The sequence below is a fragment of the Streptomyces sp. LN549 genome (genome assembly GCF_043203805.1).
Lineage (GTDB): Bacteria > Actinomycetota > Actinomycetes > Streptomycetales > Streptomycetaceae > Streptomyces.
The window spans coordinates 8470775-8584757 of sequence record NZ_JAZHRI010000002.1; the positions used below are offsets into that span (position 1 = coordinate 8470775).

100 protein-coding genes, 8 pseudogenes and 1 riboswitch (1 of these 109 only partly in view) are annotated in these 113983 nt (G+C 69.7%); of the genes and pseudogenes, 56 read left to right on the forward strand and 52 right to left on the reverse strand.

Translation table 11 applies throughout. From position 1 onward, the window contains the following. Positions 1 to 88: 88 nt before the first annotated feature. From SH922_RS37455 to SH922_RS37485, 7 genes and pseudogenes are all read left to right on the forward strand, one after another. Positions 89 to 871, forward strand: a pseudogene (locus tag SH922_RS37455) (PAS domain-containing protein); the annotation flags it as partial. A 192-nt stretch (positions 872 to 1063) separates the two neighbouring features. Next, positions 1064 to 2032 (forward strand): annotated as a pseudogene (locus tag SH922_RS37460) (SpoIIE family protein phosphatase); the annotation flags it as partial. Positions 2033 to 2192: 160 nt separating this feature from the next. Continuing rightward, positions 2193 to 3587, forward strand: a complete 1395-nt coding sequence (locus SH922_RS37465; RefSeq protein ID WP_393062985.1) for a wax ester/triacylglycerol synthase family O-acyltransferase — start codon at positions 2193 to 2195, stop codon at positions 3585 to 3587. A 120-nt stretch (positions 3588 to 3707) separates the two neighbouring features. Continuing rightward, a complete protein-coding gene (locus SH922_RS37470) occupies positions 3708 to 4691 on the forward strand; it encodes an aldo/keto reductase (protein ID WP_393063805.1) in 984 nt (327 codons plus the stop codon). 1 nt (position 4692) lies between these two features. Then, positions 4693 to 5004, forward strand: coding sequence for an L-rhamnose mutarotase (locus SH922_RS37475; protein WP_393062986.1), 312 nt, complete (start codon positions 4693 to 4695; stop codon positions 5002 to 5004). A gap of 1 nt (position 5005) precedes the next feature. Beyond that, positions 5006 to 5863 (forward strand): amidohydrolase family protein, encoded by an 858-nt coding sequence (locus tag SH922_RS37480; protein ID WP_393062987.1) that lies wholly within the window; start codon positions 5006 to 5008, stop codon positions 5861 to 5863. A gap of 34 nt (positions 5864 to 5897) precedes the next feature. Next, positions 5898 to 6758, forward strand: a complete 861-nt coding sequence (locus tag SH922_RS37485; protein WP_393062988.1) for an Fpg/Nei family DNA glycosylase — start codon at positions 5898 to 5900, stop codon at positions 6756 to 6758. A 33-nt stretch (positions 6759 to 6791) separates the two neighbouring features. Here SH922_RS37485 and SH922_RS37490 read toward each other — a convergent pair whose 3' ends face one another. Continuing rightward, positions 6792 to 7427, reverse strand: coding sequence for a zf-HC2 domain-containing protein (locus SH922_RS37490; protein ID WP_393062989.1), 636 nt, complete (start codon positions 7425 to 7427; stop codon positions 6792 to 6794). A gap of 81 nt (positions 7428 to 7508) precedes the next feature. On the opposite strand from SH922_RS37490, the gene SH922_RS37495 reads away from it, so the two are divergent. The 4 genes from SH922_RS37495 (at position 7509) to SH922_RS37510 (ending at position 11352) form a co-directional block, all read left to right on the forward strand. After that, the gene (locus SH922_RS37495; protein WP_393062990.1) at positions 7509 to 8261 is read left to right on the forward strand and encodes a LytR/AlgR family response regulator transcription factor; all 753 of its coding nucleotides are present in this window, start codon (positions 7509 to 7511) and stop codon (positions 8259 to 8261) included. 63 nt (positions 8262 to 8324) lie between these two features. Continuing rightward, positions 8325 to 8687 carry a hypothetical protein gene (locus SH922_RS37500; protein WP_350993119.1) on the forward strand — a complete coding sequence of 121 codons (363 nt, stop codon included), beginning with the start codon at positions 8325 to 8327 and terminating at the stop codon, positions 8685 to 8687. After that, entirely contained in the window at positions 8684 to 10165 is a 1482-nt protein-coding gene (locus SH922_RS37505) for a cation acetate symporter (protein ID WP_393062991.1), read from the forward strand. Before SH922_RS37500 ends, SH922_RS37505 begins: the two co-directional genes overlap by 4 nt. Next, positions 10162 to 11352 (forward strand): sensor histidine kinase, encoded by a 1191-nt coding sequence (locus tag SH922_RS37510; protein ID WP_393062992.1) that lies wholly within the window; start codon positions 10162 to 10164, stop codon positions 11350 to 11352. The genes SH922_RS37505 and SH922_RS37510 overlap by 4 nt, the downstream gene beginning before the upstream one ends. Positions 11353 to 11379: 27 nt before the next feature. Here SH922_RS37510 and SH922_RS37515 read toward each other — a convergent pair whose 3' ends face one another. Continuing rightward, positions 11380 to 11892 (reverse strand): hypothetical protein, encoded by a 513-nt coding sequence (locus SH922_RS37515; RefSeq protein ID WP_393062993.1) that lies wholly within the window; start codon positions 11890 to 11892, stop codon positions 11380 to 11382. Between the two features lie 160 nt (positions 11893 to 12052). On the opposite strand from SH922_RS37515, the gene SH922_RS37520 reads away from it, so the two are divergent. Beyond that, a complete protein-coding gene (locus SH922_RS37520; RefSeq protein WP_393062994.1) occupies positions 12053 to 12250 on the forward strand; it encodes a zf-HC2 domain-containing protein in 198 nt (65 codons plus the stop codon). Here SH922_RS37520 and SH922_RS37525 read toward each other — a convergent pair. After that, positions 12184 to 12753, reverse strand: a complete 570-nt coding sequence (locus SH922_RS37525; RefSeq protein WP_393062995.1) for a sigma-70 family RNA polymerase sigma factor — start codon at positions 12751 to 12753, stop codon at positions 12184 to 12186. The genes SH922_RS37520 and SH922_RS37525 overlap by 67 nt on opposite strands. Before the next feature lie 188 nt (positions 12754 to 12941). Continuing rightward, positions 12942 to 13403, reverse strand: a complete 462-nt coding sequence (locus SH922_RS37530; RefSeq protein WP_328897771.1) for a universal stress protein — start codon at positions 13401 to 13403, stop codon at positions 12942 to 12944. A 164-nt stretch (positions 13404 to 13567) separates the two neighbouring features. Here SH922_RS37530 and SH922_RS37535 point away from each other — a divergent pair, with 164 nt between their 5' ends. Then, positions 13568 to 14413: a polysaccharide deacetylase family protein gene (locus tag SH922_RS37535; RefSeq protein ID WP_393062996.1), complete on the forward strand. Its 846-nt coding sequence runs from the start codon at positions 13568 to 13570 to the stop codon at positions 14411 to 14413. 47 nt (positions 14414 to 14460) lie between these two features. On the opposite strand, the gene SH922_RS37540 is transcribed toward SH922_RS37535, so the two are convergent. Continuing rightward, entirely contained in the window at positions 14461 to 15120 is a 660-nt protein-coding gene (locus SH922_RS37540; RefSeq protein WP_393062997.1) for a class F sortase, read from the reverse strand. A gap of 313 nt (positions 15121 to 15433) precedes the next feature. Between SH922_RS37540 and SH922_RS37545 the strand changes: the two genes are divergently transcribed. Then, a complete protein-coding gene (locus tag SH922_RS37545) occupies positions 15434 to 16135 on the forward strand; it encodes a hypothetical protein (RefSeq protein WP_393062998.1) in 702 nt (233 codons plus the stop codon). 92 nt (positions 16136 to 16227) lie between these two features. On the opposite strand, the gene SH922_RS37550 is transcribed toward SH922_RS37545, so the two are convergent. Both SH922_RS37550 and SH922_RS37555 read right to left on the reverse strand, forming a co-directional pair. After that, entirely contained in the window at positions 16228 to 16782 is a 555-nt protein-coding gene (locus SH922_RS37550; RefSeq protein ID WP_393062999.1) for a hypothetical protein, read from the reverse strand. 172 nt (positions 16783 to 16954) lie between these two features. Further along, positions 16955 to 17722 (reverse strand): hypothetical protein, encoded by a 768-nt coding sequence (locus SH922_RS37555; protein ID WP_393063000.1) that lies wholly within the window; start codon positions 17720 to 17722, stop codon positions 16955 to 16957. Between the two features lie 744 nt (positions 17723 to 18466). On the opposite strand from SH922_RS37555, the gene SH922_RS37560 reads away from it, so the two are divergent. The 3 genes from SH922_RS37560 (at position 18467) to SH922_RS37570 (ending at position 22618) form a co-directional block, all read left to right on the forward strand. Continuing rightward, positions 18467 to 19426, forward strand: a complete 960-nt coding sequence (locus SH922_RS37560; RefSeq protein WP_393063001.1) for an SCO0930 family lipoprotein — start codon at positions 18467 to 18469, stop codon at positions 19424 to 19426. Positions 19427 to 19628: 202 nt separating this feature from the next. Continuing rightward, positions 19629 to 20447 (forward strand): SAM-dependent methyltransferase, encoded by an 819-nt coding sequence (locus SH922_RS37565; RefSeq protein ID WP_393063002.1) that lies wholly within the window; start codon positions 19629 to 19631, stop codon positions 20445 to 20447. Then, positions 20444 to 22618 (forward strand): putative bifunctional diguanylate cyclase/phosphodiesterase, encoded by a 2175-nt coding sequence (locus SH922_RS37570; protein ID WP_393063003.1) that lies wholly within the window; start codon positions 20444 to 20446, stop codon positions 22616 to 22618. The genes SH922_RS37565 and SH922_RS37570 overlap by 4 nt, the downstream gene beginning before the upstream one ends. A gap of 36 nt (positions 22619 to 22654) precedes the next feature. On the opposite strand, the gene SH922_RS37575 is transcribed toward SH922_RS37570, so the two are convergent. Continuing rightward, complete coding sequence (locus tag SH922_RS37575; RefSeq protein WP_393063004.1) at positions 22655 to 23572, reverse strand: LysR family transcriptional regulator; 918 nt, start codon at positions 23570 to 23572, stop codon at positions 22655 to 22657. A 95-nt stretch (positions 23573 to 23667) separates the two neighbouring features. Here SH922_RS37575 and SH922_RS37580 point away from each other — a divergent pair, with 95 nt between their 5' ends. From SH922_RS37580 to SH922_RS37590, 3 genes are read left to right on the forward strand one after another with little or no spacing between them, the layout of a single operon-like run. Continuing rightward, positions 23668 to 24375: a succinate dehydrogenase gene (locus SH922_RS37580; RefSeq protein ID WP_393063005.1), complete on the forward strand. Its 708-nt coding sequence runs from the start codon at positions 23668 to 23670 to the stop codon at positions 24373 to 24375. Position 24376: 1 nt separating this feature from the next. Continuing rightward, positions 24377 to 26326, forward strand: coding sequence for a fumarate reductase/succinate dehydrogenase flavoprotein subunit (locus SH922_RS37585; RefSeq protein WP_393063006.1), 1950 nt, complete (start codon positions 24377 to 24379; stop codon positions 26324 to 26326). Next, entirely contained in the window at positions 26323 to 27069 is a 747-nt protein-coding gene (locus SH922_RS37590) for a succinate dehydrogenase/fumarate reductase iron-sulfur subunit (RefSeq protein ID WP_350993080.1), read from the forward strand. Before SH922_RS37585 ends, SH922_RS37590 begins: the two co-directional genes overlap by 4 nt. 72 nt (positions 27070 to 27141) lie before the next feature. On the opposite strand, the gene SH922_RS37595 is transcribed toward SH922_RS37590, so the two are convergent. Both SH922_RS37595 and SH922_RS37600 read right to left on the reverse strand, forming a co-directional pair. After that, positions 27142 to 28908 carry a glycosyl hydrolase family 18 protein gene (locus tag SH922_RS37595; RefSeq protein ID WP_393063007.1) on the reverse strand — a complete coding sequence of 589 codons (1767 nt, stop codon included), beginning with the start codon at positions 28906 to 28908 and terminating at the stop codon, positions 27142 to 27144. Positions 28909 to 29144: 236 nt separating this feature from the next. Next, the gene (locus SH922_RS37600) at positions 29145 to 31568 is read right to left on the reverse strand and encodes an ABC transporter (protein ID WP_393063008.1); all 2424 of its coding nucleotides are present in this window, start codon (positions 31566 to 31568) and stop codon (positions 29145 to 29147) included. A gap of 157 nt (positions 31569 to 31725) precedes the next feature. Between SH922_RS37600 and SH922_RS37605 the strand changes: the two genes are divergently transcribed. Further along, positions 31726 to 32214 carry a hypothetical protein gene (locus tag SH922_RS37605; RefSeq protein ID WP_393063009.1) on the forward strand — a complete coding sequence of 163 codons (489 nt, stop codon included), beginning with the start codon at positions 31726 to 31728 and terminating at the stop codon, positions 32212 to 32214. A gap of 16 nt (positions 32215 to 32230) precedes the next feature. Here SH922_RS37605 and SH922_RS37610 read toward each other — a convergent pair whose 3' ends face one another. Then, positions 32231 to 32446 carry a dodecin gene (locus SH922_RS37610; RefSeq protein ID WP_393063010.1) on the reverse strand — a complete coding sequence of 72 codons (216 nt, stop codon included), beginning with the start codon at positions 32444 to 32446 and terminating at the stop codon, positions 32231 to 32233. A gap of 202 nt (positions 32447 to 32648) precedes the next feature. On the opposite strand from SH922_RS37610, the gene SH922_RS37615 reads away from it, so the two are divergent. The 3 genes from SH922_RS37615 (at position 32649) to SH922_RS37625 (ending at position 35818) form a co-directional block, all read left to right on the forward strand. Further along, positions 32649 to 33905 carry an extracellular solute-binding protein gene (locus tag SH922_RS37615; RefSeq protein ID WP_393063011.1) on the forward strand — a complete coding sequence of 419 codons (1257 nt, stop codon included), beginning with the start codon at positions 32649 to 32651 and terminating at the stop codon, positions 33903 to 33905. A 243-nt stretch (positions 33906 to 34148) separates the two neighbouring features. Further along, complete coding sequence (locus tag SH922_RS37620; protein ID WP_393063012.1) at positions 34149 to 34976, forward strand: GNAT family N-acetyltransferase; 828 nt, start codon at positions 34149 to 34151, stop codon at positions 34974 to 34976. After that, positions 34973 to 35818: a lysophospholipid acyltransferase family protein gene (locus SH922_RS37625; RefSeq protein ID WP_393063013.1), complete on the forward strand. Its 846-nt coding sequence runs from the start codon at positions 34973 to 34975 to the stop codon at positions 35816 to 35818. Before SH922_RS37620 ends, SH922_RS37625 begins: the two co-directional genes overlap by 4 nt. On the opposite strand, the gene egtD is transcribed toward SH922_RS37625, so the two are convergent. The 4 genes from egtD to egtA are packed head-to-tail and all read right to left on the reverse strand — an operon-like array spanning position 35761 to position 40137. Then, positions 35761 to 36723, reverse strand: coding sequence for an L-histidine N(alpha)-methyltransferase (gene egtD, locus SH922_RS37630; RefSeq protein WP_393063014.1), 963 nt, complete (start codon positions 36721 to 36723; stop codon positions 35761 to 35763). The genes SH922_RS37625 and egtD overlap by 58 nt on opposite strands. Beyond that, positions 36720 to 37475, reverse strand: coding sequence for an ergothioneine biosynthesis protein EgtC (gene egtC / locus SH922_RS37635; protein ID WP_393063015.1), 756 nt, complete (start codon positions 37473 to 37475; stop codon positions 36720 to 36722). Before egtC ends, egtD begins: the two co-directional genes overlap by 4 nt. Then, positions 37475 to 38824 carry an ergothioneine biosynthesis protein EgtB gene (gene egtB / locus SH922_RS37640; RefSeq protein ID WP_393063016.1) on the reverse strand — a complete coding sequence of 450 codons (1350 nt, stop codon included), beginning with the start codon at positions 38822 to 38824 and terminating at the stop codon, positions 37475 to 37477. The genes egtC and egtB overlap by 1 nt, the downstream gene beginning before the upstream one ends. Continuing rightward, a complete protein-coding gene (gene egtA, locus SH922_RS37645) occupies positions 38821 to 40137 on the reverse strand; it encodes an ergothioneine biosynthesis glutamate--cysteine ligase EgtA (RefSeq protein ID WP_393063017.1) in 1317 nt (438 codons plus the stop codon). The genes egtB and egtA overlap by 4 nt, the downstream gene beginning before the upstream one ends. 147 nt (positions 40138 to 40284) lie before the next feature. Between egtA and SH922_RS37650 the strand changes: the two genes are divergently transcribed. Continuing rightward, positions 40285 to 41127 carry a TIGR02452 family protein gene (locus SH922_RS37650; RefSeq protein WP_393063018.1) on the forward strand — a complete coding sequence of 281 codons (843 nt, stop codon included), beginning with the start codon at positions 40285 to 40287 and terminating at the stop codon, positions 41125 to 41127. 115 nt (positions 41128 to 41242) lie between these two features. Here the strand turns inward: SH922_RS37650 and SH922_RS37655 are convergent, their stop codons facing one another. Then, positions 41243 to 41710 (reverse strand): type II toxin-antitoxin system PemK/MazF family toxin, encoded by a 468-nt coding sequence (locus tag SH922_RS37655; RefSeq protein WP_393063019.1) that lies wholly within the window; start codon positions 41708 to 41710, stop codon positions 41243 to 41245. A gap of 176 nt (positions 41711 to 41886) precedes the next feature. On the opposite strand from SH922_RS37655, the gene SH922_RS37660 reads away from it, so the two are divergent. Together SH922_RS37660 and SH922_RS37665 are read left to right on the forward strand one after the other, a co-directional pair. Beyond that, positions 41887 to 42909, forward strand: a complete 1023-nt coding sequence (locus SH922_RS37660) for a LacI family DNA-binding transcriptional regulator (protein WP_393063020.1) — start codon at positions 41887 to 41889, stop codon at positions 42907 to 42909. Between the two features lie 387 nt (positions 42910 to 43296). Next, positions 43297 to 43494: pseudogene (locus SH922_RS37665) on the forward strand (hypothetical protein); the annotation flags it as partial. Between the two features lie 83 nt (positions 43495 to 43577). On the opposite strand, the gene trxA reads toward SH922_RS37665, so the two are convergent. Next, a complete protein-coding gene (gene trxA / locus SH922_RS37670; protein WP_393063021.1) occupies positions 43578 to 43949 on the reverse strand; it encodes a thioredoxin in 372 nt (123 codons plus the stop codon). Positions 43950 to 44065: 116 nt separating this feature from the next. Here trxA and SH922_RS37675 point away from each other — a divergent pair, with 116 nt between their 5' ends. The 6 genes from SH922_RS37675 (at position 44066) to SH922_RS37700 (ending at position 52453) form a co-directional block, all read left to right on the forward strand. Then, entirely contained in the window at positions 44066 to 45508 is a 1443-nt protein-coding gene (locus SH922_RS37675; protein WP_393063022.1) for a dihydrolipoyl dehydrogenase family protein, read from the forward strand. A 162-nt stretch (positions 45509 to 45670) separates the two neighbouring features. After that, complete coding sequence (locus SH922_RS37680; RefSeq protein ID WP_393063023.1) at positions 45671 to 47179, forward strand: gluconokinase, GntK/IdnK-type; 1509 nt, start codon at positions 45671 to 45673, stop codon at positions 47177 to 47179. A 220-nt stretch (positions 47180 to 47399) separates the two neighbouring features. Further along, on the forward strand, positions 47400 to 48239 hold the full coding sequence (locus SH922_RS37685) for an SDR family oxidoreductase (protein ID WP_393063024.1): 840 nt from the start codon (positions 47400 to 47402) through the stop codon (positions 48237 to 48239). Positions 48240 to 48273: 34 nt separating this feature from the next. Continuing rightward, positions 48274 to 49158 carry a cytochrome ubiquinol oxidase subunit I gene (locus SH922_RS37690; protein ID WP_393063025.1) on the forward strand — a complete coding sequence of 295 codons (885 nt, stop codon included), beginning with the start codon at positions 48274 to 48276 and terminating at the stop codon, positions 49156 to 49158. A gap of 54 nt (positions 49159 to 49212) precedes the next feature. Next, positions 49213 to 50979: a cation:proton antiporter gene (locus SH922_RS37695; protein WP_393063026.1), complete on the forward strand. Its 1767-nt coding sequence runs from the start codon at positions 49213 to 49215 to the stop codon at positions 50977 to 50979. 181 nt (positions 50980 to 51160) lie between these two features. Then, positions 51161 to 52453: a DUF2254 domain-containing protein gene (locus SH922_RS37700; protein WP_393063027.1), complete on the forward strand. Its 1293-nt coding sequence runs from the start codon at positions 51161 to 51163 to the stop codon at positions 52451 to 52453. Positions 52454 to 52514: 61 nt separating this feature from the next. Here the strand turns inward: SH922_RS37700 and SH922_RS37705 are convergent, their stop codons facing one another. The 3 genes from SH922_RS37705 to SH922_RS37715 all read right to left on the reverse strand — a co-directional run bounded on the left by SH922_RS37705 (position 52515) and on the right by SH922_RS37715 (position 58675). Beyond that, positions 52515 to 53507, reverse strand: coding sequence for a TrmB family transcriptional regulator (locus tag SH922_RS37705; protein WP_393063028.1), 993 nt, complete (start codon positions 53505 to 53507; stop codon positions 52515 to 52517). A 137-nt stretch (positions 53508 to 53644) separates the two neighbouring features. Next, the gene (locus SH922_RS37710; RefSeq protein WP_393063029.1) at positions 53645 to 57376 is read right to left on the reverse strand and encodes a S8 family serine peptidase; all 3732 of its coding nucleotides are present in this window, start codon (positions 57374 to 57376) and stop codon (positions 53645 to 53647) included. A 207-nt stretch (positions 57377 to 57583) separates the two neighbouring features. Beyond that, positions 57584 to 58675, reverse strand: coding sequence for an IS630 family transposase (locus SH922_RS37715; protein ID WP_393061766.1), 1092 nt, complete (start codon positions 58673 to 58675; stop codon positions 57584 to 57586). 406 nt (positions 58676 to 59081) lie between these two features. On the opposite strand from SH922_RS37715, the gene SH922_RS37720 reads away from it, so the two are divergent. Further along, positions 59082 to 60929 (forward strand): glycoside hydrolase family 15 protein, encoded by a 1848-nt coding sequence (locus SH922_RS37720; RefSeq protein WP_393063030.1) that lies wholly within the window; start codon positions 59082 to 59084, stop codon positions 60927 to 60929. Positions 60930 to 61032: 103 nt separating this feature from the next. Here the strand turns inward: SH922_RS37720 and SH922_RS37725 are convergent. Both SH922_RS37725 and SH922_RS37730 read right to left on the reverse strand, forming a co-directional pair. Then, positions 61033 to 61929 (reverse strand): annotated as a pseudogene (locus SH922_RS37725) (family 16 glycosylhydrolase); the annotation flags it as partial. 194 nt (positions 61930 to 62123) lie between these two features. Next, complete coding sequence (locus SH922_RS37730; protein ID WP_393063031.1) at positions 62124 to 62708, reverse strand: histidine phosphatase family protein; 585 nt, start codon at positions 62706 to 62708, stop codon at positions 62124 to 62126. A 120-nt stretch (positions 62709 to 62828) separates the two neighbouring features. Continuing rightward, positions 62829 to 62924, forward strand: a riboswitch (adenosylcobalamin (AdoCbl) riboswitch). 44 nt (positions 62925 to 62968) lie between these two features. On the opposite strand from SH922_RS37730, the gene SH922_RS37735 reads away from it, so the two are divergent. Both SH922_RS37735 and SH922_RS37740 read left to right on the forward strand, forming a co-directional pair. After that, complete coding sequence (locus tag SH922_RS37735; RefSeq protein WP_326733799.1) at positions 62969 to 63184, forward strand: CbtB-domain containing protein; 216 nt, start codon at positions 62969 to 62971, stop codon at positions 63182 to 63184. 29 nt (positions 63185 to 63213) lie between these two features. Beyond that, on the forward strand, positions 63214 to 63987 hold the full coding sequence (locus tag SH922_RS37740; RefSeq protein ID WP_393063032.1) for a CbtA family protein: 774 nt from the start codon (positions 63214 to 63216) through the stop codon (positions 63985 to 63987). 138 nt (positions 63988 to 64125) lie between these two features. Here the strand turns inward: SH922_RS37740 and SH922_RS37745 are convergent, their stop codons facing one another. After that, complete coding sequence (locus SH922_RS37745; RefSeq protein ID WP_393063033.1) at positions 64126 to 64635, reverse strand: GNAT family N-acetyltransferase; 510 nt, start codon at positions 64633 to 64635, stop codon at positions 64126 to 64128. A gap of 72 nt (positions 64636 to 64707) precedes the next feature. After that, the gene (locus SH922_RS37750; protein ID WP_393063034.1) at positions 64708 to 65064 is read right to left on the reverse strand and encodes a tetratricopeptide repeat protein; all 357 of its coding nucleotides are present in this window, start codon (positions 65062 to 65064) and stop codon (positions 64708 to 64710) included. 142 nt (positions 65065 to 65206) lie between these two features. Between SH922_RS37750 and SH922_RS37755 the strand changes: the two genes are divergently transcribed. Continuing rightward, positions 65207 to 66172 carry a pirin family protein gene (locus SH922_RS37755; RefSeq protein WP_393063035.1) on the forward strand — a complete coding sequence of 322 codons (966 nt, stop codon included), beginning with the start codon at positions 65207 to 65209 and terminating at the stop codon, positions 66170 to 66172. A 175-nt stretch (positions 66173 to 66347) separates the two neighbouring features. On the opposite strand, the gene SH922_RS37760 is transcribed toward SH922_RS37755, so the two are convergent. Both SH922_RS37760 and SH922_RS37765 read right to left on the reverse strand, forming a co-directional pair. Continuing rightward, complete coding sequence (locus tag SH922_RS37760) at positions 66348 to 66596, reverse strand: hypothetical protein (RefSeq protein ID WP_393063036.1); 249 nt, start codon at positions 66594 to 66596, stop codon at positions 66348 to 66350. A gap of 235 nt (positions 66597 to 66831) precedes the next feature. Beyond that, positions 66832 to 67008 carry a hypothetical protein gene (locus SH922_RS37765; RefSeq protein ID WP_285572472.1) on the reverse strand — a complete coding sequence of 59 codons (177 nt, stop codon included), beginning with the start codon at positions 67006 to 67008 and terminating at the stop codon, positions 66832 to 66834. Between the two features lie 1397 nt (positions 67009 to 68405). Here SH922_RS37765 and SH922_RS37770 point away from each other — a divergent pair. The 3 genes and pseudogenes from SH922_RS37770 to SH922_RS37780 all read left to right on the forward strand — a co-directional run. Next, a pseudogene (locus tag SH922_RS37770) lies at positions 68406 to 68963 on the forward strand (SAV_6107 family HEPN domain-containing protein); the annotation flags it as partial. A 126-nt stretch (positions 68964 to 69089) separates the two neighbouring features. Beyond that, complete coding sequence (locus SH922_RS37775; RefSeq protein ID WP_393063037.1) at positions 69090 to 70094, forward strand: hypothetical protein; 1005 nt, start codon at positions 69090 to 69092, stop codon at positions 70092 to 70094. Positions 70095 to 70293: 199 nt separating this feature from the next. After that, positions 70294 to 70586 (forward strand): annotated as a pseudogene (locus tag SH922_RS37780) (hypothetical protein); the annotation flags it as partial. Positions 70587 to 70768: 182 nt separating this feature from the next. Here SH922_RS37780 and SH922_RS37785 read toward each other — a convergent pair. From SH922_RS37785 to SH922_RS37860, 16 genes and pseudogenes are all read right to left on the reverse strand, one after another. Continuing rightward, positions 70769 to 71955 (reverse strand): annotated as a pseudogene (locus tag SH922_RS37785) (dihydrofolate reductase family protein). A gap of 28 nt (positions 71956 to 71983) precedes the next feature. Beyond that, positions 71984 to 73408 carry a helix-turn-helix domain-containing protein gene (locus SH922_RS37790; protein WP_371602298.1) on the reverse strand — a complete coding sequence of 475 codons (1425 nt, stop codon included), beginning with the start codon at positions 73406 to 73408 and terminating at the stop codon, positions 71984 to 71986. A gap of 534 nt (positions 73409 to 73942) precedes the next feature. Continuing rightward, positions 73943 to 74341 (reverse strand): hypothetical protein, encoded by a 399-nt coding sequence (locus SH922_RS37795; protein ID WP_393063038.1) that lies wholly within the window; start codon positions 74339 to 74341, stop codon positions 73943 to 73945. Continuing rightward, entirely contained in the window at positions 74338 to 74937 is a 600-nt protein-coding gene (locus SH922_RS37800; protein ID WP_285570308.1) for a DUF4913 domain-containing protein, read from the reverse strand. Before SH922_RS37800 ends, SH922_RS37795 begins: the two co-directional genes overlap by 4 nt. A gap of 93 nt (positions 74938 to 75030) precedes the next feature. Further along, positions 75031 to 75999 (reverse strand): DNA cytosine methyltransferase, encoded by a 969-nt coding sequence (locus SH922_RS37805; protein WP_393063806.1) that lies wholly within the window; start codon positions 75997 to 75999, stop codon positions 75031 to 75033. Between the two features lie 227 nt (positions 76000 to 76226). Beyond that, positions 76227 to 76808 (reverse strand): hypothetical protein, encoded by a 582-nt coding sequence (locus SH922_RS37810; RefSeq protein ID WP_393063039.1) that lies wholly within the window; start codon positions 76806 to 76808, stop codon positions 76227 to 76229. A 25-nt stretch (positions 76809 to 76833) separates the two neighbouring features. Further along, positions 76834 to 78006, reverse strand: coding sequence for a DnaB-like helicase N-terminal domain-containing protein (locus SH922_RS37815; protein ID WP_393063040.1), 1173 nt, complete (start codon positions 78004 to 78006; stop codon positions 76834 to 76836). A gap of 274 nt (positions 78007 to 78280) precedes the next feature. Next, entirely contained in the window at positions 78281 to 79204 is a 924-nt protein-coding gene (locus tag SH922_RS37820; protein ID WP_393063041.1) for a hypothetical protein, read from the reverse strand. Further along, a pseudogene (locus tag SH922_RS37825) lies at positions 79201 to 80989 on the reverse strand (type IV secretory system conjugative DNA transfer family protein). Before SH922_RS37825 ends, SH922_RS37820 begins: the two are co-directional and overlap by 4 nt. Before the next feature lie 899 nt (positions 80990 to 81888). Continuing rightward, entirely contained in the window at positions 81889 to 83121 is a 1233-nt protein-coding gene (locus tag SH922_RS37830) for an acetyl-CoA carboxylase biotin carboxylase subunit family protein (protein ID WP_393063042.1), read from the reverse strand. Between the two features lie 74 nt (positions 83122 to 83195). Further along, entirely contained in the window at positions 83196 to 84458 is a 1263-nt protein-coding gene (locus SH922_RS37835) for an MFS transporter (RefSeq protein WP_393063043.1), read from the reverse strand. A 5-nt stretch (positions 84459 to 84463) separates the two neighbouring features. Further along, the gene (locus SH922_RS37840; RefSeq protein ID WP_393063044.1) at positions 84464 to 85741 is read right to left on the reverse strand and encodes a hypothetical protein; all 1278 of its coding nucleotides are present in this window, start codon (positions 85739 to 85741) and stop codon (positions 84464 to 84466) included. A 187-nt stretch (positions 85742 to 85928) separates the two neighbouring features. Next, a complete protein-coding gene (locus SH922_RS37845) occupies positions 85929 to 86426 on the reverse strand; it encodes a hypothetical protein (RefSeq protein ID WP_393063045.1) in 498 nt (165 codons plus the stop codon). Next, the gene (locus SH922_RS37850) at positions 86417 to 87205 is read right to left on the reverse strand and encodes a hypothetical protein (RefSeq protein ID WP_393063046.1); all 789 of its coding nucleotides are present in this window, start codon (positions 87203 to 87205) and stop codon (positions 86417 to 86419) included. The genes SH922_RS37845 and SH922_RS37850 overlap by 10 nt, the downstream gene beginning before the upstream one ends. A gap of 97 nt (positions 87206 to 87302) precedes the next feature. Continuing rightward, positions 87303 to 87884 (reverse strand): hypothetical protein, encoded by a 582-nt coding sequence (locus tag SH922_RS37855; RefSeq protein WP_393063047.1) that lies wholly within the window; start codon positions 87882 to 87884, stop codon positions 87303 to 87305. A 139-nt stretch (positions 87885 to 88023) separates the two neighbouring features. Further along, positions 88024 to 88659: a hypothetical protein gene (locus SH922_RS37860; RefSeq protein ID WP_371604735.1), complete on the reverse strand. Its 636-nt coding sequence runs from the start codon at positions 88657 to 88659 to the stop codon at positions 88024 to 88026. Positions 88660 to 88887: 228 nt separating this feature from the next. On the opposite strand from SH922_RS37860, the gene SH922_RS37865 reads away from it, so the two are divergent. After that, positions 88888 to 89205, forward strand: coding sequence for a hypothetical protein (locus SH922_RS37865; protein ID WP_393063048.1), 318 nt, complete (start codon positions 88888 to 88890; stop codon positions 89203 to 89205). Positions 89206 to 89244: 39 nt separating this feature from the next. On the opposite strand, the gene SH922_RS37870 is transcribed toward SH922_RS37865, so the two are convergent. The 7 genes from SH922_RS37870 to SH922_RS37900 all read right to left on the reverse strand — a co-directional run bounded on the left by SH922_RS37870 (position 89245) and on the right by SH922_RS37900 (position 96533). Continuing rightward, positions 89245 to 90750 (reverse strand): ATP-binding protein, encoded by a 1506-nt coding sequence (locus tag SH922_RS37870; protein ID WP_393063049.1) that lies wholly within the window; start codon positions 90748 to 90750, stop codon positions 89245 to 89247. Positions 90751 to 90776: 26 nt separating this feature from the next. Next, the gene (locus tag SH922_RS37875) at positions 90777 to 91229 is read right to left on the reverse strand and encodes a DUF6238 family protein (protein WP_393063050.1); all 453 of its coding nucleotides are present in this window, start codon (positions 91227 to 91229) and stop codon (positions 90777 to 90779) included. Positions 91230 to 91263: 34 nt separating this feature from the next. Further along, positions 91264 to 92730, reverse strand: coding sequence for an SCO6880 family protein (locus tag SH922_RS37880; protein ID WP_363065457.1), 1467 nt, complete (start codon positions 92728 to 92730; stop codon positions 91264 to 91266). Positions 92731 to 92868: 138 nt separating this feature from the next. Continuing rightward, positions 92869 to 94272: an ATP-binding protein gene (locus SH922_RS37885; RefSeq protein WP_363065459.1), complete on the reverse strand. Its 1404-nt coding sequence runs from the start codon at positions 94270 to 94272 to the stop codon at positions 92869 to 92871. Positions 94273 to 94299: 27 nt separating this feature from the next. Beyond that, entirely contained in the window at positions 94300 to 94989 is a 690-nt protein-coding gene (locus tag SH922_RS37890; protein ID WP_371602235.1) for a hypothetical protein, read from the reverse strand. Continuing rightward, positions 94989 to 95297, reverse strand: coding sequence for a DUF6112 family protein (locus SH922_RS37895; protein WP_393063051.1), 309 nt, complete (start codon positions 95295 to 95297; stop codon positions 94989 to 94991). The genes SH922_RS37890 and SH922_RS37895 overlap by 1 nt, the downstream gene beginning before the upstream one ends. A gap of 90 nt (positions 95298 to 95387) precedes the next feature. After that, positions 95388 to 96533 carry a C40 family peptidase gene (locus SH922_RS37900; protein ID WP_393063052.1) on the reverse strand — a complete coding sequence of 382 codons (1146 nt, stop codon included), beginning with the start codon at positions 96531 to 96533 and terminating at the stop codon, positions 95388 to 95390. A 581-nt stretch (positions 96534 to 97114) separates the two neighbouring features. On the opposite strand from SH922_RS37900, the gene SH922_RS37905 reads away from it, so the two are divergent. Beyond that, the gene (locus tag SH922_RS37905; RefSeq protein WP_371602233.1) at positions 97115 to 97861 is read left to right on the forward strand and encodes a site-specific DNA-methyltransferase; all 747 of its coding nucleotides are present in this window, start codon (positions 97115 to 97117) and stop codon (positions 97859 to 97861) included. Between the two features lie 98 nt (positions 97862 to 97959). Here SH922_RS37905 and SH922_RS37910 read toward each other — a convergent pair whose 3' ends face one another. Next, positions 97960 to 98895 carry a hypothetical protein gene (locus SH922_RS37910; protein WP_393063053.1) on the reverse strand — a complete coding sequence of 312 codons (936 nt, stop codon included), beginning with the start codon at positions 98893 to 98895 and terminating at the stop codon, positions 97960 to 97962. Positions 98896 to 99467: 572 nt separating this feature from the next. Between SH922_RS37910 and SH922_RS37915 the strand changes: the two genes are divergently transcribed. Continuing rightward, a complete protein-coding gene (locus SH922_RS37915; protein ID WP_363065467.1) occupies positions 99468 to 99734 on the forward strand; it encodes a metalloregulator ArsR/SmtB family transcription factor in 267 nt (88 codons plus the stop codon). A 3-nt stretch (positions 99735 to 99737) separates the two neighbouring features. On the opposite strand, the gene SH922_RS37920 is transcribed toward SH922_RS37915, so the two are convergent. Further along, positions 99738 to 100145 carry an arsenate reductase ArsC gene (locus SH922_RS37920; protein ID WP_393063054.1) on the reverse strand — a complete coding sequence of 136 codons (408 nt, stop codon included), beginning with the start codon at positions 100143 to 100145 and terminating at the stop codon, positions 99738 to 99740. Positions 100146 to 100221: 76 nt separating this feature from the next. Between SH922_RS37920 and SH922_RS37925 the strand changes: the two genes are divergently transcribed. The 12 genes from SH922_RS37925 to SH922_RS37980 all read left to right on the forward strand — a co-directional run bounded on the left by SH922_RS37925 (position 100222) and on the right by SH922_RS37980 (position 112234). Continuing rightward, entirely contained in the window at positions 100222 to 100530 is a 309-nt protein-coding gene (locus tag SH922_RS37925) for an ArsR/SmtB family transcription factor (RefSeq protein WP_371602230.1), read from the forward strand. Positions 100531 to 101044: 514 nt separating this feature from the next. After that, positions 101045 to 102295 (forward strand): RCCLKC-tail radical SAM protein, encoded by a 1251-nt coding sequence (locus SH922_RS37930; RefSeq protein WP_285570385.1) that lies wholly within the window; start codon positions 101045 to 101047, stop codon positions 102293 to 102295. A 30-nt stretch (positions 102296 to 102325) separates the two neighbouring features. Continuing rightward, entirely contained in the window at positions 102326 to 103594 is a 1269-nt protein-coding gene (locus SH922_RS37935; RefSeq protein WP_393063055.1) for a GNAT family N-acetyltransferase, read from the forward strand. A gap of 39 nt (positions 103595 to 103633) precedes the next feature. Next, positions 103634 to 104746, forward strand: a complete 1113-nt coding sequence (locus SH922_RS37940) for a GTP-binding protein (protein ID WP_360861801.1) — start codon at positions 103634 to 103636, stop codon at positions 104744 to 104746. A gap of 24 nt (positions 104747 to 104770) precedes the next feature. Then, on the forward strand, positions 104771 to 105568 hold the full coding sequence (locus tag SH922_RS37945; RefSeq protein ID WP_326656709.1) for a methyltransferase domain-containing protein: 798 nt from the start codon (positions 104771 to 104773) through the stop codon (positions 105566 to 105568). Positions 105569 to 105638: 70 nt separating this feature from the next. Beyond that, positions 105639 to 106718 carry an anion permease gene (locus SH922_RS37950; RefSeq protein ID WP_393063056.1) on the forward strand — a complete coding sequence of 360 codons (1080 nt, stop codon included), beginning with the start codon at positions 105639 to 105641 and terminating at the stop codon, positions 106716 to 106718. An 8-nt stretch (positions 106719 to 106726) separates the two neighbouring features. After that, a complete protein-coding gene (locus SH922_RS37955; RefSeq protein WP_393063057.1) occupies positions 106727 to 108358 on the forward strand; it encodes a metalloregulator ArsR/SmtB family transcription factor in 1632 nt (543 codons plus the stop codon). Positions 108359 to 108396: 38 nt separating this feature from the next. Further along, a complete protein-coding gene (mtnA, locus tag SH922_RS37960; protein ID WP_326656705.1) occupies positions 108397 to 109419 on the forward strand; it encodes an S-methyl-5-thioribose-1-phosphate isomerase in 1023 nt (340 codons plus the stop codon). Then, positions 109416 to 110105 carry a methylthioribulose 1-phosphate dehydratase gene (gene mtnB / locus SH922_RS37965; RefSeq protein ID WP_371602222.1) on the forward strand — a complete coding sequence of 230 codons (690 nt, stop codon included), beginning with the start codon at positions 109416 to 109418 and terminating at the stop codon, positions 110103 to 110105. Before mtnA ends, mtnB begins: the two co-directional genes overlap by 4 nt. Continuing rightward, the gene (locus tag SH922_RS37970; protein ID WP_360464462.1) at positions 110102 to 110677 is read left to right on the forward strand and encodes a cupin; all 576 of its coding nucleotides are present in this window, start codon (positions 110102 to 110104) and stop codon (positions 110675 to 110677) included. Before mtnB ends, SH922_RS37970 begins: the two co-directional genes overlap by 4 nt. Position 110678: 1 nt before the next feature. After that, positions 110679 to 111419 carry an acireductone synthase gene (gene mtnC, locus SH922_RS37975; protein ID WP_393063058.1) on the forward strand — a complete coding sequence of 247 codons (741 nt, stop codon included), beginning with the start codon at positions 110679 to 110681 and terminating at the stop codon, positions 111417 to 111419. After that, positions 111416 to 112234: an S-methyl-5'-thioadenosine phosphorylase gene (locus SH922_RS37980; RefSeq protein WP_393063059.1), complete on the forward strand. Its 819-nt coding sequence runs from the start codon at positions 111416 to 111418 to the stop codon at positions 112232 to 112234. The genes mtnC and SH922_RS37980 overlap by 4 nt, the downstream gene beginning before the upstream one ends. Positions 112235 to 112338: 104 nt before the next feature. Here the strand turns inward: SH922_RS37980 and SH922_RS37985 are convergent, their stop codons facing one another. Next, a complete protein-coding gene (locus SH922_RS37985) occupies positions 112339 to 113430 on the reverse strand; it encodes a permease (RefSeq protein WP_329539367.1) in 1092 nt (363 codons plus the stop codon). Between the two features lie 345 nt (positions 113431 to 113775). On the opposite strand from SH922_RS37985, the gene SH922_RS37990 reads away from it, so the two are divergent. Then, positions 113776 to 113983: the 5' portion of a metalloregulator ArsR/SmtB family transcription factor gene (locus SH922_RS37990; RefSeq protein ID WP_326656698.1), read on the forward strand. Its footprint extends 122 nt past the window's final position; the window shows 208 of its 330 coding nt (coding positions 1-208); its start codon is at positions 113776 to 113778; the stop codon falls past the right edge of the window.

Below are 113983 nucleotides of genomic sequence, written 5' to 3' on the forward strand. Positions count from 1 at the left end.
GGACGACTGGCCCGCCCACCCGGACCTCAGTCTCGCCCTGAACCGTATGGGCAGCTTCGACTGGGATCTCGACAGTGGCCTCATGCACATGGACCAGGCGGCCCTCGACGTGTTCGACCTGAGGGCCGACGAGTACGACAACAAGCCGACGACACTCGGGACGCGGGTGCCGCCGGACGAGGGTGTGCGTCTCGACGCCATGGTCACCCAGGCGCTCAAGTCCGGCCGCACCAGCTACGGGGCGTACTTCCGTATGCTGCGGCGCGACGGTTCCCTGCAATGGACGCACACCCAGGGCTTCGTCCGCCGCGACCCCACCGGCCGCCCGCGCCGCATCATCGGCATCGTCCGGGACGCCACCCAGGAGCTGGCCGACTCCACCGCCCGCCGCGAGCTGGACGAGGAGCGGCGGCGGCGCACCAGCCTGGTGGAGGCCACCACGGCCGCGCTGGCTCACGCCCGTACCGTCAAGGACGTCATCGACGTGCTCAAGAACTCCCAGGGGCTGGCCCATCTGGGGGCGACCAGTCTGGTCATGGGGCTGATCGAGGCCGGGCGTATCCATCTGGTGGCCGACGGGCCCGAGGGCGCCTTCGTTCCGGGCACCCGGTACACGCGGACGGACGAGCAGTACCCGATGAGTGAGGTCGTCCGCACGCTCGGCCCCCGTTTCATCGAGTCCGCCGAGGACTTCGCCGATTCGTACCCGGTCCTGTGGCCCCACATCAGTCATCTCGGCATCACCTCCGCCGCCTATCTGCCGCTGATCGCCCAGGCCCGCCCCATCGGCGCACTGGGGCTGCTCTACAGCGACAAGAACGGATTCACCGGCGACGAACGCAATCTGCTGGTCGCCCTCGGCAGCTCCATCGCCCAGAGTCTCCAGCGCGCCATGCTGTACGAACAGGAGCACGACCTCGCCGAGGGGCTCCAGCAGGCGATGCTGCCGCGCCGTATCCCCGAGGTGCCCGGGGCGCAGATCGCCGTGCGATACCGCTCGGCAAGGCTCGGCCGGGACATCGGCGGTGACTGGTACGACGTCATCCCCCTGCCCGGTGGCCGGGTCGGCACCGTCATCGGGGACGTCCAGGGCCACGACACGCACGCCGCCGCCGTCATGGGGCAGCTGCGCATCGTGCTGCGCGCCTACGCGGCCGAGGGGCACAGTCCCGCGACGGTCATGGCGCGGGCCTCGGTCTTCCTGCACGAGCTGGACACCGACCGCTTCGCCACCTGTACCTACGCCGAGGCCGACCTGACCACAGGTGTGGTGCAGGTGGTCCGGGCCGGTCATGTGGACCCGCTCGTGCGGGATGCCGACGGGAGCTGCCGCAAGGTGCTCGTCGAGGGCGGGCTGCCGCTGGGGCTCTCCGCGGAGTTCGGGCGGCTGGAGTATCCGGTCAGCACGGTGGAGCTGGACCCCGGGCAGACCATGGTCCTGTTCACCGACGGCCTGGTGGAGCTGCCCGGTGCCGACCTCGACGAGGGTATGCAGCTGCTCACCGCCATGATCAGGAACGGCCCCCAGGACCTCCAGCGGCTCGCTGACCGGCTCTGCGAATCGGTCGACGAACGCGGCGGCGAGGACGACGTGGCGGTGCTGCTGCTGCGCCGCAAGGCCGCCCACGCCCCGCAGCCCGGCGGCCGGCTCCAGCAGCACGTGGGGCAGGGCGACCCGGAGGCGCTCAGCTCGGCGCGGCACATGATCCGTGCGGCGGTACGGGCCTGGGGTGCGAAGGAGCGGGCCGACGAGGTGGAACTGGCCGCGGACGAGCTGACGACCAACGCCCTGATGCACACCGACGGCGGCGCGATCGTCACCATCCGGGTACTTACCGGGCCCGAGCGCCGTCTGCGTGTCGACGTCGAGGACCGGTCCAGCGCGCTGCCGCGCCGCAGGGACGCGGGCGAGTCGGGCGTCTCGGGTCGCGGGCTGATGCTCGTCGACCGGCTGGCGGACGCCTGGGGTGTCGAATCCCGGGGCACCGGCAAGTGTGTCTGGTGCGAATTCGTCATCCCGCCACGCGATTGAATCCCGCCACGCGGCTGATCCGGTGAAGGGCGCTGCCTTTCACGGGATTGAACACTACTGAAAAGTAACAGAACGTAACATGTCTGTACTTGACCGTAACCGACTGCGGGGGATTGACTGCGACTTCGTCAGCCTTCCTCTTCCGAGACATGAGGACCCGTTGGGCACTGAGCTACTGGCACCTCTCGATCTGGCCTTCTGGCACCTCGAGTCCGATGCGCATCCCATGCACCTCGGTGCGCTCGCCGTCTTCTCGCCGGGGGACCGCCCGGCCCACGGCCCCGAGGGCCTTCTCGAACTGCTCGGAACCCGGGCCGCCGCCATCCCCCGGCTGCGGATGCGGGTGCGCGACGTGCTGCTGCCCGTCGGAGGCGCGGCCTGGTCGGTGGACAAGGACTTCGACGTCCACCGGCACGTCAAGCGGGTGAGCCTGCCCGAGGCGGAGGCCGCCGGTGCGGGCGAGGCCGGATTCATGGCGGCGGCCACCCGGCTCGCGGGTGAACTGATGGAGCAGCCGCTGCGCAGAGGGCTGCCGCCCTGGCAGATGTACGTCATCGGCGGCGCCCCGGACGGCCCCTTCGCCGTACTCGTCAAGCTCCACCACGCGCTCGCCGACGGGATGCGAGCGGTTGCCATCGGGGCCGGGATCTTCGACGAGATCGCCTCGGTCGCGGGCAGGGCCCGGCCGGGACCGGCGGCCGGCCGGGTCCGCCCCGTGCCGCCGCGCTCCTGGATGCCCGGACCTCGTCAGGTCGCCGGTCTCGCCCTCGGACGGATCGAGGACCTCGGCCGGGCCTTCGGCGTCGGAGCCTCGCTGGTGCGCGCCAGCCGCCTCGATCTGCGCGGCGCCCCGGCGCTGAGTGCCAGCTCCTCCGGCACCCGGCGCCTCGCCACGGCCGACCTCGACCTGGAATCCGTGCAGCGGATCCGCCGGGTGGCGGGCGGCACGAGCAACGACGTACTGCTCGCGGTCGTGGCGGGCGCGCTGCGCCGCTGGATGCTGGAGCGCGGCGAACCGCTGCCCGGTGCCGATCCGCGCGCCCTGGTTCCCGTCTCCCGGCGCCGCCCCGGCGGCGCGGCCACCGGCAATCGGCTCTCCGCCTATCTGCTGGGCCTCCCTGTCTCCGAACCCGATCCCTGGGAGCGGCTGCGGGCCGTCCGCGGCGCCATGGACCGCAACAAGTCCGCCGGGCCGCTGCGCGGGGCCGGGGCGGTCGCGGTGCTCGCCGACCAGCTGCCGTCGCTGGCCCACCGCTTCGGTGCGCCACTCGCCGGGAACGCCGCCCGGATGCTCTTCGACGTGCTGGTCACCAGCGTGCCGCTGCCGCGCTCGGCCCTCTCGCTCGGCGGCTGCCCGCTGCGCGCGCTCTACCCGATGGCACCGCTGGCCCGCGGTCAGTCCCTGGCCGTCGCGCTGACCACGTACGGCTCCACGGTGCAGATCGGGCTGGTGGCGGACGGCAAAGCGCTGCCCGATCTGGAACGTCTCGGGCGCTGCGCCGAGGACGAGGTGGCCGAACTGCTGGCGCTGCTGCCGACGAGCGCCACCCTATAGATCGGACTGATCGCAGGGCAGTCGCCGTACTTGATGTCTTCCGAGGTGTTGACGCACCCAAGTGATCCGATGAATATTCGCTGTGTGCAGGAAGCGATCTTCGGGGAGGACGTCGGATACATGCGGCGCAACAAGCTGGGAAACAGTGCGGTCGAGGTCACTGAGCTGTCCTTCGGGGCGGCTGCCATCGGCAATCTCTTCAGCGCCGTGGAGCCCGCGCAGGCCGCGGCCGCCGTCGACGCCGCCTGGGACGAGGGCGTCCGCTACTTCGACACCGCGCCCCACTACGGGCTCGGCCTCTCCGAGCGACGGCTCGGCGAGGCCCTGCGCGCCCGGCCCCGTGACGCGTACGTCCTGTCCACCAAGGTGGGCCGGGTGCTCGACCCGCTGCCCGGCGGCGGGGCCGCCGCGTCCGAATCGCTCTCCGAGGGCTTCGCCGTCCGCGACACGCACCGCAGGCGCTGGGACTTCAGCGCCGCCGGTGTCCGCCGCAGCATCGAGGACAGCCTGGAACGCCTCGGGCTCGACCGCATCGACATCGCCTACCTCCACGACCCCGACGACCACGCGGAAGCCGCTTTCGGCGAGGCCTACCCGGAACTGGAGAGGCTGCGGGCCGAAGGCGTCATCGGGGCCATCGGCGCCGGCATGAACCAGACCGCGATGCTCACCCGCTTCGTCGTCGAGACCGACGTCGACGTGGTCCTCTGCGCCGGTCGCCACACCCTCCTCGACCAGTCGGCCCTGACCGATCTGCTGCCGGCTGCCGCCGCCCGCGGCCGCAGCGTCGTCGTCGGCGGCGTCTTCAACTCCGGCCTCCTCGCCGACCCGCGCCCCGGCGCCACGTACGACTACGCCGCCGCGCCCCTGAGCCTCCTCGACCGGGCACTGCGCCTGAAGGCCGTCACCGAGGGCCACGGTGTGCCGCTGCGCGCCGCCGCCCTGCACTACCCGCTCGCCCACCCGGCGGTCGCCGGCGTACTGGTCGGCACGCGTTCCCCTGACGAGGTGCGCGACGCCGCCGCGCTGCTCCGCCGGGAGATCCCCGACGCCCTCTGGGACGACCTGCGCGCCGAGGGCCTGCTGACCGAGAACGGACACTGACATGCGTATCGCCCTGCACACCAAGGTCCGCGCGGACCGCATAGCCGAGTACGAGGCCGCGCACCGCGAGGTCCCGGCCGAGCTGACCCGCGCGATCCGGGCGGCGGGAGCCACCTCCTGGACGATCTGGCGCAGCGGCACCGACCTGTTCCACGTCATCGAGTGCGACGACTACGCCCGGCTCCTCGCCGAACTGGAGCAGCTCCCCGTCAACGTCGCCTGGCAGGCCAGGATGGACGGACTCCTCGACGTGGCACACGACTACTCGTCCGACGGTGCCGAAGCGGGTCTCCCCGTCGCCTGGGAGCTGTGAGATGACCGGCCGGCCCCGCATCGTCGACGCCCACCACCATGTGTGGGACCTCGCGGAACGCGACCAGGACTGGATCACCGGCGAGGAACTGGCGCCTCTGCGACGCGACTTCACCCTCTCCGACCTGGAGCCGGAGGCCCGGGCCAACAGTGTGTGCGCCACCGTGCTCGTCCAGACCGTCACCGTCCCGGAGGAGACGCCCGAGTTCCTGGCGCTGGCCGGCAGCAGTGATCTGGTCGCCGGCGTCGTGGGCTGGACCGATCTCACCGCCCCGGGCATCTCCGACACCCTGGCCGCCCTGCGCGAGCTGCCCGGCGGCGACCGGCTCGTCGGGCTGCGCCACCAGGTCCAGGGCGAACCCGATCCCCGATGGCTGCTGCGCGAGGACGTCCTGCGTGGCCTGGCCGCCGTCGCCGATGCCGGACTCGTCTACGACCTGCTGGTACAGCCCCACCAGCTGCCCGCCGCCGTCCGGGCCGCCGAACTGCTGCCCGGGCTCACCTTCGTCCTCGACCACGCCGGCAAGCCGCCGGTCGCCACCGGGGAACTGCACCCCTGGGCCGACGACGTGCGGGCGCTCGCCGCCCTCCCCAACACCGCGTGCAAACTCTCCGGCCTGGTCACCGAGGCGGACCCGCACAACTGGACCGTCAAGGACCTGCGCCCGTACGCCGGCACCGTCCTCGACGCCTTCGGACCCGGCCGGCTGATGTTCGGGTCGGACTGGCCGGTGTGCCGGCTCGCGGCGACGTACACCGAGGTCGTCGAGACCGCACTCGTACTCCTCGACACCCTCGCCGAGGACGAGCGGGACGCCGTCCTCGCCACCACCGCCCAGCGCGTGTACGGCCTCCGGTAGGCGCCGGGGCGACGGCTGCGGCAGGCTGGGAACCATGCCCGAACTGCCGGAAGTCGAAGCCCTGCGGGTCTTCCTCGACGACCACCTGGTCGGCAGGGAGATCGACCGAGTCCTGCCGCTCGCCATCAGCGTCCTGAAGACGTACGACCCACCGCTCACCGCCCTGCACGGCGGTACGGTCACCGGTGTCCGGCGGCACGGCAAGTTCCTCGACATCGCCGTCGGCCCGCTGCACCTGGTCACCCACCTCGCCCGGGCCGGCTGGCTGCACTGGAAGGACAGCTTCCCCGCCACCCCGCCGCGCCCCGGCAAGGGCCCCCTCGCGCTGCGTACCGTTCTCACCGGTGGCGACGGCTTCGACCTGACCGAGGCCGGGACCACCAAACGCCTCGCCGTCCACCTGGTCCACGATCCGGCCGAGGTCCCAGGTGTGGCCCGGCTGGGGCCCGATCCGCTCGACCCGTCCTTCGACCGGGACGCGTTCGCCGCGCTGCTCGACGGGGAACGGCGCCAGATCAAGGGGGCCCTGCGCGACCAGTCGCTCATCGCCGGCATCGGCAACGCCTACAGCGACGAGATCCTGCACGTCGCGAAGATGTCGCCGTTCAAACTCACCGCACACCTCACCGACGACGAGATCACCCGGCTCCACGCCGCCCTGCGCACCACGCTGGACGAGGCCGTCGCCCGCTCCAGCGGACTGGCGGCGGGACGGCTCAAGGCCGAGAAGAAGAGCGGCATGCGGGTCCACGGGCGCACCGGTCAGGCCTGCCCGGTCTGCGGGGACACCATCCGAGAGGTGTCCTTCAGCGACTCCTCGCTCCAGTACTGCCCGACCTGTCAGACGGGCGGCAAGCCCCTGGCGGACCGCCGGCTCTCCAAGCTGCTCAAGTAGGAGGGTCCGTTCCGGCGGATCATGGAGTGATCCTCAGCGCGTGAGCCGCAGCAGCCGCCGCCCCGCCGCCGTACGCACCTCGAACCCCGCGATGGCTTCGGGCCGGAGCGCCGCGCCGCCGCTCATCCGGACCGGGTCCGCCCCGGCGCCGGCCGACGACCAGGTGGCGACGGTCTCCTCGTCGCCGTCCCGCCCCACCGCGACCAGGGAGCACACACCGGGATCCGGCACCCCCGCCACCTCCAGGCCGACATCGGCACCCCACTCCCGCGCCCCCGCCGTCACGACGGCCGTCATCCCGGAACCCCGGTCCGCGCCCGCCCACCGCTCCGCCTCCCGCTCCCCGCCGGGCACCGCGAACGGCACCCCGGCAGCCAGCACCACAGCCGCCACTGCCAGCCGCCGGCGCCGCGTCCTGCGCCGCCCGGCCGCCACCGCCCGGGTGGCCCGCCGCACCAGCCCGGGACCGGCCCGCACCACGGCATCGACGCCCGGCGGCGTCAGCCGGGCGTACCGCTGCAGGACGGTCGTCACCCCGCCGAGCTCCACCACCCCGCCCGCGCACAGGGGACAGCGCTCCAGATGCTCCTCGAAACGGAAGGCGTCGGCGGCGCCGAGCAAGCCCAGGGCGTAGGCCCCGACATCGCGGCGGTGTTGCGGGTTGCACATGCCGTCCCGTACGGAAACAGCCCGTGAATCACTCAGCACACCCCCCTGCAACCCGCGGTGGAGGCCCTAAACTCCGGCCTCATGCTCCGCGTACTCGCCGTCGACGACGAAGAACCCGCCCTGGAGGAACTGCTGTACCTCCTGCGCGCCGATCCCCGGATCCGCAGCGCCGAGGGAGCCACCGGGGCCACCGAGGCGCTGAGGCGCATCGGCGGAGCCGTCGAGGCCGGACCCGAGGACCCCGCCGCCATCGACGTGGTCTTCCTCGACATCCACATGGCGGGCCTCACCGGACTCGATGTCGCCCAGCTGCTGGCCGGGTTCGCCGCACCCCCGCTCATCGTCTTCGTCACCGCCCACGAGGGCTTCGCCGTGCACGCCTTCGACCTCAAGGCCGTCGACTACGTCCTCAAACCCGTACGCCGCGAACGCCTCGCCGAAGCGGTGCGCCGTGTCGCCGAACAGGTGGGCGAGCGCTCCGCACCCGCCCACGACACCGCACACGACCAGATACCCGTCGAACTGGGCGGTGTCATCCGGTTCATCCCGATCGACGACATCGCGTACGCCGAGGCCCAGGGCGACTACGCCCGGCTGCACACCGCCACCGGCAGCCACCTCGTCCGCGTCCCCCTGACCACCCTGGAGGAACGCTGGCGCAGCCGAGGATTCGTCCGCATCCACCGCCGCCACCTCGTGGCGCTCGGCAGGATCGACGAACTGCGCCTGGACGCCGGCAGCATGAGCGTGCGCATCGGCACCGCGGAGCTCGCCGTCAGCCGCCGCCACACCCGCGCGCTGCGCGATCTGCTGATGCGGCAGACCGGCCGCTGACCAGCGTCTACCCGCGCCCGGACCCCTTCCCAGCGGGTCGGGTGCTGCGTACACTCCGGCCCCATGTCCGCAGAGCCAACGCCCCGGCGTGAAGTGGTGACGGGGGAGCCCCGCCGGGTGCGTCCGCTGCCGCGTTACCGCACCCAGTCGGAGATCGACGAGCAGACCGCACTGGGCGGCGCCTACGTCCGCTCGCTGATGCGCAGCCAGCTGCGCGCCGGACTCACCGCCTTCACCGCCCTCGCCGTCGTCGTCGGCACCCTGCCCCTGGTCTTCGAGGCCCTGCACAGCTCCGCCGTCGTCTGGGCCGTCCTCGGATTCGCCGCCTATCCGCCGCTGACGCTCCTCGCCTGGTGGTACGTGCGCCGGGCCGAGCGCAACGAGCGCGACTTCGCCCGCCTCGTGGAAGGCCGCCCCGCACAGTGAGCCGCACGTACGCGGTGGCGGCCGTCGCCGCCGTCGTTCTCGCCACCGTCCTCGTCGGCGGCTTCGGGCTGCGCATCTCCCGTACCACCTCCGACTTCTACGTCGCCTCGCGCACCGTACGGCCCCGCCTCAACGCTGCCGCGATCAGCGGCGAGTACCTCTCCGCCGCGTCCTTCCTCGGCATCGCAGGTCTGGTCCTCGTCCACGGGCCCGACATGCTCTGGTACCCGGTCGGCTACACCGCCGGCTATCTGGTGCTGCTGGTCTTCGTCGCCGCGCCGCTGCGCCGCTCGGGGGCGTACACCCTGCCCGACTTCGCCGAGGGGCGGCTCGAGTCCCGGCAGGTGCGCCGGCTCGTCAGCGTGCTCGTCGTCGGCGCCGGCTGGCTCTACCTCGTTCCGCAGCTCCAGGGCGCCGGACTCACCCTCAAGATCCTCACCGGGGCGCCCGGCTGGCTCGGTGACGTCCTCGTGGCGTCCGTGGTCGTCCTCGCCGTCGCCGCGGGCGGCATGCGCTCCATCACCTTCGTGCAGGTCTTCCAGTACTGGCTCAAGCTGACCGCCCTCCTCGTTCCCGCGATCTTCCTGGTGCTGGCCTGGCAGGGGGACGGGCGCCCCCGCGTCACCTTCGACGAGCAGCTGTCCGTCTTCCGCGCCGACCACCCGCTGTACGCCACCTACGGCCTCATCGTCGCCACCTTCCTCGGCACCATGGGCCTGCCGCACGTCGTCGTCCGCTTCTACACCAGTCCCAACGGCCGCGACGCCCGTCGCACCACCGTCGCCGTCCTCGCCCTGATCGGCGTCTTCTATCTGCTGCCACCCGTCTACGGAGCCCTGGGCCGGCTGTACGCACCCGAGCTCATCCGGGGCGGCGACGCGGACGCCGCCGTACTGCTGCTCCCCGGCCGGGTCATCGGCGGGCTCGGCGGCGACCTGCTCGGCGCGCTCATCGCGGGCGGCGCCTTCGCCGCGTTCCTGTCGACCGCCTCCGGGCTGACCATGGCCGTCGCCGGAGTCATCACCCAGGACGTCCTTCCCTCGCGCGGAGTACGGCACTTCCGGCTGGCAACCGTCCTCGCCATCTCCGTCCCGCTGGCCGGTTCGCTGATCGTCAGCCGGGTTCCGGTCGCCGACTCGGTGGGGATGGCGTTCGCCGTGTCGGCGTCGTCCTTCTGCCCGCTGCTGGTCCTCGGCATCTGGTGGCGCCGGCTCACCCCGCCCGGCGCGGTGGCCGGACTCGTCCTGGGCGGCGGTTCAGCGCTGCTCTCCGTCGCCATCACCGTCAGCGGGGCGGTGCGCCCGCCCGGCTGGCCGCACGCCCTGCTCGCCTGGCCCGCCGTCTGGTCCGTGCCCGTCGGCTTCCTCGCCATGATCCTGGTCTCGCTCGCCACGCCGGGCCGGATCCCCGCCGGGACCAACGCCGCGATGAGCCGCTTCCACCTGCCCGAGGCACTGACCGCCGGGAGGCACCGGTGACCGGGGCCGGATACGCCGTCATCGTGCTCCTCGCCCTGCTGCTGTTCGGCGGCGGCCTGCTGACCGGCCGGCGCACCGCGCGCCCGGTCCGCACCAGCGACGTCGGCACACCCGTCGAACACGCCACGTTCGAGACCCTGCACACCGCCTCGCTCGCCGCGCCCCCGCTGCGCGCCGGACTGACCGAGGAGAGCGCCCGCAGGTCGGCCCGCCGGCTCCGCTCGCTGCTCGGCACCGACGCCCTGTGCCTCACCGACCGCGACCGGGTCCTGGTCTGGGACGGCGAGGGCGACCACCACGGCCGGCACGTCATGGAGGAGGTGGGGGACCTCCTCGCCAGTGGACGCGGGACCGCCTTCCGCAGCGAGTGCGACGACCTGGACTGCCCGCTGCGCTGGGCCGTCGCCGTGCCGCTCACCGTCGACCACCGGGTCCTCGGCACGCTGATCGCCTACGCCCCCCGCGAGTCCGCCGTCCTGGCGAGGGCAGCGGGCGAGGTCGCCCGCTGGGTCTGCGTACAACTGGAACTCGCCGAGCTCGACCGCTCGCGCACTCAGCTCATCGAGGCCGAGATCAGGGCCCTGCGCGCGCAGATCTCCCCGCACTTCATCTTCAACTCACTCGCCGCCATCGCCTCGTTCGTCCGCACCGACCCCGAACAGGCCCGCGAGCTCCTTCTGGAGTTCGCCGACTTCACCCGCTACTCGTTCCGCAGCCACGGCGACTTCACCACCCTCGCCGACGAACTGCACTCCATCGACCAGTACCTGGCCCTCGTCAGGGCCCGGTTCGGCGAACGCCTCTCGGTCACCCTCCAGGTCGCCCCCGAGGTGCTGCCCGTCGCCCTGCCGTTCCTCTGCCTCCAGCCCCTGGTAGAGAACGCCGTCAAGCACGGACTCGAAGGCGCCGTCACCTCCAGCCGCATCACCATCAGCGCCCTGGACGCCGGCTCCGAGGCCGAGGTCGTCATCGAGGACGACGGCACGGGCATGGATCCGGAACGGCTGCGTCACATCCTGCGCGGCGAGGGCGGCAAGTCCACCGGCATCGGACTGCTCAACGTCGACGAACGGCTGCGCCAGGTGTACGGGGACGACTACGGGCTCGTCATCGAGACGGGCATCGGCGCCGGCATGCGCATCACCGTGCGGCTGCCGAAGTACCGTGCCGGGGTGCACGGTTCCTGAAACGTGCCGGTGGGGTGCGGCCAGGACTCAGTACAGGTGGATCGCCAGATGTCCCAGCGGCAGCCCCAACTGCCAGGCAGGCGTCCACACCTGGACGGCGTCCTGCCCGTCCGGTTCCTCCCGGCCGGCGGGGGCCTCCCACGGCAGCGGGCCGAGCGCGTCGAGGTCGGCCGCCAGTAGCTCGGTCTCCTCCAGCCACCGCCAGGCGGCCCGCGCCAGCGTCAGGTCGGGGCCCGCGCCGCCGGGCGCCGCCGCCAGGGCGTCGAGGCGCTCGCACACCCAACGGCGCCAGGGTGTCCCGTACGCCGTCAGCAGCCGGAGCTCGTCCATCCGGGTGGCGGGCAGCGCCTCGGCCACCGCACCGTCGGAGAGGAACACGGTCAGGGCGAGCGCATCGCGCCCCGCCCGGTACTCCAGGGTCGCCGGCTCCATCAGGTCGCCGGTCCGCAGCAGTTCTTCGGCGATGTACTCCGCGTACATCCAGGCCATCGGGATCAGCAGCCCGCCCCCGTCGGCTCCGTCATGACGTTCCGGACGCATCCCGTCTCGCCTCTTTCCGTTCTCGGGGCCGGGCCGGGGGCTGCCCGGCGGACCGGGGCCCGACCGGCCCCACACGCAGCATTGAACCGGGAGAGCGCGCCCCGCGTGGCCAGAAGGACAGGATCCGTCGGACCCGATCCGTCACAGACATGAGGTTGCGATGACCGCCGACCCAGGGGAGGGACCGCACATGCGGCAGTTGCTCGGCGCCTACGTCCTGGACGCGCTTCCGGCCGCGGAGGCGCGCACCGTCGCCCGGCATCTCCAGAGCTGCGACCGCTGCGCCGCCGATTACGTGGCACTCGCGGAGGCGGCGGCCCTGCTGCCGCTGCTCAGCGAGGAGGACCTGCTGGAGTAGCCGGGCAGGTTACGGGAGAGCAGGCGCAGCGCGTAGTAGGAGCGGGACTTCACCGTGCCGGCGGGTATCCCGAGCACCTCGGCGGTTTCTCCCACGCTCAGCCCCCGGAAGTAGATCTGGACGAGCACGGCCCGGTGCTCCGGGCTGAGGGTGCGCACCGCCTCCCGCACATCGAGCGCGGCGACCGCGGACTCCGCGGTGTCCTCCCGGCCCGGGGCGCTCTCCAGCACCGCGTCGCTGACCTCGGCCGGCCGGGCCAGTCGCGATCTGCGGGCGTCGATGGCCAGCCGGCGCCCGACCGTGAACAGCCAGGGCCGCATCGACTCGTACGGGCCGTCGAAGGCCTCCGGGTGCTGCCAGGCCCGCACCAGCGTCTCCTGGACGAGATCCTCGGCCCGCTGCCGGTCGCCGAACGTCAGGCCGAGCAGGAAGTGGAACAGGGCGGGGCCGTGCTCACACTGCAGATCCGCGAGTGCCCGCTCATCGGTCGTCGTCGTGGTCATGGTGAACGCCCTTCCCCGCGGAGGTCCCTGCCGCCTCGCTGCTGACTGGCGTATACGAACGCATTCACGCCCCGGGGGACAGAACAAACGCCGCTCCGTGCGATGAGCGGTCGCACGGAGCGGCGAATGGTGCGGTGAACGGTCGGACGGCAGGGGAGCGGGGCGGGGGGAGGGAGGCAGCGCCGGACCTACGGGACCACGGTGACGGGCCAGCGCCCGGCCTTCACCAGGCGTACGGCCACCGAGCCGATGAACCGGTGCCCCGCCGATTCGGACGCGCCCACGACGACAGCGTCCGCCTTGAGTTCGTCCGCCGCCGTCACCAGCCCGTTGTACGGATCACCGCGGAAGGTGTGGAACTCCCAGCGCACATCCCATATGTCCTTCATCCGCTCCGTCGACTCCCGGATCTCGTTGACCAGGCCCTCGGCGACATCTCCGGTCGCATCGCCGACCGGCGCACCGAGTGCGGCGCCCGCCGTCAGCACGGGCTGGACATAGACGAGAGCGAGCATGGCCCGCTGTCTACGGGCGAGGCCTGCGGCATACGCCGCGGCGCGCATGGAGGAATCGGAACCGTCGAGGCCCGCGACGATCACTTTGGGGCCGTCTGTGCCACGTTCGAACTGGTGGGGCTGCTGGTCTGTCACGGCAGTGAGGCTATCGGCTCCACCGGACGGACCCGGTCCGGGCTCCCGAGTGCCCCGGCGCGCTGCTGCCGGATGCGTGGACGCGCTCCCTCCATTGGGTGCAAAACCCTCCGTGACCGGTGTCGTTGAGAGGGGTGACAGAGCGGATGTGCGAGCAGTTGGTCATGAAGAATGATCAGATGCCGCCGACGCGCAGAACGCTGCTGAGGCTGGCTGCCGGGCTGGGCGCCGCCACTGTCGTGCGCCTGGTCGCGGCGGACTCCGCGGGTGCCCCGTTCCGGCGTCCCGCGCCGCCGTCGGCCGTCGCGGCCGGTCCGCAGGCAGCCGCCCTGCGGACCCGGCCGCTGGCCTACCGTCTGAGGCCCATGACCGCGAACAACCCGCCCCGCTACCGTCCGGCGGCGCCACCGGTCCGCACCCGGCCGTTCGAGGAACTGCCCGACATCGGCCGGGCCATGGTGCTGAGCTTCGATGACGGACCGGATCCGCTCTACACCCCGCACATCCTGGACACGTTGCACAAGCACGACGTACGGGCCATGTTCTTCCTCTGCGGGGAGATGGCCCACGACAACGAGGACCTGGTACGCAGGATCGCCGACGAGGGGCATACCGTCGGCAACCACTCGTGGACCCATCCGCTGGTCACCAATCTCTCCCGGGCAGGCATCACCGACGAGCTGGGCCGCACCAGCGACGTGATCGAGAAGATCACCGGTGCTCCGCCGCTCTGGTACCGGGCGCCCTACGGGGCCTGGAACCGGAACTCGTTCGAGATCGGGGCCGCGCTGGACATGGAGCCGATGGCCTGGACGGTGGACACCCTGGACTGGACCGTACCGGGCACCGACAGCATCGTCCGCCGGGTCAGGGACGGTGCGGCCCCCGGGGTCGTGGTGCTCTCGCACGACGCGGGCGGCAACCGTTCGCAGAGCGTTGCCGCGCTGCGCCGCTATCTGCCGGAGCTGCTGGACGACGGGTACCGGATCACGGTGCCGCAGCGCCGCTGAGGTGTGCGACGGCTGCTGCCGGGGGCGCCGGCCCCCGGCAGCAGCGGTCAGCGGGTTTCGACCAGGCGGGCGAAGGCCACCACGTTGCCGTCGTAGCCGTTGGCCTTCGTGTATCCACCGCCGCAGGTGATGACCCGCAGTTCTGCCTGTCCCGTGTCGCCGTACACGCGGGCACCGGGAAAGTCGTTCTTGGCGAAGACCTCGACGCCGTAAACCTCGAACACCGCGACCCGGTCGTCACTGCGGGTGACCTCGACGCGGTTGCCCTTCTTCAAGGAGCCCAGCCCGTAGAAGACGGCGGGTCCCGCCTGGTTGTCGACGTGGCCGACGACGACGGAGGTTCCGAGCTGTCCCGGCGCGATGCCGTTCTGGTACCAGCCGGCCAGGTTGGGGTCCTGCGGGGGCGGTGTCTCGATCCAGCCGTTCTTGTCGAGGTTCACATCGACGACCGGTGCGTCGACCCCGATCGACGGGATGGCCACGCGTGCGACGGGCGCGTACGCGAGTGGCTTCACCGCCGGTCCGGCCACCGGGGCCCCCGGGACGACCTTCTGGTGGCCCACCGAGGTGGCGGCGACCGGCTGCGGCGGGCCGGGTGAGAGGTCCGTGCCGTTCCGCATCAGCGCGAGACCGGTGAGCATCGCCAGCGCGAGTGCGCCCCACGGCGAGTGTCTGATCCGTTCGGGGTGCCAGTTGTCCCGGCCCATGGTTCTCCCTTCGTCGCGACGAGGGGAACGCTAGGCGCGGGGCGGCCGCGCGGCATTCAGGGAAGTGCGAACGGGTGGCGACGACTCGGCGGGCCGCACATCGGAGTAGTAGCCGGATAAAAGTTCTGACGGTCTGTGACCTGCGAGTCCATCAGGGCCACGGCTGTTTGCGCGGTGTGTCGGATCACCGGGGTGGAGCAGTCCCGAAATGCGGTGGATCAAGGATCTGGTGAGGGTTCGTCATGGGAGGCGTTCTCGTCGATCCATCCCGGTGCACAGGGCTCCGGGGCGCTTCCCACTGGAGGTTCGAACGATGCGTGCTACACGCGCTCTCGTTGTCGCCGCGACCGCCGTCGCCGCTCTCGGGCTCGGTGCCCCGATGGCCGCAGCCGGTGGAGACGTCGGGAACGGGCAGAACAACGGCAACAGCCAGAACGACTGGAACGACCCGGGCGACTGGGACAACGGAGACGGGAACGGCAACGGGAACGGGAACGGCAACGGGAACGGCAACTGGAACGGGAACGGGAACGGCAACGGGAACGGGAACGGGAACGGCAACGGGAACGGGAACGGGAACGGCAACGGGAACGGGAACGGGAACGGGAACGGCAACAACGGTCCGAACAACGTGACCGTCGATCCCGAGCGCGTGCACCAGGGCGCTGCGATGCAGGTCAGCGCCGAGGGCTGCGGCCGGGGCGGCAGCGTCTCGTCCAACGCGTTCCGGACCACGCGGCTCTCGGCCGGCCGGGTCGGCCACGCCAGGGTCCGGATCCTCAACGACGCGACGCCCGGCTCCTACAACCTGACGGTGCGGTGCGACGGCACCGACCGTACGGCCGGACACCGCTTCACCGTGCTCAACAGCCGGGGCGCCCAGGGCGGCTTCGGCGGCTCGATGGCCGCGAGCCCGGCGGAGATGGGTGTCGGCGCGGGCCTGGTCGCTTCGGCGGCCCTCGGCGGAGGCATGTACATCATGCGCCGCCGGAGGATGAGCCATGGGGCGATCTGACCGTAGAGACGCTCCCGCCGGCCCGATAACCAAAGTCGCCCCGAGTCCTCCAAGAGGACCCGGGGCGACTTTCGTTCCGCCGGCGGTGCCGGTCAGTGCGAGCGGCTCTCCTTACGCCGCCGCACCACGAAGACGGTGCCGGCTGCGGCGGCCACGGCCAGCGCGGTGCCGGCCACGATCTTGCCGGAGTTCATGCTGTCGATGCTGCCGCCGAGACCGCCCTGAACACCGGCCGGGGAGGCCGTGGACACCGCGGAGTTCGTCGAGCTCGTGGTGGGTGTGCTCGTGGCGGCGCTGATCGTGAGGTTCACCTTGGCCGTGGAGCTCGGCGAGGTGTTGCAGGTGAACGTCACCTCATAGACGGCGCCCGGCTTGGCGTCCCAGTCGACCGTTGCCCTGCCGCTGCCGTCCTTGGGAATGGTCACGGTGTCGAACACCCCCGAGGACGCCGTGGCCGTGGTGGAGCACGCCTTGGCCGCCAGGGTGACCTGGCCGCCTGGTGCGATCACCGAAGGCGTGACGGTGTACCCGGTCCCGCTGTTCGACGGACCGCCCGTGGTAGCGGCATACGCGGTCACAGCCGGGGCGGTCAGGGCGAGTGCTGCGGCGCCGAGCAGAGCGACGGGGGTGACACGTATTGCGCGCATGGTGAATCCTCCGGGTCCCCGAGGAGCAGCTGCGGAACGGTTTTCCACAAAGCATCAGAAATGCACCTCGATACGGGCAACGCTAGAAGTGGTGCATTTCGCCCGCGATCGGGGTCCGGCGAATGGGGCACCGGTGTCCCCCGGGCGGCGCACCGCCGGGGGACGGGCGCTCCTATCCGTCCGCCGCGCCGGGGAACAGATCGAGGAATGGTGCGGCGGTGGCTGAGATGCCCCGGCCGAAGGGGGAGTCGAAGTCCCAGATCAGAAAGAGGAGGAAGGCGATCAGCACACTGAAGAGGCCGGCCAGCAGGAGTTCGCGGAACGTACGCCGGATCTGCAGGGTGAAGATCAGCCCCACCGTCACCAGCGCCCCCGTGATCAGTCCGAACCAGACGACGCCCGGCATCGTGGCCCCGGCGCTCTGCCCCCGGGCATTGCGGGCGTCGTCGGCCGCGGCGACCTGGTCGACGAGCGGCTGATAGGCCTGCCCTTCGTGGTCCGTTTTCGGCTGGTATTCCGTGACGTCGGCGCGCACCCGGCCGAGGAGCTCGGCGCCCCGGTCGCTGAGCGTGCCGTGCCGGCTCATGGTCCGCCATTCGTCGTGCACGACGTGGCTCACGTAGGCGTCGACGTCTGCGCGGATCCGGCTACGGACCTCGGCCGGGTAGACGGACGAGCGTGCGCTGACCTCGTGCAGCGCCTGGGCCTCCTGGCGTACGTACTCCTGGGCGGCGCCGCGCCCCTCCCATACGCCCGCGATGGCCAGGCCCAGCACGATCGCGTAGACCACTCCGATCATCATTGTCATGTACTCGATGACGTCAGGGGTTTCGGACGGGTCGTCGTCCTCGGGCAGCCGGCGGTTGTTGAGTACGGCGATGGTCAGCACGACGGTGCTGGCCGCGGCCATGGCGAGGGTGAGAACCAGCCATTCCGACATGAGTGCCTCCGGAGGTCATCGGGAACGGGGCCGCAGTACGGCGACGGCGAACACTGCGGGGGCTGTGATCATCAAGGTGAGCGTGACCAGGGAGGTATGGCGTTCCGGTGCCTTCCGTACGGGTCTGCGGTACGAGGGAAGTGCCACGGGCGCGGGGGGCGCCGGGCGGGCGGACGGGGAAGGCGTGGGTGACGGGGGCGGGGTGGGCGGTGGAGGTGACGGGGGAGGGGGCGGTGCGGGTGCGGGCACGGGTGGTGGCGGAGGGGGCGGTGGCGGTGGAGGCGGTGGAGGCGGGGGAGGTGGAGGGGGTGGCGGAGGAGGCGGGGGCTTCGGTTTCGGCTTCGGGGCCGGCGGGGGCGCGGGCTCGGGTTCCGGCCCTGCGTGGCAGGTGCCGTCGCCGCTGTCCGCCACCGCCGAACTGCCGTTGCCGTCATCGATCGAGGCATACGCGCAGTTGTCGGCCACCGCCGGCGCCGGGGCGGTCAACAGCCAGGTGAGCGCGACGGCTGCGGTGAGCCGCCCTATGAGTGATCCGTACACGACGGGGAGCATGTACCGGGCCGCGGCCGGGCACGCCGGACACCCGCCGGATTCCCCTGATGGAGGGGACCTGGGGTGCTCGGTGTTTGCGGCTCCGGAAGAATCTGCGTACGCATTGAACAAAGAACGGCCCGGCGCCCGTACTTAGGGCCATGAACGGCGCGCACCCGCGTCGCAACTGGCGGAAGTATCACGGGAGTTGACATGAACACCTGGCGAAACGCCTCGCTCGCGGTGACCGCGGTGACCCTGTTGGCGCTGACGACGGCGTGCGGTCAGGACAAGGGCACCGAGTCGCCCAACGGACAGAACGTGGGCAACGCGAGTCCGGCAGGCCAGGCCGCGGACAGCTACGGATCGGACAGCGGATACGGCTCCGATGCGGAGGCGGAGACCGCCTCGGCGAAGCAGGCCGGTCAGCTCGCGGTCTGGGACAGCAAGAAGCTCGGCAAGGTCGTGACGGACAGCGAGGGATTCACGCTCTACCGATTCGACAAGGACACCGCGAGCCCACCCAAGTCGAATTGCGAAGGCGACTGTGCGAAAGCCTGGCCGCCGGTCCCCGCGGGCAATGTCACCGCCGCAGCCGGGACCGATGCCGCTCTGATCGGGAAGGTCACCCGGACCGACGGTGCGCAGCAACTCACACTGGCCGGCTGGCCGATGTACCGGTACGCCAAGGACGCCGCGCCGGGCGACGCACAGGGGCAGGGAGTGGGTGGAACCTGGTTCGCCTCGGCGCCCGACGGCAAGAAGGCGGCGGTGAACGCCGACGGCCCTTCCGGCGCACAGCCGGCCGACCTCGCGGGACTCTCCGTGCGCAAGGATCCGGAACTCGGCGATATCGTCGTGGACAAGCGCGGCATGACGGTCTACCGGTTCAGGAAGGATGTCGCATGGCCGATGAAGTCGGCCTGCACCGGAGCCTGTCTCTCGAAGTGGCCGGTTGTCGCGCCTGTCGGGAAGAATGATGTGAAGGGTGTCACGACGAAGGGTTTTGTCACCTTCGACCGGCCCGACGGACTCAAGCAGCAGGCCGTCGACTGCTGGCCCATCTACACCTTCTCCGGGGACGTCAAACCCGGTGACACCAACGGTCAGGGCGTCGGAGGAACCTGGTACGCGGTGTCCCCCCAGGCGAAGTTGGTCGGTGCGTCGAAGTAGTTCCCGCGCGGTCCGCTCGCGTCGCCCCGTCGCCGTATGTCACAGGCAGCGACGGGGCGGTTGCACATGCCACGGGTGTGTGACCAATAACGGACCGCTAATTTCCGTTTCCGCTCGCTCTCCTGGCGGTGGGTCAGTAGCCTCTGGTCAATACTGACCATGAACATGGCCGGATCACCGAGGCGACTTGTTGGAGACATCGATGGAGCGTCCCGCCTGGGCACCGCAAGGCATTGACATTTCGGTGCCAAGCGTGTCCCGAATGTACGACTTCTATCTGGGCGGCTCGCACAATTTCGAGGTGGACCGGGAAGCGGCCCGCAAGGCCATGAAGTTCATGCCGGGACTTCCCAAGATCATGCAGGCGAACCGAGCCTTTATGCGCCGCGCCGTGCGCTACGCGCTGGACGAGGGCATCACGCAGTTCCTGGACATCGGTTCCGGGATACCGACCTTCGGAAACGTGCACGAGGTCGCCCAGACGATCGATCCGCAGGCCAAGGTGGCTTACGTCGATCACGATCCGGTAGCGGTCGCCCACAGCCAGGCCGTGCTCGAAGGCAATGACCGCGCGGTAATCGCCACCGCCGACCTGCGCCGGCCCGAGGAGATCCGCGACCACCCGGAGGTGTCCAAGCTCCTCGACCTGGACCGCCCGGTGGCCCTGCTGCTCGTCGCCGTACTCCACTTCGTCGAGGACGCCGACGACCCGCACGCGGCCGTCGCCGCCCTGCGCGACATCCTGGCCCCCGGAAGCCTGCTCGTCGTCACCCACGCCTCGTTCGAGGGGATTCCGTTGACGCGGGAGGAGGCCGGCGGCACGGTGGGGGTCTACAAGAAGATCCGCAGCCCGCTGGTCATGCGCTCGCGCGACGAGGTCGGCCGGTTCTTCGACGGCTACGAGATGGTCGAGCCCGGACTGGTGTCGATGCCGCGCTGGCGCCCGGAGAACCCCGCGGCGCAGGAGAACGATGACCCGTACGCCTTCTCGGGCTTCGCTGGAGTGGGACGCAAGGCGTGAGTATTCCCGCCCAGGCGTCCGGAGCCCCGGACGCGGAGCCGGACGGTCCCGAGGACCGGCTCCGGAGATTCGCCACGATCTGGAGCCGGGCGATCTTTCCGTCGACGGCCACCTCCATGACCCGGCCGGAGTTCGAGCAGCATCTGCTCCCACTGGCCCGTGCGCTCAGCGACACACTGCACGCCCGCCCCTTCGACCCGGCGCCCGCGAGCACAGTGGGCAGCGCCCTCGTCGCAGCGCACTGCACGGACCCGGACGCGCTCAGCTCCACGCTGAGTGTCGTCGACTCGTATCTGGTGCTCTACTGCGGAAGCAACGGCCCGGACGCGCTCTCGACGGAGGACAGCAGGTCCCGCTGCGCGCGGATCCAGCACGCGGTCGCGGGGGGCTTCTCCCAGGCACTGCGCGAGCGGACACTCGCCGAGCAGGAGGCGATCGCCCGCTCGGCGCTCACCGCACGCTCCCACGCCGAACAGGCACTGCATGCGACGGAGGCGCGCTTCAGGGCCGTCTTCAAGGACGCGGCCATCGGTATCGGGATCGCCGACCTGGACGGCAATGTGCTGGAGGTCAACGACACCCTCACCCGGATGTTCGGCGGACTCGAGAACCACGTCCTGAGTCACCGCGTCAACGAGTGGGTCCATCCGGAGGACTCCCCGCAGGTCTGGAAGTACTACAACGAGCTGGTCCGCGGCGAACGCGAGCACTACCGGGTCGAGAAGCCGTACTACCGCAACGACGGCACCGTCCTGTGGACCAATCTGACGGTGTCGCTGTTGCGCGACTCCGAGGGCCGGCCGGAGTACCAGCTGGCGCTGATGGAGGACACCACCGAGCGACGGCTGCTCAATCTGCGGCTGCGGTACGAGGCCACCCATGACGCGCTCACCGGCCTGCCGAACCGGACGCTCTTCTTCGAGCGTCTCGAGAAGGCGCTCTCGGCGGGTGACGGAAGCCGCTTCGGCCTCTGCTATCTGGACCTGGACGGCTTCAAGGCGATCAACGACAGCCTGGGCCACGCATCGGGCGACAGGCTGCTGGTCGAGGTCGCGGACCGGCTGCAGAGCTGCGCGACCGCACCCGGTGAGATGGTGGCGCGGCTGGGCGGCGACGAGTTCGTTGCGCTCACCACGGGCACCGACACCGAAGAGGAGGTCGACGAGCTGGCGTGCCGGATCCTCGGTGTGCTCGCCACGCCGATCCGGCTCGACGGGCGCGAGCTGACCGTTCGCGGGTCCATCGGAGTCGTCGAGGGACCCGCCGGCGAACGCAGCGCCGCGGAGGTGCTGCGCAGCGCCGACATCACGATGTACCGGGCCAAGTCCGCGGGCGGCAACCGCTTCGAGCTCGCCGACGCGGAGGCGGACGCCCGCGCGATCACCCGGCACGGTCTGACCACGGCGCTGCCGGCCGCACTGGAGCGCGGCGAGTTCTTCATCGAGTACCAGCCGCTCGTGCACCTCGACGACGGTTCGGTGCACGGCGCGGAGGCGCTGGTGCGCTGGTGCCACCCGCAGCACGGGGTGCTGGGGCCCGACCGGTTCATCGCGCTCGCCGAACACACCGGGCTGATCGTGCCGTTGGGCCGCTGGGTGCTGGAGGAGTCGGTGCGGCAGGCCAACTTCTGGCAGGAGCGGCACACCGACGGCGGTCCGCTGCGGATCAACGTCAACCTCTCGCCGGCCCAGCTGCACCACCCGCGGCTGGTCGCGGAGACCGTCAACATCCTGGAGCGCTCGGGTCTCGAAGCGGGGGCCCTGTGCCTGGAGGTCACCGAGTCGGCGCTCATCGGGGCGGACGAGGACCTGCTGAAGCCGCTGCGGCAACTGGCCGAGATGGGCGTCGACATAGCGCTCGACGACTTCGGTACGGGGTACTCCAACCTGGCGAACCTGCGGCGGCTGCCGGTGAGTGTGCTGAAGCTGGACCGTTCCTTCACCCAGGGGATGCAGCACCATCCGGCCGACCCGGTGGACCTGAAGATCGTCGAGGGGATCGTCTCGCTCGCGCACAGCCTGGATCTGGCCGTGACGGTGGAGGGTGTGGAGACGGGGGCCCAGGCGGAGCAGCTGCGGCAGCTGGGCTGCGACACTGCACAGGGCTGGTATTACGCGCGCCCCGGCGCGCCGGACCGGATCCATTCCCTGTTGCTGGCCGACGCGGTCTGAGGCGGTCGGTCCACCCGCATGTACCCGGCCGCGGGATCAAGCCCGTCCGGCGGCCGGGGGCGGAGTCCCCGCCCGGCTGGCCAGGAGTACCCGCTGCAGCTCCCGTGCCGCCCGTGGCGGAGCCACGTCGCTGCGGTGCGCCAGCGCGATGGTGCGGCGCAGCCCCGGCCGCGCCAGCGGCGTCGTCCGCAGGTCCCGGCCCGCCCGGGTCGCGACCATGCTCGGGACCACCGCGGCACCCAGGCCGGCGCGGACGAAGCCGAGTACGGCGTCCATCTCGCCGCCCTCCACCGTGAACGACGGTTCGAAGCCTTCGGCGCGGCAGGCGGCGACCGTGAGTTCGCGCAGGTCGTAGCCGTGCCGGAACATCACCAGTGGCTCACCCTGAAGATCCGCGATCCGGACACTGCCGCCCCGGCCGGGGCGCGGGCCGTCCGCCGAGGAGACCACCACCAGGTCCTCCTGGAGCAGCTCGACCGTGGTCAGCGCCGGTGAGGCCGCGGGCAGCGGCAGCACCACCAGGGCCAGATCGAGCGCGCCGCGCGCCAGTTCCCGTACCAGGTCGTGCGAACCGCCCTCCTCCAGCAGCAGCTGGATCCCGGGGTGCAGGTCGTGGAAGGCGCGCAGCACGTCGGGCAGCAGCCCCGTGCAGAGGCTGGGCGTCGCGCCCAGCCTGACCCGGCCGCGACGCAGCTGGGCCAGCTCCTGGACCTCGTGCCGTGCGGTGTCGGCGTCGGCCAGGATGCGCCGGGCGAGCGGCAGCAGCGCCTCGCCCGCGTCCGTCAGTGCGATGTTCCCCCGGGCCCGGCTGAACAGCTCGGCCCCCAGCTCGTTCTCCAGGGCTCTGATCTGCTGGGAGAGCGAGGGCTGCGAGACGTGCACCTCCTCCGCGGCGCGGGTGAAGTGCCGGGCCTCGGCGACTGCAACGAAATACATGAGCTGCTGGAATTGCATACACTCACCCTACCGCTGTCGATAGTCGAAGCCTATGGAGATGAGCTGTTCCATGTCTTGGACTGATCGGGCCTTTCGGCCCTAGCGTCGTGTCCATGGCATTGGCAACACGGACGGACCGACGGCCGTCCATGACGCGCACGCTCTGGGACTCGTCCGTCGGCAAGAAGACGATCATGGCCGTGAGCGGTCTGATCATGCTCCTCTACTTGGTCGTCCACATGGTCGGCAACCTGAAGATCTTCTTCGGTTCCGACGAGTTCAACGGCTACGCGCACTGGCTGCGGGTGATGGGCGAGCCGTTCCTGCACCACGAGTGGGCGCTGTGGATCGTCCGTGTCGTGCTGGTCGCCGCGGTGGTCCTGCACGCCGTGTCCGCGTACCAGCTCAGCCGGCGCGACCTCAGGGCGCGCCCCAGCAAGTACGTGCACAGGAAGCCGCGCGCGAGCTATGCCACCAACACGATGCGCTACGGCGGCATCATCATGGCGCTGTTCATCGTCTGGCACATCCTGGACCTGACGACCGGGACCGTGCACTCGGGCGGATTCCAGTCCGGTCACCCTTACCAGAACGTCATCGACACCTTCTCCACCTGGTACGGCAACGTCGTCTACATCGTCGCCATGCTCGCCATGGGGCTGCACGTCCAGCACGGGTTCTGGAGCGCGGCGCAGACCCTCGGCGCCGGCCGCGCGACGCGCGACCGCGTCCTGAAGACCACCGCCAACGTCCTCGCACTGGTGCTGACCGTGGGCTTCGTCTCCGTACCCGTCGCCGTCATGACCGGAGTGGTGAGCTGACATGAACGACTACACGGACTACGCGACCGGGGCCCCCGTCGCCGACACCAAGGCCCCCGAGGGCCCGGTCGCCGAACGCTGGGACACCCGCCGCTTCGAGGCGAAGCTGGTCAACCCGGCCAACCGCCGCAAGCACACCGTCATCGTCGTGGGCACCGGCCTCGCCGGCGGTTCGGCCGGTGCGACGCTGGCCGAACAGGGCTACCACGTCGTCCAGTTCTGCTTCCAGGACTCGCCCCGCCGGGCCCACTCGGTCGCCGCCCAGGGCGGCATCAACGCGGCGAAGAACTACCGCAACGACGGCGACTCCGTCCACCGGCTCTTCTACGACACCGTCAAGGGCGGCGACTTCCGCGCCCGCGAGTCCAACGTCCACCGGCTCGCCCAGATCTCGGTCGAGATCATCGACCAGTGCGTGGCACAGGGCGTCCCCTTCGCCCGCGAGTACGGCGGCCTCCTCGACAACCGCTCCTTCGGCGGCGTCCAGGTCTCCCGCACCTTCTACGCCCGCGGCCAGACGGGGCAGCAGCTGCTCCTCGGCGCCTACCAGGCACTGTCCCGGCAGATCGCCGCGGGCAACGTCGAACTGCACTCCCGCACCGAGATGCTCGACCTGGTCGTCGTCGACGGCAAGGCCCGCGGCATCGTCGCCCGCGACCTGGTCACCGGAAAGATCGACACGTACTTCGCCGACGCCGTCGTGCTGGCCAGCGGCGGATACGGCAACGTCTTCTATCTGTCGACCAACGCCATGAACTCCAACGCCACCGCAGTCTGGCGTGCGCACCGGCGTGGCGCGTACTTCGCCAACCCCTGCTTCACCCAGATCCACCCCACCTGCATCCCGCGCACCGGCGACCACCAGTCCAAGCTGACGCTGATGAGCGAGTCGCTCCGCAACGACGGTCGCATCTGGGTGCCGAAGGCCAAGGGTGACGACCGTCCCGCGAATGAGATCCCCGAGGACGAGCGCGACTACTACCTGGAGCGCATCTACCCCGCCTTCGGCAACCTCGTGCCCCGTGACATCGCCTCCCGCGCCGCGAAGAACGTCTGCGACGAGGGCCGAGGGGTCGGACCGGGCGGCCAGGGCGTCTACCTGGATTTCGCCGAGGCCATCGCGCGGATGGGCCGCGCCAAGGTCGAGGAGAAGTACGGCAACCTCTTCGACATGTACGCGCAGATCACTGCGGAGAACCCGTACGAGACCCCGATGCGGATCTACCCCGCCGTGCACTACACGATGGGCGGACTCTGGGTCGACTACGACCTCCAGACCACGGTCCCGGGCCTGTTCGCGATCGGCGAGGCCAACTTCTCCGACCACGGTGCCAACCGGCTCGGCGCCTCGGCGCTGATGCAGGGGCTCGCCGACGGCTACTTCGTCCTGCCGTCGACCATCAACGACTACCTGGCCCGCAACCCGCACCACGACGAGGTCGACGCCTCCCACCCTGCCGTCGAGGAGGCCGTCGCCGAGACCGAGGACCGGCTCCATCTGCTGCTCGCCGTCGACGGCGACCGCACCCCCGACTCCTTCCACCGGGAGATCGGCGAACTCATGTGGGAGTACTGCGGAATGGCCCGCACCGAGGAGGGGCTGCGCAAGGCACTCGACCGGATCCCGCAGATCCGCGAGGAGTTCTGGCGCCGTATCAAGGTGCCGGGCACCGGCGAGGAGTTCAACCAGTCGCTGGAGAAGGCCAACCGCATCGTCGACTACCTGGAGCTCGCCGAGCTCATGTGCCTCGATGCCCTGCACCGCGCGGAGTCCTGCGGAGGCCACTTCCGCGAGGAGTCGCAGACCCCGGACGGCGAAGCCGCCCGCAGGGACGAGGAGTTCTCGTACGCGGCGGCGTGGGAGTTCAGCGCCACCGGCGAAGCCCCCGTCCTGCACAAGGAAGACCTGGTCTTCGAGTACGTCCACCCCACTCAGCGGAGCTACGCATGAAGCTCAACCTGCGCGTCTGGCGCCAGAAGAACGCCGACGCCCCCGGCGCCATGTCCACCTACCAGGTGGACGGCATCTCGCAGGACATGTCGTTCCTGGAGATGCTCGACACCCTCAACGAGGAGCTCATCCTCGCCGGCGACGACCCCGTCGCCTTCGACCACGACTGCCGCGAGGGCATCTGCGGCGCGTGCAGCCTCGTCATCAACGGCGATGCCCACGGCCCGGAGCGCACCACCACCTGCCAGCTCCACATGCGGTCCTTCGAGGACGGCGACACGATCGACATCGAGCCGTGGCGGGCCTCGGCCTTCCCGGTCGTCAAGGACCTGGTCGTGGACCGCTCGGCCTTCGACCGGATCATCCAGGCCGGCGGCTACATCTCCGCCCCCACCGGCACGGCACCCGACGCGCACGCCACGCCCGTGCCCAAGCCGGACGCCGACTTCGCCTTCGAGCACGCCGAATGCATCGGCTGCGGCGCCTGCGTCGCGGCCTGCCCCAACGGTTCGGCGATGCTCTTCACCTCGGCGAAGGTCAACCACCTGAACGTCCTGCCGCAGGGCGCCCCGGAGCGTGAGACCCGGGTCCTGGACATGGTGGGGCAGATGGACAGCGAGGGCTTCGGCGGCTGCACGCTCACCGGGGAGTGCGCCACGGCCTGCCCGAAGGGCATCCCGCTGCCGTCGATCTCCGCGATGAACAAGGAATGGCTGCGGGCGACCCGCAAGGTCCACCGCTGAGCGCACGGACCGGTTCCCGGTCCCGGAGGCCGCCCGCCTCCGGGACCGGGAAGTCCTGTGTCTGCGGCAGGGTCAGGAGGTCACGGAGAGGTCGTCCCCGTAGACCGTGCCCTGCCCGTACCAGCCGTGCAGATAGACGGTCACCGTGCCGCTCGCCCCGGTGGTGAAGGCCACCGACTGCTTGGCGTAACCGCTCGACGAACCCCAGGTGCTCGCCGAGGCGCCGCCCCGCACACCGAGGTACCCGTAACTCCCCTGCACCCACCCCTGAAGCGTGTACTTGGTGTTGGGTGACAGGGTGAGCGTCTGGGTGCACTCGCCGGTCTGCGAGGAGGTGGCCGCAGCGGCGAGCGCGTGCGTACCGCCGTGCACCGGGGTGGAGACGACCGCGCCGCCGGACTCACAGGTCCAGGGACCGAGCGAGCCGGTCTCGAAGTCGCCGTTCACCAGCGAACCCGTGCCACCGCCGGGGCCGGACACCGTCAGGGTGAAGCTCGCTGCGTGGCTGAGCGTGCCCGACGCACCGGTGACGGAGACCGTGTACGTGCCGGGCGTCGCCGAGGCGGACGCTCTCACGGTCAGCGTCGACGTACCCCCGGCAGTGACCGACGTCGGGCTGAGCGTCGCCGTCACACCGGCCGGCGCCCCACTCGTCGTCAGTGCGACGCTCTTGGCGCTCCCCGAGGTGACCGCGGTCTTCACCGTGGCCGTGGTCGAGCCGCCCGGTGCGACCGTTGCCGAGGACGGCGTGACGGCCACCGAGTAGTCGTCCGTCACCGGACCGGTGCCCCCCGTGGTGAACGGGGCGAACGTGTGGCTGAAGTACCAGGTGTCCTGCGCGATTCCGGAGCATGTGTCGCTCCCGCCGGTGCCGGGGCAGCCGCCGTTGTCGCGCTGGAGCGCCCAGAACGACAGGGTGCTGACGCCTTTGGAGACGGCCCAGTTGTAGACCGCGGTGGCATCGGCCGTGGTGAAGGTCTCGGCCGGGCCGTAGTCGTCGATGCCCGGCATCTCGATGATGCCGGTCATGCCCCAGAGCTGGGTGTCGGTCTTCGACGGGTACAGATCGGCCAGCTGGCCCTTGAGGCCGGTGATCGACGTCTGGGTGTCCTGTGCCATGTTGTGCGAGGCGCCGTCGTAGTAGTCGAACGTCATGAGGTTCACGACGTCGACCTTGGCGCCGTTGGACACCGCGTTCTCCAGCACCGCGAGACCGCTGTCGGCCAGACCGCTCGTGGTGGTGGGCAGGGTGTACGAGATCTGCACCGAGCGCCCGTTGGCGGCCGCCCAGTCCTGGACCTTCTTGATCGCCTTGTTGCGGCGGTCGATCCCGGCGCTGTTCTCCAGGGAGTTGTCCTCGATGTCCATGTCGAGGCGGGACACGTCGTAGGTCGTGATGACCTTCTCGTACGCCGCCGCGATGGAGTCGACGTTCGTACAGCTGTCGGCGATCTCGGTGCCGCCGTTGTCGGCCGAGTAGCCGCCGAACGACGGGATCACATCGCCGCCGCGCGACCGGATGGTGGTGAAGTCGGCGCCGAACTCGGACTGGGCGATGGGGGTGCCCGCATCGCCGTTCCAGTAGGGGGTGCAGGAACCGCGGGCCTCCGTCTGGATGAAGGCCATGGTCAGGTACTTGGCGCCGGACGCCTGGGAGAGCGCGGCCGGGCTGTCGCCGTTCCACGCCTCGAAGTACGGGGCGAAGACGTGTGCGGGCAGGGGAGTGGCGGCGGTTGCGGCGGCCTGTGCGCCGGCGCCTGATCCGAGGACCAGGCCTGCGGACGCGACGACGGCGGCCAAGGCACTCAGGGCGGCGCCGACTCTTCTTGGACGTCTCATGGGGCAGCTCCCAGCGGGGTGGGACAACGGGGGGATCGCACGGGTCTGCCGCGCCCGGTGAGGGGCGCGGTCCGTTCCTGTGATTCCCGGCCGGGGTCACGTGCCGCACGGCGAGGAACGACCGTGAGGCATGCCCATGATTGGTCTGGACCAGCTAACTGTCAACGTTCTTTACTGTTTCATTCCTCATTGCTTGCCCGGGCGCACAACTCATGGGCGTTAACGGGGAGTTGTGGCTATTCGAGGTGGAGTGCCGCCCGTAGGTACGCGGCCGTCCGGCTCTCCTGCGTGTGGGCCACGTCCACCGGCGGCCCGGAGGCCACGATCCGGCCGCCCCGGTCGCCGCCGCCCGGCCCGAGGTCGATCACCCAGTCGGCGCCCGCCACCACGGCCATGTCGTGCTCCACGACCACCACGGTGCTCCCCGCGTCGACCAGTCCGTGCAACTGCCGCATCAGCACCTCGACATCGGCCGGATGCAGCCCCGTCGTCGGCTCGTCGAGCAGGTACAGGGTGTGACCCCGGCGGGCGCGCTGCAGTTCTGCCGCCAGCTTGATCCGCTGCGCCTCGCCGCCGGACAGTTCCGTCGCCGGCTGCCCGAGTCGCAGATAGCCCAGCCCCACGTCGAGCAGCGTGCGCAGGCTGCGCCCGGCGGCGGGCGTATCGGCGAAGAAGCCGGCCGCCGACTCCACCGTCAGATCCAGCACCTGGGCGATGTTCAGCCCCCGCAGGGTGACGTCGAGCGTCTCCGGGTTGTACCGCGCGCCATGGCAGTCCGGGCAGGGCGCGTACGTGCTGGGCAGAAAGAGCAGCTCCACCGAGACGAACCCCTCGCCCTGGCAGGTCTCGCACCGTCCGCCCGCCACGTTGAAGGAGAACCGGCCGGCCCGGTAACCCCGCTCGCGCGCCACGTCGGTGGCGGCGAACAGCTTGCGCACGACATCGAAGAGCCCGGTGTACGTGGCCAGGTTGGAACGGGGGGTACGGCCGATCGGCCGCTGGTCGACCTGGACCAGGCGGTCCACCGCATCCAGCCCCTCCGCCGAGGTGCACCCGGGCGCGGGCCGCTCCGCCGTGGGCCCGTCGTCGTCCGCGGCCTGCCTGTCGGCCAGCACGCCCGCCAGCACCTGACCCACCAGCGTCGACTTGCCGGAGCCGGAGACACCCGTCACGGCCGTGAACACCCCGAGCGGAAAGGCGGCGTCCACGCCGCGCACGTTGTGCCGGTCCACCCCGTGCAGCCGCAGCCACCCGGAGGGCGTGCGTACCTCACGTACGGGAACGGGGGCGTCGTCGAAGAGGAAGCGCCGCGTCGCCGACTCCGCGACATCGGCGAGCCCGGCCGGCGGCCCGCTGTGCAGCACCCGGCCGCCGTGCTCACCGGCCAGCGGCCCCACATCGACCAGCCAGTCCGCCTGCCGCACCACATCCATCTGGTGCTCCACGACGAACACCGTGTTCCCGGCCTTCTTGAGCCGGCCGAGCACCGCGAGCAGCGACTCCGTGTCCGCCGGGTGCAGTCCGGCTGACGGCTCGTCCAGGACGTAGACGACGCCGAAGAGTCCCGACCTCAACTGGGTTGCCAGCCGCAGCCGTTGGAGCTCGCCCGACGAGAGCGTCGGAGCCGTACGGTCCAGACTGAGATAGCCGAGCCCCAGTTCGGTGACCGTCCCGATCCGGGCCAGCAGGTCCTCCGTCAGCACCCGGGCGGTATCGCCCCCGCCCGCAGCCGACAGCACCTCGGCGAGCCCCGTGAGCGGAAGTCCTGCCAGCTCCGCGATCGTACGGCCCGCGAAGGTCACCGCGAGGGCCTCCGGCCGCAGCCGGCTGCCGCCGCAGACCGGGCAGGGTGCACTCGTCAGAAAGCGCTCGGCCTTCGCCCGCAGCGTGCGGCTCCGGGAGTCGGCGAAGGTGTGCATCACATAGCGCCGCGCACTCATGTACGTACCCTGGTAAGGGCGTTGGATGCGGCCTGCATCACGCACCGGATGGACGGTCACCACCGGCTGCTCGTCGGTGAACAGGATCCACTCGCGGTCGGCCGGGTCGAGCTCGCGCCACGGCCGGTCGATGTCGTAGCCGAGGGCGTCCAGTACATCGCGCAGGTTCTTGCCCTGCCATGCCCCCGGCCAGGCGGCGATCGCCCCGGCCCTGATCGACAGCCCCGGGTCGGGGACCAGGAGATCCTCGGATGTTCGGTGGATCCGGCCGAGACCGTGGCACTCCGGGCAGGCCCCGGCGGCGGTGTTCGGCGAGAACGAGTCCGAGTCCAGCCGCTCGGCGCCCTCGGGATACTCCCCGGCCCGGGAGAAGAGCATCCGCAAGGAGTTCGACAGGGTGGTCACCGTACCGACGGACGACCGGGCGCCGGGCGCGGAGCGGCGCTGCTCCAGAGAGACTGCGGGCGGCAGTCCGGTGATCTCGCCGACCTTCGGTGCGCCCACCTGGTGGATGAGCCGCCGGGCGTAGGGCGCGACGGACTCGAAGTAGCGGCGCTGGGCCTCCGCGTAGATCGTCCCGAAGGCCAGCGAGGACTTGCCGGACCCGGAGACGCCCGTGAAGACGGTGAGGGTGTCGCGCGGGATGTCGACCCGGACGTCCTGCAGATTGTGCTCGCGTGCGCCGCGGACCCGGACGTACGGATCGTGGGGGGTGGCCATGGGGGTGGGGCTCCGTACGGTTCGGGGCGGGCTGACCGGGACAAACGGTTTGATTCTAGGCTTCGGTGCGCGGTCGGGGGGCGCCGAGGCCGACGGGTGCCGCGGCTTGCGCCGTGCCGGGTCGTCGAACGCTGTCGCGCCTTGATTTGCTGGGCGCATGAGAGACGACGCCCGGCCGTTGGCCGTATTCGATCTGGACGGCACGCTCGCGGACACCGCCCACCGTCAGCACTTCCTGGAGGGGGCCCGGCGGGACTGGGCCGGCTTCTTCTCCGCCGCGCCCGACGATCCGCCCCTGGCCGAAGGCGTACGGCTCGCTCTGAGCAGCTCCGAGGAGTGCGAGGTCGTCTACCTCACCGGACGCCCGGAGCGCTGCCGCAAGGACACCGTGGCCTGGCTGGCCCGGCAGGGGCTGCCCGAGGGACGGCTCCACATGCGGCGCAACGACGACCGGCGGCCCGCCCGCAGGACCAAGCTGGAGATCCTGAAGCGGATGGGGCGGGACCGCGAGGTGCGGATGCTGGTGGACGACGACGAGCTGGTCTGCGACGCCGCGGAACTGGCGGGATTCACGGTGGTGCGAGCCCGCTGGGCGCAGGCCTCGCCCGCGTTGAAGGATGCTCAGGAGCGCGAGGGGCGCACCTGAGCCGGGGCGGGAGCCGTTACTCCTTGTCGTCGAGCCTGAAGCCCACTTTCAGGCCGACCTGGTAGTGCTCGATTTGGCCATCTTTGATCTGTCCGCGCACCTGGGTGATCTCGAACCAGTCGAGATTGTGCAACGTTTCCGAGGCTCTTGCGATGCCGTTGCGGATGGCCGCATCGACGCCGTCATGGGAGGTTCCTACGATCTCGGTGACGCGATACGTGTGATTCGACACGATGGATCCCCTTTCGTCCCTACCAAGGTGCCCCACCTTGGCGCGGTTCGCGAGAGGTCGCGGAGCGCCGGCCTGCCCTGGGCGGCCCTTGACCAAAGTATTGGTCCATACCAAAATCCAGCCACGCCCGTGCGAGCGCAGCCCGCAGTCCCCCACACCGGGTCCGCAATTTTGTCCTGCCGTTTCGCAGAAGGTGACCCTCGTGAAGAACCGCATGCTTGTCGGAGCCATCGCCCTGATTTCCACCGTCGCGCTCGGCGGGTGCGGAATGATCCCCGGGTCGGACGGTTCGGGCGGCAAGAAGGTCACCATCTGGCTGATGAAGGACAGTGTCACCGCCGACTTCCTGGACCGCTTCAAGAAGTCGTACGAGGGCGAGCACTCCTCGGTCGAACTGGAGTTCAAGATTCAGAGCTGGAGCGGAATCGGACCGAAGGTCCTCGAAGCCCTCAACGGCAAGGACACCCCGGACGTCATCGAGGTCGGAAACACTCAGGTCGCCCAGTACGCGGAGAGCGGCAATCTGCGCGATCTCACCCTGGAGTCGATGCGTGACCTGGGCAGCGAGGACTGGCTGCCCGGCCTCGCCGAGCCGGGCAGTATCGGTGGTGTCCAGTACGGAATCCCGTGGTACGCGGCCAACCGTGTGGTGATCTACAACAAGGACCTGTTCGAGCAGGCAGGAATCAAGACCCCGCCGAAGACGCGCGCACAGTGGATCGAGGACAGCGACAAACTGAACCGCGACGGCAACCAGGGCATGTATCTGCCGGGCCAGAACTGGTACGTACTCGCCGGATTCATCTGGGACGAAGGCGGTGAACTCGCCAGCGACAAGGGCGGCGACTGGCAGGGGGCACTGAGCAGCTCCGCCGCGCTCAAGGGCATGGACTTCTACTCCGAGCTCCAGGCACTCGGCGACGGGCCCAAGGACGCGGACGAGGAAAAGCCCCCGCAGAGCGATGTGTTCGCCAAGGGGAATGTCGCGCAGATCATCTCCACTCCCAGCAGCGCGACACTGATCGAGAAGGCGAATCCCGAACTCAAGGGAAAGCTGGGCTACTTCCCGATACCGGGCAAGACCGCGAAGGCGCCCGGGTCCGTGTTCACCGGCGGATCCGACCTGATCATCCCGCAGAAGGCGGACCAGCGCAGCGCGGGGTACGAGGTCATCAAGGCGCTGGCCGGGGCGAAGTGGCAGGAGGAACTCGCCAAGACCATGAGCTACGTGCCCAACAAGCCCTCCCTGGCCCATGTCATCGAGGGTGAGGAGAGCACCGCCGCGATGGCCACAGCTGCCGCACGGGGCCACGCGACCCCGAACTCTTCGCAGTGGGCGGCCGTCGAGGCCGCCAACCCGATCAAGCCCTTCATGACGGCGGTCCTCCAGGGCGGGGATCCGGCGACCGAGGCGAAGACCGCATCCGAGAAGATCACCGCGCTGCTCGCGGGCAGCTGACCCGGCAGCCGTCGCACGGCCCCGCGGGGAACAACGGGAGGGCAGCGCACCGCGGGATTCAGCCGTCGCACATCCCGGCTCTCCATGCCGGTCACGTCGAATCCAGCCGGTCACGGAAGAAGTAGGAGGGTCCGGTGTCGGAGGGCGACTTCGCCCCCCAGCACCGGACACCCAAGGAGCCGGGCCCCACATCTGTGCGGGGGCCTGGCAGCCGCTCCTGCCGACCCGTCCCCGGAGTCCGTCATGCATGTGCTGCCCACCGCTTCCCCTGCCACTCCCGCCGCCGCCCCGTCCGTTCCGGTGCAGCAGTCCGACCGGACCGTTCCCAACGGACCGCCGCGCTACCAGGTCTCCCTCGCCGTGGACCAGGCGGAGATACGCGCCGCCCAACGGCTGCGCCACCAGGTCTTCGCAGCCGAGTTCGGCGCCCGGCTGGACGGTCCCGAACCCGGCCTGGACAGCGACGCCTTCGACGCGTACTGCGACCACCTCCTGGTCCGGGAGACGGCCACCGGCGAGATCGTTGCCACGTACCGGCTGCTGCCGCCCGAGCGCGCCCGCATCGCCGGACGCCTCTACGCCGAGAGCGAGTTCGACCTGACCCGGCTCGAACCGGTCCGGGACGACCTGGTCGAGGTCGGCCGCTCCTGCGTCCACCCGGCCCACCGTGACGGCGCCGTCATCGCACTCATCTGGGCCGGTCTGGCCCGCTACATGGAGCGCAGCGGGCACAACTGGCTGGCCGGCTGCTGCTCGATCCCCCTGTCCGACGGCGGGGCGGCGGCCGCGCGGGCCTGGGAGACCGTACGGACGAAGCACCTGGCGCCCGAGGAGTACTGGGTCTCTCCGCACCGCCTCTGGCAGCCCCCGGGCGTGCTCCCGGGCGGTCCCGGAGGGCTCTCCTCGCTCCCGCCCCTGCTGCGTGGCTATCTGCGACTCGGTGCGCGGGTCTGCGGCGCGCCCGCCCACGACCCCGAATTCAACGTCGCCGATCTGTACGTCCTGCTCTCGCTGCGCGCCACCGACCCCCGCTACCTGCGCCACTTCCTCTCGCTCGCCCCGCAGCAATGAGCGCCTGGCTGCCCGTCTCGCCCTGCACCCCGCCCGGCTGTGCCACTCACGACGGGCCCGCCCGGCACCCGGTCCCGGCAGCGGCCCTGCTGCTCGCCGGCTGCGCGCTCACCCTCACCGGCGTTCTGTGTGCCCCGCTCGCCCTGCTCCTGGGCAGGGCCCACCGGGAGCGGCTGACCCGGACGTGGGCGCACGGGGTGATCCGCGCGTTCGGGGTACGGATGCGCGTCGTCGGCCGGCCGGACGGGCACCGGGGCGGGCCGGGGGTCCTCGTCGTCGCCAACCACGTGTCCTGGCTGGACATCCCCCTGGTCGCGGCCGTGTGCCCGGGCCGGATGCTGGCCAAGAGCGACATCAGGCAGTGGCCGCTGCTCGGGCCGCTGGCCGCGCTCGGCGGCACCCTGTTCGTCGACCGCGAACGGCTGCGCGCGCTGCCCGCGACCGTGCACGCCCTGGCCTCGGCGATGCGGGGCGGGGCGCGGGTCGTCGTCTTCCCGGAAGGCAGCACATGGTGCGGCCGCGGGCCCGGTGGCCGGTTCCGGCCCGCCGCCTTCCAGGCGGCGATCGACGCCGGAGCCGCGGTCCAGCCCGTCCGCATCCGCTACCTCGAAGCTGCCGCGGGGCGCCAGGACCCCGCGGGAGCCGCCGCCTTCGTCGGCGATGATCCGCTGACCGCCTCGCTGTGGCGGGTGGTGCGGGCGGCCGGACTGACCGCCGAGATCGATGTCCTGCCGCCGATCCCGGCGGGCAGCGTCCACGGCCGGCGCGCACTGGCGGGACTGGCTCAGTCCACTGTTGCCAGCGACAGTGCGAACCGGCCTGCCGAGTCGGTCCACCACTGACTCAACCGAAGCCCTGCCGCGGCGAGTTCATCCCGCACACCGTCCTTGCGGAACTTCGCCGACACCTCCGTCCGAACTTCCTCACCGGCCTCGAACGACACCAGCAGATCGAGTTCCGGAACTTTCACCGTGAGCGCCCGGCGGGCCCGCAGCCGCATCTCGATCCACTCATGCTGCGGGTTCCACCGGGCCACATGCTCGAAGTCCTCCGGCGCGAAGTCCGCGCCCAGCTCCCGGTCGACCACTGACAGGACGTTCCGGTTGAACGCGGCTGTCACCCCGGCCGCGTCGTCGTACGCCGCGACCAGCACCTCCTCGTCCTTCACCAGATCAGTGCCGAGCAGCAGCGTGTCACCGGGGGAGAGGAGCGACCGCACCGACGCGAGGAACGCGGCCCGCTCGTCGGGGAGCAGATTGCCGATGGTGCCGCCGAGGAACGCCACCAGCCGAGGGCCAGGAGTGGCGGGCAGTGACAGCTCAGCGGTGAAGTCGGCGATCAGCGCGTGTACGGACAGTTCCGGCCGCTCCTCCAGCAAGGCCTTCGCCGCGCCGCGCAGCGCGCTCTCGCTCACGTCGACCGGCACGTAACTGTGCAGATCCGGCAGCGCGTCCAGCAGGTGCCGGGTCTTCTCCGAGGAGCCCGAGCCCAGCTCCACGAGCGTCCGGGCGCCGGAGGCGGCGGCGATCTCAGCCGCCCGGTCGACCAGGATCTCCCGCTCCGCGCGTGTCGGGTAGTACTCGGGCAGTCGGGTGATCTCCTCGAACAGCTCACTGCCGCGGGCGTCGTAGAACCACTTGGGCGGCAGCGTCTTGGGGTGCCGGGTCAGACCGTCCAGCACATCGGCGCGCAGCGCCGCGTCCGTCGCGTCCACCGGCAGGGTACGGGTCAGCAGAAAGGGACTCACTGGGTGGGCTCCTTGAGCGGGGTCAGCAGAACATCGGCGCGGGTCGCCGTCAGCAGCGTGCGGTCGGGGACCTCGCGCCAGCGCGGATCGTCGTCGTACGGCTCCGAGGCCACGACCGTGTGCCGGCCGGGTTCGGCCAGATACCAGAGGCTGTCTCCCCAGGCCGTCGCCACGATGGTGCGGCCGTCGGTCAGCAGCAGATTGAGCCGGGAGCCGGGCGCCGCCCCGGCGACCTCCCGCACGGTGGCCGCAACAGCCTCCGGGAGTGCGTCGCCAGCCGCCAGCCGGTGCTGCACGAGGGCCCAGATCAGCGCGGAGTCGCAGCGGGCGGTGAGGCGTAGCAGCTCGGCAGGGGGAAGCGCCGCTGCCAGCGGTGCCACGGATCCGGGCCAGCCCTTCACCGCGCCGTTGTGGCTGAAGAGCACTCCGCCGCCGCTGAAGGGCGCGGCCGCCGCCTCGCCGTCCGGATCCGCCTCGGTGGCGTCCCGGACCGCGGCGAGCAGCGCCTGGCTGCGCACCACTCTGGCCAGATCGGCGAAGGTCTGGTCGCCCCAGACGGGCCCCTGTCGGCGGTACCGTCCCGGCACCGGGTCCCCGTCCGCGTACCAGCCGACACCGAAACCGTCCGCGTTGACGGTCCCGTGCCGCTGCCGGCGCGGTTCCCAGGACTGCCGGACCAGTGAGTGCTCCGGTTGGGTCAGCACCACGCCCAGGCGCACCGGCGGCCCCACATAGGCGATATGGCGGCACATCAGAGATCCCTCGCCGTGCGGAATCCGGAGAAGATCTGGCGCCGCACCGGAAGGTCCCAGTTGCGGAACGTCCCCCGGCAGGCCACCGCGTCCACCGCGAACGAACCGCCGCGCAGCACCTTGTGGTCCGGGCCGAAGAACACCTCCGAGTACTCGCGGTACGGGAACGGTGCGAAGCCCGGATAGGGCAGGAAGTCGCTCGAGGTCCACTCCCACACGTCGCCGATAAGCTGCCCAGCGCCGGACGGCGAGCGCCCCGCGGCGTACGCCCCCGCGGGTGCGGGCCGCAGATGGCGCTGCCCGAGGTTGGCGCGCTCCGCAGTCGGGTCCGCGTCGCCCCACGGATAGCGCCGGGAGCGCCCGGAGGCGGGGTCGTGGCGGGCCGCCTTCTCCCACTCCGCCTCGCTGGGCAGCCTGCGGCCGGCCCAACGGGCGTACGCGTCCGCCTCGTACCAGCTCACGTGCAGCACCGGCTCGTCCGCCGGGACCGGCTCGGTCACTCCGAACCGGCGGCGCAGCCACTGCCCGGCGTCCCGGTGCCAGAACAGCGGCGCCGTCAGCCCGTGCTCACGCACCATGGCCCATCCCGCGCTTGCCCACCAGCGCTGCTCCGTGTAGCCGCCGTCCTCGATGAACGCCCGGTAGGCGCCGCAGGTCACAGGCGCGGTGTCGATGAGGAAGCCGGGGACTTCGCGCCGGTGCGCGGGGCGTTCGTTGTCGAGTGCCCACGGTTCCGTCGACGTTCCCATGGTGAACGGGCCGCCCGGGATCAGGACTTCCGCCGGAAGAGAGGTCGCGTCGGTGGCCCGGGGCGGCTCGGGTGCGCTCAGGGCGGCGGGGCCCGAACGCAACTGATGAGTGATCAGCATGGTTTCGTCGTGCTGTTGTTCATGTTGCGCGATCATTCCGAAGGCGAATCCTGACCGCACCAGCGGGCGGCCGCCCAGTGGCGTTGACTCCAGTACGTCCAGCGCCCGGCCGCGTACTTCCGAGGCGTACGTACGGGCCTCGGCGGGCGCCAGCAGCGGCAGGGAGGGGCGGGTGGCCCGAGGGTGCTCGAAGGCGTCGTAGAGGCCGTCGATCTCAGGGCGCATGGCCTCGCGGCCGGCGACACCGCGCAGCAGCCACAGCTCTTCCTGGTTGCCGATGTGCGCGAGGTCCCAGACCAGGGGCGACATCAACGGTGAGTGCTGAGCGGTGAGTTCGTGATCGTCCACACTGTCGGTGAGCAGCGTGGTGCGCTCGCGGGCGGTGAGCAGCGCGGCGAGCGCGCGCTCACGGAGCACCTCGGGGTCCTGGGCGTCCGGGCTCTGCGGCCCGTACGGCGAGGGTGCGGGGGAGTCGGTCATGAGAGGGTCCCCTTCGGGTGGGCCGAACCGCGGCGCCGGTCCGTCGTGAGCAGTTCCCGCAGGTCGTCGGCCGGACATCGGCCCCGTGCGACATAGCGGTCGCGGAAGCCTGCCACCGCGTCCCGCACAGCCTCCGTGGCACCCATCCGCGGCAGCGCCTCCAAGGCCAGCTCGAAGCAGGTGACCGCCGCCGCCCGCAGCTCCGGATCGGTCAGCCCGTCGCGGGCGGCCCTGACCCAGAGCGGATTGCGCGGCGCGGCCAGGGGGCCCGCCGTCTCGGCCAGGGGTTTGACGGTGCGGTACACGGTTTCGGCGGCCTCCGGGTCGTCGAACAGGGCAGTGGTGACGGCCAGCGGCACGAGCCAGCCGTCGTCACCGGACTGCGCGTCGATCATGCGCAGCTCCAGATGTCCGCGCGGGCGCACCGGCGGGAACAACGTGGTGATGTGGTAGTCGAGATCGGCCCGGTCCGGGCGCCGCGGTTCCCCGCGGCGGATCCAGTCGCGGAAGGTGAGCCCCTCGGGCACGGCCCAGGGCTCCTCGTCGCCCCGGATGCACATGACGGGCGTGTCGAGGACGTAGGCGGCCCAGGCGTCCCGGGGTGGCAGCTGCCCGGCCGGGGCCAGCGTGCGCAGCGGATCCAGGTCGGCCCACAGCGACTGACGCATCGAGCGCCACGGCGTCGGCCTCCCCAGCCGGAACGGCGAGTTGGCGAACGCCGCCACCAGCACCGCACCCAGCAGATGGGCCAGCTGCCAGCGCCGCCCGTACCCGAGCGGTCCCGGCTCCTCCTCTCCGGCGTCCAGGCAGACCTGGACGGACGCGGTCGTGCACATCATGGCCCGGCCCGCCGGGCCCGACCGGTCGAGCGCGAGCTCCATGGCGTCGTATCGGGGCCGGCGCAGCAGCCGGTGCGGTGGATTCCAGGGATCGACGCCGAACCCGGCAGGAGCCAGGTCAAGGCGCCCGAGGGTGTCACGCACGGCGACGAGATCGGCGGCCGTGTCGTTGATGCACGCCATGAGCGATTCGGCGGGGCGCGAGCTGAGTTCCAGCTGGCCGCCGGGCTCGAAGGTGAGCGCCGCGTTCAGGGGCAGCGCCCGGACGGCCGTCGCGGCCGCTTCGAGACGGTGGTGCGGGACAGGAAGGTGGGGCAGATCGCGATCGTGCAGGAGCCATTCGAGCTCGACCCCCACGATGCGGGGCGGTCCTGTCTTGAAGCAGATACAGCGCAGTAAATCCTCCGCCTCGCCCTCGCCGATGGGTGTGGCCTGTCCGGGCGGACCGTGTTCGCCGGGTGTGTCGGATGACATGCCGGGCCTCCTCTTCCGGTGCGTCCGTCCTACCCAAACCCTTGTCGGGAGTTCGCACAAGGGTGCCCCTGTGCGTCGGAAAATCACTTGCGTCCCTACCGTGGGAGCGTTGACGATGCCCCGTATGCACCATAAGGGGGAGGGCCGGTGAGCGCCCGGCTGCGCGGTATCGCGCGAGAGACTGAGACGATCGTCGAGGCGGGTCGCTACCGCACACCGCAGGGGCGGGAGGTCAGCATCGAGCGTGCGCTGACCGCAGCCCTCTCTGGCACCAGGCTGTACGGCCCCGAGCCGGTGCATGTCGCCGCGCTGGACGGAGACCGCACGCCGCGCATCGAGGTCACCGGCGAGAGCAGCCTGCAGGCGGCCGTCCGGATGACCGGCGGGGAACCGGGCAAGGTCGCCGTCCTGAACTACGCCTCCGCGCGCAATCCCGGCGGGGGATACCTCAACGGGGCGCAGGCGCAGGAGGAGGCCCTGTGCCGCGGCTCAGCCCTGTACGCGACGCTGCTGCGGGCCCCCGAGTACTACGCCCACCACCGGGCCGAACGCAGCGCCTTCTACACCGACCGGGTCATCCACTCACCGGGCGTTCCCGTCTTCCGCGACGACCGCGGCCGGCTCCTCGACACCCCGTACACGGCGGGATTCCTCACCTCACCCGCACCCAACGCCGGGGTGATCCGCAGCCGGACCCCGGAGCTGGCGCACCACATCCCTGCCGCCCTTGCCGCGCGCGCCGAACGGGTGCTGGAGGTCGCGGCGGTGCGCGGCTACCGCAGGCTGGTGCTGGGCGCCTGGGGATGCGGCGTGTTCCGCAACGACCCGGCGGAGGTGGCGGGAGCCTTCCGCGCCCTGCTCACCGACGGCGGTCGCTTCGCAGGCCATTTCGAGCAGATCGTCTTCGGGATTCTCGACCGGAATGACGATTCGCCCACCCGGGCCGCCTTCGCCCGTACGTTTGACGGCGAGGGTCAACTCTCACGCTGAGGTTGAGCCATAGGCTTCGACGTCAGCCGGCCCGTCGAGCCTGGGCCGTCCGGGTCCGGCGGGCCCGCCACGACGGCGCGGGCCTGCGGCCGCCGTGGCGGATCGCCGCCGGCCGTCACCGCCAGTCGTAGAGCTCCCGCAGCCGCCCGACGACCAGGTCGAACCTGTCCCGGTCCAGCGCGCACGCCTCACGCCGCATGCCGTCCTCGTGCACCCGCAGCACCCGGTCCAGATCGACCCAGGACGGACGGCCCGAACTGTCCCAGGGGCCCGCTCCCAGCGCCACCCATTCCCGGTCCTGGTCGTGCTGCTTGCTGGACAGCTGTACGGCAAGCAGGGTGCCTGCCCCTTCGCGGGCGACCACGAGGACCGGCCGGTCCTTGCCGCGCCCGTCGTTCTCCTCGAAGGGCACCCAGGTCCAGACGATCTCGCCCGGATCGGGGTCGCCGTCCCGGTCGGGGGCGTACGAGGTACGGACGGGGCCCACGTCGTGCGGGTCGGCCTGGGAGGTGGCGGTGGGACCGGCCTGGCCGGGGAAGGCGGCTGTGCTGTCATTGCGGTCGCTGCGGTGCTGGATGGTCATCGCAACACCGTAGGACCTGCACGGCCCCTCGTGTGGAGCGGGTCCGCCGTACGGGCCGCGGACCGCGATCGGGACGGCCCGCATCCCGCGGGTCCGGACCTCGGCCTGAGGTTCACACCCGGTCCGGGCCCCGGCGCGTCCCCGTGCCGAACGGGTCTGGAAGACTGCCCGACGCCATGAGTCAGTTACCCAAGCAGCCCGCCGAAGGCCCCGTTCCGACCAGCGCCGACGTGGCGCGTCTCGCCGGCGTCTCCCGGGCCACCGTGTCGTACGTACTCAACAACAACTCGGCCGTACGGATCAGCGATCCGACCCGCCGCCGGGTACGGGAGGCCGCCACCGAACTCGGCTACGTGCCCCATGCGGCCGCCCGTAGCCTGCGGGCCGGACACTCACGCATGGTGCTCCTGCCGACCGTGAACCTCCCCTCCGCGCCGCTGCACCACCGCTTCCTGCACGGGCTGGAATCCGGCCTGCGGCGCCTCGACTACACCGTCGTCCAGTACGGCTCGATCGGCCTGGACCCGGACGACGCCGCCCGTGCCTGGGCCGAACTGCGGCCGGTCGCCGTCATCGCGCCGGGGTCGGTCCCCCTGGCCCCGCAGAGCATCGCCGTGCTCCGGCGATCCGGCGCGAAGGCGGTCATCACCCTCGGGCCGCAGCCGGTGCCCGGCGCCCATGCGCTGATCACGGATCAGCGGGAGGTGGGCGCCAGCGCCGTCCGGCATCTGCTGGAGCGCGGCCGGCGCCGGATCGGCGTGGTCATGCCGGCAGAACCAGGTCTCGCCCTGTTCGCCGGCCCCCGGCTGGCCGGTGCCCGGCAGGTCGCCGCGGCCGGCGGGGCCCTGATCGAGGAGCTCCCGCTGCGGTACACGGAGGAATCGGCTGCAGGACTGGCCGCCGGCTGGCGCACGCTCGGTCTGGACGCCGTCTTCGCGTACGACGACAGCTACGCGATGCTGCTGATGCGGGCCCTCCAGGACGCCGGCATCGAGTTGCCCGCGGACACCGCCGTGGTCGGCGCGGACGATTCCATGCTGGGAAGGCTGTTGCGGCCCAGGCTCAGCAGCGTACGGATGGAACTGGCCACGGTGCAGCCGCTTGCCGACCTCGTCGACCGGCTGGTTCAGCACCCCGGGACGGAACCGGAACGTCATGACCTGCTGAGGGCGCGGACCGTCCACCGCGAGTCCAGCTGAACCTGCCGCCAGCGCGGCAACATGCGCGGCGGACGCCCCTTGCTTAGCGTCATGACCATGAGCCATCCGCAGAGTTACGAGATCCTGCTGGTCCCCGCGTTCACCGACGGCAAGGGCACGGCGGACAAGGGAGCAGACACGAAGGATCCCGGTGCCGGGGAATCCGGGTCCACTGAGGCCGGGTCCAGTGACGCCGGGTCCAGTGACGCCGGTTCCGGGGATGCCGGGGTCACGGATGCCGGTTCCGGGGATGCCGGGGTCGAGGATGCCGGTTCCGGGGATGCCGGGGTCGAGGATGCCGGGGTCGAGGATGCCGGGGTCGAGGATCCGGACACGAAGGACTCGGGTGCCCAGGACTCCGGCAGCCGGGCTGTCGGGAGCGTCCGTCCCGGCGCGGCCATCCGCTCGGCGGTCGTGGCCGCCACCGGTGAGACGGGCGAGTCGGGATACCCCCGCTACGCCGGCGACGGCATGGTGGCGGACATCGACCCCGAGACGCACACCGTCGAGGCACTGCTGATCGACGGTTCGGAGCTCGACTACGGGCTCTCGGTCCGCGTCTCGGAGCGGACGGCGGACGGCTGAAGCCGCCCTGCTCCCGGCACCGCAGCAGTCAGGGCCCGGCCGATGACGGCCGGGCCCTGCTGTGGGTGCGGCGTCGGTCCCGCCTACTTCTGTTCCTTCTGCTGGTCCTCGATGGACTTGCGGACCTCGTCCATGTCCAGCTTCCTGGCCTGGCCGATCACGTCCTCCAGGGCCGCCTCTGGCAGCGCGCCCGGCTGAGAGAAGACCGCCACGTTGTCCCGGACGATCATCAGCGTCGGAATGGACCGGATCTCGAAGGCGGCCGCCAGCTCCTGCTGGGCCTCCGTGTCGACCTTGGCGAAGACCAGGTCCTCGTGACGTTCGGACGCCGAGTCGTAGACCGGCGCGAACTGCCGACACGGGCCGCACCAGGAAGCCCAGAAGTCGATCAGGACGAACTCGTTCTCACTGACGACCTGATCGAAGTTTTCCTTGGTGAGCTCTACGGTGCTCATGCTCTGCTACCTCTTCCTGTGCCCGTATCGACGTGTCCCGGGACAACGGTGACCGTGCTTGCGCTATTCCGCCTGCCCATGTGGCCGCCGCGCACACCCATGACAAGAATGGCCCCATGACACATGCTGTGGAGCCTGTCGCGTACGACGTCGTGGTCATCGGTGCTGGTCCGGTGGGTGAGAACGTGGCCGACCGTGCCCGGGCCGCCGGGCTGAGCACCGCGATCGTGGAGTCCGAGCTCATCGGCGGCGAGTGCTCCTACTGGGCCTGCATGCCGAGCAAGGCCCTCCTGCGCCCCGTCGTCGCCCGCGCCGACGCCCGCCGCGTCCCGGGCCTCGCCGCCGCCGTCCAGGGCCCGCTCGACACCGCCGCCGTGCTCGCGCACCGCGACACGTACGCCTCGCACTGGAAGGACGACGGCCAGGCCGCCTGGCTGGAGGGGATCGGAGTCGACATCTACCGGGGCCACGGCCGGCTGGCGGGCCCGAAGGCGGTCACTGTCACGGCGCCCGACGGCACGGAGCGCCGGCTCACGGCCCGGCACGCGGTGGCCGTGTGCACGGGCAGCCGGGCCGTGGTCCCCGACCTTCCGGGCATCGACGGGGTCCGCCCCTGGACCAGCCGGGAGGCGACGAGCGCCAAGGAGGTACCCCGCCGTCTCATCGTCGTGGGCGGGGGAGTGGTCGGCGTGGAGATGGCCACCGTCTGGGGCGCCCTGGGAGCCGAGATCACCATGCTGGTCCGCGGCAAGGGGCTGCTGCCCCGCATGGAGCCGTTCGCCGGTGAGCTCGTCGCCGAAGCGCTGACCGACGCGGAAACGGACATCCGTACGGGCGTCTCGGTCACCTCCGTACAGCGCTCCGCCCCGGACGGACCGGTCACCGTCGCACTCGACAACGGCGAGCGGATCGAAGCGGACGAGATCCTCTTCGCGACCGGCCGCGCCCCGCGCACCGACGACCTGGGCCTGGAGACGGTCGACCTGAAGCCGGGGGGCTGGCTCACCGTCGACGACAGCTGCCGGGTCGAGGGGATCCCGTGGCTCTACGCCGTCGGCGACGTGAACCACCGGGCGCTCCTCACCCACCAGGGCAAGTACCAGGCCCGCATCGCGGGCGCGGCGATCGCCGCCCGTGCCCAGGGCGTCCCGCACCTGGAGACGGACCGCTGGGGTGCGCACGCGGCCACCGCCGATCACGCGGCCGTCCCGCAGGTCGTCTTCACCGACCCGGAGGCCGCCTCGGTCGGCCTCACCCTCGACGAGGCTGAGCAGGCCGGCCACCGCGTCCGGGCCGTCGACCACGACCTCGCGGCGGTGGCCGGCTCCGGCCTGTACGCGGACGGCTACCGGGGCCGCGCCCGCATGATCGTCGACCTGGACCGGGAGATCCTGCTGGGCGTCACCTTCGTGGGCCCGGGCATCGGTGAGCTGCTGCACTCGGCGACGATCGCGGTCGCGGGAGAGGTCCCCCTCGACCGGCTCTGGCACGCGGTCCCCGCTTACCCGACGATCAGCGAGATCTGGCTCCGGCTACTGGAGACGTACCGGGGGGATTAGGGCCTTTTGTCCGGATCAGGCTGGGCCGCCCGGGAATCCTGCCGAGATGCGGCACGGGCCGGGTGGCCGAGAGGGGAGGCATCGGTTCCGGCGGGGAGTGGGGAGGCACCGGTTTCGGCGGGGGGTGTCCATCGCACCGCTCAATGACACGGAAGGACCTCCATGACGAGAGAACGGACGGCCTGTGTGCCGTCGGCCTCCCTGGTACTGATTGTGGGGATGTCCGGATCCGGCAAGACAACGGTGGGCCGGCTTCTTGCCGAGCGGCTCGGCTGGTCCTTCCGGGACGCGGACGACTTCCACTCCGCGGCCGCCCGTGACCGGATGGCAGCCGGTCAGGCTCTCACGGACAACGATCGCGAGCCCTGGCTGGATGCCATCTCGGCATGGCTGGACCAGGAGGCAGCCGCGAACCGGCCTGCTGTCGTTGCCTGTTCCGCCCTCAGACGCGCCTACCGCGACCGGCTTCTGAGCGGGCGGTCCGGAGCGCGCCTGGTCTATCTGCACGGTGCACCGGAGCTGATTCGCTCGCGGCTGTCCGACAGACGAGGCCACTTCTTCCCGCCGAGGCTGCTGGGGAGCCAGATCGCCGACTTCGAAGAGCCCGAACCGGACGAGTGCCCCCTCGTGGTGGAGATCGACCAGCCGCCGGAGGCGGTCGTGAGCGCGCTGGCCCCGTTGCTGCACCGGGCCCCCACCCGGGGCGAACCGTGCAAGGAGCGCGCCGCAGGTGCCGCGGCCTCGTCCGCGGCGACTCCCGTGAGCCCGACAGGTGAACAGTGGACCCTGAGACGGAAGGGGCAGAAAGCCGTAGTCGTCCAACTGGGCGCCGCCCTGCGCCATTACGAGGTGGACGGGCGGACCCTGCTGGACGGATTCGCCTCCGACGCACCCATTACCGGCGGGCGGGGGCAGTTGCTCGCGCCCTGGCCCAACCGCATCGGCGGCGGCTGCTACCGCTTCGAAGGAGCGGACCTGCAACTCCCGCTCACCGAACCGGAGAAGGGCAATGCGATCCACGGGCTGGTCCGCTGGGTCCCGTGGCAGTTGCAGGCCCGAAGCGAGGAATCGCTGCGGTTGGGGACCGTGCTCCGTCCGCAGCCGGGCTATCCCTTCCTGCTGGACCTGACCGCCGAGTACCGGCTGGGGCCCGCCGGCCTCGACGTCCTCGTCTCCGCGACCCACCTGGGGAACGGGCCCGCCCCCTACGGCGTGGGCCAGCATCCGTACCTCACGCTCGGTACCGGCACGGTCGACACGGTTCTGCTGACCGTGCCCGCAGGGGACCGCATGATCACAGACGACCGGGGACTGCCGGTCGGCCGGGAACCGGTCGAGGGTTCGGACTTCGACTTCCGTACGGCTCGCCCCATCGGCTCCCTGCGGCTGGACACCGCGTTCGGCCTCGACCGCGTCGACGGCGAAGCGGTCGTCCGGCTTGCGCACCCCTCAGGAACTCACGGAGTGGATGTCCGACTCGGCGAAGGCGCTCGGTACGTGCAGATCTACACGGGCGACACGCTGCCGGAGACCGAACGCCGCCGGGGTGTCGCCGTCGAGCCCATGTCGTGCCCGCCGGACGCCTTTCGCAGCGGCTCCGGTCCCGACGTACTGGAGCAGGGTGACACCCATGTGCTCCGTTGGGGCCTCAGCGCATGGCGGGCCCCATGACCACGCCCAGACCTCCGCGCCGCCTCCTCGCGGCACCCCGCACGCCCTCGGGGCGTACCCCGACGGGCCGCGTGAGCGACTGAGCCGACCGGAGGAAGCCGCTGCGCCCAATGGCTCAACACCGGCCCGGTCAGGGCTGCCGCGATGCGCATCGGTGATTGCCTGTCCCCGCCTGCCGGACAGCGGACGGGCGGACGGCCGCGCAGCGAGGAGAGGCATCATGGATTCCCACGACGAGGGATTGCAGGGTGCGTTGCCGGCCCACTTGCTCAAGGGCCAGACAGCACTGGTGACGGGCGCCAATTCGGGCATCGGCAAGGCCACCGCCATCGCGCTCGGCAGGGCCGGCGCGGACGTGGTGGTCAACTACGTGAGCGGTCGTGACGCGGCCGAGCAGGTGGTGCAGGAGATCACCTCGTTCGGGGTGCGTGCGGTGGCCAGTGAGGCGGACGTCTCTCAGGAGAGTCAGGTCATCGCGATGGTGGACCGAGCGGTCCAGGACTTCGGGACACTCGACATCCTGGTCGCCAATGCCGGTATGCAGCGTGATGCCAGGTTCACCGACATGACGCTCGCCCAGTGGCAGAAGGTGCTCGACGTCAATCTCACGGGCCAGTTCCTGTGCGCACGGGAGGCCACCAAGGAGTTCCGGCGCCGCGGAGTGGTCCCGGAGGTGTCCCGGGCGGCGGGGAAGATCATCTGTATGAGCTCGGTGCACCAGCTCATCCCCTGGGCAGGGCACGTGAACTACGCCTCCTCCAAGGGAGGCGTTCAGATGATGATGCAGACCCTGGCCCAAGAGCTCGCACCGGAGAAGATCCGGGTGAACGCCGTCGCCCCCGGGGCGATCAAGACCCCCATCAACACGAGTGCCTGGGAGACGCCGGCGGCCCGGGAGGACCTCTTGCGTCTGATCCCGTACGACCGTATCGGGGACCCCGAGGACATCGCGCACGCCGTCGTCCTGCTCGCATCCGACCTCATGGACTACGTGGTGGGGACGACCCTCTACGTCGACGGCGGCATGACACTCTTCCCCGGGTTCGCGACCGGCGGCTGACCCCTTTCGCAGGCCCCGAACAGCGAAGGCGGTTATGCACACCTCGGTCCACCTGCTGGCGAGTGCTCCCGATCAACTCCTGCCGGCCCGAGAACTCATGGCCTTCACCCTGGCCTCCCACATCATTCTGGTCCCGCTCGGCGTGGCCCTGCCCCTGATCACCCTGGTCATGCACTACCGCGGACTGCGCCACAAGGACACGACGTCCCTTCTGCTGGCGCGGCGCTGGTCGGCGGTGATGGCGGTTCGGTTCGCCGTCGGTGTCGTGACCGGCACTGTGCTGTCGTTCGAATTCGGCCTGCTCTGGCCGGGGATGACGGGCAGATGGGGCGATGTCTTCGGTATCGGCTTCGGGGTCGAGGCCTGGGCGTTCTTCCTCGAAGCGGTCCTCATCGCCATCTACCTCTACGGATGGCGGCGGTTGAAGCCGCGGACACACCTCCTGCTCGGACTGCCGCTTCCGGCCACGGCGCTGCTGGGAGCGTTCGGCATCCTGGCGGCCAACTCCTGGATGAAAACACCGCAGGGCTTCTCCCTCGACGCCACCGGCAATCCGATCGACGTGAACATCTGGAAGGCGATCTTCGCGCCGATGTTCGGGCCGCAGTACTGGCACTTCGTCGTGGCCATGCTGCTGACCGCGGGCTGCATGGTGGCCGGTGTCCACGCGGTCGGCCGGCTGAGGAGACGCCGCCACCGGTACCACCGGCTCGGCTTCACCGTTCCCTTCACTGTCGCCGCGTTGGCGACCCCGGTTCAGTTCGTCCTGGGCGACTCCCTCGCCCGGTCGGTGTTCCACAAGCAGCCGGTCAGGTCCGCGGCCATGGAGGTCGTCTGGAAGACCGGCACCCGCGTCCCGGAGTACCTGTTCGGCCCCTTCGGCGATCCCGGGAACGGCGCCGGTGCGGGAGTCACCTGACCGTCAGAACGGTTTCCTTCCCCCTGAGCCAGGACTCTGCCGAAAGGAGTTGCTGTGACCAACGACGAGATCTACCTAGGAATCGCACTGACCCTGATCCTCGCCACCGGGTCACAGATCCTGGCGGGCAAGCTGCGCGTTCCCGCCCTCATCATTCTGCTGCCTGCCGGGTTCACGGCCGGCGCGCTGACGGACGTGGTCCACCCCGACAAACTGATGGGGCAGAACTTCGACGTCCTCGTGTCGATGTCCGTGGCGGTGATCCTCTACGACGCAGGTCTCGGGCTCAACCTGCGCAAGCTCACCGGCCGCACCCGGTGGATCGTGGGCCGGCTGCTGCTGCTCGGTGTGATCGTCACTTTCCTGGTCACCTCCGCCGTCGCACCTGCGATGTTCGACATGCCCCTCAAGGTCGCCTCGATGCTCGGCGTGATCCTGGTCGTCTCCGGTCCCACGGTCGTGGGCCCCATTCTCGACTTCGTACGGCCCACGGACAAAGCGCGCCGCATCCTCATCTGGGAAGGGACCCTGACCGACCCGATCGGCGGCATCCTGGGCGCACTTGTCTTCCACGCCATCGCCACCACGCACCGGGTGGACATCGGCCGGGGCTACCAACTGGGCCAGTTCGCCCTCAGCATGGCTGTGGGGCTGATCGGCGGCGCGGTGGGGACGGCACTGCTCTGGCTGACGCTCCGCACGCTGCGCCTCGGCGAGACGCTCGGGACGCTGGCCCAGCTGACCACCGTGATCGCCGTGTCCGCAGGCGCCGACATCGTCCGGGACGACACAGGACTCATCGCCGCCATCGTCACGGGCCTGGCCGTCACCAACATCGGGGGTTTCGACATGCCCGCGCGGCGCCCCTTCTTCGAGACGCTGGCCCAGCTGATCATCGGCCTGCTGTTCGTCTCGATCTCCGCCACCGTCACACCGGCCTCCCTCGTGCCCGTTCTCCTCCCGGCCCTCGCTCTCATCGCCATCCTGGTGCTCGTGGTCCGGCCGTTCGTGGCCTATGTGTCGACCGCGGGCTCCGGTCTGTCCATGGGAGAGAGGGCCTTCGTCGGATGGATGGCGCCCCGAGGCATCGTCGCGGCTGCCACGGCCACGGCGTTCTCGGCGAACCTCGTCGACAGAGGCGTAGGCGGAGCAGCCAAGATCCTTCCCGTCACCTTCCTCGTGATCGTCGGGACGGTCCTCCTGTACGCCCTGACCGCGGCACCGGTCGCCAGAGTGCTGCGCATCGTCAAGCCCGTCGGAACACGGATCCTCCTGGTCGGCGGGGAGCCGTGGGTGGTGGACCTCGGCAGGACCCTGCGGTCCGCAGGGCTGGACGTGCTGATGTGGGCGGGCCTCGACGAGGAGCGGCAACGGATCACCGGAGCCGGGATCGAACTCGCAGGCGGCGACCTGCTGGCCACCGCCACCAACCCGGGCGCCCGGCTGGAAGGTGTGACGGCCGTGTTCCTGGCCACCGACGACGACGACTTCAACGCGCTTGCCTCGGTGGTGATGCAGGACAGCGTCGAGGGGCCGGTCTACCGGGTCGGACCTCCCGAGGACAGTCATGGCGTGGTCGCCCCCTACACGGGCGGCGACATTCTCTTCGGCAGACCCCTCGTCCGTCACACACTGGCCGCGCGGTACGAGACGGGAGCGCGCTTCGTGGTCCAGGAAGCCTCGGCTCCCGTGCCGCTCGGGAGCGAGACCCTGTTCGTGGTGCGTGACGGTCTGAGACTGGAACCCGTGACCGAGAAGCGGCGCATCAGACCAGGGGAAGGCGACAGCGTGGTGCTGCTGACCCCCGGCACCGAGCAGTGAGGCCCGCTCGCCTCATGCGTGTCGCAGTCGCCTGCGACCCGTCGAGGGTGCCGGTTCCCGGGTATCCGCACGGCGGAGCGACAACGGGGGGCCGACGCCGGATGCAGGGAAGGCAGGCCGGTCCTGACATGGGATTCAGATGCCGAAACGACTGCGCCGGCCCCGAAGAGAGGGACGACACATGCGGTTCATGATGTCCTGGGCCTCCGTATTCCGACTTCGGCAGTACGTGAAGGCGAACCTGTGGATCACGCCGCTGTTCGGTCTCCTACTGGGAATCGTTCTGGCCGAGTCGGCCATCAACGCCGACAGTTCTGACTGGCCGCCGAGTGGCTGGCGCTATTCGGCGGCGACGGCGACCGGAGTGCTGAGTTCCATCGTCGGGGCGATGATCGCACTTCTGGGTTTCGTGGTGACCATCGGTGTTCTGGTCATTCAGCAGGCCACCGGAACGCTGTCTCCCAGATACATGCGGCTCTGGTACAGGGACCGGCTGCAGAAGGCCGTGCTGGCCACCTTCACCGGCACGTTCGCCTTCGCCTTCTCCTTGTTGCGCAGCATCGAGTCGAATTCGGTACCGGACCTCGGGGTCACCCTCGCGGGCGGTGCCGTGGCGGTCAGCCTGATGCTGTTGCTCGTCTATCTGAACCGCTTCACGCACAACCTCAGACCGGTGGCCATCGCCGATATCGTGGGCCGAATGGGAGAGGACGTCTTCGAGCACGGGGCCATGACCGTCAGGGCCTCGGCGCCGAAGGACGGTGAACCCCCGGAGCCGGGCGGGCGGATGACCGTTGTCCGCGCGGCGGCAAGCGGGGCCGTCCAGGCCCTCGACACGGCCGGCCTCTCGGCTGTCGCCGAACGGCACGACTGCGTGTTCACCGTGCCGCATGTCATCGGTGACTACGTTCACCGAGGCGCCGTCCTCGTGGAGATCCACGGCGGCACCTCCACCCCCGACCACCGGCACGTGACCGGTCTCATCGCGCTCGGCCCCGAGCGCACGATCGAACAGGACCCGGCCTTCGCCCTCCGGGTCCTCGTCGACATCGCCATCCGCGCCCTCTCGCCCGCTGTCAACGACCCCACCACCGCCGTACAGGTCCTCAACCACATCGAGTCGTTCCTCACCATGGTCGGCCAGTCGCCGCTCCCCGGCCGGTACGTACTGGCCGGAGCCGACGGCAGGCCGCGGCTCGTCCTGAGGGGGAGAGGGTGGGAGGACTACCTTCAGCTCGCCGTCTCCGAGATCCGCGACTACGGAGCGACGTCCTTGCAGGTCTGCCGACGGCTGCGTGCCCTGCTCGACGGGCTCCTCGAAAGCCTGCCGCCCTTCCAGCACCCGGCAGTCCGGGCGGAGATGGAGCTCCTGTCCGCATCGGTGGAACGGGCGTTCCCCGATGCGGCCCGCCGTTCCGCCGCACGGACTGCCGACAGCCAGGGCGTGGGCGGCAGGTCCTGGCCTGGGCGATAGCCGGGGCGGCCACGTCTCCCGTCACCCCGGAGACGGCGTCACGTCCGGCCTTGAGCGCCCCTCAGTGCGGCTCTGCCCAGCCGTGCCGGACGGCGTGACCGCCGAGCTGCATCCGGGTCCGGACTCCGGCCATGTCCATCAGGCGGCGCAGGCGTCGGTGCAGCGTGCGCGGTGAAAGCCCGAGCTGTGTGGCGGCCGTCGGGTCGGTCAGGCCTGCCAGCAGCAGGGCGAGAATTCTCCGGTCGAGATCGGTCGGTCCTTCCGCACCGAGCTCGACGACCGGTTCGGCTTCTTCGCCGGAGCCCGACAGCTCGAGTGGGTGCGCGGTGCGCCATACGGTCTCGAACAGTGCGTCCAGTGCATCCAGCAGGCCGCTGCGGTGCAGCAGCACGGCGCCGGGCACCCCGGCCGGCGTGACGGCGAGTGGCACGAGGCCGAGGTCGGCGTCGGCCAGCACGAGTTTCATCGGCAACTCGTCGGCGACACGCAGTTCCACGCCGTTGCGCAGCGACTCGATCGCGTCGGCGATGATGCCCGGCTCTGCCAGTACGGCCCGGTCCAGCACCACCCGGAAGTGCACGCCGCGGCCGAGGGCCATGGGTTCGGCCGAGTTCTCGTCAGGGGACACGGCGACGAACGGCGCTGTGATGAAGGTGCGCACCTGCGTGCGGGCGGCCTGCTGCACCTGGAGGAAGCGATGGCGGATGGCGTCGACGCCCGTGACGACCTCGATGAGATCGCTGATGCTGCTCCCGGTCATCGCCGCCCGGTGCTCCTCGGCGAAGGTCACCAGCGCCTGCTCGGCCACCCGTAGCCCGTCGCGCCGCTGGCTGATGAGAGCGCCGAGCGCCATGGCCGGCGGCGCGGCCGTGAACCGCTCGTCCACCGACCTGATCACAAGTCCCCACCCGACCAGATGGCGCAGGGCCTCGTCGATGTGGGTCTGCGACACCTCGAGCAGATCCGACAGCAGCACCGCGGTGCAGTTCGGCCGTCCGAGCACCGCCCGGTAGACGCGCTCATCATCGGGCGCCAGGCCCAGGACATCCAGCATCGGCGACCGACTCTCTTCCGCTTGCCGCAGCGGGGAGAGTATGCGCCACGGTGGCAGGCCCTGAATAGTTGCTGCTGGGAGCTGGTGTGACGGGAAGGACCCCGGGGAGTCGCCTCCCCGGGGCCCGACGGTGTGGCTCATCGCAGGCCGTACGCCCGGATGATTTCGTTCTTGACGCCGAAACCGCTGTCCGTCGCGGCGCTCGCGCGGACCGAGACGAAGCCACCGCGCTTCTTGACCGTCCTGAACGAACCCGTCCAGTAGCCATGGGTGCCCTTGGCCAGGGTCACCTTCTGCCAGGTGGCGCCGTCGTCGTACGAGACGTCCAGCTTCACCGTGGTGACCTTGCCCGGCACGGTGCCGAGGTCCATCGACACCGGCTTGAGCGCGATCTTCTGGGTCGCATCGGCCTTGACGTCGCCGTGCAGGTCCGACTCCAGCTTGTAGTCCAGGTTCAGCACCGAGAACGGCTCGAAGTAGTCCGAGTCGACGGTGTCGGACATGAACGTCCACTCGGTGTGGGTGCGCGTCGACAGCCGGAAGACATCACCGGGCCGCTCCGCGTCGAGGACGGCGCGGTAGGGAAGGTTGCCCGCCGGCACCTCCTGCCACTGCATGTCCCCGCTGACCGGGTTGTCCTGGATCAGCGTGTCGCCCTGGAATATCTGCAGGTGGGACGGCGTCTCACCCCAAGGCAGGTAACCGCCCAGCCGCATGTTGTCGCTGGCGGAGGCCCATGCCTGCACGTTCCAGGTCATGTAGTTCCCCCAACGGGAGTTGTACACACCGAAGGACTCGCCCTGGCCTGGCCGTGTCGCCGGAGCGAACCAGTCCAGACGGGTGGTGCTGCCCTTGGCATACGTGTTGTCGCCCGACACCATCGTCCACGGCAGGGCTCCGTCGACGCCCTGTGTGTGGAACTCCCTCCAGTCCTGGCCCGGGGTCACCCATTCCGTGCGGGTGCCCGGGTGCCACTCGACCTCGGGGAGGTTGAACGACGGGCTGAGGGTGAAGTCGGACCGGTAGCCTTCTGCCGACTTGCCGTCCGTGGCCGAGTAGTAGCGGGCATCGATCCGGGCGAGGTCACGCTTGCCCGGCTTGTAGACCAGGGCCCGGTTCGGCACCTGGCCGGGGTAGTCCCGGGTCAGGTCGTAGACGAACGGTGTGTACTCGGTCTGCTGTGCGGTCAGCTTGATGCCGGCCTTGGCCATCGAGACAAGGGTCCTGCCCGCGTCGCGGTGCACGGTGGCGACCGGGATGGTCGACTCGCCGACGTACTCCATCAGGGAGCCGACGCCGTCGTTGACCACGATCAGCGCCTTCGCACCGGCCGCGACCGCGGCTTCGGCGCGCTCCTGCGGCGTGACCTCGTCGCTGTGCTCGATGACGACGACCTTGCCCTTGGCCCTGACCTTCGCATATGCGGCCGCCGCGCCGTTGCCCGCGTAGACGGCGTCCAGCCTGTCCGTGCCGGTGTCCAGGGCGCTGCCCGCCTGCACCAGCGCCTCGAAGTCGAGCCGGCCGCCCAACGCGCTCAGGCTGAGCTGCGGCTCGCCCTTGCGCCAGCGGGTGGTCAGTATGAACTCGCCCTGTTTCATCGGCTCCGTCGGCGCGACGTAGACGTCGTCGTACGTCGGCGGCAGTACGTACGCGCTGCGGTAGTCCATGTACGGGTCGAGGCCCTTGTAGTGGACGTTGAAATCGACCTTTCGCTGGCGGTCCTCGGTGCGCTGCGGTGCCTCGGTCTGCAGCAGGCGTGCCTTGCTCGCGTCCAGCACCACGTCCATGGAGCGGTCCTTGAGCACGGTCTCCGGGTCGACCAGCACGGCCAGGCCCGAGCGGTCCGCCTTCTCGCCGGCCACGTCGATGTACCCCGCGACGGTGTACAGGCCGGGTGCCATGCGCATGGTGGTCGAGCCGTCGACGTAGACATTCCACGGCCAGACGTCGCCGGCCAGGTTGATCCCCACCCAGCCGGCGGCGGGCTTGCCGTCCCGGCCGAGCAGCTTGATGTTCAGGTCGTAGCGCTCCTCCTCCTTCAGCAGCGCCACGGAGGTGCGGGTCACCGCCTTCCCGGTGGCCGCGTCGGTGCCTGTCACGTAGCCGACGTGCCGGCCTGCCGAGGCGGTCTGCGGGTCACCGGTCACCGGGACGGCGGCGGTGCCGCCCGCCGGGACGGTCACCTTGGTGGCACCCAGCGCGAACGGGCCGCCGTCGTCGGTCAGTGCCAGGTTCAGCGTGACGTCGGCGGAACCGGTGTTGGTGAAGGCCAGGTCCTTCGTGACGGCGACGTCGCTCGGCTCGTGCGGCCATGTGTAGTTGCCGAAGAAGAGCGAGCCGCTGCTGCGGACCGTGGTGCGTACGGCGGCGGCCACGTCGACACGGCCGGTGCCGACCTCGTACGGCGAGTACCCGTCGTCCAGGCCCTTCGCGCTGCTCATCAGGTGTTCCTTGAGCTGCGCGCCGGTCCAGTCCGGGTGCTGCTGGGCCAGGATCGCCGCCGCGCCGACTACGTGCGGGGTGGCCATCGAAGTGCCGCTGAGGGTGCGGTAGAGGCCCTCACCACCGTCCGTCATCTCCTGCGAGCGGGCCGCGGTGATGTCCACGCCGGGCGCCGCGATGTCCGGCTTCATGCCGCCGGAGTTGGCCAGCGGGCCGGTGCTGGAGAAGGACGCGAGCTGGTCCTGCTTGTCCGTGGCGGCCACCGTCAGGGCCGAGGCGGCCGCACCCGGGGCGGAGATGCTCTCCGGGCCCGCGTTGCCGGCGGCGATGACGAACAGGGTGCCGTATTGCTCGGACAGAGCGTCGACCGTCTGCGACATCGGGTCGCTGCCGTCCGTCGGGTAGGAGTCGCCGAGGCTCATGTTGACGACGTCCGCACCGGACTCGGCAGCCCACTGCATGCCGGCCATGACCCAGGAGTCCTGGCCGGAGCCCTCCGCGCCGCCGAGCACCTTGCCGACGAACAGGTCGGCGCCGGGGGCGACGCCCTTGTTGTCGCCACCGGAGGCGGCGCCGGAGCCGACGATCGTGCTGGCCACGTGCGTGCCGTGCCCGTTGACGTCGGTGACGGCCTCACCCGGCACGAAGCTGGTCGTGCCGTCGATCAGGCCGGCGAAGTCGGGGTGGTTGACGTCGATGCCGGTGTCGAGCACCGCGACCTTGACACCCTTGCCGGTGTAGCCGGCCGCCCAGGCCTCGGGCGCGCCGATCAGCGGCACGCTGTCCTTCAGGTTGGCCTTCACGCGACCGTCGAGCCACAGCTTCGACACACCCGCGCCCAACGTCGCGCTACCCTGCGGCGCGACGGTGGTCCAGAAGGTGCGAGCCTGCCGCTTCTCGGTGCTGAGTGCGGCACCGTGGATGCCCTTGAGCCTGCGGGACAGCTTGCTGCCCCGGGGGGCCGTCGGGTCGACGGCGGAGCGGGACTTCGGCTGGGCGTACGCCGCGATCAGCGGCACCGCGGCCGACTTCGCGTCGTCGTAGCCCATCTCGATCAGGCCGGTGACGTTGAACAGCCGGCGGTCCAGTCTGTCCGCGCCCAGCAGCGGCGCCGCCTCGTCCGGGATGACGAACAGGTCGCCCTTGATCTCCTGGATCTTTACGCCGCCGACGGCGCTGTCCGGCCGGTCGACGTCGGCGGTCTGCTTGCCGTCGGCCATCGTCGTGACGGTGACGACGTCGCCGGTGACCAGGGTGACCTTGTGGGTCGCCGAGGGCCTGGCGGGAACGGTGGGCTTGCTCGGAGCAGCTTGTGCGGGCGCTTGCAGAACTGCGAGCCCCGACGCCAGAAGCGGCACCACGGTGGCGGTCGAGATCAACTGCCAGCGTCTGCGCCGGAAGGCGGAAGACTGAGAGGGGGAGTACATGCCAAGGGTCTATCGGCCGGAAGTGCGCGACGTGAAGGCCTGGTGGCGGCAAGTCTGCGCCATGGCAAAGACTTGTCAGCCGCAAAGGGCTGGAACCCGGGCAAGACTTGCTCGCCGACGCTGATGTTCCGCCCGGTGGGCGATGAGGCCCCGGGGCCTGCTGAGGTGTTCCGCTGCTGAGAACGCCCGGCGTCGGGGCGCCGACGCCTAGTGACCTGAGTCGGAGATTCGTTGGCAGTATGCGGCGACTTTGTCGAGGATTTCGTCGGCGGTCTTGGTCCAGATGAAGGGCCGAGGGTTGTCGTTCCAGTTGGCGAGCCATGAGCGGATGTCGCGCTCGAGAGCCTGGACGGAGCGGTGGACGCCGCGTCGGAGCTTCTTCTGCGTGAGCTCGGCGAACCATCGCTCCACCAGGTTCAGCCAGGACGATCCCGTCGGCGTGAAATGCAGGTGGAAGCGCGGGTGCGCCAGTAGCCACTGCTTGATCGCCGGAGTCTTGTGCGTCGCGTAGTTGTCCAGGATCAGGTGCACCTGAAACTCCGCGGGCACCTCCTTGTCGATCTTGGCGAGGAACTTCTTGAACTCGGCGGCCCGGTGCCGGCGGTGCAGGGAGCCGATGACCTTGCCGGAGGCGATCTCCAGGGCCGCGAACAACGTGGTGGTGCCTGCGCGGATGTAGTCGTGGCTGCGGCGTTCGGGAACCCCTGGCATCATCGGCAGCACCGGCTGGGACCGGTCCAGGGCCTGGATCTGCGACTTCTCGTCCACGCACAGCACGAGGGCCTTCTCCGGCGGGTCGAGGTAGAGGCCGACCACGTCGCGGACCTTGTCAATGAACAACGGATCGGTGGACAGCTTGAAGGTCTCGGACCGGTGCGGGGCCAGGGCGAAGGCCCGCCAGATCCGCGAGATCGCCGACTGCGACATCCCCGTCGCCTGCGCCATCGACCGTGTGGACCAGTGGGTGGCGTTCGCCGGCCGTTCTTCCAGAGTCTTGACGATCACCCGCTCGACATCCGCGTCGGTGATCTTGCGCGGCACACCGGGCCTGGGCTCGTCACACATGCCATCCAGGCCCCGGTCCAGGAAACGCCGACGCCATGTGCGGACCGTCTCGGGAACGACCCCGAGACGGCGCGACACCTCCGCGATCGAGTGGCCCTCGGCGCACTCGAGCACGATCCGCGACCGCAAGGCCAGTGCTTGAGCCGTCGAGCGACGACGCACCCACCCCTCAAGCACAGCCCGCTGTGCATCAGTTACCGACAACGCCGCAAGTTTCGGTCCAGGACGACTCACACCCAACCAACGACGAATCTCCGACTCAGGTCACTAGGGTTTTTCGTTTGGATCAGGCCGGATCAGGGAGCTCCCTCCTCCGCCGTGCGTCGCAAGGCGGAGGAGGGAGTCATGGCGGAGCCATGCCGACTGACGGCAACGCCGCGAGGTGCGGCGCCAGAGCCCGCGAGCCCGGCATGATCCAAACGAGAGGCCCTAGGTGCGGCCGGCCCCCGGACGGCGTGCTCAACGACCGGCGGTGGATCTCGACCGCGAGTGCGGCCGGTAGCCGGGTTGCTCGGTGCCCGGCGAGATGCGGTCGTCGGTGTGGCGGTGGACCCCCGCCGCCACCTCGCGCTGTTCCTTCGCCAGGACGGGCTGTCCTCAGTGGCCTAGGCTTGTCCATCGGGGCCGAAAGGGGCTCAAGATGGATGAATACCCCCTGATCGAGAACCATGGCCTGATCGGTGATCTGCAGACCGCGGCGCTCGTGACGACCGATGCCACGATCGACTGGTTCTGCTGTCCGCGCTTTGATTCGCCCAGTGTTTTCGGCTCTCTTCTCGACCGGCGTAAGGGTGGCCACTTCACCGTCGGACCGGTCGCGGAGAGCTACACCACCAAGCAGCTCTACCACCCGGACACCGCCGTTCTGGTCACGCGTTTCATGACCGAGGCCGGCACCGGTGAGGTGGTCGATTTCATGCCGGTGACCGGCGCGACCGCTACGGACCGGCACCGTCTGGTCCGGATGCTGCGCTGTGTCCGGGGCAGCATGACGTTCGAAGGGGAGATCGCTCCGCGCTTCGACTACGGCCGGCAGCCGCACGAGCTGCACATCTCGGAGCACGGGGCCCTGTTCACATCGAAGGACATGGATCTTGCTGTCCACGCCGTCCGCGAGCGGCAGGACGAGCGGCTGCTGAGCATCCGCCCGAACGACAACGACCTGCGTTTCACCCTGACTCTGCGAGCGGGACAGCGGCGCGGCCTGGTCATGGAATCCTCGCCCGGCGGGCCGCCGCACGAGGTCCCGGTGGCGGAGTTCGAGAGGCTCTTCGACGAGACCGTCGGGTTCTGGCGCTCCTGGCTGGGCCAGTCCACCTATACGGGCCGTTGGCGGGAAGCGGTGGAGCGTTCGGCCGTGACCCTGAAGCTCATGACGTACGCACCGACCGGTGCCCTGGTCGCAGCCCCCACGACGGCTCTGCCCGAGCAACTGGGTGGAGAACGCAACTGGGACTACCGGTTCACCTGGATCCGTGACGCGTCGTTCTCGGTGTACGCCTTGCTGGGCCTGGGGTTCAGGGAAGAGGCGTCGGCCTTCATCAGCTGGCTGCACGACCGCGTGAAGGAGGACGCCGACCACGGAAGCGGCACCGGGCCGCTGAACATCATGTACCGCGTCGACGGCTCGTCCGACCTGGTCGAGGAGACCCTGGACCACTGGGAGGGGTACGGCGGCTCCGCCCCGGTCCGCATCGGCAACGGAGCGGCGAGCCAGCTGCAACTGGACATCTACGGTGAGGCGCTCGACAGCATCTACTTTGCGCACCAGCACGGCATGCACCTCGACAACCGGGGCTGGAACGCGCTGCACACCCTTCTCGACTGGCTGGTCGACCACTGGGACCAGCCAGGAGAAGGGCTGTGGGAGACCCGTGGCGGCCGGAAGGACTTCACCTACGGCCGCGTGATGTCCTGGGTCGCCCTCGACCGCGCCGTGCGGATCGCCTATGACGACGGCCGCCCGGCGGCCCGTGGCCGCTGGGTGGAGGCCCGGGACGAGATCTACCGGCAGGTACTGAGCCGGGGATGGGACCCGAAGAAGCAGGCCTTCGTGCAGCATTACGGCGAGGACGTGCTCGACTCGTCACTGCTGCGCATGCCGACGGTCGGCTTCATCACGCCGGACGATCCGATGTGGAAGTCCACGCTGGACGCGATGGAACGCGAGCTGGTCAGTGACAGCCTGGTCTACCGCTACAACCCCGAGGCGTCGCCCGACGGCCTGCGCGGCTCCGAGGGAACGTTCTCCCTCTGCACGTTCATGTACGTCGATGCCCTGGCGCGGGCCGGCCGTACCGACCAGGCCCGACTGGTCCTGGAGAAGATGCTCACCTACGCCAACCACCTGGGCCTGTACTCGGAGGAGATCGGCCTGACCGGGCGGCAGTTGGGCAACTTCCCGCAGGCGTTCACGCACTTGGCCATGATCGATGCGGCCATCACCCTGGACGCGAGGCTCAACGAGGCGCGCAGGGGCGGGAAGTAGCCACGGCGCGAGCGCTTCGGAGTCGTCGGGCAAGGGTCCCGGAGCACGGCCCCCCTCGGGCTGTGCTCCGGGACCGATGGCCGCCGTGCCGGCTGTCTCAGGCCGTCGGCTGGGTGTCGCTGGTGGTGACGCGGACGTGGTCGACGACGAGTTGCTGGGGGAAGGCGGTGTTGCCGTCGGGGTCGCCGGGCCAGTATCCGCCGACGGCGAGGTTGAGGATGAGGAAGAAGGGCTTGTTGAAGGCCCAGGTGTTGGAGCCGGTGTCGGCGGGGGTGCGGTGCTGGTAGACGTTGCCGTCGACGGACCAGGTGACCGAGTCGGGCGCCCAGTCGATGGCGAAGGTGTGGAAGGCGTCGGCGAAGGCCTGCCCGTTCGCAAGGGTGTACCCGGCGCCGATGCCGGCCGAGCCGGAGTAGCCGGGGCCGTGCAGGGTGCCGTGGACGGTGGAGGGTTCGAAGCCGACGTTCTCCATGATGTCGATCTCGCCGGAGTTGGGCCAGCCGACCTGTCCGATGTCGTCGCCCAGCATCCAGAAGGCCGGCCACATGCCCTGGCCGCGCGGGATCTTCATCCTGGCCTCGACGTGGCCGTAGGTCTGGGTGAACTTCCCGGAGGTGTTCAGCCGGGCCGAGGTGTACTGGCAGGTGCCGTACCAGCACTGGTAGTTGTTCGGGTTCTCCTTGCGCGCGGTGATGACCAGATGGCCCTGGCCGTCCAGCGCGGCGTTGCTGTTGCCGGCCTTGTAGTACTGCCGCTCGTGGTTGTTGACGTTGTCGCCGGTCTCGATCTGCCACTTGCTGCCGTTCACCGCCGAACCGGCGGCGCCGTCGAACTCGTCGGCGAACGTCGTCACGGCAGCCGCCGCCCGTGCGGCGCCGGCGCCTCGGGCGGTCGACGACGGCGCGGGGGCCCCGGCAGCGAGACCGGACGTGGCCGATACCAGAGCGAGCACCGAGAGTGCGGAGACCAGGAGACGCCTGGTCAGGTGGGGGGAACTCATGGGTTTTCCTTCCCGTGCGGGACGGAGGGGCATGCGATCGCCATGCATATGACAAGTGGGGGCATGGTGGTCACATGGGGGAGGTGAGGCCTTAGTTCACTACGTGATTTAAGAAGTGAACCAAGAGGGTGTCAAGGCTCCTGCACAACCACAGTTCTTGTACGTACGCGTCCTCGCCCGCTCCGGTGCGTGGGTCAGCCCACCGGTACCGCCGCGAGCGGCCGGCCGCAGCGCAGGTTCCACCGCCCCGACCTGCCGCTGAACTCGGTCAGCGTCAACGGGGCCACGTCGAACCGCCAGAACGCCTGCGGGGGCAGGGCCAGTGCATGGACGAGGGCGGCTCGCACGACAGCGGGCTCGACCACCGCCAGTACCCGCCCGTCATCGCTGCCGTGCAGCGAGTCGAGCCAGGCGCCCGCTCGGACGCACAGGTCCAGAAGCGACTCTCCCCCGTGCGGAGCGGCGGAGGGGTCCGCCAGCCACGCCGCCACCCCCTCCGGCTCACTCGCACTCACCTCGTCCAGCCGCGCCCCGGTCCATCGGCCCAACTCCCAGTCGCCGAGGGCATGATCGGCTGCTGACCGGAGCCCCAGTGCGCCGGCCGTCAGGGTGCAGCGTCCGGACGGTCCGTGCAGAATCAGGTCGGCGGCGGGGACGCCCTGCGCTGCGGCCCGGGCCTGCCGGAGCCCGGAGTCGTCGAGCGGCGCATCACCCGCGAACCGGGCCTCGCGCAGTGCGGCGTTCATCGCCGGTGAGATCAACATCACCCGTACCGTCATACCCGCTCTCAACTCCCTGAACTGTGGCCACTTGGCCAAGCACACCATGGCATCCGGGGCCTGCCGGCCTGTCCACGGGCACCATGGCGGCGCCCGCTCCCAGGCGGTATGGTCGCGACAAGACGAAGGTGTGACGGAAGTCCGGTGAGAATCCGGCACGGTCGCGCCACTGTGAACCCGTATCTGCACGGGAAGTCAGACCCAGCATCTTCGTCTCAGGCACCACGATCGGGACGCGTGTTCCCCCAGGAGGTTCTGCCATGGCACAGACTGCTGCCCCCGCCGCCGTCGCACCCGCCATCACCCCCATCTCGCTGAAGGCCATTGCCCCTTGGGCGGCCTTCTTCGGCATCCTCATGCTGATCCTGCTGTACTTCGTCGGCGCCGAGCAGGGCGCCACCGCGCTCATCTCGGGCGAAGGCGTGCACGAGTGGGTCCACGACGGGCGCCACCTCCTCGGTTTCCCCTGCCACTGATCCAACCGGTTGACCCAGGGGAACCCCTCATGAACTCCATATCTGTCAGAGCTCTGCTGGTCCGCGGCATGCTGGCCGGCCTCGTCGCGGGTGCGCTCGCACTTCTGGTCGCCTACTTCCTCGGCGAGTCCCGCGTCGACGCGGCCATCGCCCTCGAAGAGACGCACAGCCATGACCACGGCGGTGGCGAGGAACTCGTCAGTCGCACCATGCAGTCCACCGTCGGCCTCGCCACCGGTGTACTCGTCTTCGGCGTCGCTGTCGGCGGCATCGCCGCACTCGTCTTCTGCTACGCCCTCGGCCGGATGGGCCGCTTCGGCCCCAGGGCGACGGCGGCGCTGATCGCGGGAGCGGCCCTGCTGACCGTGTACGTCGTGCCATTCCTGAAGTACCCGGCGAATCCGCCGGCGGTCGGCAACCCCGACACCATCGGCAGACGCACCACCCTGTTCTTCCTGATGGTCGCGCTCAGCGTCCTGCTGGCCGTCGCCGCCGTCATCCTCGGCAAGCGGCTGGCTCCCCGCCTGGGCAACTGGAACGCCACCATCACCGCGGCCGCCGGCTATGTGCTGGTGATCGGGCTCGCCTACGCCTTCCTGCCCTCGTTCAACGAGGTCGGAAAGGACTTCCCGGCAGCTCTGCTCTGGGAGTTCAGGCTCGCCACGCTCGCGGTGCAGGTCACGCTCTGGACCACCTTCGGGCTGGTCTTCGGGTACCTCACCGAACGACTGCTGGCTCCGAAACCGGGGGCGGTCAGGGCCACGGACGCTACGGGGAGCCGGCCGGCAACCGTCGCCGGCTGAGTCCGGGAGCAACCACAGGCCCCGCACGCCGGCACGCACGGCGTGCCGGTGTGCGGCAGGACTTGCGCAGGGTGCCGACTGCACGCACAGAGCCCGCCGGGGATATCCCGGCGGGCTCTGTGCGTAGGGAAGCCGCCTTCACTCCGACCCGGCGGGCGCGTCCCAGTCGATCCGGTAGTGCTTCAGCAGTGCGTCCTCCTTCACGAGACGCATGCCCACTGCTGTCATGACGCACTGGGAGGCGATGTTGTCGAGGTCGGTGTCCCCGTGCACGCACGCGACGCCTCGCTCGCGGGAGAACCGCAGCAGCGCGCGAAGCGCCTCCGACGCGTACCCCATGCCGCGCGCCGACGGCACGAGTCCGTACCCGATCGTCACGTGTCCCTTGTCGTCGGGTGCCCCGTGAAACCCGACTCCGCCGATCACCAGCCCGTCCTCGCGGCGTCGTATCCCGTAGTTCGCGAACGGGCTGGGATCGCCGGTGGCCGCGCAGGTTTCGAGGAAGCGTGTGGCCGCCGCCACCTCCCCGGGCCAGGGATAGCCCGGAGCCCAGCGCACACCGTCCGCCGGCCGTCCCGCCGCCACCTGCTCGGCATCGGCGACAGTCATCGGACGGAGGAGCAGGCGTGGTGTGACGAGGTCGGTCATGCCCTGTGAGGTATCACGCGGTACGGCAGGGCCGCACCCGGATTTCCGGGTGCGGCCCGGTACGTGCGGCGGTCAGGCGCTACCGGCCGGGGTGAAGTCCCCGGACAGTGCGGCGGCCATCCGCAGCTGCGTGTCCGCCTCGGCCTGCCGGCCCTGACGCTCCAGCGTGCGGCCGAGCATCAGCCGTGCGTACTGCTCGACGGGGTCGCGCTCCAGCACCTCGCGCAGCTCCGTCTCGGCCCGGACGAGCCGCGCCGAGTGGTAGTAGGACCGCGCCAGCAGCAACCGGGGCGCGACCAGCTCCGGCGCCTCCTCGACGAGCCCGCCCAGAATCCGGGCCGCGATGGTGTACTCCTTCGACCCGAAGAAGAACTGCGCACGGTCCCAGCGCTCGGCTGCGGTACCGAACTCGTAGTAGGTGTCGCTCATGTGACCTCCTCGGTCGAGGGCGCCGCCGGGCCGTTCCCGTACGTATCCACACGCCACAACACTCACGGGTGGTTTAATGTTCCACTAAATATTCGGCGTGGGTGCCGCCCGCCCGGAGTCGCACGGGAATAGGTTGAGCGTCATGAGCAATCTCGATCGCCAGGCCACACTCTCCGTCTGCGGAGGGCGGGGCTTCGTCGTCGCCGAACCCGTACGTGAACTCCTCACTCCGCGCCACGTCCGGCTCGGCGAGTCCACCGAGGTCCGCAGACTGCTGCCCAACCTGGGCCGCCGCATGGTCGGGGCCTGGGCCTTCGTCGACCACTACGGCCCCGACGACATCGCCGACGAACCCGGGATGCAGGTGCCGCCCCACCCCCATATGGGCCTGCAGACGGTCAGCTGGCTGCATGAGGGCGAGGTCCTTCACCGCGACAGCCTGGGCAGCCTGGAGACGATCCGCCCGCGCGAACTCGGCCTGATGACCTCCGGCCGCGCCATCAGCCACTCCGAGGAGAGCCCCAGGCCGCACGCCGCACTGCTGCACGGCGCGCAGCTCTGGGTCGCCCTCCCCGATGCCCACCGCGCCGTCGAGCCCCACTTCCAGCACCACACGGACCTGCCGACCGTCACCGCCCCCGGCCTCGCGGCCACTGTGATCCTCGGTGCCCTCGACGGCGCCACCTCGCCCGGCACCGCGTACACCCCGATCGTCGGCGCCGACCTCGCCCTGAGCCGCGGAGCCGAAGCGCGCCTCCCGCTGGATCCCGACTTCGAGTACGCCGTGCTGTCGATGTCCGGCGAGGCGGAGGTCGACGGCGTCCCCGTCCTGCCCGGCTCGATGCTCTACCTCGGCTGCGGCCGCACAGAGCTTCCCCTGCGCGCGGAGTCCGAGGCGGGTCTCATGCTCCTGGGCGGTGAGCCCTTCGAGGAGGAGATCGTCATGTGGTGGAACTTCGTGGCCAGAACCCAGGACGATATCACGCAGGCCCGTGAGGACTGGATGAACGGCGATCGGTTCGGCACCGTACGTGGCTATGACGGTGCACCGCTCCCGGCTCCCGCACTGCCCGCTGTGCCCCTGAAGCCGCGTGGACGTGTGCGCTGAGCTGCGGGTTTTTGCGGATCCACGGGTTTCGAGGCGTGCCCGATCGTGCCTGCGACGTGCTCTGGGCGGGGGAGGTCTGAAAGCGGCTGAGAGTGCCTCAGGGGGAGGCCTTCCGCTGGACCGGCGTTCCCATCTGTGCCCGCGTCTGACCTTGTGTGCCAGGACGGATGCTGACTTAATGCTGACTTTTCTGACTGGGCGTCAGGCCGGTTCGGCTGCTGGTTGAGGCGATCGGAGATTCGGGGCGCCTCGCGGGTGAGAGGTCTGGTCGACGATTGGCGGCGTTGCGGTCCGGATCGTCGTCCAGGCGGAGGAAGTACAGGTCCGCCAGGACGCCGAGGCCAGCAGCGCGCAGGTGGGCCCGCAGGCGGTCGCGGCGGGCGGCGGTGATGCCGTGGGTGCGGCCGGGCCAGCTGATCTTCAAGCCCGTCCAGCTTCGTATGCCGCGCGGCGATCCGCTGCAGCACTGGGGCTCCATCATGGGCCGGAGTACGGAGCGGCACCTGCGGCGACGGACAGGAATCCGCAATCCCACCCCTGCACAATGGCCTACACCCAGACTGCAGCCCGCGACCAGCACGAACACCCCGACCTGGCGTCACACCAGTACCGCGAACAGCTCCTTCAAGATGGCGCAGTTTCATTCCTTCCAGGCCACCTCATACGTCAGGGTCCGTCGTATCGTCGACGTTCCGGTCAGCGTTCTGGTACATCCGCTGGACCTTGCGCCAGGCGATGATGATTTCTGGCAGCTGGTCGAGCAGTCCCCGGGCGACGAATAGGAAGATGCTCAGCACGCCGGAGGCGGCCAGCAGCCAGAGAATGATGGAGTCCACCCGTTCGAGTCCCTCGTGATCCAGGGTCGAACATGGGTGACGTCCACTCAGTTCGACCACCGACTTGTGTGGTCAGAACTGAGGTCTACGCCGACAGTAAAGATCAGGTACTGCTATCCCATGGGTAATGCGAGCACGCCCTGAGGCAGCCGCAGTGAGCGGTGAGGTAGCAGGTGGCCGGGTCGTTGTTCACGGCTCGAACAGCTGCCCCTCGATGTGTCGGCTCGTGGGGAGTTGATCCTGCGCTGCTCCTGAAACTACCTACTGATCAGGACATGGCAGCTAGAAAGGCCATACGCGGGACATGCCACCTGGCGATGAGGTACAGGGGCCACCGCTGCCGAGCGCCGACCAGACCGGGCCTGCAACGGCAGAGGAGGACCCGTTCTGCCCAGTGAACTCCGTGCCGGCGTTCGCTCGTACAGGTCAGGGCCTGTACGCCGTCATGGAACCGGCGAGCGTGAGCAGGTTCCGGCCGTGAGGCGTTAGAGCGGTGCCGGCTCCTGCGAAGTGGGCTGATATCCCGGGTGCCATTGGATTGCGGGGGCCCCACCGCAGCGAGGGCTTGCTCGGCCGTCTGAACGCCCCATCATGGCCGCAATTCTGGTGCTGGCCTTCACGAGTTTGTCCCTGAGTTGGGCGGCGAACTGGCGCAGGCGACCCAGTTCAGGATTCTCGGAGGTTGTCTCTTCGTGCAGGCCCTGGGCAGCGACGTGTCCCGGCTCCTCGCGGTCCGTGTTGGCAACTGCCTTGTGTGGTGTGCTGCTGGGGGCGTTCGTGTGGTACGGCTCCGTTCAGCTTCTGTGTCGTGCAGACCCTGCAGAAGGGCGCCGTGAAAGCACATATCGGGACGATGAAGCACAGGCCGCTGAACGGTCGGTCGGGAGCGGACGTGTGGACAACTCAGTACTTGGTGTTAGGTGCCAGCGTGTTCGGCACTCGCGTGCCCTGAATCGTTCCCGCGCGGTATCCTCGGGCGGATCGCACGGCCTCACGCATCCAGAAGCGAGGAAGGCGCGTGCAACATTCTTATTGGTTTCGGGGGTGCGATGGCGGCGGGAAGTGGTGCGGTCCAAGATGGTGCCGTTTCGGATGGTCAGGGAGGCGCCGTCATCCGCTTCTCCTATGGGCAGGTCGGCAATGAGGTCCCTGGTACCTCTGCAGCAGTCGCACAGTGCCTAGCGGAAATTCGCCTCCACCTCGCGGCTGGTTCGGATGACCGGACGGTTAAGGCCGTGGCGCTCGTATACCGCGCGTTCGACGAGATCGCCGATGCGGAACGAATGATGGGAGCGATCACACATCAGCTGGGTGACGCTTTGGCGGCCACCAGCGTTCCCGTGGCGCTGGTAGCGCGCCTTCGAGAGTTGATGGAGATTGCCTCGAACGCCCGCAGGCGGCAGAGGGGTGTTCCTCTCCCTGCGCGGGATCTGTTGGGTCAGGCAGAGGAAGGCCTGCAAGAGGCATCTGCGATGGAGTCTGCGAATGAACGTTTCGCCACGGCTCACCTGGCAGCACTACGCACCGCTGCCGCTGTGCTTGCTGTGCGAGGGCGGCCGTCGGGGGACACGGGCGAGCGGCGTCAGAGGCGAGTCCGTAGCGCTTGGGAGGTGCTCCCTGAAGTTGCTCCGGAGCTGACGGAGTGGAGCGCTCTATTCGCGATAGGTGCCCGCACCCGCGCCCGCGCGGAGGCCGGCATCGAGGGCGCAGTCAGCATGCGCGAAGCGGAGGACTTGATTCGCGATGTTTCGATGTTCCTGCGGCTTTGCCAACGGTTCCTCCTGTCTGACTCCCGGCAGCAAGGAGAGCTGCGACTGCCGGGCGGCCGGGAGTCTGGGCCTCGCCCAATAGTCGACGAGCGAGGAGCACGCGAATACCGGCGGCGCGACCTACCCCTCGGTCACACACCACCGGGCCCTCCGCTGGGTGATGACGATGATGAATGGGACGAGTAATTGGGGGATATAGCCAAGGGCGTTCTCGGTGGCGGGTGGAGTCTGTTGGTCGGTTGGATCCTGCCGACGGCCATCAACTTGGCCATTCTGGCTATCACCATTGGGCCCAGCCTGAGTCAAGCGCCAATGACGCACCAGATCTTCGCTGCCTCGCCGGGGGCTAAGACGCTATTGTTGTTGACTGCTTCTGTATTGATGGGCCTCATCCTCAATGCCTTGCAGATCCCCCTTTACCGGGTGTTGGAGGGGTACCTGTTCTGGCCGGCGCGACTGTATGCGCGGCGTAGTCGCCACCACCGTGGGCGCCGTCGAATGCTGGCCGATGAAGTGACACGGACGCGCAGCGCGCGTAGGGCTGCAGCCGAGCGGGCACAGCCTGCAGACACCGCACTGAGGCCACTGACTTCCGGCGGAGCAGCCTCGGGCGTTTCGGATCCACGCTACGACGTGGCAACAGCCACGCAGCAGGCGCTGCTTGGTGAGAGGCTGGCCCGGTATCCGGTGCAGGATGACCAGGTCACGCCTACCAGGCTCGGCAACGCCATTCGGCGCCTTGAGGAGTATGGCTATGACCGCTATCGCCTGGATTCTCAGGTGTTGTGGAACGAGCTCACCGCGACGGCACCCGAGCAGGCTCGTCGGCAGGTCGACATCGCACGCACCAGTGTCGACTTCTTCATCGCCCTGCTTTACGGGCACACAGCCCTCGTCGCCATGGCTCTGGGTGCTACATCGGTTGAAGGCGCCGATCCCCAGATCCTCCTCGGAACCGCTGGCGTGCTCGGCATCTTGTGCCCGCTTTGGTATCGGGCCGCGGTCGCAGCGACTGACGAATGGGCGGCATCCGTCCGCGCGCTGATCAACCTGGGGCGCCATCCATTGGCTCAGGCCATGGGCCTCAACCTGCCACAGGACATCGAAGAAGAGCGAGAGATGTGGCGTATGGTCTCCCGGATGTCCCGGACCCGGTTCCAGGACGGAGCTGCCGCTTTGAACCGCTTTCGCTCCCTCCCTGGTCCAGACGATCCATCGAGCACACCCGCGCAGCCAAACGTCTCTGCGCGGCCCTGCGGCATCTGCTGCCGGGAGACGCCCGCCTCCGACTGTCGGCCAGCACGGCCGCCGGCTTGATAGAGAGGGCACCCGGCCGGTCAGGTTCCCAGCGGCCAACTGCCGCTACGTCTGCCCTGCGCTGCCTCCTGGCCCGCCGCGCCGATCTCCAACGCACGAAGGCTTGGAAGGAGTCCCTGGACCCGGACTTCGAAGCCAAGCTCGACCGGCTCGAGTTCGCGCTCACCGAGCGGCCAGACCGGACATTCGCGCTGGGTGTACTACGCCGCCCCGGGTCCGTGCCCACCACGCCGCCGGGGTGTCGGACCCCGAAGGCTTCGCGGCGCTGGCGTTGCAAGAGACGCTGGTAAGCATGCACGATCTGGCGGCAGGCTTCGGGCTTGCCTGGACCCCGCCCTCCGCTCTCTGCTCGGGGGTGCTCGCCCGTCTGTTTCCAGAGTCTCCGGGCGGCGTGGATCCCCGGCTCACCCGGTTGTGGGCCACCGGCCGCGCCGAACTGCCGGGGCACCGTCGTCTCACCACGTGGCGCTCGACAGCACAACGCGGTCATAGGAGCGGATCGGCCTCAGTCTCGGCCAAGTTGGTGAACGGGCCCCTACTACGGCGAGAGCGCACCGGGCACCCATCCCAACCGGCAACCCTGCAACCCAAGGTGTCACGGCACGCTGACGAACAGGGCCGCAGGGCCCATCTGTAGCAAGTGGGGCGCTGGCCCCACATGGCGCTACCCGATGTCAGTTCAGGTGCTGGTTGGGTGCCTGCGCTGCGGTTTCGTACTCAGGTAGCGTCACGACCGTGACGCCCGCGCCTTCGAGGATCTCGGTGCCTTCGGCTCCGGCGACGAAGGTGTCGGGCTCGCTCCAGGCGGTTACGACTCGGCGGAGACCGGTGTCCCGGATGAGCTGGGCGCAGGGACGTGGGCGGGATGCACGCTTGGCGCAGGGCTCCAGGGAGCTGTAGATCGTGGCGGTGGCGAGCCGGGCGTCCTCGGCGGGGAGCTTGGCGAGGGCGCCTTCCTCGGCATGGTCGTGGGGATCGCTCTCGCGGGAGTAGCCGCGGGCGAGCTCGGTCCCGTCGGCCGCGACGATGACCGCCCCTACGCTGAAGGCGGTCTCGGAGGGCGGGCAGAGTACGGCCAGCTCGCAGGCGAGGGCGAGCCAGTGTCGGTCTGCGTGATTGGGCTCACGACCGGTGCCGGGGGCGCCGGTAGAAGAGCTGGTGTTCATCGGGGCTCCGTCGTGGTGTCCTTGGGGGCGTACCTCAGGAGTACCACGTCGCCGATCTGGCGGCTCTCGAGAAGCCGGAGTCGGGCTGAGGGTCCGCCGGGATAGCTTGCCGGGCTGAGCATGCGCACGGCATCCGGCTGGCCGACCAGCAGCGGGGCGATGACGAGCTGGAGTTCGTCGGCAAGCGCTGCTTCAAGGATTTGTGTGTGGATGGTGCCGCCGCCTTCGACCATGAGTCGCTTGACGGCGTATGCGTCACCGAGGATGTCGAGCGCGGCCGGCCACACGGCCTCGGCAGGGACGTTCTGAACGGTGGCCAGGTCGCCGAGGTTGGCACGCGCCTTCGTGGTGGCCGCTTCGCCGACGGCCAGGACAAGCTTGTCCCCGCCGTGGTGCCAGAACTTCCAGCCGGGGTCGAGATCGCCCGTTCCTGTGATGGTGACCTTCAGCGGGTACTCCGGCCGACCGGCACCGACCCGGGACGCTCTGCGTTCTGCTGAGTTGACGAGGAGGCGGGGGTTGTCGGCGCGGAGTGTTCCGGCGCCGACGAGAATGGCGTCGACACTGGCTCGTACGGAGTCGACCCGCTCAAAGTCCTCCTTGTTGGAGAGCATGAGCCGATCCTCACCCGGACGGGTGTCGAGGTGGCCGTCGATCGATACAGCTGCGGACAGCAGGACGTACGGGCGAGACACGCTATCTCCAGAGGTGGGCACAGATAGGTCAGGCGGGATGCAGGATGATGCGGTCGAGCGAGGCTCGGAACTCGGCGACGCCGTCCTCGCCGGCTGCGGGGGCGAGCGCTTGGTCGAGCCGGTCAAGCTGAACGAAGATGCGCGCGGATCCGGTCTCGGCGGCGATCCCGACGGCCTGCCCGCCGATTTGGGCAGCCAGGGTCATGTTGCCTGTGCCCGCGTGGGCGCGGGCGGCACGGGCGAGGTAGACGCCGCGGTCCCGACGGTATGAGGGCGGAAGCACGGCGATGGCGCTGTCGAAGCCGGCCGACGCCTGCTCATACTCGCCGAGCGCAGCGAGGGAGCGCGCCCGGGCGGTGTTGATATACGCCGCGTCGAGCCAGGAACCCCAGACACCGTCGGCGCCCGCGCGGCCGAGAAGGGTGAGTGCGGTGTCGTAAGCCCGATGGGCTTCACGGCCTTCACCGAGTACGGCATGCGCATGGGCCTCGTGCAGAACGGCGATGACTTCGAGACGGCTCCCGGGCCGGGCCGTGCGCCGGGCAGCGGCGGCGAGGCCGAGGGCATCGGCAGGATGACCGGTGTCGACCGCGAGCTGTGCCTTACGGCCGAGGATGTACGCGGTGAGGTCAGCGTCGCCAGCGATGTGGGAGGCGTCGAGTGCTTTCGCGGTGTGACCGTGGGCGGTGCGTTCGTCGCCGATGTCCTGGGCGAACCAACCTGCCAGCTCTTCGTAACGTGTTTCCAGAGTGAGGAGCTCGACTGCGTCGACGCCGCGGGCAGCTCGGCGTCTTGTGGCAAGGGAGACGAGGTGCTGCTGCAGCGCGGGCAGCATGTGCCGGGGACCGATGAGGTTGTCGGTCTGGATCATCATGCGGCGGAGCTGCGCGAAGTGCTCGAAGGGAGACCCCATGTCGGCGAGTTCGGTGGCAGCCGCCGCCGTCGTAGCGGCCGGGATGGCTGCCGCAGCCAGGCCGGCCAGCCCGGAGGCGAGAACAACACGGCGGGGCACGGGCACGAAGAGAATCCTTCCGTGGATTCGGGCGGGGACGACGACCGTCTCGTCTCCCAGCGAGCCTGCCTCCCCGAAGGCGCTCACGGCCAGAGTTTCCAGGCCGCTGGCCCCATGGCTCCGTGTATTGGCCCCATGAGTTGCTGTCTCGGCTCTGGACACGGGGACAGAGCCGTCCTGCGGATCCTCGCGTTCCGCACGGTCCCAGCGGCGAACCAATGCGCCAGCGGTATCGAGGACATCGTCGAGGACGATGGCCGCGTGCCTCGGGACGGGACGCTCAGCACGTTCGAAGCGTCCGAGATGTGCGCGGTCGATCAGCGCCTTCCGCGCGACAGCCTGCTGTGACAGCCGACGGGCCTGGCGGAACTGGCGTAGCTCGTAACCCCAGTGATGCCATGGGCCGGCCTCCGGAGTCAGTTCGTTCGGCTGCTGCCCCACGCTTCCTCCTCCGCCGTGAATCTTCGTTCGCCCTGTGATTGACCTCAGAGGAACCGGCTGGCATTCGATGGGGCCTGAGGAGCCAGCGCGCGGGGCTCCATTCAGCGCCTCCCCACAGGGGTCTCGGACCGCTTTCATCGTTGGTACGAGCTGATCACACGGTATCCGAACGGCCCCTGCATCGAGCCTGATTCACGTCAGTGCCGATGTAGCGACCCGCCGGTTCGAACGCTTCATTGCAACCGTCGGGTGAGTCCTGCAGGGGCTGAGCGCGATCTGGGGGAAGGCGACCATGAAGAGAATAAGAAGCCTGGATAGCGTCATCACTACCCCCGGGCACCGAATCAGCCTGCAGGCATCCAGCGACTGGATGGACGCCGAAAACGCTCGGGCGCAGAGGTGGCACCGCGGGCCCTCCACGCTGGAACGCCCGTCGCGTAGCGGGCAGCTTCGGCGGCTCCGTCAGCAGTTCCGTCGCGAGGCCGCCGAAAGGCACGAGCGTCTCGCCGGCGATCGCCAAATCCGTGTGCTCGCTTACAGCTTGCTTCTGGGCCGGGGCGCGAGCCCGGATGAGGACTGGAACACCCTCCAGGTCGAGGCCGAGCGGCGCGGATACGCGATAGGGGCACGGCTCCACGACGTGGCCGTCCCTTTCTGGGCGAAGGCCACGGTCGCGTGATACTTCAACTCGAAGGTGAACGTGTTCAGGCTGAGGTCTCGCGCGACCTTGATCGCGGCCATCTGCGGTTCGCCTGGAACGCCCCAGGTCACCGAGCCGTCGTGGGCGACGACGTAGCTGTGGGAGCCGTGGGGAGTGGTGTGGTGTTCGGCCAGGACCGTCAGGTCGCCGGCCCAGAACTGCTGCTCTGCGTAGGCGGAGTCCGAGTTGGCGGGTCCGAGATCATCGAGGTGGAAGTCGAGGACGTCGCTCATGCCGCCAGCCCCATCTGCTCGGGCGCGGGGGTGGCCAGCACGCGATGGTTGGGCCGGATCGGGCTCGTCGTGCACGCGGCGAAGGGGCCGTCGGGGGCACGGAGATGGACCAGGGTCTGGTCCAGATGGTCGCGGTGCCATGTCGAAGGGCCGGACAGGCCGGCCTCGGCGTCGGTGAACTGCTGCCACGCGAGCCAGAGAGCGTGCAGCCGGGCGACAGCCTCGGGATGTTCGTGCCACTGCGCGCACCAGGGGCGGGTGGTGCTGATCTCCCGGCCATACACCGGGAGGAAGAGGTAGTTCACCCAGGCTGTGAGGGCGGTCAGTTCGGTGGCGTACGCCTCACCGCCCAAGGCGAGGATGAACACCGAGGTGGGCCCATCCGCCTGCGGGGAGCCGGCCGCTTCTGCAGCCGGCTCCGCATCGGTGGGTGCGGGGGAGAGGGGAGGGGGCTCGGAGCCGAGGCGGTCGAGGATGACGCCGTGCTGCCTGACCTCGGTCATGGTCTTGGCGAGGGTGCTGGCAAGATCGTCGAGGTCCGTGTCGGGAACGCGGAACGGTTCGGGCTCGGGGGCGGTCGTGCTGGTGTCGGACATGGGGGCGTGCTCCATCTGTGGGACGGCGGCATGCCCGAGAGGATCCGCAGATTCCGCGATTTGGCCCGGCCGGGAAAGCCCGGTAGTGAGGCGCTACGCCGGGGTGCAATGAGGGCAGCGCGGGAAGGGCGGTGCCAGCAATTGCAGGGCACGAGCCGCCTGTTGAGGGATGACTCCGTTGCCCAGCGCAGTGAGCTGAGCGGGTCGTCCCAGTCCCGGAGTGGCGGTGACCCAGCCGGGCTCCAACCCCTGCATCCACTCCACGAAGCGGGCACGGAGCCGGCCGGCCGCATCGGTGGGCTCCGGCGCCGGGCGGGTGAGCGTCTCCCATCGGGTGATGGCGGCTGCATAGGCCCCCCATCGCCGGTCTGCTCCCTGCGTTCGGGAGCCGGGGCCGTCCAGAGCGGCAGAGGGGACGCGGCAGGGCGCCGTCCCTTGTTCGGATGGCGTTCCGAGGAGCCGGTGCCGTTGGTCCGCCGATGCGGAAGCAGGGAGGCCGCCGCGCTGGGCAGGGTGAGGTCCCCGTTGCCGTGGCGTTGGTTGGGCGAGCCCTTGATGCCGTCCGACGCCTTCGGAGTCGGCAGCAGAAGCCACTCGACCTCGTCGGCCAGGTTCGGGCCGTGGCCTCCCCTCTTGCGTTTGGAGGGGTGCTGAGAGCCGCCGTTCTTGCCGATGTTGCTGGTCGGCGTCTTGAGCAGGGTCTCCGGTGGGCCAGGCCGTGAGGAAGGTGCGCTCGCGGCGGTGCGGGGCTCCGATGTCGGAGGCGCGAAGAACGAGCCATTTCGCGTCGTACCGGAGGTCGGCCAGGGATCCGAGTACGGCACCAAGTGCCCGCAGAGGAGGCTGGCCTGGGGTGTCTCCCAGACACCACGGGCAGAATTCCACATCGCGAGGGGAACCGGCGGGGGAGGTGAGGAGTCCTCGGACATTCTCGATCACCACCAGGCAGGGTCGGAGGGCCTCGACCGCACGGGCGACGTGCAGCCAGAGGCCGGAGCGGGTCTGGGGATTGAGCCCGGCGCGCAGGCCGGCGACCGAGACGTCTTTGACAGGGGAAGCCAGCCGTCAAGACACACACCGGGGGGACCGTGGACCAGTTGATGTTTGTGATGTCGCCGAGGTTGGGAATCTCGGGCCAGTGGCGGGCCAGGATGCGCGAGGCGTCCGGATTGACCTCTGCGTGCCAGGCCAGGGTGCCGCCGAGCGCGGACTACACGCCCAGGTCGAGGCCGCCGTAACCGGAGCAGAGCGAGCCGATCAGCGGAGGGCGCGTAATGGTGGGCTGCATGTCACCGGCTCCGAGCGATCTGGTTTGCAGGAGCTGGTCCTGTCTGAGCTGTGAACGGAGGTGGAGCCGGAGAGGGAGCTGCGGTCGTGGACCGGCTGAGGGCAGCCCGGAGACGCACAGACGGCGGTGAAACCGTCGCCGAAGCGGCACGAAGAGAGCCAACTGCTTCCCGCAGGGTCATATCCGCCGTACGGATCGACTCGTTGATCACCCGTAGTGCGGCCTCCCGCGCATCGTCGGCGTCGGGCTGGTCCCGAAGATGCTCGGTCCGGTCCAGGAAGAAGAGCTGATGGGCGACCTCGCCGAGCGCGGACGCTGCCTCTCCGGTGGGTTGCACAGCGGCGGCGAAGCCGCTGATGACCCGGGCTGTGTGGGCTTCGCGGTCCTGGCCGGCGGTGCTGAAGAGGACCTCATTGCCGAGGTCGGTGATCAGTTCGCCCAGTTCGGCAATCTGCTTGGCGATGCCGACCACGTCGGGCGAGCGGCTGGCGTCTGCGAGGACCGGGAGCTTGCTGCGCTGGCCGTCAAGGGCCGACGCCGTGGCGCGCATGGCGCGGACGTCAGAGCTGGGAGTGCTGTTCATGTGAAATTCCTGAAGGAGGGAGGTGTCAGCCGTGGCCGCGTGAAGGCGGCCGTGAGGCGGTGGGGGCCGGCGCAGGACAAAGTCGATTCGAACCGGGTGGTGCTGGAAGCGGCGCGCTGCGTGCGAGGGCAGCGCGCATCCGCGTCGGAGGCGGACCGTCTGGGGCGGGAGCCCGAGCGGGCGGGTGCGCTGGAGAGCGGCCGGTCGCGTTCTGCCAGCGGGTGCGTACTTCGTCGAGCGGGCCCAGAGCGTGGAGGGCGTGATTGATGAGCCGCCCGGGGGACAGCGCCTCGTTCTCCGCCAGGGCCCGCACCTGGCGGGCGGCGGTGGCTGCGGTGCGGGTGATCGAGGAGCGCAGGACCTGCTCGCCGAGCCATCCGGCGTCGCCGGCACCGACGACGTCGCAGATGGCGGCGAAATGGTCTGCGGTGAGGGCGCCGTCGGCCAGAAGCCCGCGCCGCTGGGCCTCCCAGAGCAGGGTGATGTGGTCGATGGGTTCACCACGGTGGTGCAACGCGCCGAGACATTGGTAGAGCTGCCCATGGGCCGGGGCGGCGAAGTCGCCCGGCCGTAGCCAGCCCACCACCTCGTCCATGGCTGTTGGCCGGTCAGCCAGGACGGTCAGGAGGAACTGCTCGTCCTCGCACACCTCGGCGGACACCGGCGACGGGTCGGCGGAGGCAGTGATTGGTGTGGGAACAGGCGGAACCGGACGCGGTTCGGTTTCCCAGCGTTGTGCGAGATCGCTGAGCACTCCGGACAGAACGTCCGCGCGGTGCAGGGCTCCTTCGACCTGGCCCTGGAGGGCATCGGAGCGGGCCGCCTGGTGAAGGCGGATCGCGTGCTGGGCGATGGTGCGGTGGATGGCGCCCTCCAGCACCATGCGGCCGTACACCGGAGCGTGCTCGGGACGCGGGCAGGCCGAGATCAGGGTGTGGGCGTACACCGCGGTCAGCCCTCGGACGTGGCGGCCGGCTGCCTCAACCGCGTCGGTCACCCACGACAGCGGTATGGCACCACCCTCGGTGGCCAGGGCAGGGTGGCCGTCGCTTCGGAGTTTGCGCAACGCGGCGAACAGTGCCAGGTGGGCCGGCCGGTCGAAGTGCTCCGGGGCGAGCCAGTCAAGGTGCGCGAGCTGGCCTGGGTCGAGCAGCACGGCGCCGAGCACCGCCTGCTCCGCCCCCTGCAGCGGATTCATCGCCCACCCCCTACAGGGCCTGAGGATTCGTTCCGCCGGGCGGCGTGGAGGTCTGCGACGGCCCGGTCGGCAGCGGCTGCCGCCGCGGCGAAGGCATCCAGGGCGCTGGTGAAGGACGGATCGGTGGCGAGCACCGAGCCGGCCCGGCTGACCAGCCACCACTGGTCGTCGCGACAAACGGCTGGTGAGCGCATGAGCGGTCCGGTGGGCGCTGGAGGGGAGGTCGGGTGGTGCGAGGACACGGGCAAACTCCTGAACAGGTGAGAGTGGGGCGTCAGGCGGCGAGATCCTGGGCGGCTTGAATGGGGGTGCCGGACCGGCAGGACCAGGGCGAGCAGCCGTCCGGCTCGCCGTTCTCCAGCTCGTTGTCCGCGAGCGCGTCGAAGATGTCGCCCTGGCGGCCGGACCACTCGTGGGCGGTGACCCGGTCGATCGACGCCTGGTCCAGGGGGCGGCGGCTTCGGTGCAGGTACGCCTGCCCGAGCAGGGGTTTGCCCTCGGCGGTCGCGCGTGCGTTGCCCGAGCGGATCGCGGCGTCGAAGGTGACCACGTCCTGACACTCCTGCGGGGACTCGTCACGCAGGGCCCTCCACTGGGCGTTGCCGTGGTACGGACATCCCAGGCACGCACTTTTCGGGGTCTGGCCGAAGCCGCGTGAGCGCAGCATCCGGAGGCAGTCGGAGCGGGAGAACCCGCTCTCGATCAGGGGGAACCGGTTCTTCATGTAGGCGACGTCGGCGTCCTTGGCCCGGTGGAACTCGTCGACCGAGATGCCGATCCACTGCTCGACGTGAACCCCTGTGGGGATGCGCTGCGGGTGCGGATAGCCGAGCAGCTCGCGGACCTTTTCCTTGATCGGCCGGACCTTGTACTGACCCGTGCACTGCCGGCGTGACATCCCGTTGCCTCCATCGGAGTTGAGGATGTGCAACGGCATCGACGCGAAGTGCTTGGAAGGGTCGAGCGCATCGGACCGGATGTTCCCGGAGGACACCCGCAGGATCGGGATGCCGGCAGGCTCGGCGATCTCCCGCTCGATCCGGTCGAGATGCTCATAGACGACGCGAGGCTCCCAGCCTGTGTCCGCGAAGATTGCTGCGTCGAGGCCGGGCAGGTGGCCCTCGGCGGCCATGAGCAGCAGGCAGGTCGACTGGACGCCTGCCCCGAGCGAAAGCACCTTGAGTGCCGGAGTGTTCATGCCGACAGCCCGAAGTCGTCGCAGTCCGTGGTCTTCGCCAGAGCACGGTCGGTGATGGCCTTCGTCGCACGGGCCGACGCCGGGCCCACCACCCTCGCGGATGGTTCCTTGTACCAAGGCTTGAGGTCGAGCATGGCGACCCGGATGCCGGTGGCCAGCAGCAAAGCTTTGCCCTTGGGTAGGGCGCGGATGGCGTCGGGCGGAAGGATGCGTTCGGTGCGCATGCTCACTGAGGTGGACTTGCCGCTGTCGCTGGTGGAGACCGAGGTGGTCTGGACGTCGTGGTCGCCGACCTGTCGGCTGAGGCGGTCGGCGAAGTCGGCGTCGTCGATACCGCTACCGATGATCTTGATGGTGGCGGCGGACCAGAGGGCGTCCATGCCGGCCTCGCCCCAGCACCGCTGGCCCTGGCGGTAGGACTGCAGGATCGTCATCGGGATGACACCCCGGCTGCCCAAGTGGCTGTACAGGTCAGGGAGATCCGAGATTTTGCACACGTTGGCGGCCTCGTCGAGGACGCACAGGGCGGGTGGGTCGAGCCGGCCGCCGGAGCGCTCGGCGACGACCACGGCCGCGCGCATCACCGCGTCGGCGGCGGCAGCGATGATCGCGGACGCGCTGCCGCCGCCGTCCTTGCTGAGGAGGTACAGGGTGTCGCGGGAGGTGGCGAAGGCGAAGGGCTTGAACTCGGAGAGGTCCTTGCTGGGCGTGACCCATGCCGCGACGTCGGGGTCGAGCAGGCAGCTCGCGTACTGCCTCGCCGTTTCGAAAATGCCGTCGCGGGTCTCCGTTGCGCCGGCGACGGTGCCCTGGAGCTGGGCGGCGACCGCGTCGTGGCCGGCATCGGTGAGCAGGTCGACCGGGGTCCGGTCGGCGGGGGAGGCGAGCCAGGCCAGGACGTCGGTGATCGGGCGTCGGTGGCTGGCTGCAGCGAGGAACAGAGCGCCGAGCGTGTTGCTCGCGGCGGTGGACCAGAAGTCGGATCCGTTCGATTCGTCCACGCTGGCGGCGACGAAGTGTCCGGCCAGGCGTTTGGACCCGGCCAGGTCGCGGGCGTCGGCCAGGACGTCCCACCACATCTCGCGCGGGTGGTGGGCGATCTGCTGGGGGTCGAGGGTCCAGATCGTGCCGACCTCGGCGCGAGCGTTCACCGTTGCGGTGAACGCGTCGTTGGCGGCCTTGTTGCTGGTGAGCAGGACCGGGCCGGGCGCCGCGAGGATCGCGGGGATCGCCAGGCCGGAGGTTTTACCGCTTCGCGGAGCCATGATCGCGACGATCACGTCCTCCCATGACGCGCGGACATGGGCGCGGCCGGGGGAGAGGGTGCCGAGCAGGATGCCTCGGTCAGCAGGGGCGACCTCTTTTACACTCCCGGCCGCTCAGGGAAGGCCGCAGGTCCTTGGCCTTGGCGGTGATCTCCTTGTCCAGCAGCGGGGCGAGGTCGGCCTTCCGGGCGAGGCCGTTCTTCGCGCCTCCGTGCAGCCGCATCCACAGCACCAGGCCGAGGACAGTGAGGCAGACGGACAGCAGGCCGGGGATGACCCGCGCGCCGACCAGCAGGGCGGTGGGGCTCAAGTGTGGCCACAGCGCATCGGGGTGAAGCAGCGCGTCGGTGGCCCTGAACGGAGACCAAGTCCCACTGCCAAAGAGGGAGTTGCTGACATTCCCGCTCAGCCACGCCAGTGAACCGAAGGCGAGCGCGATGCCGAGTATGCCGAAGAGGAGGTAGAGGAGCGCGTCCGACCCGGTGGTGGTCGAGGGCGCACTGGTACGCGGTGCGGGCATGGTGGGTCCTGGGAGTAAGCGCAGGCGAGTGATGGAGGCGGGGCACACGGCGCTCTTCTGCTGGTCATCGAGGCAGCTCCTGTTCGCAAAGAGGGGCTATCGGGTGCGGAGGGCTCGGGTCTGCGGAGTGCTCGCCGTCGCCTCTGCGGATGTGGCCGGGGAAGTTGTGCGCTGGGCGGCGGCATTCGGTGAGGAGGAACGGGCAGCGCGCTGCCGGTTCACTTCCGGGTCGCCGCCAGTGGGTGTTGGGGCTGTGGCGTCTGCGCCGGGACCGAGGACGTCGCTGATCAGCTCCCTGCTCCGCAGGACGTCGACCTTCTCTTGGCCCCGGGGATCCGTGAGTTCCGCAGGGCATGCGGCGATCCCGTCCTCGGCGATCTCCAATTGCTCCTGGACGTCCCGGAGCATGCCGTGAGCGGCGGCCAGCCCCGTCCAGGTCTCGAAGGCGGTGTTGGGATGCGAGTCGTCGAACGCCAGACGGACGCGGGTCCAGTCAGCGGCAGCAGCGACGAGTTCGGTCAGCTGCGGCAGAGCCCCGAGAAGTGCACCGTTGACGTCCTCGATGATTCCGGCAACCTCGTCGGGTGTTGCGGTCTCGGTGAGCGGGCGATCATCCCGGGGACGGAGTGCGGCTCGGCGGAAGGGCGGGACAGGTTGCGGGGTTGCGGTAGCGCGCCGGAACCGGACGTCTTGCCGCGATAGGCGAGCCGGATGTTGTGCTGCATAGCGGCGCCAACAGCCTCGCCGATGCTGGAGTAGTACTCGGGCACAGTTGCTCCTCGATCGTTGTACTGGATTTCCGGGCTGCGGTAGGGGCACGCGGCCGACGTGCTCCCCACCCGGATGGACGGACGCAGGTCCGGAAGCCGGTCTTGTGGCGGAGGAGAGCAGCAGCAGGCTCACGGCGTGACCGACAGCGTCAGGCCGTCGGTGAGGGTCACGAGCCGGCCCCGGGTCGTGTCGGGACTGTCGGCGGTGACGATGAGGAAGCCGATGCGGCTGGTATCGAGGTCGCCCGCCGGCGGCAGTACGACGCGCTCTCCGACTTCTCGGAGCCAGGTCACCTGGTGCAGCCACGGGTGCTCCGAACCAGGGACGATCGCCAGGCTCCGCGCGGAGAGGACGCCGCTGGCCGGGGGATAGACGATCTTGATCGCGGCGGTGGTATGCGCCGTGGGCGTCAGGTCTGGAAGCTTCCCGCAGGCGACGTCGGCAGCGATCCGGGGCAGGTCGAGGCCGGTGGCAAGGCGGACGAGCTTGCCGATCAGGTCGCCGCCGATCCGCGAGTTGACCTCGATGATCCGTGGACCGGACGGGGTCAGGCGCATCTCCACGTGCTGGACACCGTCGCTGACGCCCAGCGCTTGTACGGCCTGGATGGCGACGGCGGCGACCTCGGGCAGGAGCGGGTCGCCGGCATCGACGGTGTGGCCGACTTCCTCGAAGTACGGAGCGAAGGCGACCTCCTTGCGGGTGACGGCGAGCGCGGTGGTGACGCCGCGCTGGGTGACGCACTCCACCGATATCTCCGGGCCGGACAGGTACTCCTCGACCAGCACACCGCTGCCTTCCGGGCCCTGCTCACCGGCTCCGGCGGCAGCGAATTCCCAGGCGGTGGGCAGCCCTTCTGGCGCATCGACGCGGACCACACCGATGCTGGCCGCGTGGGAGGAAGGCTTGAGGACGACCGGGAAGCCGGTGCGGAGCGCGGCGATGGTTGCCTGGTCCAGGGTGTCGACGCGGGTGGACGTGGCCGAGGGCACGTTGTGCTCGGCGAACAGGCGGCGGCTGGTCGCCTTGTCCCGGCAGGCGGTCATCGCCACCGTGGTGTTGCCGGGCACGCCGAGACAGGCGGCGAGTTCGGCGGTCGGCACGAGCGTGTACTCGTCCCAGGTGACGACTCCGGCGATGGGGTGGCGAGCGGCCAGGGCCAGGCCGGCAGCGACCACAGCCTCCGGGTCGTGGGTGTCGGCGACCTCGTGGTCGACCACCAGATGCTGCTGCCAGGACGGCGGCTTGGCGTCGATTACTGCGATCGGGTAAGCGGCGGCGGCCTGCTCGACGCAGTAGCCGCGATAGACGGGATCGGTTCCTCCGACGACGATCAGCAGCGGGCGAGTGGATCGGGACATGGGAAAGCCTCCGTAGGGCGGTGATGGGTAAGGATGGAGAAAGGGCAAGAGCCGCACGGCCGTTCAACGGCTCTTCAGAGGGCATCCGCCGGCTGGCTGGGCTTCTTGTGGAGTGGAGAAACCTGTGGATGGGGCGGTTCGCAGGCGGTCCGGTGCCGTCGCAGACCGGCGAAGCATGCACTCAGCGCCAGACCCTGGATAGCGGCGCACGCCAGCAGCAGGTGCGGAATCCCAGCGGTGGGGACGATCGCGATCAGGGCTCCGGCCAGCGGGAGCGGCAGCAGCACCAGGATGATCGTCACCGCCAGGGTGGAGCCGAACGCCTGGGCCGGGATGAGACGGGACCGCAGCGTGCGCAGGACGACGGTCATCGCGCCTTCGCCAGCCATGACCACAGCCACCGCCACCGTGTACGCGGTGAAGCTCGGCGCCAGGGCAGTCGCCAGGCATGCCGCGGTTGAGACAGCGGCTGCCCCCGCGCCGACCGACCAGATGCCGAAGCGGTCGATCGCATGACGGCTGGCCCACACCGCGATCAGGGAGGCAACGGCTGCCGCGCTCCAGACCGATCCCACGGCGGCGGTGGAGTAGTGGAAGTGGTGGATGACCGTGATGGGGGCGGCGGCCTGCAGGACGCCGGTGGCCAGGTTGGAGGCGATGAGACCTCCGACCAACCAGGCAAGAGCCGGCGTACGGCGCAGAGTTGCCCACCCGGTCAGAAGGCTGCTGGACGCCGGGCGGTGGTCCGTGGCACTCACATCGCCAGATGTGGTCGCGGCAGCGGTCAAGGCCAACAACGCGACCACGGTCAGCAGCACTATGGGTCCGGCCAAGAGCAGCAGGCCGCCCAGGAGCGGACCGACAAGCATCGCGCCCTGGTCGATCCCAGTCTGCGCGGCCTGTACACGGTGGGCCGCATTGCCCAGCCGGCGGCTCGACTCAGCTCCCAGGGTCTCCACCGCGACGAAGGAGACCTCCGCAACCAGCCCGGAGACAGCGCCGAAGGCCAGGACAACAGCCGTCGTCATCGTTCCGGCGCTGGGCAGGACGAGCAACACCACACCGGCCAGGACAACCACGACGGTACGGACCAGGTTGGACATCCGGAACACACGGCCGGCGCCCCACCGGTCGACAAGCGATCCGGCGAAGGCGAACGCAGCCAGACGAGGTGCCCATTCGAGGAGGAACGCAAGGCCGGTCAGGGCGGTGGAACCGGTGATGACCAGGACCAGGAGCGGGATGGCGTAGGTGACCGTCGCGCTGGCCAAAGCGTCGGCGGCCCGCATGAGGTACGTGCGCGACAGGCAGACGACGGGAGCAGGCGAAGAGATCATCGCGGTCACCGCGTCCGAAGACCGGGGGCCTGCGACGGAGGTACGGGCGCGCCGGCGTCCGTTGACCCGGTACCGAGGGCCGAGGAGCCCCTGGCCTTGGCCACAGCAGGAGATGCGGCGAGGGCGGCACTTCGGGAGTCGGGGAGCCTCGGAGACCGTGTCTGCTTCTCGGTCCGGGACTGCGGTGCGTGCCCGGCACGGGCCAAATCGGCTTCCGAGTCTGCGAGTTCCGAGTGCGCCGAGCTGACGAACTCCGCAGCGAAGCCGAATCGGTCAGCGAGCTGGTATGCCTCATCGTCGAGGTCGGTGATCTGCTCGCCTGCCGCCTCCAGCGCTTCCCGCACACGCTCAAGCGCGCCGTGCTCGGGATGAAGGAGCTGGTCGAGCGCCCATCGAAGGTCCTCACCGTGCTCGGCAGACCTGATCTGGTCGGTGAGCCGAAGAAGTTCCCCTCCGGCGGCGTAAGGCCCGAGGGGGTTTGCCGGGGTGGCCATCCGGGCGGTGTCGAGGGAAGGATCGAGGTCGACACCGTAGCGGGCGGCGCGGAGCATCTCGGCCGCGTAGGTGGCAGTGGCGGCGCGAATGGGGGGCGGCGTAGTGGTGGGAAGGCGATGGCGTCGGCCGTACCAGTCGTCGATCTGCTGGAAGCCGGCGTGCTTGAGGAGCGTGGCGGCAAGGCCGTCGGTGGCGCCCTTCGCCGAGACGCTGCCGCTGGGCTCGGTGGTGATGGTGATCGAGGGGGCAGGCACGTGGGTCTCCTGGGCGCGGGGTATCGGGTGGGTAGCAGTGGGCAGGTGGCCCAGCTCGGCGGCGAGGCGGTGGCACTCGGTCTGCAGGCGGAAGGCGTCGCGGTAGGCGTTGTGGAGGCTGCCGTCCTCACGGGCGAGGGTGGCCACGACGTGCACCTGCCTGGGCTGGTTGCGCAGGGCGATCCACCGGCAGGCGTCCGGATTGCCTTCTGGAGTGATGCCTGTGGCGGCCACCAGGCGTCGGGCGACGGTGGCCCACTGCGAGTCGGTGAGGTCCGGGCGGCGAGGGTCGGAACGGACCGAGCAGATCCATACCGGGCGTTCGGGTGCACGGGCCCCGAGACGTTCGACGGGAGCGTCGAGGGCGTGGGCCAGGTACGGCAGTGAGCCAAACTCGGCGAGCAGCTCGATTGGGGCTCCGTGACCGTCGCCCGCGATCAGCCGTGGGCTGGTGTGGGTACCGTGTTCGCCCGGCCCGTCCAGGTACGAGAGCAGGCCCGCGGTGTTGCTGGAGCGCCTCAGGTGGGCAATCACGGTGTCTACCTCGAAGGGGAGTGGCGAACTCGGGCCCGGGTGTTCGGGCTGTCAGGGAGAGGATCCGCAGGTTCCGCGATTTGGCCCGGCCGGAGATCGCTGGTAGACGTTGCCGCTTCCTCGGGGCGTCGAGGTCGTAGGCGTGGGCTGGGGTGCCGGTGCCACGCCGAGGCGGGGCACCGGCAGATCAGACGTGGGGGTTCTCGGTCGGCCGGTCGGCTTCGGTGGCGGCTTGGAGCAGTTCGGCGAGGTCATCGGGTTCGGAGGAGCGCTGGTCGATCCACCACCCGGAGCGGGTGATGGTGCGAGCGGCCTCCTCTATCTCCTCCCACGCCGTTTCGCTGGTCTTGCCTTCGAGGACCAAGGCGATGTAGGCGGCGGCCACGACCTGGTGGCGGCAGCGCACACCCCAGCCGACGGCTCGCTCGGTTCCCTCCAGAGGAGGCATCCGGTACTGCTCCGTCCAGGCTTCGGATTCGGCCTGCTCTTCGGCCCGTTTGGCCTCCAGCCACGCGGCCTTGTCACGCTCGTCGCCCTCCTTGGCGGCCCGCCAGCAATCGGTGCATTCCTGCTTGGCGAGCCATTCGGCGAAGCCCGCGCGACGGTCGACCGCCCGGTCGGACAGGTCGCGCTCGGCCTGGTGGCCGCATGAGTAGGTGATGTGCCAGATGGTCTTTACGGCCATGGGAATTGCCCCTTAAGGGAGGTGGGTCGGCGGTTGCGGGAGAACGCGATGCGCGGGTCGACTAGTCCGGTCGCCGGAGAGGAGGTGGCGGGAGCGGGAACCGGCGTCTTCCCCGGGAGGCCGGCGCGGGCGGGGCTGGTGGCGAGCGCGGCGGCGCTGGTGATGCCCTGACTGGACTCGTGGCGCGCGGCCGGGCCGGGGGCAGGTGGGAGGCGCGCTGTTGCCTCTGCGGCGAGGCGAGGCTGCACCGCGACCTGGAGATCAGATCGGTGCATCGTCACCGTGGCGCGGGCCACCTTCTCCAAGGCCTCGCCGTGGTCGACGGATGTGGGCAGCGTGTAGATACCCAGGCGCGGGTCCTGCCGCCAGCCGTGTTCCTCCAGGATGAGTCGGCCGGCCAGTTCGGAGGACTGGGGGCCGGTGGCCGCCACGATGCCGAGCTGTGGAAGGTTGGCGAACGCGACGTCGGGGCCTACGCGCGGGGGCTGGTCACGGGCAGGAGTCGTACCGGAGGCCAGCGAGGGGTCGAGCGAGGCGTCCACGTCGACCTCGTAGCCGGCCCTGCGCAACAGGGCGACGGCCCGGGTGGCGCGGCCCTGCCCGTCCTGGAGCTGGTTGGCCAGTGCGTACAGCGTCGGTTGGTCCGGGACAGGGTGGAAGTCGAGTGCCTTCAACATCCAGGCGCCGGCGGCGAGGTGTTTCGGACTCGTGGCGACGATGCCGTAGTCGGGGTGGCGGCCGACTGCGATGTCGGGGAGCGAGTCGTAGTGGGTGGGCATGGTTCATCCATCCGGTGTGGGCTCGGGGGTAGGGGCGGGCGAGGATCGGGTTGGTTCTGCCGATGGGGGACACGGGGTGCTCCGAAGTGGGAAGCGGTCAGCGACCGGGGACGGACGGGGGACGGGCGGGCGCCAGTGTGGGGAGTACGGCCGAAGCCGCTGGCGGTTGGGTCGGGACGGAGCGCTGGGCGGTCGGCGAGAGCGCGAGAGCAGCGCTCACTCGTGGCGAGGCTGGGAAGGGCCGTTGCGGCACGCCGAGTTGATCGAGGCGTGCGTGGATGGCGGTGAGTACGTTCGGGATGCTGCCGCCTTGCGGGGCATCGGGGCCGCCGGGCTCCGAGTCGTAGATCACTTCGTTCGCCGCGGAATCGTCGGGATGCCCGCGGGTCACCAACCAGCTGTCGGGATGCCCAGGGGGATGGTCGGTCGGCGGTTCCTGCGGTGGCGAGATGATCACTGAGCTGCCGTCGGGGAGCCTGACGTGGACGATGTAGTCGCTGAGGCCGTACTCGACGGTGCATTCCAGGCCGCGCTGCCGAAGCGGAGCGGTGAGGCGTTCGTATCCGTGCTCACGTCCTGTTGTGCCGGCAGTGGCTTGCTGGGGGGCAGGTTCGCTGGCGCGAGCGGTGATGTGCGTGTCCTTCTGCTGGAGAGGGACCGGAGGTTGATCGGGGTGCATGTGGGCTTCTCCATGGCCGACTTCCCTGGCGGCCGGTGGCGCGCGCCTTGGGCTTGTACGGCTGGTAGTGGGGTGTGACGTTCCACGAGGATCCGGCGATCGACTGGTTTGGCTGTGCCGGAAGTCGGTGCTATTGGCGTCAGCGGGAACGACGTGGGGGCGTCGGGTTCGATGCCGGTGGCGCGGGAGGCGAAGCCGGTGAGGTCCCGCGGTTGGTGGAGGTGGAGCGGGCGAGGGCCACCTGGGCACGTTCGGCCTGCGAGGGCCGGTCGGGATCCGCCCGGTTGGCCAAGTAGCCAGCTGCCCGGGCCAGCGCCGGGCCCTGGAAAGCCAACTCGTTCGCGTAGTGCCATCCTTCGGAGTTACGGATCTCCTGGGCCTGGCTCGCGTAGATCTCTCGTGAGCCGGGGAGCGAATAGTCCATGAGCTCCATGACCTGGTCCCACTCGTGCCGGATTTGGCCGGCGCGTTCCAGGGTGGTGTCGATTCCGTGCAGCCGCCGGAGGTCCTCGCTGATCGGCCCTTCGACGTAGTCGGCACCGTGGGCGGCGGCGCGGACACCGGCGAGCACCTCGGGTCCGTGGGCGAGGAAGACCTCGACGTGTTTCCATGCTTCGGCGTCTCGTTTCACTTTGCCGTCTGCGTAGCCCTTCTCGTCGATGGGCCAGTCGTAGTGGTCGCAGAAGGAGTCTGAGACGGCGTCCCAGGCGTCGGAGGCCTGCCTGATGCCGGCGGCGGCGGAGGCCAGCGCTGGGACGTGCTGCCGCCACGCCAGGTGATCGGTGGTCGCCTTTGGCTGGCTCTTATGAGAATCGGGTGGAGTGGGCACGATTGGTCCTCGTTCCTGTGCCTGGGCTCAGCGTGATCGCGGCAGCCAAGGGGCGGTGGGCGGTGGGATGTGGGCAGGAACCTCGCTTTGCCGCATGACGGAAGTGCCCCGGACCGACACAGTTGGGGAGATACGGGCCGCTGCTGCCGCTCGATGCGAGCGGGAGTGGATTTCGTGGCCCAAGTCCTCTCCCACGAAATGCAGTTCATCGCCGAGGTCGTTCAGGCGGTCTGCGAGGACGTCCAGTTCGGAGGCGCTGCTTCGGGCGCCGTGAGCGCGGCACCACTCGGAGGCAGTTTCGAGCATCTGGTGCAGCCGGGCCACCGCGCCGGAGTCGTCCGTGAGTGCCTCGTGGAGCAGGTCGGCGAACTCCTCAGGTCGTGCGGCGGCAAGACGGTCGTTCCAGTCGACGTCTGGTGCGACGGTGGCCGGACGTGTGGCCGGTGCGGGGGCTTCCTCGTGGACTCGGTGGTCTGCTCGCGGTACGGTTGACGACATAGCTCAACTCCGTTTTGTATAGCGCTAGTTGGGCTAGGCAGACATGCGGGCGTCGGTGTCGAACAGTTCGCGCTCCGCTGGGTGCAGGATGTGCTGGGTGATGAAGCTCCGGCCCGCGACTTTCCACAGACCCCGGCCCTTGGTCAGGGCGGACACCGCCTGGGTCTCGACGCCGGTCAGGCCGAGCAGTGACGCGGCGGCGGCGAGCTGGTCGGGTTCCTGGCGGTAGATGATGCGGGTGGAACAGTCGGCAAGGAGGCCCTCGGCCAGCACTCGGCCGCGTGAGCCGGCATCGCCTGCGCTGAGCAGGTCGCTGAGGCGGTGGATGACCATGAGGTTCGCGATGCCGAGCCCGCGGGAGAGCTTCCACTGGGACTGCATGCGCTCCAGCAGGCCGACGTGCCTCATGACCCGCCACGCCTCGTCGTAGATCACCCAGCGTCGCCCGCCGTCCGGGTCGGCGAGCGCGGACTCCATCCACGCGCTCGCGCAGGTCATCGCGAGGACCAAGGCGGTGTCGTCGCCGGAGCCGCCGAGGCGCGAGAGGTCGATGGACAGCATCGGCGTGGTCGGGTCGAAGGCCACCGTCGAGGGAGCGTCGAACATGCCGCTCAAGTCGCCGTGCACGAGCCGGCGAAGGGCGTGCGCGAGGTCCTGCGCGGCCGGTCCCATGCGTCCGGCCTGGTCGCCGAGGGCCCGGTCGAGGCGCTCGGGCGAGCCCAATGCGTGCGCGATCTCGCCGAGCAGCGGCACCGTGCCGTCGGCGGCGGCCTCGGCGACGATCAGGTCGAGCGCGAGATCCAGGGCCGTGTGCTCCATCGGCAGGAGATCACGCTTCAGGACGGTGCGCGCCAGGCCCGCCAGGAGCAGAAGGCGGCGCTTTCGGACCTCGGTTACCCAGTCGCCCTCACTCACCGAGGCGGGACGAGCCGGAGCATCCAGCGGGTTCAGCCTGCCCGGGAGCCCCGGCCCCAGCGCGATGCTGTAGCCGCCGAGAGCCTGTGAGACGGCCGTCCACTCTCCCTTGGGATCGCATGGCACGTAGACCCGGTAGCCGTGGGCAATGGCCCGGGTGGCTATCGACTTGGCCAGCGCGGACTTGCCCATGCCGATGATTCCGGCCAGGACGGCGTTCGGATTCGTGAAGCCCTCGATCCGGCCGCTGCTGTAGAGGGAGAAGGGGTCGTAGCAGAATGCGGCCTCGGCATGGACATCGCGGCCGATGAAGATGCCATCGGCGCCCAGGCCGCCCTCCGCGAGGAACGGGTAGGCCCCGGACACGGTGGCGGTGGTCATGCGGTGGGCGGGCAGACGGAGCATGCCGCCCCGAGCCGAGGACGGACCGGGGCGCCCGGATGGCGGGTAGGCCGACCGCAGTTCCGGGTCGAGGCTCGCCTCGGTGCGGTGCTTGGGCGGGGCTGCGGCGAGACGGGCCTGACGGCGGGCCTCGGCGAAGCCGGCACGGGCGGAGCGCTGCTCGGTGCGTGATGCCTTTCGGGGGACGAACAGGTGGGAGGCGCTGGCACGGGTACGGGGCATGAACGCTTCTCCAGAAGGGTGGCGGGTCAGTGGCGGGCGAGGCCGGTGAACGGTGCGTGCAGGTCGGCCGGGGTGGTGCGGCGGCGCACCAGGTGCGCGGTGCGCTGGTGGCGCTGGCAGATGGTCAGCTCCGGCGCCCCTTCGGGCAGCCCGGCCTGACACGCCTCGCGTTCGGGCACCTCGCCGGAGTCCGGCCGGGGCGCCGCGTGGTAGGCAGCGTGGACGTGGTCGGCTACCTGCCAGATCCGGGTGCGGGCGGCGCGGAGCTGGTCGCCTTCGACCGCGACGAGCTGACCGGTGCGGACGGCATGGGCGTCCAGCAGGCCGTGCAGTGCGACGAGGTGGGCGTGCAGGGCGTCCAGTTCCGTGCGGGCGGTGACGAGGGGGCCGCCTGGGATGTTGAGCGCGCGGTGGAAGTCGAGCGCGGCGGTGGCGAAGGGCACAAAGTCCTGCGCGGTCGGGCTGGCGGTGCGGGACATGGGGGTGCTCTTTCGGAAGGGAGGAGGTCCGGCATCAGACGGCGAGGGCGAGCGGCATACCGGCGGTGGTGAACGCTTCGGCCTGCTGCCAGGTGAGCAGCCGGAGGTCGAGCTGGGCACCGACCGCCGCGGTCTCCACGACCGCGCAGGCGGAACGAAGCTCCTCCTCCGTGTCGGCCGAGACGGTCAGCAGGCCGGTCAGGGCGACATCCGCATGGCCGGCGATGAGCTGGCGCTCACGGGACTTGATGTCCTGGTACTCGATCGAGTCCGCCTCGGAGTCGACCTGCCCCCGCCGGGCTCGCTCGGCGGCATCCGCGATCACGCTGGACTTCTTGCGCTGGACATCGCGCAGGGCGGCGTCCAATCCCTTCGGCTCGTACGACAGAGACAAGGTGCGCCGGACCCCGGCGGTGAACAGCAACTGGTGCAGGAAGCCTGCTGAGGTTTCGGTGCGGGGCCAGTTCTCCACCCAATACGTGGAGTGGACGGCCGAGTCGGTCGCGATGTGGTCCGCCTTCTCGACGACCACGACGGGTCCGGCGGCGGCGGGCTCGACCTCGGGACGTTCACCGGTGGACCAACGATCCAGCGTCGCGTGGGCCTTGGGGTCATATGCCGTGCGCACGACGGCGGCGATCTCCCGGGCAGTGAGCCAGCCGGTGGGGTTGAGCCCGGCGGTCCGTGCGGCCTGATCGAAGGTCGAGGTCAGCTGCGCCAGGACGCTGAAAGCCCCGGTGAGACCGCCGCCTGCCTGATTGATCAGGCGTCGCGTGGCCTTGGCATCCAGCGACACTGCGACGTACGCCTCGTGCGGGGCCGCCGCCGGACCAGCGCTCTGGATCAGCTCGCTGTAGATCGCTTTGGCCACGGGGGCATCGGCCTGGCCGTGCTCTTCCCAGTAGCGGCGAAGCGCGTCGCCGGAGTCCGGGACGGTGCGCTCGAGCACCTGGATCCGGGCGACTTGCCCCGTGCGGGCGAGGGCGGCCAGTGCGCGTCCCCAGCCGTTGACGTTGGAGTTCTGAGTGCCAGGGTCGAGCAGCGCGTAGGCGCGGGAAGAGACCTTGACGACGGCGGTCAGGGTGCCAGTGTGCGGGTTGTGGACCGCACCGTACCGGGCGTCGGGGGCGGTGACAACGCGCAGGCTGGCGGCGGTGCCGGGCAGGTGAAGGAGCCCTTCGTGAACCGGGCGGCGGGAGGGCCGGGCGAGCCAGACGAGCTGGCCGCGCATCCGGCGCAGGACGTAGCGGGAGACGATCGGAGCCCAGTCCGCCAGGGCACGGCCTCGGTGGCGGACGAAGACCAGCAGGGCGATGACGACCCACAGCGGGACGAGTTCAAGAGCGCCGACCACGCCGCGGGTGAGGACCACGGCGAGAAGGAGAAGGCCGGTGAGGCCGGCGACGATCAGCTGCGGGGCGGTCAGGCCGAGCAGGATGCCGCGCCTGCTGCGGTGGGGGAATTTCACGGTGGCCGTGGGGGAGTGATGTGTGCCGGACATGGTGGTTCCAGACGGTGGGAGCGGGCGGAGGACGTGGCGTGCGGCGCTCTTCTGGATGTCATGGCGAAACCTGTCTGCTGATCGGTCGGACTGAGTGGGGGCGGGTTGCGAAGTGCAGCCCGCCCCCACTGGGAGGGGTCAGGAGCCTGACGGCGGCTGGGCGGGGAACACCCAGTTCGTCGGCGACGGAGAACCGGTGGCCGACGGTCCCGTGGAAGGTGCCGGCGCAGTCGAGGGCGCTGGGCCTGCGGACGGCACGGTGCCCGTGAAGGCCGCGCCGCCTCCAGGAACCGGCGCACCGTCGGCACCGCCCGCACTGCCTTGGACGGTCACCTCGGACCCTTCTGCGTCGCCCTCCCCGGGCCGGGTGATCAGCGGCGGGATGCCGGGGCGCTGGATCAGGGCCCTGCCCTTGTCGCCGGTGGCATTCGGGTTCTCGCCGTAGCGGAAGGTGGTCTGGGCCTTGGGCAGCCCGGAGTCGATGCCTTCCTTGCTGAGGTTGCCGCCGGCGGGGTTGATCCCGGAGGCGACACCGTCGCTGCCCGCGCCGGGTACCTGGCTGGGGCCCTGCGGTGCGGGGGAGCCGGTGCCGACCCGCATGGCGAGGGTGCCCGCGGTCTTCGCGGCTCCGGCGGCGACCGCCATGCCGGCCACGCTGGTGCGATGCAGGTCGTCCTGGCCGCCCCCGTCGCTGGCCCAGTGGACGAACTTGTAGGTCGCGTAGGGGCAGAGCAGCACCAAGACCATCACGACGATGCCGGACATCGCGTCGGACAGGGCGGCCATGCCGCCGTGCGCATCCGACTTGCCCATCGCCGAGACACCGATGAGGAAAACCACGGTCATCAGGAGCTTCGAGACGACCAGGGTGGCGGTGGCCTCGATCCAGCCACGCCGCCACCGTTTGGCGACCTCCCACCCGCCGCCGGCGCCGGCGAACACAGCGAGGGCGACCATGATCAGGACACCGACCTTGCGAGCGACCATTACGCCCCAGTACATGAACGCGCCGATGGCGCATCCCACGGCGACCATGGCTGGGACACCCCAGCCCATGCCGTACATCACCCCCAGCTCGGTGACCTTGACCACGCGCCGGACCGCGTCGTCGATGGAGCTGTTGGCCGCCTTGAACAGGCCGTCGGACAGGGCATCGACGACGGTGATGGCCACGGACGTGAAGGCGACGGCACAGAAGCTGAACAGGACGCCGGTCATGGTGCCGATGGCGGCCTGAGCCAGGGCGCGTTCGTCGCGTCGCCAGGCCGCGGACATCAACTGGATACAGAACGTGCCCACGGTCAACGCGAGCCCGATGGGCAGCAGGAGTTCGTAGTTCTCCCGGAACCATCCAGCGTTCAGGTCGATAGCGGTGGTTCCGTTGACCGCCTTGGCGGCAAGATCAGCAGCGGTGCTGGCCAGTTCGCCCATCGACTTCGCGATCCACGCGCCGATGCCATCGGTGACAGCGCCGGCCGGGTTGGTCGCGAAATCGATCGAGCCGCAGACCTTGTCCATCAGCGGAAAGTCGCAGACCCCCATGGTGATACCTCCTTTCAGGGTTCGGATTCAGGGCGCGACGGACGGCATGACACCGGCCAGAGCGCAGGGGCGGGAGGGGCGGCACTGGACCGCGAGGGTGGCTGCGCGGCTCTCCGCACCGCCGGCGGGCGAGCCCTTCCAGGCGATCGACTGCTTGCCGGAGACGGTCACGGCGTAGACATACGCCTGCGTGATCGTCCCGGGATCCTCCTGAAGAGCCCGCGAGAACGCTTCGGGGAAGTGCCCCTCGTTCACCGTGGCGGTGGCGAACTGGCCGTTGGCGGCCATCTCCTTCCACAACACGGGCGAGGGAACGACCGCGTCAACCGACCCGGGGTCGGCGTACCTGCGCTCTGTCGTCAGCCATCCGTGCAGGGCCGTGAGCAGCTCGGCCTGGGAGTACGCGCGGGTGTCGTAGGACCACAGCGCTGCTGCTGCCGCCTTCCCGAACACGATCGGATTGTGGGTGCTCGGCGGGACCGCGAGAGCATGCGGGGCGGGACCCGAATCGGGCGACCCGGACGCGGATACGGACGGAGACGACGAAGGCGTCGAACTCGGGTGCGCCGCAGGGACGTCGGAGGTCACCTTGTCCTCGCGGGTGAGGTAGGCGGCCAGGCCGGCAAGGACGACGAGCGCCATCAGGACTGCGGCGCCGAGCAGGGCCCGGCGGCGCACGCGAGATGCGCCGCCGGGGTTCAAGGAGCGGTCAGGCATCAGTGGACCTGCGTTCCCAGCGCGCTGAAGAACGCGACCACGCCGTTCGCAGCGCCCAGCAGGAGAGCCGCGCCGGCGCTGACCATGACGCCCTTCTTGCCGTTGGCCTCGGCCTGGTGGCCGCCGGTGTGGTTGCCCCAGGCCCATACGCCCGCGCTGGCGGCGAGTGCGCCGACGGCGGCAATGATTCCGAACAGGTTGAGGGAGCCCATCACCTGTTTGAGAACGGAGAGGCCAGGCAGCCCTCCGTCGCTCGGCGTGATGCCGGGGTCGTAGGCGAGCTGGGTGACTGCGTCAGCGAGAAGCATATAGAGCACCAGTTCGATTCAGTGCACGCGAAAGCCCGCGAGGGCGAAGCGGCGGTACGGGAGAGAAAGAGGGGGGAGGGGGAGCGCCGGTCAGATGACTCGGCGGGCCGCGAGAATCTGCGGCTTCCACGACGCGAGGGTCGTGATGCGGACCACGTCGCCGGTGTGCGGGGCGTGGATGATCAGTCCCTGGCCGATGGCCATGCCGACGTGCTCGGGGGACTTGGCCGTACCTTCGGTGAAGATGAGGTCGCCCGGACGCAGCGCGCCGACCGATACCGCCTTGCCGTCCTTGACCTGCTCGTACGTCGTCCGCGCCAGGGTGACCCCGGCAGCCTTGTACGCCTGCTGCATCAGGGAGGAGCAGTCGCACCGGCCCATAGGGTCCTTGCCGTGGGAGGCGGTGCAGCTCCCGCCCCACTGATACGGCGTGTCGAGCTGGCCGAGCGCCCAGCGGATCGCCGTCTGGACCTTCGCCGGAACATCGGCCGGGACCGTGTATCCGGCCGGCACCGCACCGGGCGGGATGACACCGAAATCAGGCCCGTCCCTGTCGGCCGAGCACCCACCCCCGGCCTCCGGAGCAGTGTCGGCGGCGCCGGCCGAGCCGGACGGCGAGGGGCTCGGTGAGGCGTCACGGGACTTCGACAGAAGGGGCTCGATGGCCTGCTGCAACGCGGTGGCCAGGGGCTCCCACTTGGCGTAGGCATCCGGAAGACCGGAGCGCTGTACGGCCTGGGCGGCCTGGGTGATGGACAGGGACTGCCAGCCCGAGACCTTCTGCAGCCCCTCGTAGAACTTGGTCGAGGAGTGCACCGGGTCGAGAATCTCGTTTGCGGTGCCCCAGCCCTGCGACGGCCGCTGCTGGAACAGCCCCAAGCTGTCGCGGTCGCCGTAGTTCAGGTTCCGCAGGCCGCTCTCCTGCAGGGCCGTCGCTAGGGCGACGATCTGCCCCCGGGCCGGGATGCTCATCGCGACGCCGGTGGCCTGGATTGTCTTGGCATTGGGCACCTGCTCGGCCGGATCATCCATTCCCGGAACGGAGACCGAACCCTTGTTGCCGCCGTCCAGGATGTCCTTCACCTGAGTGGCAACGGCTGCGGCATCCACAGCCTGTGCACCGTCGGTCGAGCAGGTGGCCGAAGCGGTCCCGGCGCCGATGGCGAGGATCGGAACAGCCAGTAGCAAGGGAGCGCAGGCGGTAAGGCCGACGACGGCTCCGGTGGTCGCCTTCATCGTCGCCGCCGCTCACCGAGGCGGCGGTGCCGGCCGGGCGACGGTGTTGGGCTGGGGCGCGGGGGTGTCAGGGCATGCTGCATCGCAGCGGCTCCTCGGGTGTTCGTAGGAGGCGCGGTGCCGACTTCTCGTGCAAAGCCGCCGGCACCACGCCGATGTGAAACCGCCCCTCTGGACGGGCCCGGATCACAGGAGTTCGTAGCTCCCGGACGCCGGTCTCAGGTCACGCGCGGCAGCCGGCCGCGCTCGTAATCTCAGGCAGTACACCCGGCCTCCTCACAACATGCGGAACGAGAGCGAAGACGCGCCTTCCGCACTGCCCTGTTGGACGAGATAGCACGGATAAGCACAGGCCAGCGGAGATGAAGCGAGGCTTTGTCCCGGTGGCATGGCGAGACAGTAGACCGGCAATCCGGCCGCACCAAACGGCCCTTTGACCCGGTCCCGGAGCACGCTTCGCTTCATTGGGTGCGGCCGGGAATCACGGCTAACCTCCGGCGCAACCCCGCCCGAGACGCCTGCCGTTGAGCGCTGTCCCGAGCGGGCCCCAGTCCAGCCGCGCCCATAGAGAGGCCCCGCGCATGAGCTACACGCTGCACCGAGGCGACGCCCTCACTGTGCTCAAGACGCTCCCGGACGAGAGCGTCAACGCCGTGATCACCGACCCCCCGTACAACTCCGGAGGCCGGACCAGCTCCGACCGCACCGGCCGCACCGCACGCGCCAAGTACGTCACCAGCAACAGCGCGCACGACCTCGCCAACTTCCCCGGCGAGAACCGCGACCAGCGCTCGTACCGCTCCTGGCTGACCGAGCTGCTCACCGAGTCCTACCGAGCTTCCACCGAGCACGCGGTGGCCATGGTCTTCTCCGACTGGCGCCAGGGACCGACCACGACCGACGCCCTACAAATGGCCGGCTGGACCTGGAGCGGCACCATCTCGTGGATCAAGCCCGCCAGTCGGCCACGCAAGGGCGGGCCGAAGCAGGACTCCGAGTTCATCATCTGGGGAGTCAAGGGATCCCTCGACAACACCCGCGACCTCTACCTGCCCGGCCACTACATCGCCTCACAGCCCCGCAAGGACCGGGTCCACATCACCCAGAAGCCCGTCGAGATCATGCAGCAGCTCGTACAGATCTGCCCCGAAGGCGGCACCGTCCTCGACCCGTTCACCGGCAGCGGCTCGACAGGAGTCGCGGCCTTGCGCGAGGGACGCCGCTTCGTGGGCGTCGAGTTGTCTTCGCACTACGCCGACGTCGCCGAGCAGCGGCTGCGCGCCGAGCTGACGAAGGACGACTTCGACCTGGCCGGACCAGAGGAGTGATCATGAGAGCAGAGAGAGCCCGGGGCCTACGGGCCGCAGACGCCGAAGGGCGGCTGGCGCATCGAGTATCCGATGCACCAGCCGCCCTTCTCGTTGCGTCAGGTAGCCTCGAACGCTCGCCGGATCAGCGGCGCCGCCTTCTCCAAGCCAGCCGCCGAAACGAGGCGCACCTCCAAGTCCCCGGTCCCCAGGTGCCCGACACCGCGCATGTCCCGGGTGAAGCCCTCTTCCAACACGACCGAGCCCGGGTCGAGTCTGAGATAGAGCAGGATCGCCTCGTACTTCGGACGGAAGATCACCGACGCCACGTTCACCAGCCGCCGGTAGGCGATGTAGTGCCGCAAGGGCGCCACCTCGACCTCGCCCCACGCCGTGAGCGCGTCGTCCACCTCCCCGTACAGGTCCCGCAGGCACTCAGGAACGAGGCCAGTACCCGCCGGCAAAGGGGCCACCGGTGCCGCCAACGCGGTGCCGATCGCCGTCTCCCGCTCCCGATTTCGCCGGGACGAGGCGGCGATCGGGAAGCCCGGCGAGGCGTCAACGAGCAACAGGCCCAGCAGATTGCCCTCGAAGATCCGATAGCGCACCAGGTCGACCCGCTCAGCCAGGCGCTGCACCGCCACACGATCGTGATGGGAGAAGCCGGCCGCGATGCAGACCATCCGCGGACGACGCCAGTCGATCGACTCTGCAACCTCCACGCCCAGCACCTTCCGCACGAGCGCCTCGAACTCGTGCCGCGCCGACTCCAGCCAGGACAGATAGGAAACGGCCTGCGACAGCACTCCGCTGTCGGAGCCCTTCTTGAACTCGATCACCACCGGGCTGCCGTTCTCGTCCAGCCCCAAGGTGTCGATCCGCCCTCGGTGCCACGGGCCGGTCGCATACTCCGACGCCACGAACCGGATGCCGAGCATTTGCTCCAGACCGGCCTCAACCCGCCGCTGCAGTTCCACCTCCAGCGCCACCGTCGAACCGGACAGCTCGACATCCCGCCCGTCCGGGTCCCGCCGGAACAACATCAGCTCGGTCACCAGTCCCCCCTCCCGAGATCAGTACAAGGGAAGCAATCGAAACGGTCCGATGGATATTCCAAACGAAAGGCGAGGCGCCTGCCTTGAGATGGCGTTGCACTGGCACAGCATCACGCACAGTGAAGGGACCCTCGGCATCCCAGCAGCAACAAGTCCAGGCGCGTCGGCGCCCGGCTGTCACGACGGAGGCGAGCACAGGCGCCGCATCTCCGGGCGAGGCCGCTGAAGGCTCTGACCTGCTGTTCAGTGAGCGAGCATGTGGACCGGATAATGCCAGGGATTGCTCAAGTAGCCGTGTCACGTACCCAACCCGAAGCTCAACCGGAAAGGTCGGGCAGGGTCAACACAGGCCGGGCCGGGGCGATCGTGGGATCGTGCCCCATTGACTGTCCGTGGTGATGTGCTCGCGTCGGGATCGTCTGCCCCGGATCTTGCGTGGAGCCGATGGCTCGTAGAGTTAGGGCATGGTTGTTGTTGCTGCTTCAAACTTACCTACGAGCCCCACGGTGCAAGGGACTTGCTCACCGGGACCGTCTGGGGACCTCATCGCTCGTGACGAGGTTGAGCTGAGAGTGGCGGGGCTGAAGGCTATGGCTGATCCGGCCCGGCTGCAGATTCTGCATCTGATCCAGCAGGCCCCTGCAGGGGAGTTGTGCGTGTGCGACCTGACAGATTCGCTGGGATTGAGCCAGCCCGCGGTGAGCCGTCATCTGAAGATCCTTGCGATGGCCGGCCTTCTCGCGCGCGAGCAGCGGGGTACCTGGGCCTGGTTTTCCCTGGTTCCCTCCGCGCTGCGAGACTTGCAGGACCGCGTCTTTGGCTCCCTCGTGCCGCACTAGGCGTTACGAGGTTGGGTCGATGTCCTTGATGAGGGCTTCGACGAGGGTTCTGATCTCGTCGCGGATGGGGCGGACTGCTGCGACGCCCTGTCCTGCGGGGTCTTCGAGTTTCCAGTCGAGGTAGCGCTTGCCGGGGAAGACCGGGCAGGTGTCCCCGCAGCCCATCGTGATGCAGACGTCCGAAGCCCTTACAGCGTCGACGGTGAGGATCTTCGGGGCCTGGTCTGAGATGTCAATGCCGACCTCTGCCATGGCCTCCACCGCGGCCGGGTTGACCGCGTTGCCAGGTGAGGAGCCGGCGGAGCGGACCTCGATGCGGTCGCCGGCGAGGTGGCGAAGCCAGGCAGCGGCCATCTGGGAGCGGCCGGCGTTGTGGATGCAGACGAAGAGTACCGACGGTCTGACGGGCATTGATTGCTCCTGTGCGTATGGGTGTGTGCCTGGTGGTCTGCCTCGCGGACGATCCTGATGTGTCACCATCAATCTCATGCTGACATCGGTCGACGCTGAGGTTGTGCGGGCGCTTGCGGACCCGCTCAGGCTGCGGATTGTGACGTTGCTGGCCCAGGAGGCGTTGTGTACGACGCATCTGGTGGCTGAGACCGGTGCGCGCCAGACCAACCTCTCCAACCATCTGCGGGTGCTGCGTGAGGCAGGTTTGGTGGAGACCGAACCGTGTGGCCGTTTTACGTACTACAAGGTCCGGCCCGAGGCGCTTGAAGCACTCGCATCCTTCTTCGGCGGCCTGGCGCAGAGTGTGCACAACGCCGGAAACGCCCGGCGCCCCTGTCCGTAACTCCCCTCTGAACGGGAGATTCCGCATTCGCCAGTGCACGTGTGGTGTGTCCCCCTTGCCTGCCGACGAGCGGTTGACCGCATCCTGATGGGTCGTGCCCGTTCCGGAGCAGTGTGCTGCTCCGGAACGGCAGGTACATCGAAGTACGCCGATTCAATGACGCTGGTGCTACCCCAGCTCAATGGTTGCTAACCCTCTTCACCCCATGCCTTTGCGGACCGCGTGACCTGGGGAGTCCGGTGCGCCGGACCGTAATTGCGGAACGCCAACTCTGCGCGTTTGCACCGGTGACCGGGCCTTCCGTGCTGCATGGATCGGATCGCGCCACCGGGAGGGTGTCACATTGCGCCACTGTCCGGGCGTGCGTACCAGCTATTCATCGATCTATTGACATACATCGTTTAATGCTGGGAGTGTTCCGCCGTCGGACTGACAGGGCCGTCACCGACCAGGCCCGGGTCTCTGCCGGCCCGGCTGTTTCGTCGCTCACTCTGACCACTCCCTGGGGGGACGTGTGACCACACCCCGTGTGCTCGTGGCTTCTGCTTTCGAGGCGGAGCTCCAACCTCTGACCTCTGCCTGCGTGGCGGCTGCTCTGCGTGATCACGGCGCTGACGTGGTGGGCTGGGACGCCCATCTGCAGCCTGACGCATTGCCTGAGGGCCCGTTCGATCTCACCTTGGTCTCGGTGCAGCAGTTCGAGGGTCTGGAGCGCGGTATCGCCCTGGCCCGGCGCGTCAGCGAGGCGTACGGCACCCTGGTGGTGACGTTCGGCCAGTACGCGCAGATGAATCATCGTGAATTCCTCCAGGTCGTGAGCGGGGTGGCGATGGAGGAGCCGGAACTGATCGCCGAGGACCTGGTCCACCTCGCTTCCGGGACCATGCCCCTGGGCGAGGTGCCGGCGCTGATGACAGCCGGCGGGATGCGTCCCAAGCCGCCGCGCCGCCGGATCAGCGTGGCCGCCCCGGCCAGGGAGCTGTTCCCCTCGCTGGTGCACTACCCGGCCCACCACACCCCGTACGGGCTGATGGGCAACATCGAGGCATCCCGCGGCTGCCACCACAAGTGCACCTACTGCTCGGTGTACGGGGCCTATGACGGCGGGGTGGCAGCCTTCGACGGCGACACCGTCCTGGCCGACGCCCTGCAACTGGCCGAGGAAGGCGTACGGCACTTCTGCTTCATCGACGCGGAGTTCTTCAACTCCCGCACCATTGGTGTCGGTGTCGTCGAGCGGCTCGTCGAGGCGATCGGGCCGATCACGTTCGAGTTCACCACCCGCGTCGACCACGTCCTGGACTACACCAAGGAACTGCAGAAGCTCGTCTCGCTGGGCCTGCGCAAGGTGACGTGCGCGCTGGAGTTCCCCTCCAACCGAATCCTGCGGATCTTCGACAAGCACATCGACGTCGACCACATGAAGCAGGCGGTGGCGGAAGCCGAACGCATCGGCTTCGAGCTGTTTCCCACCTTCATTCCCTTCACGCCATGGATCGAGTACGAGGAACTCCTCGGGTTCGAGGACTGGCTGGTGGAGACGGGGCTGGCCCGGGTCACCGACCCCACGGCCCTGCAGACGCGGCTGTTGCTGTTCAAGGGGTCCCCGCTGCTGTCCTCGCCGTGGATGGAAGACATCGCCACCGTCGACCGCGGTTTCTGGGTGGAGTGGACCCACCCCGACAAGCGCGTCGAGGAGCTGTGGCAGGACCGGCGCACCGATGCCGAGGACGCAGGCAAGATCCGCTGTTGCGTGAAGTGCTGACCCGCCCCCTCATACGCGAAGGACACTGACATGGGTGGATCACCCCGCATCGTCATCTCCACCGGCCAGACCCTGCCCGACATGGACTGGTCCGGCGAACTCGACCGCCTCACCGACTCCTGGCCCTACCTGGGACCCACCTGGCTGCGGGCCACGGAGAAGGTCCTGCCCGAGGCCCAGCCCTGGCACACGATCGCCACCCGCGCGCGGGGCGAACTGGCCCTGCTGCCGGGATACATCATCACCAACCCGCCGGTCGTCGACCACGAGCCGCGCACCTACCTGGGCTGGCAGGCCCCCAGCGGTGAGGAAGTGTGCTGCGGCGCGGAGACGGATGCCGCCCGCAGCGCGGCAGTCGACGCCCTGGGTACTGAGCCGTTCTTTCCGACCCTCCTGCTCGGGTCTCCGCTGGGCTACCGCACAGAGGTCGCCTACAACTTCTGGACGCCCACCCTCATGGGTGCGATCGTCGACAAGCTCGTCCCGGCGGCCTTCGAGGCGGGCATCCGCTGCATCGCCGCCCCGTGGATACCCGACCGGCGAGGCAACGAGGCCCTGGTCACCGCACTGAACGCGGCCGGCGGTCACAGCGCTTTCTGGGGCTTCGAGGACTTCATGAGCCTGGACGCGGGCAGCTGGGAAGGGCACCTGGCCGCGCTGCCGCTGAAGAAGCGCCAGCGCATCAAGGGTGACGTGCGCCGCGCCCTGGCGGCAGGCGTCACCATCGAGCGTGTCGACGGCGAGAACATCCGCCCCTACACGGCCCGGATCGCGGAACTGACCTGCCTCAACCGGGAGAAGAACGGTGCGGGCGAGGAGCCTGGGCACATCGCCGGCATCCTCACCACGCTGATCGACGAGGGCGCCGACGTACGCGCCTACCTCGGCTACAAGGACGGCGCCCTGGTCGCCACCTGCGTCACCGTACGCAAGAACCACCGCCTGTTCCCCAAGTGGGCCGGCTTCGACTACGCGGCGATCGGCGAACGCAGCGGCATCTACTTCGCCCTGGTCCTGGACGCACCCGTCAAGGACGCCTACGCCGAAGGGCTGCGCACCGTGGAGTTCGGTGCGGGCGCCCACCAGGCCAAGGCCCTGCGCGGCTGCACCCCGAGGAAGGTCACCACCACTCTGGTGATGTCCGACCCCGACCTACGTCCCCAGGCTGCCACCTGGCTGGATGCCTTCGGCGCCAGCCGCCGCATCGCGTTCGGTGACGCGACAGCCGCACCCTCCCAGCCCGCACCCCTCACCCTGCTCGGCCAGAGCCCGGACGGGGGCTGCTGCTCCACCGGCTGACCCCCTCCCAGGCTTTCGAATCGGACCAGAAGGAACGACATGATCACGTTCATTCCGCTGACCGGGTTCCTCGGGGCGGGCAAGACCACCACCATGACCGCAACCGCGCTGGCCCTGCAGGAAACCGGCCGCAAAGTCGCCGTCATCACCAACGACCAGGGCGTCGAGCTGGTCGACACCAAACTGGTCCGCAGCAAACTCGGCAGCGTCGCTGAAGTCACCGGCGGATGCTTCTGCTGCAAGTTCGAGGACCTCGTCGAGGCCGTCGTCGCCCTGGTCGACTCCGACGGAGTCGACGTCGTGATCGCCGAGGCCGTCGGCTCCTGCACCGACCTGCAGGCTACCGTCGTACGCCCGCTGCGCCAGTACTACGGCGACAGCATGGTCGTCGCCCCCCTCACCACGGTCGTCGACCCGCTGCGCCACCTGGCCTTCGAGCGCGCGGCCCAGCGAGCCGAACCGGAATCGGACCTCTCCTACCTGTTCCGCCAGCAGCTCACCGAAGCCGACGTCATCGCCGTCAACAAACTCGACACCATCCCGGCGCCACGGGCCGAGACTCTGCTGAAGGACCTGGCCGCCCGGTACCCCAACGCCACTGTGGTGGGCTACTCCGCCACCACCGGTGCCGGACTTGAGGACCTCACCGACGCCTGGCGGGCACCGGCGACCAACCAGGATGTCCAGCTCGACATCGACTATGACCGCTATGCCGCCGCCGAGGCGCAACTGGCCTGGATGAACCAGGAACTCGACCTCACCTCAGCAGTGGCGGGCACCGGCTTCGACGCCACCGCCTGGGCCGGCACCGTACTGACCGGGCTCTCCCGCTGGGCACAGGACGGCAATGCGGTGATCGGGCATGCCAAGCTCACCGTGGAGCTGCCCGACGGGGACTTCGCCAAGCTCAGCTGCACCCAGGCCGGAGCCGACCCCACGTGCGACCGCGCCGCCGCTGCCCATGCCCCGGCCGGCCGGGCGGTCATCAACGCCCGCATCGCCTGCGAGCCCGAGGCCCTCGACCAGGCCGTCACCGCGGCGGTCAAAGCGGCCGACGACAGCCACCAGGTCATGTCCTCCGCGACCGCACCGGTCTCCTTCAAGCCGTCCTACCCCCGCCCGGTCCACCGCCTCGCCCCCGCCGGCGCCTGACCCCCTTCCTCAAGGACTTCAGACATGAGTGACACCACCACCACGGCCTCGGGCACCTTGCAGGAAGAGGTCCGCGCCTACTACCGCGCCAAGGCCGAAGAGGCCGAGACCAGTGGCGCCTGCTGTTCCCCCGACCCCAATACCTTCGGCCCCGCCGCTTACGACGAGATCGGCCCCGGCGCCGCACCGGACACCGCCCTGCTCGCTTCCCTGGGCTGCGGCAACCCCAGCGCGGTCGCCGAACTGCGGGAAGGAGAAACGGTTCTGGACCTGGGCTCCGGTGGCGGACTGGACGTGATCCTGTCCGCACGCCGCGTCGGCCCCGACGGGCGGGTCTTCGGGCTGGACTTCCTTGAGGAGATGCTCGCTCTGGCGGCCCGCAACATCGAAGACGCCGAGATCGACAACGTGGTCCTCCTCAAGGGCACCATCGAGTCCATTCCACTGCCCGCGAAGACCGTCGACGTCATCATCTCCAACTGCGTGATCAACCTGTCGCTGAACAAGCCAGCCGTGTTCGCCGAGATGGCCCGCGTGCTGGCCCCCGGCGGACGTCTGGGCATCAGCGACGTCGTGGCCGAGGACCGCCTCAGCCCCGACGAGCGGGCCCAGCGCGGCGGGCACAGTCAGTGCATCGCAGGCGCCCTGTCGGTGGGGGAGTACCGCGAACTCCTGGACGCCGTGGGCCTGAAGGACACCGAGATCGTCTTCACCCAGGAAGCCGCGGACGGCCTGCACGCCGCCATTATCCGCGCCCGCAAGCCCGTCGACAACGAAGCCGACGCTCCGCAGGAGTGTGCCCCCGGGGGCACCTGCTGCTGATCCGCACCGCCGGATTCCGGGCCGCGGCCCCCTGATGGCCGCGGCCCCTTCACACACTGGAGACACCGCCATGTCTTTCACTGTCGTGCTCGTTTTCATCCTGGTAGCGGCCCTTGCCGCCGCCAACGGCAGCAATGACGTCCCCAAAGGCGTCGCCACCCTCGCCGGGGCGGGGGTGACCAAGTACCGCACCGCCATTGTGTGGGGCACCGTCACCACCCTCGCCGGATGCCTGTGCTCCCTGGCCCTGGCCGACCGCATGACCAAGCTCTTCTCCGCGGGCATCGTCACCGCTGAACCGACCGACGCATTCGCCGTCGCCGTGCTCGCCGGCGCGGTCGCCTGGGTCGCCCTCGCCACCGTCCTGCGCCTGCCCGTCTCCACCACCCACGCCCTGATCGGCGCCCTCCTGGGCGCCGGGATGCTGCTCGCATCCGACTCCATCGCCTGGAGTGCCATTCCGGAGAAACTCATCATCCCGCTGCTCGTCAGCATCGGCATCGCCTACGCCATATCCCTGGTCCTGGCCCTGGTCTTCAACCGCGGCGCCGCCTCCAAGCCCCCCACCACTGAGCCGGAAGCGACCGCCGAACCCGCATCCCCGGCCACCCCGGCAGGCGAGGGCGGAGCCGTGCTGGCCGCCGAACGCGTCAACGCCGCCCCGACCACCGCCACCGAGCCCCCCGCCGGGCGCGTCCTGGCCGCCGCACACTGGCTCACCAGCGGTGCCACCGGCTTCGCCCGGGGCCTCAACGACACCCCCAAGATCGTCGCCATCGGCGCGTTCGCCCTGGTCCCGGCCGGCATGACGACCTGGCAGATCATGCTCCTGGTCTCCGGAGCGATGGCCCTCGGTTCCCTCACCGGTGGCATGCGTCTGGCCCAGCGCCTGGGCGAAGGCGTCATCCGCATGAACCACCGCGAAGGGTTCATGGCCAACATCACCACCGCCACCCTGGTCGGCCTCGGCGCCGGCTACGGGCTGCCCATGTCCACCACCCACACCTCGACGGGCGCCATCGCGGGCTCGGCAGGGGCCAACCTCAGCCGTCTGAGCGGCAAGACACTGCGTCACTTCCTCATCGCCTGGCTGGTGACCCCGCCCTTCGCCGCAGCGGTAGCCGCCCTGGTCTTCCTGGTGGCCCGTTAACCACCCTCGTGCACGAGCCCTCACTTGGGCGGGCAACCGCCGAGGAGTACGCCCGCTGGTTCCAGGCCCTCGCCGACCCGACACGCATTCTCATCGTGCGTTTCGTCAGCCGACAGGAACGCCCGGTACCAGCGGGCGTCATCGTCGACCACCTCAAGCTCAGCCAGTCGACGGTCTCCCACCACCTCAAGATCCTGCGCCAGGCCCGCTTCCTCACCACCGCCCGAGCCGGAACCGACATCCTCTACGGCCTCGACGACCACTGCCTCACCCAGCTCCCCGCAGGTCTCCTCACCTGCAACGGCCCCTACCCCGGCCGCGCCAGTCCCCGCACCGCAGCCGCACACCCCGACGGTCACACGCCCATCAAGAGGCCCGAAATGGACGCCACCACCCCGCCCACCGGCGACACGCCGGCCCCCGTCCTCCTGCTCATCGGCAGCGGAGACCGCCGCTATCGCGAGTACATCCTCGCCGCGATCACCCGTGACTTCCGCCTTTGGCTCCTGGATGCCTACGAGCCCACCTGGCAACTTCCGTACATCGAAGGCGCCACGGTGCTGAACACCAAAGACGTCCACGCCCTGCACGAGGCTGCTGGTCACGTCGCAGCCGCTCTTCCCGTCGTGGGGGTCTTCACCTACGACGAGTCACTTGTGCACGCTGCTGCGCAGCTCGCCCAGACCCTCGGCCTGCCCGGCAGCCCGCCGCGCGCGGTCCAGGCCTGCCGGGACAAGGCAGCCACCCGCGCCATCCTCAACGAAGCCGAGATCCCGCAGCCGGCATCCACCCCCGTGGCCGACGCCGATGAGGCCACGGCCGCAGCAGAGACCATCGGATATCCCGTAGTCGTCAAGGCCCGCGGACTCGCCGGGAGCATGGGCGTCCTGCGCGCCGACACCCCTGCTGGCGTCCGCGAGGCGTACGCGGTCGCCGCTGCGGCCACTTACGCCGGGGTGCCGCGCTATGAAGCCGACGTCTTGATCGAGGAGCTCCTGACCGGTGAGGAGATCAGCATCGACGCTGTCATCACCGAAGGCGTCTGCACCCCGATGGTCCTGGCCCGCAAGCAGGTCGGCTGCAACCCCTACTTCGAGGAAATCGGACACACCGTCCACGGCGCCGACCCTCTCATGGAGGACCCCGAACTCCTGGACCAGCTCAACCGCATCCACAAAGCGATCGGCTACGTCCACGGCGCCACGCACACCGAGTTCAAACTCACCCCACACGGGCCCCGGCTGATCGAGATCAACGCCCGGCTCGGCGGTGACTTCATCCCCTATCTCGGAGCCCTCGCCACCGGAACCGACCCTGCAGTCGCCGCCGCCCGCGTGGCCGCCGGGTTCACCCCCGACACCGCACCCCGCACCAGCCACACCGCCGCGATCCGCTTCCTCTACCCGGCCCAGGACTGCATCGCGGCCACCGTGACCGTCCGGACCGACCGCCTCGGCCCCACCATCCATCGCGCCGTGGCCACCGCCGGCCCCGGTACCGCGCTCGCCCTGCCGCCGCGCGCCTACCTCAACCGCTACGGATACGTCATCGCCGTCGGCGAGGACCCCGAGCAGGTGACCGCCGACCTCGCCGATCCGAGCGCACTGATCGAACTGCGAGCCCAGCCCCCTGCCAGCTGAACCGTCGGCACAGGCCCAACCCGAAGGGACACTCACCAGTGAACCCACCCGGCACCGTGCAGTCGTCGCTGGCCTGGGAGGACGGCACGATCGTCACCCTCGACCAGCGCGCCCTGCCTCACGAGACCCGGCAGATCCGGCTGACCACGGTCGAGGAAGTGAGGGAGGCCATCGCCACCCTTGCCATCCGCGGAGCCCCGGCCATCGGGCTGGCCGGAGCCCTGGCCGTGGCCCTCTCAGCTCGCCGTCATCTGTCCGGACCGGCACCCGACCCCGGAGCGGTGCGGGCAGATGCAGAACGGCTCGTCGCGGTGCGCCCCACCGCCGTCAACCTCGCCTGGGCCGTAAACCGGGTCCTGCACCACCTTCCCGAAGGCCCCGACGCGGTCCTGGCAGAAGCCTTGAACATGCTGGACCAGGACATCGCCGTCAACCTGCGCATGGTCACGCACGCCGTCGACGCAGTCACCTCCACCTGCCCCGACAAACCGCTGAGCATATGGACGCACTGCAATACAGGCCGCCTTGCCACAGCCGCAGTCGGAACCGCTCTGGGCACCATCCTCGCCCTCGCCGAATCCGGCCGAGTCCGTGAAGTCCTGGTGGGCGAAACGAGACCACTCCTTCAAGGAGCCCGCCTGACCACATGGGAACTCGCCGAGGCCGACATCCCGCACCGGCTGTGTGTGGACTCCGCGGCCGCGACCGCCATGGCAGCGGGCCTGGTCGACTGCGTCCTGGTGGGAGCCGACCGCATAGCCGCCAACCATGATGTCGCCAACAAGATCGGTACGTACGCCCTCGCGCTGGCCGCTCATCACCACGGCGTCCCGTTCTTCGTCGTGGCCCCTGAATCGACCCGTGATGCCACGATCCCCGGTGCCAGTCACATCGTCGTCGAGCAGCGCCCCGCCCACGAGGTCACCCACTACGCCGGGAAACTCACCGCGCCGGCCTCCACCCGCGCCTTCAACCCCGCCTTCGACACCACCCCCGCCCAGCTGATCACAGCGGTCATCTCCGAGGACGGCATCACCTGGCCCAAGGGAGACCACGCATGACCTACGCACCCGCCACCAGCACCGGCCGCACAACTGCCGGACAACTGGCCACCACCAGCCGCCACCTGTACGAGCAGGGCTGGATGCCCGGCACCGCAGGCAACTTGTCTATGCTCCTGCCCGACCAGCCGCAGCGTGCCCTCATCACAGCCAGCGGCCGGGACAAGGGCGAACTCACCAACCAGGACATGGTCGAGATCGATGCCCACACCAGCGAACCCGTCCGCACCGGGTCCCAGCGCGCCTCGGCCGAAACCTGCATCCACTCCGCGCTCTACCGCACCACCGACGCACAAGCCGTCATCCACGTCCACTCGCCGTACGCCACCGTCATCGCCACCCGAGCCCAGCACCCCCAGCACACCAGCCTTCTGCACCTGGAACGCTACGAGCTCCTCAAGGGCCTCGGTCTGGCCGACCCCTCCCGGACCACCGTGCCCGTCTTCGTCAACTGGCCCGACGTCCCACGCATCGCCCACAACGTCGAAGCCTGGGCCACGGCCACCCCCGGCGCTCCGCCCGGACTGCTCATCGCCGACCACGGCATCACCACCTGGGGCAACTCCCTGGCCCAGGCTCGCAACCGCCTCGAATGCCTGGAAGCGATCTGTCAGCTCCTGGTCCTGGCAGCTACGCCCCTGAGCACCACCACACCTGACACCTCACCAACCGCGGAGCACTCATGACACTCCTTCAGGTCATGCCGGTCGAAGCACCCGGCACCGTCCTCACCCGGACCCGCGACACCGCCGAGATCACCGACATGCTGCGCACACATGGAGTGTCCTTCAGCCGCTGGCCGGTGCGGCTGAAGGTCGCCCCCACCACCACCCCCGCCGACCTGCTGGAGACCTACCGCAAGGAGGTCGACGCCCTGTGCGCCGAGCAGGGCCTGCGTCTGGTGGACGTGGCCCGACTCCATCCCGAGGACAGCCCCGCATGGGCCGTGCGTGCCGACGCGGCCCGCTCGATGTTCCTCGAAGAGCACCGTCACGACGAAGACGAGGTGAGGTTCTTCGCCCACGGCACCGGTTGCTTCTACCTGCACCTGGACGACAAGGTCCACGCCGTCGTATGCGAGGCGGGCGACCTTCTGTCCGTCCCCGCCGGCACCCGGCACTGGTTCGACATGGGCCCCGTTCCGGACTTCGCCGCCATCCGCTTCTTCGAAAAGGAGGACGGCTGGGTCGGCGACTTCACCGCAGACCCCATCGCGGCTTCCTTCCCCCGCCTCGACGCACTGCTGGCCGAGGACTGACATGAACCCGCGCCACCAGGCAGTCCTCCTCGACATCGAAGGCACCACAGGCGCCCTCTCCCACGTCCGCGATGTGCTCTTCCCCTACGCCCGCACGCGCATCGCCCCGTGGATGACCGCCCACCACCACACCGACCAGGGCCAGCAGATCCACCAAGCAGTCCGAACCGACCTCGGCGACCCGCGACTCAGCCCCACCGATGTGATCGCGCAGCTCGAAGAATGGGCCGACACCGACACCAAGGCAGCACCTCTCAAGAACCTCCAGGGCCACATCTGGGCAGCCGGATACGCCGCCGGCGAACTGACCGGTCACGTCTATCCGGACGTCCCGCCGGCCCTCGCCGCCTGGCGGGAACGAGGCATCGCCCGCTACATCTACTCCTCAGGCTCTGAAGCCGCCCAACGCGACTGGTTCGCCCACACCGCCCACGGTGACCTGACCCTGCTCCTCGACGGACACTTCGACCTCAACTCGGCTGGCCCCAAGCACGATGCCGCCTCCTACCTGAGCATCGCCAGAGCCATCCGCACACCACCGGCGCTCGTCCTCTTCGCCAGCGACTCGGGTGAAGAACTGGATGCCGCGGCCACCGCAGGCTTCCAGACCCTCGCCGTCCGCCGCCCGGACGATTCGCGTCCCGCACCTCCGGCCCATCGCCTGCTCACCTCCCTGACACCTCTCATCCGGGCCGGCGCGCAAACCGGCGTTCCCACGCACGCCGAAGGATCCCGCCCATGAGCACCGACACCCCCAGCCCGCAGGCCGACATCGCCGTCATCGGAGGCAGCGGCTTCTACTCACTCCTTGACGGTGCGCAGCTCGTCCACATCGCCACCCCCTACGGGGAGCCCTCCGACCCGATAGCTCTGGGCACGGTCGCCGGCCGGCAGGTCGCCTTCCTGGCCCGCCACGGCACCGACCACCGCCACCCGCCCCACCGCATCAACTACCGGGCGAACCTCTGGGCGTTGCGCTCACTGGGAGTACGCCAGGTTCTGGCACCCTGCGCCGTCGGATCGCTGCGCCCGGAGCTCGGACCGGGCAGCATCGTCATTCCGGACCAACTCGTCGACCGAACCACCTCGCGCGTGCAGACCTATTTCGACGAAGGCGCGGTCCACGTGCCTTTCGCCGACCCCTACTGCCCCGCCGGCCGCACCACCGCGGTCAAGGCCGCTGCCGGCACCAGCCTCCCCGCCCACGACGGCGGCGTCATGGTGGTCATCGAAGGCCCCAGATTCTCCACCCGGGCCGAATCCCGTTGGTACGCCTCGTCCGGCTGGTCGGTGGTGAACATGACCGGGCACCCCGAAGCCGTCCTGGCCCGCGAACTGGCCCTGTGCTATACCCCGATCGCACTGGTCACCGACTACGACGCGGGCGTACAGGCAGGCGACGGTGTCTCGCAGGACGAGGTCTTCCGCATCTTCGGTGAGAACGTCGAAGTGCTGAAGGGCCTGGTTCTTGAGGCCATCGCCCAGCTCGACCTCACGCGCCCCTGCAGCTGCGCGGCAGTACTCGACGGCATCACGCTGCCCATCAACCTGCCCTGAACGAGTCCGGTGCCGCTCGGACCGGGATCAGGCACCTTCCACGCGAACGGCCCCCGCTGCGCCTGAGTGGCGCAGCGGGGGCCGGCAGGGGCGGGGGAGTGGCCCTACAGGAGCGGCAGGGCGGCCAGCCCGATGCCGACGCTGCCCACCAGGCCCACGCCGAGGTAGAAGGCGAAGACATTGCCCTTCACGACGCTGCGGACCGCGACCATTGCGGGAATGGTCGTGATCGCACCGCCCAGGAGGAAGGTGACGCCGGCGCCCGCCGCCATGCCCTGATTCATCAAGCCCTCGACGACCGGAATGGCTCCGACGCCGTTGAGGTACAGCGGAACACTGATCAGTCCGGCAAGCAGGACGGAGAAGATGCCGTCCGTTCCCAGGATGGAGCTGACGACATCACTCGGCACGTAGCGGACGATCAGCGCTTCCAGCACGATGGCCAGCAGCAGCCAGCGGCCCAGGATGAGCGAGTCACTGACGATTTCCTTGAGGATCTCAACCGCGTTGAGATTCTTGATGTCACGCCTGACCAGGATCCGCCAAGGCGTGCCATCGTCCTCGTCGGGGGCATTCGCCGCCGCCTCGCAGGAGCTCGTACCGGCGGAGGCATCCTGTGCAGGCTCGCCGGCTCCGGGAGCGGAACCTGCGCCGACCGAGACCGGGGCAGGAGACTGCACCGCCGAGCATGCAGGGGCCTCGACCGCCGTCTGGGAGCACGCCTTGGCAGGAGCCGAATCCTTGGTGCCTTCGCGCAGCGGATTGGCGAAGCGCCCCCGGCGCTCCATTGCCAGGACGATCAGACCCGCCCCGAAGCTGAGGATCAGCGCGCCGACCAGACGTGCTGTTGCTACGGGAAGGCCGAGCTGCGTGGCGGACAGGGCATAGATCTCGGGGTCCATTGCGGGGGAGGCGATCCAGAAGGCCATCACGGCCGACAGGGGGACCCCAGCGATCAGAAAGCGCCGGATGAGCGGAATGACGGTGAAGGAGCAGAACGGACTGAAAGCGCCGATGGCCGTGGTGATCGCGATGCCGAGGATCCCTCCGCGGCCGTTGGCGAAACTGCGCTTGGCGACCACGTCGATGGACAGCCGCTGAACGGCGATGCCCAGAACGATGGCTACCAGAAACCACGGGAGGTAGTGCAGCACCTCGCGCAGTATGAACAGGCTCAGGGCCTGCACTTCGCTCACAGGAGGACCTCTCTGGGAAGGCGGCACACGGGTGTCAATTCGCCGAACTTGCACGGTCGGCAGCACGGGAGGCTCAACAACCCGCCCCCATTCATCGAATATCGATGATAGACGATTAAACAACGGGTGGGCAATGGCCTGTAGGGCCTGTTCATGCAGACTGATCGATCGGCCCTGGCTCTTGTGGGGGGAAGTGGTGCGGCCGACCTCCCGGTGGCTCCGATTTGGCAGGATCGATTCTTGTCCATATAGGCGCGAACGTTCCGTCGGTGGGCGTGCGGCGTGCTGTCGCCTGTTGCACGCACCTTGCCTCTGTCGCACGTCATCGACTAACATCGATGGATCATGAGCGGCACACTGAACGCCCAGCTGATCGACCGAGCCACCGCCGAGTCCTATGCGACGTGGTTCAAAGCACTGTCCGACCCCACCCGCGTACAGATCCTCAACCTGCTCGCGCTCGCCCCTGGCGCGATGAACGTCGGCGAGATCGTCGAGCGAGTCGGTGTGGGGCAGTCCACGGTCTCCCACCACCTGAAACTCCTGGCCGACG

Bases quoted from the DNA above. Each gene is read 5' to 3' on its own strand.
- SH922_RS37470 (WP_393063805.1), top strand. From the start codon at position 3,708: ATGCGGCGCAACAAGCTGGGAAACAGTGCGGTCGAGGTCACTGAGCTG.
- SH922_RS37475 (WP_393062986.1), top strand. From the start codon at position 4,693: ATGCGTATCGCCCTGCACACCAAGGTCCGCGCGGACCGCATAGCCGAG.
- SH922_RS37480 (WP_393062987.1), top strand. From the start codon at position 5,006: ATGACCGGCCGGCCCCGCATCGTCGACGCCCACCACCATGTGTGGGAC.
- SH922_RS37485 (WP_393062988.1), top strand. From the start codon at position 5,898: ATGCCCGAACTGCCGGAAGTCGAAGCCCTGCGGGTCTTCCTCGACGAC.
- SH922_RS37490 (WP_393062989.1), bottom strand. From the start codon at position 7,427: ATGTGCAACCCGCAACACCGCCGCGATGTCGGGGCCTACGCCCTGGGC.
- SH922_RS37495 (WP_393062990.1), top strand. From the start codon at position 7,509: ATGCTCCGCGTACTCGCCGTCGACGACGAAGAACCCGCCCTGGAGGAA.
- SH922_RS37500 (WP_350993119.1), top strand. From the start codon at position 8,325: ATGTCCGCAGAGCCAACGCCCCGGCGTGAAGTGGTGACGGGGGAGCCC.
- SH922_RS37515 (WP_393062993.1), bottom strand. From the start codon at position 11,892: ATGCGTCCGGAACGTCATGACGGAGCCGACGGGGGCGGGCTGCTGATC.
- SH922_RS37520 (WP_393062994.1), top strand. From the start codon at position 12,053: ATGACCGCCGACCCAGGGGAGGGACCGCACATGCGGCAGTTGCTCGGC.
- SH922_RS37525 (WP_393062995.1), bottom strand. From the start codon at position 12,753: ATGACCACGACGACGACCGATGAGCGGGCACTCGCGGATCTGCAGTGT.
- SH922_RS37535 (WP_393062996.1), top strand. From the start codon at position 13,568: ATGAAGAATGATCAGATGCCGCCGACGCGCAGAACGCTGCTGAGGCTG.
- SH922_RS37540 (WP_393062997.1), bottom strand. From the start codon at position 15,120: ATGGGCCGGGACAACTGGCACCCCGAACGGATCAGACACTCGCCGTGG.
- SH922_RS37545 (WP_393062998.1), top strand. From the start codon at position 15,434: ATGCGTGCTACACGCGCTCTCGTTGTCGCCGCGACCGCCGTCGCCGCT.
- SH922_RS37550 (WP_393062999.1), bottom strand. From the start codon at position 16,782: ATGCGCGCAATACGTGTCACCCCCGTCGCTCTGCTCGGCGCCGCAGCA.
- SH922_RS37555 (WP_393063000.1), bottom strand. From the start codon at position 17,722: ATGTCGGAATGGCTGGTTCTCACCCTCGCCATGGCCGCGGCCAGCACC.
- SH922_RS37560 (WP_393063001.1), top strand. From the start codon at position 18,467: ATGAACACCTGGCGAAACGCCTCGCTCGCGGTGACCGCGGTGACCCTG.
- SH922_RS37565 (WP_393063002.1), top strand. From the start codon at position 19,629: ATGGAGCGTCCCGCCTGGGCACCGCAAGGCATTGACATTTCGGTGCCA.
- SH922_RS37575 (WP_393063004.1), bottom strand. From the start codon at position 23,572: ATGCAATTCCAGCAGCTCATGTATTTCGTTGCAGTCGCCGAGGCCCGG.
- SH922_RS37580 (WP_393063005.1), top strand. From the start codon at position 23,668: ATGGCATTGGCAACACGGACGGACCGACGGCCGTCCATGACGCGCACG.
- SH922_RS37585 (WP_393063006.1), top strand. From the start codon at position 24,377: ATGAACGACTACACGGACTACGCGACCGGGGCCCCCGTCGCCGACACC.
- SH922_RS37590 (WP_350993080.1), top strand. From the start codon at position 26,323: ATGAAGCTCAACCTGCGCGTCTGGCGCCAGAAGAACGCCGACGCCCCC.
- SH922_RS37595 (WP_393063007.1), bottom strand. From the start codon at position 28,908: ATGAGACGTCCAAGAAGAGTCGGCGCCGCCCTGAGTGCCTTGGCCGCC.
- SH922_RS37600 (WP_393063008.1), bottom strand. From the start codon at position 31,568: ATGGCCACCCCCCACGATCCGTACGTCCGGGTCCGCGGCGCACGCGAG.
- SH922_RS37605 (WP_393063009.1), top strand. From the start codon at position 31,726: ATGAGAGACGACGCCCGGCCGTTGGCCGTATTCGATCTGGACGGCACG.
- SH922_RS37620 (WP_393063012.1), top strand. From the start codon at position 34,149: ATGCATGTGCTGCCCACCGCTTCCCCTGCCACTCCCGCCGCCGCCCCG.
- SH922_RS37625 (WP_393063013.1), top strand. From the start codon at position 34,973: ATGAGCGCCTGGCTGCCCGTCTCGCCCTGCACCCCGCCCGGCTGTGCC.
- egtC (WP_393063015.1), bottom strand. From the start codon at position 37,475: ATGTGCCGCCATATCGCCTATGTGGGGCCGCCGGTGCGCCTGGGCGTG.
- egtB (WP_393063016.1), bottom strand. From the start codon at position 38,824: ATGACCGACTCCCCCGCACCCTCGCCGTACGGGCCGCAGAGCCCGGAC.
- egtA (WP_393063017.1), bottom strand. From the start codon at position 40,137: ATGTCATCCGACACACCCGGCGAACACGGTCCGCCCGGACAGGCCACA.
- SH922_RS37655 (WP_393063019.1), bottom strand. From the start codon at position 41,710: ATGACCATCCAGCACCGCAGCGACCGCAATGACAGCACAGCCGCCTTC.
- SH922_RS37660 (WP_393063020.1), top strand. From the start codon at position 41,887: ATGAGTCAGTTACCCAAGCAGCCCGCCGAAGGCCCCGTTCCGACCAGC.
- trxA (WP_393063021.1), bottom strand. From the start codon at position 43,949: ATGAGCACCGTAGAGCTCACCAAGGAAAACTTCGATCAGGTCGTCAGT.
- SH922_RS37675 (WP_393063022.1), top strand. From the start codon at position 44,066: ATGACACATGCTGTGGAGCCTGTCGCGTACGACGTCGTGGTCATCGGT.
- SH922_RS37680 (WP_393063023.1), top strand. From the start codon at position 45,671: ATGACGAGAGAACGGACGGCCTGTGTGCCGTCGGCCTCCCTGGTACTG.
- SH922_RS37685 (WP_393063024.1), top strand. From the start codon at position 47,400: ATGGATTCCCACGACGAGGGATTGCAGGGTGCGTTGCCGGCCCACTTG.
- SH922_RS37690 (WP_393063025.1), top strand. From the start codon at position 48,274: ATGCACACCTCGGTCCACCTGCTGGCGAGTGCTCCCGATCAACTCCTG.
- SH922_RS37700 (WP_393063027.1), top strand. From the start codon at position 51,161: ATGCGGTTCATGATGTCCTGGGCCTCCGTATTCCGACTTCGGCAGTAC.
- SH922_RS37705 (WP_393063028.1), bottom strand. From the start codon at position 53,507: ATGCTGGATGTCCTGGGCCTGGCGCCCGATGATGAGCGCGTCTACCGG.
- SH922_RS37710 (WP_393063029.1), bottom strand. From the start codon at position 57,376: ATGTACTCCCCCTCTCAGTCTTCCGCCTTCCGGCGCAGACGCTGGCAG.
- SH922_RS37720 (WP_393063030.1), top strand. From the start codon at position 59,082: ATGGATGAATACCCCCTGATCGAGAACCATGGCCTGATCGGTGATCTG.
- SH922_RS37730 (WP_393063031.1), bottom strand. From the start codon at position 62,708: ATGACGGTACGGGTGATGTTGATCTCACCGGCGATGAACGCCGCACTG.
- SH922_RS37735 (WP_326733799.1), top strand. From the start codon at position 62,969: ATGGCACAGACTGCTGCCCCCGCCGCCGTCGCACCCGCCATCACCCCC.
- SH922_RS37740 (WP_393063032.1), top strand. From the start codon at position 63,214: ATGAACTCCATATCTGTCAGAGCTCTGCTGGTCCGCGGCATGCTGGCC.
- SH922_RS37745 (WP_393063033.1), bottom strand. From the start codon at position 64,635: ATGACCGACCTCGTCACACCACGCCTGCTCCTCCGTCCGATGACTGTC.
- SH922_RS37750 (WP_393063034.1), bottom strand. From the start codon at position 65,064: ATGAGCGACACCTACTACGAGTTCGGTACCGCAGCCGAGCGCTGGGAC.
- SH922_RS37755 (WP_393063035.1), top strand. From the start codon at position 65,207: ATGAGCAATCTCGATCGCCAGGCCACACTCTCCGTCTGCGGAGGGCGG.
- SH922_RS37775 (WP_393063037.1), top strand. From the start codon at position 69,090: ATGACGCACCAGATCTTCGCTGCCTCGCCGGGGGCTAAGACGCTATTG.
- SH922_RS37795 (WP_393063038.1), bottom strand. From the start codon at position 74,341: ATGAGCGACGTCCTCGACTTCCACCTCGATGATCTCGGACCCGCCAAC.
- SH922_RS37800 (WP_285570308.1), bottom strand. From the start codon at position 74,937: ATGTCCGACACCAGCACGACCGCCCCCGAGCCCGAACCGTTCCGCGTT.
- SH922_RS37810 (WP_393063039.1), bottom strand. From the start codon at position 76,808: ATGAACAGCACTCCCAGCTCTGACGTCCGCGCCATGCGCGCCACGGCG.
- SH922_RS37815 (WP_393063040.1), bottom strand. From the start codon at position 78,006: ATGAATCCGCTGCAGGGGGCGGAGCAGGCGGTGCTCGGCGCCGTGCTG.
- SH922_RS37820 (WP_393063041.1), bottom strand. From the start codon at position 79,204: ATGAACACTCCGGCACTCAAGGTGCTTTCGCTCGGGGCAGGCGTCCAG.
- SH922_RS37830 (WP_393063042.1), bottom strand. From the start codon at position 83,121: ATGTCCCGATCCACTCGCCCGCTGCTGATCGTCGTCGGAGGAACCGAT.
- SH922_RS37835 (WP_393063043.1), bottom strand. From the start codon at position 84,458: ATGATCTCTTCGCCTGCTCCCGTCGTCTGCCTGTCGCGCACGTACCTC.
- SH922_RS37845 (WP_393063045.1), bottom strand. From the start codon at position 86,426: ATGGCCGTAAAGACCATCTGGCACATCACCTACTCATGCGGCCACCAG.
- SH922_RS37850 (WP_393063046.1), bottom strand. From the start codon at position 87,205: ATGCCCACCCACTACGACTCGCTCCCCGACATCGCAGTCGGCCGCCAC.
- SH922_RS37855 (WP_393063047.1), bottom strand. From the start codon at position 87,884: ATGCACCCCGATCAACCTCCGGTCCCTCTCCAGCAGAAGGACACGCAC.
- SH922_RS37870 (WP_393063049.1), bottom strand. From the start codon at position 90,750: ATGCCCCGTACCCGTGCCAGCGCCTCCCACCTGTTCGTCCCCCGAAAG.
- SH922_RS37875 (WP_393063050.1), bottom strand. From the start codon at position 91,229: ATGTCCCGCACCGCCAGCCCGACCGCGCAGGACTTTGTGCCCTTCGCC.
- SH922_RS37880 (WP_363065457.1), bottom strand. From the start codon at position 92,730: ATGTCCGGCACACATCACTCCCCCACGGCCACCGTGAAATTCCCCCAC.
- SH922_RS37885 (WP_363065459.1), bottom strand. From the start codon at position 94,272: ATGGGGGTCTGCGACTTTCCGCTGATGGACAAGGTCTGCGGCTCGATC.
- SH922_RS37890 (WP_371602235.1), bottom strand. From the start codon at position 94,989: ATGCCTGACCGCTCCTTGAACCCCGGCGGCGCATCTCGCGTGCGCCGC.
- SH922_RS37895 (WP_393063051.1), bottom strand. From the start codon at position 95,297: ATGCTTCTCGCTGACGCAGTCACCCAGCTCGCCTACGACCCCGGCATC.
- SH922_RS37900 (WP_393063052.1), bottom strand. From the start codon at position 96,533: ATGAAGGCGACCACCGGAGCCGTCGTCGGCCTTACCGCCTGCGCTCCC.
- SH922_RS37905 (WP_371602233.1), top strand. From the start codon at position 97,115: ATGAGCTACACGCTGCACCGAGGCGACGCCCTCACTGTGCTCAAGACG.
- SH922_RS37920 (WP_393063054.1), bottom strand. From the start codon at position 100,145: ATGCCCGTCAGACCGTCGGTACTCTTCGTCTGCATCCACAACGCCGGC.
- SH922_RS37925 (WP_371602230.1), top strand. From the start codon at position 100,222: ATGCTGACATCGGTCGACGCTGAGGTTGTGCGGGCGCTTGCGGACCCG.
- SH922_RS37935 (WP_393063055.1), top strand. From the start codon at position 102,326: ATGGGTGGATCACCCCGCATCGTCATCTCCACCGGCCAGACCCTGCCC.
- SH922_RS37940 (WP_360861801.1), top strand. From the start codon at position 103,634: ATGATCACGTTCATTCCGCTGACCGGGTTCCTCGGGGCGGGCAAGACC.
- SH922_RS37945 (WP_326656709.1), top strand. From the start codon at position 104,771: ATGAGTGACACCACCACCACGGCCTCGGGCACCTTGCAGGAAGAGGTC.
- SH922_RS37950 (WP_393063056.1), top strand. From the start codon at position 105,639: ATGTCTTTCACTGTCGTGCTCGTTTTCATCCTGGTAGCGGCCCTTGCC.
- mtnB (WP_371602222.1), top strand. From the start codon at position 109,416: ATGACCTACGCACCCGCCACCAGCACCGGCCGCACAACTGCCGGACAA.
- SH922_RS37970 (WP_360464462.1), top strand. From the start codon at position 110,102: ATGACACTCCTTCAGGTCATGCCGGTCGAAGCACCCGGCACCGTCCTC.
- mtnC (WP_393063058.1), top strand. From the start codon at position 110,679: ATGAACCCGCGCCACCAGGCAGTCCTCCTCGACATCGAAGGCACCACA.
- SH922_RS37980 (WP_393063059.1), top strand. From the start codon at position 111,416: ATGAGCACCGACACCCCCAGCCCGCAGGCCGACATCGCCGTCATCGGA.